The following is a 114746-nucleotide window of genomic DNA, read 5'->3' as shown; positions in this document are numbered from 1 at the left end:
CCGAGTTACCCGCCGACAGCACGGCCGTCAAAATCACCGCGTTCATCACGCCGGCCGACATGGCCAGACCCGCGCGGCGGAACACGAGCGTAAACGGGCTCACGCCGATATCGGTGACGTCGGATTTCAGGAGGTTCGGATCGGTGTGCGGAATCAGCAGGCCGATGACGAAAATCGCCAGCACGTAGAACAGCAGGATGCGCCAGAACACCTGACGCACCGCGCGCGGAATGGTTTGGCCCGGATTCTCCGATTCGCCCGCGGCCACGCCGATCAGCTCGGTGCCCTGGAACGAGAAGCCCGCGATCATCGTCACGCCGAGCAAGGCCGGCAGGCCGCCCGTGAACGGGCCGCCGTCGAGCGCGAAATTGCCCCAGACGTGATCGGCGCCGCCCTTCAGGATGCCGACGATCATCAGCAGGCCCACGCCGATAAACGCGATCACCGTAATCACCTTGATCAGCGAGAACCAGTATTCGGCTTCACCGAAGCCGCGCACCGAAAGCGCATTGAGCAGGAACATTACGCAGAGAAACGCGGCGCTCCACCAGCCGCCGGGCACGTGCGGGAACCAGTAGCTCATCACCAGCTGCGAGGCCACCAGTTCGACGGCGATGGTCACCGCCCAGTTGTACCAGTAGTTCCAGCCGAGCGCGAAGCCGAAGCCCTCGTCGACGAACTTCGCGCCGTAGGTCGCGAACGAGCCGGAGACCGGCATGAACGCGGCCATTTCGCCGAGGCTCGTCATCAGGAAGTAGACCATCAGGCCGATCACGAGGTACGCGGCCATCGCGCCGCCGGGGCCGGCCTGCGAAATGGACGCGCCCGATGCGACGAACAGGCCCGTGCCGATCGAGCCGCCGATGGCGATCATGGTCAGGTGTCGGGCTTTGAGACTGCGATGCAAGGCGGGCTTGTTGTCGCCGGCGCCGGAAGCATTTTCCGAAACGCGATGCGGATCCGAATCCATATAAATCTGTGTGTGTGTTCTATGTGTTGCTGGGTAAGGCTTCGAGGCTCCCGGAAAGCCCGATGACCCATGCGATTGCGCAAGAAGCTAACCGCCGTCGATAGGCGGTAAGCGGCGCCGAAGTCGCCGCGAATAGCAGAGCACTTGACACAACACCTTGACGCAACGCCCGGACAGGCGTGCCGATTGATCGAGCTGATCGAGCGCTGACGCCGCTCGTCTCGAAGACTGGAGCCGCGATTTTATAGCAGTGGCCGCCGCACGTCGCGCATGCGGCTGAAGTTTGCACTGGGTTGGTGGCGGGATTGCGGCGGTTTAAGCGTGTACGTGGGCGCGGATGCGCCGTGGCGCTTGATGAAATATCGGGGCGCGAACGGGGATCGGCGTGATTGCCGGCGTGATTGCTGACTTAATTGCCAACCCGATTGCCGACTCGATTGCCGGCCGATGGGGACATAACGCGCGGCCTTCTGTTCACTGGCCGCGCGTGACGGGTGACGTCTGGTGTGGCGCGCGCAGCCTTGGCTGTTAGTTGCGATAACGCCGATCATCCCCATGACGCCGACAACGCCCATCAGCCGCCCGACGGCAGCTTTTCGTAGCTCGCCAGCATTTCCTCGAATTCCGCCTCGTCGGGAAAGCCCACGACTTCGTGGCGCACCGGCACATACGGCGTCGGCTTCAGGTGCGCCGCGAAACGCTCCATCACCACGGCGCGCGGCACGAACGCCGTCTGTTTCGTGGCATCGCGCACCAGCACGAAAAAGTCCGTATCGGGCAGCAGCGCGTGCACGCCCTCGCTCCACGCGCAGACGCTGCGCTGCGCGCCATCGGCACTTTGCAGGACCGTGTGCTTCGCCACGAACACATCGCGGCCTTCGCGCACGTGCAGCTCGTCGAGCAGGCCCTTCTGGTCCTGATAATCGGCATCCTGTTCGCGCAGCCGCATGCGATGCAGCCTCGCCGCCAGCGCGGGCGGCACGAAGCGCTCCCACGCGTCGCCGTTCCAGCGCAGCATGAGCGGCGGCAGCGGACGCGACTGCGTGTACGCCTGCTCGGCCAGCTCGACGAGCGTCTGCAAGCCCGCCTCGCTGCGGTCGCCGGTGAGCAGCAGCACGGTGCGGTTCGGCGCCATCACGACGGGCGCGCCGGAAATCGCCTGGCGATACAGCAGGTCGGTCAGCAACAGGCGCGAGGCGTCGTAAAAGTCGCCGAACTGCGAGAGAAACACGCCGTTCTGCAAGGCCAGCCACGGTTGCGACGACGCCTCGCGCAGATTGTCGATGGCGATCGCGAGCGCTTCGTCGAAGCTCACGCCCCACTTCGCCAGTTGCGCGTCGCCGAGCCGCATCACGTTGAATTCGCTATCGCAGGCGATGCCGATTTCGAGGTTTCCGCACAACGCGCGAAACGCGATGTCCGGGCGCTTCGCGTGGCCGTGGGTCTGGAGATCGAGAACGCCGCGTTCGGTCGCGCTGCGGATCACGGGCCTGAGCTTCGCCCTCGCCTCGGCGAGCGTGGCGGGCAGGTCTTGATGCATCATGCCCGCCGCCATCCGGCGCAGCGACGCCTCGCGATCTTGCGGCGCGGCGTTGCTGTAGTCCCGGTACATGTTCGACAGATTGATGATGCCCGGCTGCACGCCGTCGGCGAGTTCCGTCTGCACGAGACGATCGTGCTCCAGTTCGACGCACCACGTGCGCGTGTCGCCCGCCGCACGCAACGCGGACAGAAACAGCTCCGTGAATTCCGCCACGGAAGGCGGCGCAGGCGGCGCGGGCGCTTTGCGGAAACGGTCGAAGAAACCCATGGTCTTTGAATATTGTTGTCGAGGAAACGAGTGCCGGCACGACAGCCAGGCGATGCGCGAAACCGCGTCGATCCAACGGCTAACGGCGCGATTCGCGCATTCTGAAGGCCCGCGTCGAGAGGAATGCTTCAGGGCCCGCGCGCAATCGTTTGCCGTTCATGACCGCATCGGCCGAATTCGATGGACACCGCGGCAAGCCGATGGTGTCATACGCAAATTGTCTTCTCTGGGAGCCGCATCATGCAACGCCCCGCTTTTATCCGGCACTGGACCGAGCTTGAAGGACCGGACGACAGCCATTACACCGGCGACACCGAACTCATGGGCATCGGCGCGCCGCTGGCCCGCACGTTCGGGCTCACGCGCATCGGCATTCATCATGTGCGGCTGCTGCCCGGAAGACGCACGTCGTATCCGCACGCGGAAAGCGCCGAGGAAGAATTCGTGCACGTGCTCGAAGGCACGCCCGATGTCTGGATCGACGGCCATCTGCATCGGCTCCAACCGGGCGATTCGGTGGGGTTTCCGGCGGGCACGGGCATTTGCCACACCTTTCTGAACAACACGCGCGACGAAGTGCGGCTGATGGTCGTCGGCGAGGTGACGAAGCCGGAAAACCGCATTCACTATCCGCTGAACGCGGCGCATCAAGCCACCCGCGACGATGGCTGGACCGACTGGCCCGAGCGGCCCATCGGCCCGCACGACGGCCGGGCGCAGAGCGAGTAAGCCACGCCCCGCGCGCCGGAAAGCCCGCCTGACGCGCATGTTAATATTCGCACGCGAACTATTTACTCAAGCTATTCACTCAAGCTATTCACTCAAGCCATTCACGCGCGTCGATGCGCGGCGGCGGCATGCAATTCGAGGTGCGGGGCATGGATCATCGGCTCGTCTATCTGCTCAATGTGGGCCAGCGGCGTCTGCATCGCTGGTCGCAGGCGCGCGCGGCGTCGGGCGGCGCGACGGCGGCGCAAGTCGGCCTGCTGTTCTATCTGGCGAAAAACGACGGCGCGCTGACGAGCGAGGCGGCCGCCGCGCTCGACCTCAAGGCGCCGGGCATGAGCGGCCTCGTGGATCGTGCGGAACGCGCCGGTCTCGTCGAGCGCCACGCCGACGAAAACGACCGCCGCGCTTCGCGGCTCTGGCTCACGAAAGACGGACGCGCGGCCGTCAAGCGTTCGAAAGCCGGTCTCGCCGATCTGAACGCGCGTCTGACCGAAGGCTTCAGCGAAGCCGAAATCGACGTCGTGGCGCGCTGGCTCGGCAGCTTGCAGGACAAGTTTCCCGCCCTCGACGACGACGCCTGATCACTGCCGCGCAAGCTTCGTGAAATCTGGCGCGCGCTTCTGCGCGAACGCCGTGAACGCTTCTTTCGCTTCCGCGCTCGCAAGACGCTCGACGAAAATCGCGCTTTCGCTGTCCATCTGCGTGACCAGCTTTTCCGCGTCGCGCATCAGGCGCTTCATGGCCGTGAGCGAGCCCGTGGGCCGCGCGGCGAGTTTCCCGGCGATACGGCGAGCTTCCGTGCGTAATTCGGCGAGCGGCACGGTCCGGTTCGCGATGCCCCACGCGACGGCGGAATCGGCGGGAACGGGATCGCCCAGCGCGAACATTTCGAACGCGCGCGTGTGCCCGATGCGCAGCGGCAGCAGATAACTCGACGCCGCTTCCGGCACCAGCGCGAGATTCACGAACGGCGTGATCAGTTGCGCGTCGTCGGCGAGCAGCACGTAATCGCAGTGGAGCAGCATCGTGGTGCCGACGCCCACGGCCTTGCCCTGCACAGCGGCGACGATCGGCACCGTGGCTGTGGCCAGCGCGCGCAGAAAGCGCAGCACGTGGCGCTCCTCCGCGTCCCGATTACCCATCGCCTGCGCGGCGAATTCCGATACGTCGTTGCCCGCCGTGAAAAGATCGCCGTCGGCCTGGATCAGCAGCACGCGGATCGCGTCGTCGTCGTTCGCGCGCGCGACCGCGTCGGCCAGCGCGCCGTACATCGCATTCGTCAGCGCGTTCTTCTTGTCGGGCCGGGACATCGTCGCGGTCAATACACCGTCTGCCAGTTCCACCTGAATTTCCGGGGTCATCGTCTCGTCTCCAGAGAGGCGTGTTAAAGTTCGCATGCGAAGTATAATTTTATTCGCATGCGAAGTAAACGCGAGAGCGGCGTGAAGTCGGTGCGAACCGCGCACGACCGTGGCCCCAACGAACCCCATTTCCGTGGATCTTTGCAAGGAACCACCACTGCGTTACCTTATCCGTCCTATCGCGCGAACGCGCGCGCCACGGACCTCAGGAACGCACTCATGGCCTCCCGCATCAACGAATTCGAGCAGCCCATCGGCCCCGCCGTCGACCACTGGACGCCGCGCGAGCGCCCCGCGCGCGTGACGATCGAAGGCGAGCGCTGCCGCATCGAACCGGTCGACGTCGAGCGTCACGCCGCCGACCTCTTCGAAGCCTATCGCCAGGCCGCCGACGGCCGCGACTGGACCTATCTCTTCACCGGCCCGTTCACCGACTTCGCCGCGTTCCGCGAATATCTGACCAAGGCCGCCGCGTCCGCCGACCCGCTGCACTACGCGATCATCGACCGCGCGACCGGCAAGGCCGTCGGCACCTTCGCGCTGATGCGCATCGATCCCGCGCACGGCGTGATCGAAGTGGGCAGCGTGACGTTCTCGCCGCTGCTCAAGCGCAGCGCGCTGTCGACCGAAGCGCAATTTTTGCTGATGCGCTATGTGTTCGACGACCTCGGCTATCGGCGCTACGAATGGAAATGCGACAGCCTCAACGCGCCCTCGCGTCAGACCGCGCTGCGGCTCGGCTTTCAGTACGAAGGCATCTTCCGGCAAGCGGTCGTCTATAAGGGGCGCAGCCGCGATACCGCGTGGTTCGCGATCATCGACGAGGACTGGCCGCAGGTGCGCACGGGTTTCGAGCGGTGGCTCGCAAGCAGCAACTTCGACGCCGACGGTCAGCAGCGCGCGTCGCTGGCGAGCCTGCGCGAAGGGAGCGCACGCGCATGACGCCGATTCAAACCGAAGCACTCGTGATCCGCGACGTCACGCCCGCCGACCGCGAAGACTGGCTGCGCCTCTGGGCGGGCTACACGGCGTTCTACGAAACCGAGGTCGCGCCGCGTGTGAGCGCGCACACGTGGGCGCGCCTGCTCGATCCGGCTGTTCCGATGCTCGGCCGCGTCGCGCAATCGGGTACGCACGTGGTGGGTTTCAGCATCGCCGTGCTGCACGAAGGCACGTGGGTCGAGGCGCCGATCGGCTATCTGGAAGACCTGTTCGTCGATCCGGCGCATCGCGGCGTGGGCATCGGCAAGCGGCTGATCGAGGATCTCGTCGCGCTCGGACGCGCGCGCGGCTGGTCGCGCCTCTACTGGCACACGCGCCAGGACAATCCCGCGCGCAAGCTCTACGACACGTTCGTTCAGGCCGACGACTTCGTCCGCTACCAGCTCGCGCTGTGAGCCGCGTCCATGACGGCAAGGCGATGCGGGCGCGTATCGCCCGCTCGCCGGTCGTTTAAGCCTTCGCTGAAATCGGTTCCAAACCCAGCCGCAACCGTAGCGCAATCAATCAGAAAACCTTATCGCAACGTTCAATTAATTTCGTTTCCCTTAAGCGTTGACCTGCGGCAAAGTGTCATCTCCGCGACTGGAGTACATCTCCGTGAACCAACGCATCGATCCGTCCCTTCTTGCCCCGCCCGACCTGTCGTTCGCCACGCTGAACTCGGGTGTCGTCCTGCCGTATCTCGAACGCGGGGCCGGCGAACCGCTCCTGTTCGTGCACGGCTCGCTGTGCGACTACCGCTACTGGGCGCCCCAACTGGACGGACTCGCGGACGATTTCCGCTGCATCGCGCCGAGCCTGAGCCATTACTGGCCGGCCGCCGACGCCTGCATCCAGGGCGAATTCGGCTGGGAAAGCCATCTGCACGAACTGGCTGATTTCATCGAGGCGATGGGGCTCGAATCGGTTCACGTCGTCGGCCATTCGCGCGGCGGCTCGATCGCCTATCACCTCGCGCGCCGTTATCCGCGCCTCGTGCGCACGCTCGTGCTCGCCGATCCGGGTGGCCCGCTGCGCCGTCTCGAAGAAGACGAAGACGTGCTGCCGCCCGCGACCAACGCGCTGCGCACGCGCGCCGCGAACATGATCGAAGACGGTCTGCTCGAAGAAGGTCTCGAACTGTTCGTCGACTCCGTGAGCATGCCCGGCGCGTGGCGCAAGAGCCCGCACGCGTTCCGCGAAATGGCGATCGCCAACGCCACGACGCTGCCCAAGCAACTCGACGATCCGCTGCCCGCCTACACGCGCCGCCCCGCCGCCGACATCAAGTGCCGCACGCTGCTGATCGACGGCCAGCGCAGCCCGCTGATGTTCCGCAACAACGTGGAAGCGCTCGAAGAGTGGATCGAGTTCGCGCAGCGCGTGACCATGAAGGGCGCGACGCACGGCATGAACGGCACGCATCCCGACCTGTTCAACACCTACGTGCGCAACTTCATCGCGCAAGTCTGATGCAGGCGTTCGGCGCGCGCCGAACGCTTCGCTCCTCTTTCCCCCGCTTTCGTTACGCCAGCACGTCCGCGAACACGCGCGACGCGAACTGATTCGAGTCCGTGCTCGCGTTCACCACGCCCACGGTCTTGAGATCGTCGGCGTAGAGCGCGATTTCCTTTTTGAACGCCGCGCCCACCGGATGATGACCGTCCGTGTGGCTCTTGAGCATGGCCGTGAGCTGGTTCACATCGGCGTTCGGCGCGTAAGCCGAAAACACCTTCGCCGCTTCCGCCGGATGATCGGCGGTCCATTGCGTGGCTTCCAGCAGCGCCGCCGTGAGCGCCTGCGCCGTCGCTCGGTCGCGGCGCACGAGCGTGCCGCGCACGCCCAGCACGCAGCAGACGCGATTCGCGTACTCGCCGCACAGATTGTTCGACACCTCGACCAGATGATCCGATTCGCGCAGCGTCCAGATGGTCGGGTCGCCGTCCGCGATCGCCTGCACTTCGCCCTTCTTCAGCGCCTCGCCGAGCAGGTTGGCCGGATACTGACGCCAGCGCACTTCGCTATCGGGATCGATGCCGATCTTCTTGAGCGTGATCGCGAAGAAGTTCTTCGCCGGACTCGCCATGTCGCTCACGCCCACCGCGCGGTCCTTGAGTCCCGCGAGATCGACGATGCCCGACTGCTTCGTCGCGAGCAGACGCATGCAGCCGCCGTGAATGCCCGCCGTGAGCTTTACGTCGAAACCCTGTTCGAGCGGCTTGATCCAGCGTAGCGCCATGCCGACGCCCGCATCCGACTTGCCGGTCGCGATCGCTTCGAGCAGCTGATCGGTCGAGCCCGCGAAGTTCACGAGTTCGACGTCGAGGCCGTGCTTGCGGAAGAAGCCTTGCGTCGCGGCCACCGGCACGGGCGCCGTACAGATCGCGCCCGCGTTCCAGGAGAGTTTGAGGTGCTTCGCGTTTTCGTCGGCACGTGCGCGCGTGGCGGGCAAGCCGAACGCCAGTCCGCCCAGCGCCGCCGCGCCGGTCGCGAACGCGGTGTTGCGCAGCCACGTTCGGCGGGCGGGTTGAATGAGTTGATCGGGCTGTTCTGGCCTGCCGTATTTGTCGGTCGGATTCATGATATCGGAGTGGTATTTTATTTAGGCATTCTTATCAAATCGTGATGCACTCATGCATCGAGGCCGAGTTGCGCGAGCACGTCGCGGCGCAATTCGACGAGCTTCGGATCGTCGCGATGACGCGGATACGGCGCGTCGTTGCGCACCTCAGCCACGATGCGCGCGGGCCGCGCGCTGAACACCACGACGCGGTTCGCCATCACGAGCGCTTCTTCCACGTCGTGCGTGACGAGCAGCACGGAAACGCGCGTGCGCTGCCACAGCGCGACGAGTTCCGACTGCATGCGCATGCGCGTGAGTGAATCGAGCTTGCCGAATGGCTCGTCGAGCGCGAGCAGCGCAGGATCGTTGACGAGCGCGCGCGCCAGCGCCGCACGCTGCGCCATGCCGCCCGAAAGCTGATGCGGGTACGCCTGCTCGAAGCCCTTGAGGCCGACGAGTTCGAGCGCGGCGTCGATGCGCGAATCGGCATCGCCCTGCGCGGACGTCCCACGACGCGCGAACCAGCCGCGCCGCGCACGCTGCGCCTGCGGACCGAGCCCGACGTTCTCGCGCACCGTGCGCCACGGAAACAGCGTCGGGTCCTGAAACACCAGCACGCGCGACGGATCGGGACCGGCGATGGGCGCGCCATTCGCGTGCAGCGTGCCGCTCAGCGGCGCATCGAGGCCCGCGACCAGACGCAGCAAGGTCGACTTTCCGCAGCCGCTCGGCCCGAGCAGCGCGACGAACTCGCCGGGCTCGACCGTGAGACTGACGTCTTCGAGCACCGGCAGCGTTTCGCCGCGCAGCGCGAAACCTTGCGTGACGTGGCGCACGTCGATGCGCGCGCCGACGGGTGGTTCGTCCGGCTCGCCCAGCGTGCCGTATGGCGCGAGGTCTTCGGGTTGCAAAGCCAGTGTCGCGGCTACCATTTGAGCAGTCCTTTTTGCCAGCCGAGCAAGCGGTCGCGCACGCGGAACAGCAGCGTGATGAGGCCCGAGCACATCAGCGCCATCACGAGCAGGCCCGCGTACATGTTCGAATAGGCGGCCCAGCCCTGGGCCCATTGCAGATACCAGCCGAGCCCCGCTTTCACGCCCATCATCTCCGCGACGATGAGCACGGAAAACGACGCGCCCAGCCCCATGAACAAGCCGACGAACACCGACGGCAGCGCCGCCGGAATCGCGACGCGCACGATCAGGAACGCGGGCCGCGCGCCGAGCGTGCGCGCAACGTCGTAGAACGCGGCGTTCACGCCCGCGACGCCCGACCACGTGAGCACCGCGACCGGAAACGCCGTGGCGAGCGCGATCAGGAACACGCTCGCGCTGAAGCTCGACGGAAAGAAGAAGAACGCAAGCGGCAGCCACGCGGTCGCGGGCAGCGGGCCGATGAGCCGCAGCACCGGATGCAGCCAGTAGCCGACCGCACGCGACCAGCCGATGCTCACGCCGACGACGAAGCCCGTCGCTGCACCGATCAGATAGCCAATCGATAGCAATCCGAACGAATGTGCGACGCTGGAGAGCAGCCGCGCGTAATCGTCGAAGAACACCGCGATCAACGCTTGCGGCGGCGCGAAAAACGGACGCGGCAGAATTTCGAGCTTCGCCGTGATGATCTCCCACGCGCTCACACCGAACGCGAGCGCCAAAAGCCACGGCGCGATTGTGGGCGCGACGCCCGCGCGGCGGCCTCGCCAGGCGAGCAGAAACGCCACGGCGGCCAATGCGAGTTCGAGCGCTAGCAGTGCGTCGGTGTGCGGCCAGTCGTCGAGACTCGGCCATGCGCGTGTAACGGCGGCCGCGCCGAGCCATGCGAGCGACGCGCCCCACGCAGGCAATCCCGCCCAGCCGCTGCGCGCGGCGTGTGGGGTCTGTGCAGGCGCGCGCTCCGTCGCGGCCTGCTGCGTGGGCGGCAGCGTCAACGTTCGTGCTGCGCGAGAAGTCATGATCGATCGTCCTCCATTGCGAAAATCAGGCCGCGCCGATCTGCGTATCGGACACGGCGCGCACATCGATGCGGCGCGGCAGGATGCCGTCGTCCACGGCTTTGTCGGCGACACGCTGCAAGGCCGCAACATCGTCGCCGGTCACGAAACGCAGTCGCAGCGCGGAACGCTGCGTGATGGTGAGCGCCGCCGCGTCGGGCGTGCGCGTGAGCGTGCCGTAGACGCGCGCGTAGGCTTGCGGATTCGCGAGCGCCCACTGCCCCGCGTGCTGAATGCGCACGAGCACGTCGGCGATGGCGGCGCGCTTGAGCGGATCGGCGTGCGCCGCGCCCGAGGCGGTGATGAAGTTCAGACCGGTGTTGATGCCCGTGCCGTCGCGCAGCACGCGTGCGCCGCGCGAGACGGCGATGCCGTAGTACGGATCGAAGGTCGCCCAGACTTCGAGCGCGCCCGAGGCGAAGGCCGCGAAGGCGTCGACGGGCAGGATGTAGCGCACATTCACATCGTGGCGCGAGAGGCCCGCTTCGGCGAGCGCGCCGTAGAGCTGGAATTCGGAAATGCTGCCGCGCGCCGACGAGACCGCAATCGTGCGGCCCTTCAGTTCCGCGACGCTGCGGATCGGCGAATCCTGCGGCACGAGCAGGCCGAGTTGCGTGGGCGAACCGACGCGCGTGGCGACGATGCGCAGTGACGGATCGCCCGTCGCTGCCGCGAGCACCGGCAGGTCGCCGGCGGGCGCGATATCGACGGCATTGGCGCGCTGCGCCTCGAACAGCGGCGCGGCACCCTGGAAGTTCGCCCAGCGATAACGGTAGGGCGCGCCGTCGAGCACCTTCGCGGCTTCGGTGAGCGCGCGCATTCCGCCGGCCTGATCGCCGAGCACGAGCGTGACCGACGCGAGATCGGCGGCCAGCGCACTGCGCGGCGCTGTGGCAAAGCCGAGCGCCGCGAGCGATGCAAGCGGCGCGGCGGCGCACGCGCCGAGCAGACGCCGGCGCAGCAGGAACGACGTGGAAGCGGAGACAGAAGCGGTCATAGGCCCTCGCGTGCAATATGGCTGCAAGCGTAGCGACGATATGTACCGCTGAGAATTATTCTATTTCGATATGTTTATATCGAAACACTATTTATGTTTTGCATGCACGGCGCACCGCTTCCGTGCATGCGCAGTTCGCGGACTGCGTTTCGCGAACCTCACTTGGCGAACAGCTGGCCGATATCCTTGAACGCCTTGAATTCGAGCGCGTTACCGCACGGATCGAACAGGAACATGGTGGCCTGTTCGCCCACCTGGCCCTGGAAGCGGATATACGGCTCGATCACGAAGGCCGTGCCGAACGCGCGCAAACGCTCCGCGAGCGCTTCCCACTGCGTCCATTCGAGCACCACGCCGAAATGCGGCACCGGCACATCGTGGCCGTCGACCGGATTCGTGTGGGCGCTTTCCTGCGACGCCGTTTTCGGATGCTCGTGAATCACCAACTGATGGCCGAAGAAATCGAAGTCGACCCAGGCGTCGCTCGAACGTCCTTCCGCGAGACCGAACACGCGGCCGTAGAAGTCGCGCGCGGCAGGCAGATCGTAGACGGGAATCGCCAGATGAAACGGGGAAAGACTCATGATGCGCTCCGGTATGCGTGGGTGTTGTCGTAGGGAATTCGCATCATCATACGCACGGGCGTGGTTCAATAAAATCAATATATAATTTTCGAAAACATAAAGGAAATTTGTGAATGATCCGTGAGCTAAAAACGCTGATCGCCGTTGCGCGCGAGGGAACGTTTGCCGCGGCGGGCAAGCGCATCGGCCTCACGCAAGCGGCCGTCAGCGCGCAAATGCAGCGGCTCGAAAACGAACTGGGTTTCGCGCTATTCGAGCGCGAAGGACGCAATGCGCGCCTCAACGCGCGCGGCGAACAACTGCTCGTGCAGGCGCAGGAAGTGATCCGCCTCTATGGCAATCTGAGCGCCGTCACGGTCGATCCGGCCATCGAGATGCGCGTGACGATCGGCGCGATCGCTTCGGTGCAGCGCGCGTTGCTGCCCAACGCCCTCGCCGCGTTCTACCGCCAATGTCCGGGCGCGCGCACGCGCGTGATCCCTGGGCTGTCGATGGAACTCATCAATCTCGTCGATGCGGGCGAAGCCGATCTTGCCGCCATCATCCGGCCACCCTTCGCGCTTCAGAGCGATTTGCGCTGGACCTCGCTGGTGCGCGAGCCGTTCATGCTGATCGCGCCGCGCGCGGTCAAAGGCGACGACTGGATGGATCTGATCGCTACCCAGCCGTATATCCGCTATGACCGCGCGTCGTTCGGTGGCCGTCAGGTCGACCGCTTTTTGCGGCGCATGCAGTTGAACGTGCGCGAGATCTGCGAACTCGACGAACTCGAAGCCATCGTCAAGCTCGTCGAGAACGGCGTGGGCGTGGCGCTCGTGCCACAGACCGCTACGTGGCGAAAGTGGCCCGCCAAAGTACGCGCGCTCGATCTCGGCCATCACGTGTTTCATCGCGACATCGGCATCGTGCATCGCGGCGCGCGGCAGATGAGCGAGTCGGCGAAACTGCTGCTCGGCTTGCTGGAGCAACAGGCTCAGGACGTCCGCTGAGCCAAGAAAAAGCCACGGCGCGCCGCGTGGGCGACACCGTGGCTACATGCATTCGAACGCGCAGTGAGCGCTCAAATAAGCGCTCAAACGCCGTCGAACGTCATCACGCGCCGAGCGCCGGATCGCTATAGCTCGGACGGCCCGTCTCCACGTGGCCCGCGATGCGGCGCACGAAGGTCGCGTCGCTATCGACGGTGATCGTCAGGTCGTACCAGCCATGCGCGTTGCGCAGGTCGAGATAGAGTTGCTCGGTGTCGCCGCCGCGCACCGTGCGCTGGATCTTCGTGGTCGAATCGTAAGCGTTGACGATCGTGAACTGGCAGCGCGCATGGCCCGTGTTTTCCAGACGCAATTGCAGATTGCCGTTCGCCACGTCGTAGCCCTCCGCCACTTCCGGCCGCGCCACGTCGCTGCCAAACCAGCCCGTCTGCACCTGCTTGCCCGCGAAACGGCGCAGGAAGCCGTTCGGGCCGTGCACCGTGAAATCGTAGGCGCCGGTCAGGCCAATCGAGAGCTTGTCTTCGAGGCGCTTGCCCGCTTCCACCGTATAGGTGCGCGGCGCATCCGCACTGCCCGCCGTGTAGACGAGAAACACCGCGCCCGCGCGCCCCGTGTTGATGAAATGCGCGCCCGCCGTGCCCGTCGACACATTCGCGTTGAAGCGCACGAACAGCTCATACGGCAGCGCACGCGCGAGGCGCACGCCGGATTCCTGCTTCGGCACCGCGCCGACAGCGGGCGGCAACGGCACATAGTCGGGGTGACGGCTCTTGTCGGGCGGCGCATAGCCGGTGGTCGACGGCAGCGTGGGCAGCGCGGCATTCGGCGTGGCGAAGTCGAACGCGGCGGTCAGGTCGCCGCACACAGCGCGACGCCACGGCGTGATATTCGCCTCGCGCAGATCGTGATGGACTCCGAATCGTTTTTCGATGAAGCGGATCACCGAGGTGTGATCGAAGGTTTCCGAGCACACCCAGCCGCCGCGCGACCACGGCGACACCACCAGCATCGGCACGCGCGTTCCGAGGCCATACGGTCCCGACGCGTACTTGCTGCTGCCAGGAAAAATCTCGTTGGTAATATCGACCGTCGACAGACCATTCGCGCTCGACGTGGGCGGGAACGGCGGCGCGAGGTGATCGAAGAAGCCGTCGTTCTCGTCGTAGTTCACGAGCAGCACGGTCTTGCTCCACAGATCGGGATTCGAAGTGAGGATCTGCAGCACCTGATCGACGTACCACGCGCCGTAGTTCGCGGGCCAGTTCGGATGCTCCGAATAGGCTTCGGGCGCGACGATCCACGAAACCTGCGGCAGCGTGTTGTTCGCCACGTCCTGCTTGAGCACGTCGAAATAGCCGCCGCCCGCGAGCACGTTCGTGCCCGTGCGCGCGCGATCGTAGAGCGGGTTGCCCGGCTGCGCGTTCTGATATTGCGTGAAGTAGAGCAGCGAGTTGTCGCCGTAATTGCCGATATACGGATTGTCGCCGGTCCAGCCCCACGAGCCCTTCGCGTCGAGCCCCTCGCCCACGTCCTGATAGATCTTCCACGAGATGCCCGCGTTTTGCAGCACTTCGGGATACGTGGACCAGCCATAGCCCGCTTCCGCGTTGTCGACCACGGGGCCGCCGCCGCTGCCGTCGTTGCCCACCCAGCCGGTCCACATGTAGTAGCGGTTCGGGTCCGTCGAGGTCATCGTCGAGCAGTGGTAGGCGTCGCAGATCGTGAAGGCGTCGGCGAGCTGATAGTGGAACGGGATGTCGTCGCGCGTGAGGTAGGCCATCGTCGTCGTGCCCTTCTGCGGCACCCACTGATCGTAGCGACCGCCGTTCCAGGCGGCGTGCGTCGTGGGCCAGTCGTGCGGCAGATCCTGAATGAACTGCAGGCCGAGATTGGCCGCGGTCGGATGGAACGGCAGCACTTCGCCGAGTCCCGCTGCGAGCGGCTGATTCCACACCGGCTTGCCGTTGGGCAGCGTGATCGTGCGCGTGTCGCCGAATCCGCGCACGCCGCGCAGCGTGCCGAAGTAATGGTCGAACGAGCGGTTTTCCTGCATGAGGATCACGATGTGCTCGACGTCCTGGATGCTGCCCGTGCGATTGTTCGCGGGAATCGCGAGCGCGTTGCGGATGCCTTGCGGCAGCATCGTCAGGGCGGTGGCCGAACCGGCGCTCATCGCGGCGGTGCGGAGAAAGTCACGGCGGCTTCTCGAAGTCATGTTCTGGTTTCCATCTTCAGGTTGAGAAAGCACGCGCGACGCGCCGACGCCGATTCAATCGGCAAGCGGCAAAGGTCGCGCGGCCGGGGGCGTTAATCGGCGGTGTGAATCTCGGGTGGTGCGAGCGGTGCGTTCTGCGCGCTTTGCGTGCCGTCGTTCGCGGCGGGCTGCGCGGGCGAGCGCACGGCGGCTGCGGTCAACGCGGCGGTGCTGTCCGTGTTCCCGGCGGCATTCGATAATATGGAATCCGAATTAGGTGCGAACGCGGCAGCAGAAGGTGCTGGCGTTTTCCCTTGTGTCGAGGCAGGCTGCACATCGGCCAGTTCGCGCGCGGCGCTCGACGTGAGCGAGACGCGCGCGTCTTCGGCGCGATCGCCGCACGCGCTCAACGCGCTGACCGTCATGGCGCAGACGAACGTCACGGCGCACGCGCGCCGACTCGTTCGCGTCACGCGTGTCATGTGTGCGATATGCACGTTATGCGCGATGTGCGCCATCAGCGCCTCGGGCAAGCTCAAACGTTTGCGCGGCGCGCTCCGCCATAGCGGACGCACCGGCGCGAAATCGACCGTCATCGAAGTCTCCAACCAGAGAGAGGCACAACAACGGCTCGAGGAGCGGCCCGAGCGATGCGCTAACCGCGCGTAAGCAGCGGTAAGGCAACGCTGAAGCATAGCGAAGCTGCTTTTAATTTTTGTGACGAAACAGGCAATCCGCGCATTCACATCAGGCGCGTATGCACGGCGCGAAACTTCGTCAGCAAAATGAAGGCTTGCTCGATGCAGTCTTTCATTTCGTAATCGTGCGGCACGCCGTTTGCTCGCCCATGCGCGAACAAGGACTCGCCATGGCCCATGACATGAAGTCGAACAAGCAGACGAAGCCTGCGAGGCGCGCGAAACAAGCTGTGCGTTTTCCGAAGCCATCCGAACGCCAGGCAATCCTGATTGAACAGCGCCGCCTGAAAATGGCGCGCTCCCCGCACGCGTATGTGCGCGGCAACACCGCCCAGTTTTACGAATGGATTCTCGAAACCAACGGCAGCGCACTGCCCCACGGTCCGGCGATCTGGATCTGCGGCGATTGCCATACCGGCAATCTCGGGCCGGTCGCGAATCAGGACGGCAAGGTCGAAGTGCATATCCGCGATCTCGATCAGACCGTCATCGGCAATCCGGCGCACGATCTGATTCGACTCGGTCTCTCACTCGCGACGGCCGCGCGCGGTTCGTCGCTTTCCGGTCTGACGATCGTGCACATGATGGAAGCGCTCGCGGCCGGTTACGAAGCGGAGTTCGCGACAAAGCACAGGAATCCGAAACTTCCAGAACGACCTGATCCGGTTCACCTTGCGATGAAGCTCGCTGTGCGCCGTTCGTGGAAACATCTCGCGCAGGAACGCATCGAGGATCTCAAGCCGACGATTCCACTCGGCAAGCGTTTCTGGCCGCTCACACGCGAGGAAAACAAGGCGATCGCCGAGATCTTCTGCGACGAAGCCATCGCGAGCCTGCCGACCGGACTGCGCGGCCGCAATGACGCGGGCGAAGTCGAAGTGCTCGACGCGGCATATTGGGTCAAGGGATGCAGTTCGCTCGGACGCCTGCGCTACGCCGTGCTGCTCGACGTCGACGGCGGCGTGATCGAGGGCGACGATCTCTGTCTCATGGATATTAAGGAAGGCGTGAAGGCGGCGGCGCCGCGCTATGAAGACGCGTCGATGCCGCGCGACAACGCCGAACGCGTCGTCGAAGGCGCGCGTCATCTTGCGCCGTTTCTCGGCGAGCGCATGCGTGCGGCGCGCATGCTCGATCGTGCGGTGGTGATTCGTGAATTGCTGCCGCAGGATCTCAAGCTCGAAATCGACGAACTCGACGAGAACGACGCGCGCGCGGTCGCGTTCTATCTCGCGGCGGTCGTGGGCAAAGCGCACGCGCGGCAGATGGATCCGCCCTCGCGCCGCGCGTGGCTCGCGGAGCTGCGGCGCAATCGATCGAAAACGATCGACGCGCCGCTGTGGCTCTGGAACAGCGTCGTGCAACTCGCGAGCAGTCACGAAGCGGGTTATCTGGAGCATTGCCGCCGCTATGCGACGGGCGTGAGCTGAGGCGTGCACGCGATGTGAACGCGATAAGAACTGAGGCGTGAGCGGCTGCCCGCGAGCCGGCGAAGCAATCGGCCGGGCTGTTAAACTGGCGCGGTTGTGTCGTTGGCGCCGCGCATTGTCGCTTGTCTTCGTGTGTCGCGCGCCGCGCACGTTTTCCGAAGCCCTTCCCGTTTTTTCGCATGCTCGATCCGTCCGCCGTCGTCCGCGCACTCGCTGCCAAAGGTATTGCCGCGGACGCCAGTCAGCGCCTCGCGATCGACGCATTGCAGGCCATGCTCAACCGCGACGGCGCGCGTGCCACGCAGGGTGTGTATTGTCACGGGCTGCCGGGACGCGGCAAAAGCCTCGTCGTCGATACGGCGTTCGCGCTCGCGAACTGCCCGAAGCGGCGCATCCATTTTCACGAGTTCACGCGCGAGGTGAATCGCCGGCTCGTGCAGGCGCCGCGTAGCGACGATCGTCTCGGCGACGTTTCGCGCGCGTGGCTCGACGGCGTCGATTTGCTCTACTTCGACGAATTCCATGTTCACGATATCGCCGATGCCTTTCTGATCGGGCGCTTTCTCGAAACCGCGCTCGAACGCGGCACGCGCATCGTGCTGACCTCGAATTACAGCCCGGATAATCTGCTGCCCGATCCCGAGTTTCACGCGCGCTTCGAACCGACCATCGCGTTGATTGCGCGGCATTTCAAGGTGATCGCGTTCGACGGTGCGCGCGACTATCGTGAACTCGGCGCGGAGTCGGCGGAACCGCGCTACTTCGCGCCGCTCGACGGCACGCGCGAAACGTTGTGGTCGATCTATCGCGAGTACGAGGCGCAAAGCGCCGTGCATCCGGCGACGATCGAGGTCGCCGGGCGGCCGCTTGCCGTCACCGCCGCCGGCAAGCAAATGGTGTGGGCCGATTTCGATGCGCTGTGCGGCACGCACCGTTCGCATCTCGACTACCTGGCCATCGCGGAACGCTGGCAGGGCCTGATACTCGATGGCGTCGACACGGCGCAACTGAAGCGCGGCGACGTGCTGCAACGTTTCGTCTGGCTCGTCGATATTCTTTACGATCGCAAGCACGCGCTGTTCATCGCATCCGACCGGCCGATTCGCGCCGCGCTCGACGGCCTCGACGGCGCACACGACGTGTCGCGCACGACGAGCCGTCTCGCTGAGATGCAATCGCGCGGCTATGTGAGCAGTCTCGTGCATCGGCATATCGCGGCTTCGTCGTCGGCGGATCGGGAAACGATCGGCTGACGTCTTACGGATGCGCTGCGACTCTGCGCGCGCCGCAAGGATTTTTCATCTGTTGTACAGTCCGTCGAATCTCGACTCGAAGTGGACAGACAGCACGATGACTTCCCCCTCCTCTTTTCACCCCGTTGCGCTCGAACACGCGAGCCGCCTGATCAATCACGGTCCGACGGTGCTCGTCACGAGTTCCGACGGCCAGCGTCGCAACATCATGGCCGCGGCGTGGTCGATGCCGGTCGAATTCACGCCGCCGCGTCTCGCGGTCGTCATCGACAAGAAGACGTTCACGCGCGAGCTCATTCACACGAGCGGCACCTTCGGTGTTTGCGTGCCAGGTTTTGCGGCGATGGATCTGACTTTTGCAGTCGGCAGCATCAGCGGACGCGATGCGGATAAGTTCGAGCACTTCGGCATCGACGCGGTGACCGGGCCGGTGCTCGGGTTGCCGTTGCTCGAGAAAGGCTGCGCGGCGTGGATGGAGTGCAGGCTGATTCCCGAGAAGCACACCGAGGATGCTTATGACACGTGCTTCTGCGAAGTGGTGTCGGCGGCGGCCGATCCGCGCGTGTTCAATAAGGGGCACTGGGTGTTCGACGATAGCAACACCGATCTGCATACGCTGCATCATCTGGGTGCCGGGAATTTTGCGCGCGCGAGCGGGATGGTTAAGGCACGGGGGATTGAGGGTTAAAGGCCGGTTTTTAGTGGTGGGCGCGGGGTTTTCGACGGTTGGAGGCCTTGCGCGGGGTGTTTTTGATTCTGATAATTACCGAATACGTAGTGATTGATACAGATGGGCGTTTGCGTGGCTTTTGTGGGCTCAAACTGGAGCGAATGAGGGAGTTTTAGGGTCCGAAAGTCCGGTCATCCGTGGAACATTGGGGTTTGAGCCCCTGATTGATCGGCTGAATCGCTTGCTGGGCGGGGATTTTAGCGGTTTGTGCGATTTTTTGGGATTGTTTCACGGGGTTGGAGTTTGGAGGTGATTTGAGGGTGAGTTAGGCGGGTTTTTGCGCGCGTGGGAGGGTTTGGTGGGTGTGGGTTGGCTTGGTTATTGGGGATGATCTTGGCGTTATTTGACTGTTAGTTGCGTAAATGATGATTTGGCTGAAGAATGGGGGTGAGGTGTGTCTGTGTGCTGGGGGCTGAATGCAAGTCGTGGCTGGTTCAGGGGATGATTCTCTTCGTGGGCGGCTGACTCGTATCAGCGCGCCGGGCTGCCTCCTATTTCTTATTCGAGGTGCTGAAGGCCAGCGAACCCGCGCGAGCTACTGTGCAGCATATGCGCGGCACTTCATTGGCCGATCGACGAGCTCTGTGTCGAGTCGCGCGAACGGATTCACCTCTTGTGGATGGGCTGTGTTCGGGGGCGCTGGATCTGCAGGCCGGTGTGTTGGCGCTCCGGTATTCATCGGTTGGAGGATGCGAAGCCGCATCTTCTTCAATAGGCGGATAGACGTCTGACGCGGAGGTGCCCCACTCCGTACTGCTTGACTCGTGGTGCCGGTCACAGCCTTCAGCGTTCTGACGCAATGCGTCACCAGGCCGAAGCCAAGCGAAAGTCGCCTCCTTACTGAGCGCACGGCCAGCCCCGAATTGAAGCCGTCCAGAGCCGACACAGCTGTGTCGAGTCGACACACCGATGCGGGTTGCCGGTCGGGCATCGCTATACCTTAAATCCCGCAGTCACCGGCATCCCCATCACGGCGTAACGCCCCCGCGCGGACGGCAGGATGGCCTGTGTCGACTCGACACACAACGGTCCACCGCACATGCTCGTCGGCTGCAGTATGAGTACGGCAGGTCACGCCTCGCCTACGAGCGAGACGATGCATAGGGCGTCGCGCCGGCTTTGGCGGTCAGCGAGAGTTGTGAGTGTGTCGAGTCGACACAGAATTTGGGACCGGAGGAAATTGCAGCGCCGGTCAGACGAATGGCCGTTGTGTGACACATAGGTGCCCGCGTCGGGCAGTCCGAGGTGTGGCCGCGTAACGCGCTCGATATGTGTGTGTCGACTCGACACACATCATCGTCGCAAAATGACGGAGAGCTACCGCTCACTGACTTGGGATCAGGTCACGAGATTTTCGGCCCTCATCTGCTTTAATCGCAAAGCTCAATCCGGCCAGCTTCTAGCCGTGTAGCGATCTATGTCGAGTCGACACACTCCGAGTCTCAGGTCATCCGCCGTCGCCAATTTGTGATTGCTGAGCCACCGTGTGTCGACTCGACACAGATTTGGCAGCCGCTCCAGGCAGAGCAACCTTCAGTCGGCACCAGCTATTCCCCAGTCAACGAGCAGCCGATTCAGTCGCTGGGTCGCCGCGCTCGAGCTTGAGCGTCGAAGGTCTTGGCGAACATCCTGTGTCGACTTGACACAAAATCAGCCGAGATCAATTGCATCAGAGTTTGACCCAATTCTCGTCGCGGCCCCCAAAAGTACGTCAGCAGGACGCAGCGCACATTGCGACGGCGATGGCGTTCGAAGTCATCGCGCTGTGTCGAGTCGACACAGCCGCGGAGCGTCGTCTACAGCAGAGCAACACCACCATCACCACACTCATATGATCAACGTAGCGCCAGGCCATTGCGCTCCCCGACGTGTGTCGACTCGACACAGCAGACCGCCCCGCCGTATCAGGGTTGATTGCCGTGAGCGACAACGCTCCTCCGGGGATGACTCTCGCTCTCATTGCTCGACCTGTGTCGAGTCGACACAAGTCACCGCAGCGCGGCTGCAGATAGCCGCTCCCGACGTTCAGTGCGCGGTGATGTGCCGACTGCTCATCATGTGTCGACTCGACACATAGTCAAATGGCAAAGCCGTACTGCAAACGTCACGCGCAAGTACCTGAACAACACACTCCGTATCGTCAAGAATGCATGCGCTAATCGTGTGTCGACTCGACACACTAAAGAACATCACCGACCCCGCGTCATCAATCGTCGGCCATTGGCACGAGTAAGCCTGTTCCAGACAACTCCGCGATCCGCCAAATCCCGCCACTCTCCCACTCTGTGTCGAGTCGACACAGCCCCACCCCGAAAAACTAACCCAGCCACATCGACCCACGTCCTCAGCAAAACATTCGGCGCAGGCCTACCCGTGCGTCGACTCGATACACACTTCGCTCCGCAGATTCAACCCGGGCACGCCCGTCAACATCCATCACAGCTCTCCAGTACACGTCTACCCTGCTGTGTCGACTCGACACACGCCCCGCCCCGAAAACTAACCCAGTCATATCCGCCTACGTCCTCAGCAAAACATTCGCCCTCGGCCTAACTGTGTGTCGACTCGACACACAGTTCGCTCCGAAGATTTCCCCCCCGGCACGCCCTTCGACATCCATCACCTATTCCCGGCACACGTCTACCCTGCTGTGTCGACTCGACACATGCGCGGTCCCGAAAACCAATCCGGTCACGCTCACCGCCCCTCATCGCTAACCTCGCGGAGCACACGTCCCTCGCTGTGTCGACTCGACACACACTCCGGTCCGAACGATCAACCCCACGAAATCAATCAACACCTCAACCAACCTCTCCTTACACTCCAAACCTCTTGTGTCGACTCGACACACACGTGGCTCCGAAAAATCTCCACCTCTCGCCCACCCCTCTCTCCCACGACACACAACGTGTCGACTCGACACGCCCCAACACTCCCCACGACACTAATAAAAAAAGCCCGTATCAGCGGGCTTTAAATCTCAGCAAACGTCCTACAAACCGGCCATCACCCCGGCTTCACGTTGAACAGTTGGCTAATGAGTTCTCGAATCTGGGTCTCCTGCGCGTCGGAAAGCACGCCGGTTTTCAGCTTCACGGTGAAGCTATTCGTATCCTTCGTGATGCTGCCCGCGTGACTCTTCCCCGAGAAAATTTTCTCGATGCTGCGTTCCGACACGCTGCGCTCATCCACGGTCCGGTTCGACTGCGCGCCGATCGCCGCCGCCAGTTTGCCCTGATCCAGCGTCCCCGCCACCACCGCCGGCCACAGTTCACGTGCCGACGCGAGCCCCGCCGCGCCATGCTTCTTGATCGCCGACACGATTTCATCCGCAGCAGAACCACCCAGCAAACGCGGATTCAAATCGAGATCGAGTCGCACAAAGTCCGGCAGGCTTTCGAACGCGAGGAATCGATACAGACCCTTGCGCGACATACCCAGCGCCTCGGCCATGCGCGTGCGCGTCGGGAATTCGTGTTCAGCGCGACGCAGCGACTGCGCAATCTCATAGTCGGTCAGATCTTCGCGGCCGACGTTTTCCACCAGCGCGAGCACCGCCATGTCCTGATCCGAGCAATCGATCACCGATGCGCGGATCTCTTCCTCGTGCAGCAACACGTGCGCGCGCAGACGTCGCTCGCCCGCGATCAGCTGATAGCCGCTATCCGCGCGACGCACGACAACCGGCTCGATCAGCCCGACTTCGCGAATCGATTCGGCCAGCGAGGCCAGCCCTTCGTCGCTGAAAATCTTGCGCGGCTGCCACGGGTTCGGCTGGATCGCGTTCACCGGCAGCATGAGCTTGTCGCTCTTGGTTTCGAGTTCCTGAATGCGCTGCTGCGCGACCGCGAGCGCGCCCAGCATGCCGGGGCCGGTCTTGAATGCGCTGCTTCGGCGCGGCTCGGGCGGCGGTGCCGCGGGACGCTCGGTCGTCTGACGTTCTGCGGTCGAGCCGAGCTCGGCAGTCTTCGCCGCCATCTTGTCGCGGAATGAACTCACTTGCCGGCCCTCCATTGTTCAACGTAAAGATCGTCGATCCATCGCACGTAATCGGTGAGCGGCTGGCGCACGCGCGCCACCGTCTTGTCGGCCAGATCGCCCTTGCTGATGTCGAAAACCGTTGCCATGGCCAGCGCGCCGTTACTCATCGCCGAACTCGCCGGCACTTCGATCGCGCTCAGCCAATCCTTATAGGTGCGCTGCACCCACGATCGCACGACCGGCGCCGACGACGTCTTGCCGTAATCCACCTTCGACAGCAGCACCGAGACAAAGTCGTAAGTCTTTTCGTCGCCGCGCTCCATGATCGTGTGCGCGAGGTCGGAGAAGAGACTCCAGAACGACACCGAGCTAATGAAGTCGAGGCTTTCGGGGACCAGCGGCATGACCATCGCGTCGGCGGCCATCAGCGCGTTGATCGTCAGATACGACAGCGACGGCGCCGTATCGAGAATGATGTAGTCGTAATGCTGACGGAGCGTCTCCACGCCCTGACGCAGCAAGTCCCAGAACTTGAAGCCAGGGTTCTTGATCACGGTGCCCGGAATATGAAATTCCGCCGAGAACAGCGTCGGGTGTGCCGGAATAACATCGAGTCCATCCCAATAAGTCGGCTGCACAAAGTTGAGCAGGCCGCCTTCCATGTGCGGATCGTAGATGTACGGCAGCACCGTGCTGTCTTCCGTGACTTCCTTTTCCGCGTAAAGTCCGCACAGTTCCGTGAGCGACGCTTGCGGGTCGAGGTCGATCAGCAGCACGCGACGGCCGCGCAACGTCAGACCTTGCGCGAGGCACATCGTCGTCGTGGTCTTGGTCGAGCCGCCCTTGAAGTTGGCGACGAGCAGCACCTTGCCGTCCGCGTCGCGCACGCCGGTGTGCAGCGGCGTCTGATAAATATCCGAAACCTGCTGGACCCAGGTGCGCGCGTCGGGCAAAGTAAACACGCGACTGCGGCCCGAACCTTGTGCCTCGCCCTGCGGCAATCCTTCACGCGTGGCCAACAGGTTATTCAGTTTGATCCGGTCGATGCCGCACATCTCGGCAACCTGCGCCGACGTGAACGTGGGCGCAGCCTTGCGCGGCTTCGGCGCCAGCATCATTTCCCGAAGCTCTTCTGACAGGTGACCGGCTTCCTCCGCGAATTGCGTAACCGTCGACAGGTCGACGCGCCGATCAATTGATGGGAATTCGATAGTCTTTGCCATTAATACGCTTTTTATCGGAATTTGGATAAAGCGTAGAATACAGGAAAAGCGTTTCAGAACACACTGATTGAGCCCAGTATTTTAAAAAATCGACCTTTTTATTCGTCTTTTAACGGCTTCCTGGGCTTAGGTTAAGGCTCAGACCTTCGCGGAGCGGCCAAGCCCGCCAAGGGGCGTTTAAAGCGGTTTGCGCCTGCCTGCTTAAAAATTAAGCAAATCGTCAGTTGAATGTCAGGTCATGGGGCACTCTGCTATTCAATGCTGTCCTATTTTCTCGTGTTTATCTGACATACCTTTCGCGTCCGCGCGCAGAGGTCACGATTTTTGTGCGCTTTTCTTGAATCGCAGATTCAAGATGCCGCACCGCGATTCTGCGGTAACGGATTTTGTGTCGCCCATCCGATCGGGCCATCCCAGACCGCGGATCTCGCACAAATTCCGTTACCTTCGATCCTCATAGCTTCAGCGACATAGCGCCTCGCCGCCCCTCCGCGGCCGCAGCGCACAAAAAACGTGACCTTCCGCGTGCGATTCCGCCGAAACGCATTTCTGCAGAGTCGCAAACACGGATCTCTACCATGGGGGATCTACGCGCCGCCGAACAAGTGCACAAAAACCGTTACCGGGACACCGTTCGACGGGACTTCACGCTTAAGCGAAACGCCAATCCATCCATCCAGAAGCGCTGCACATTAAACGTTACCCTCCGGCCACCTCGCCTCCCGCGGCTGTCCGCACAAAAAACGTGACCTTCGCGGTCATCTCACTCGCACGCACAAAAATCGTTACCTGGCACCCCGTCTGATGACGGCTTCCCAGTGCCCGACATGCCAAAAAATCGTCTCGCACAAAAAACGTCACCTCGGAACAACGAGATCGCACACAAAACGTTGCCTCTTAGCTCCTCTTGATCCGCGAGCTTTCGCCTTTGGATCGCCGATTCATCGCACAGAGCGCCCGTCTCTCCTTCCAAACGCCCGAAAAATCTGCCCATTACCCAGAAATTCGCCTCCGTATTGCAAGGCAATCGGCGTCGAATTTCGCGCGAAGCGTCTTTTGCAATACGGGGTTGGTTTGTTTACTTAAAAAAAGAAAACCCACAAACCCACTAACAGCGCCCATCGAATGCTTGGCAATCAAGTACTTGCTCTCGAAAAGCACCGGTCTCTGTGCAAGAGGCAGCGATTTATGTGCAATGGGTTGCCGTTTTTTGTGCTGGCGATGTCGCGTTCTATGTGCAGCAAGGTACGGTTTTTGTGCCGGACCCCAATCAGCACCCCGCATCGGGTAACGTTTATTGTGTTGACTTGTATTTGAGGAGTGATAGAGTCGCGCCCAATATCGACGGAGAGCACACGAATGTCGGAGGACATCGGTCGAAGGACGACGACCCAGCAGATGTCGCTGGGGCTGTTTGAGGAAATGTCCGGGCAGCCCATCAGCGAGAGCACGAGGGAAATCGGCTTTCAGCGCAATAACGTTTTTGTGGCGATCAACGGGCTAGGCCTGTCGTCGCGGCGTTTCATCGACGCCGCGTATTTCATCGCGGCCCAGGAACCGATCGCGCACGAGACCTACGACGTCGACCTGAACTACTTCAAGTGGCTCATGCGTTACGAGAGCCGCAACGTGCGCCACCTGCAAAGCGTGATCAAGGAGGCGCAGCGCGTGCTGATCGAGGTGACCGACACGCCGCCCGACCGCGCCCCCACCGAGGACGATCAGTGGGTGTCCGAGCAGCTCATGGGCAGCGTCAAGATCGGCAAGGGGCGCATCCAGTTCCGCATTCCGCCGCTGATGCTGCGTCACATCACTGGCCCGGAGAAGCATCACTGGCTGAACCTGTGCATCACGGCGGCGTTTTCGCAGACTTTCGCGCGCGCGATCTACGACTACATCCAGCCCTTCGTGAGCGCGGGCCTCACCGACTGGATCGAGCTCGACGTCATGCGGCGCTGGCCCGGCAAGCTCGGCACGAGCGCGTCGGAGTTCAAGCACTTCCGGCCGAAGTATCTCGATCCCGCCGTCAAGCAGATCAACGAGCTTTCCGATCTCGACATCAGCTACGAAACGCGTGCGGACGGCGAGAGCTCGCGCAAGATCAACAAGATCCGCTTCCGCCTGAAGCGCAAGGACACCGTCGCGGCCATGCTCACGCGGCAGCCGAACGCGCACGATCTGCTGCTCACGCTCAAGGAGGAGTTCGGGCTGAGCAACAAGCAGTTCGATGTGATCGCCGAGCATCGCATGAGCTGGACCGACGAGCGCATTCAGCAGGCGATCGAGTACACGCGTTTCCGTCTGAACCAGGGCAAGGTCACCAAGAGTCCGGCCGGTTATCTGATGAAGGCGCTCAGCCACAACTGGCAGGTGTCCGAGGCCGAACGCAAGATGGTCGCGATCCAGACCGAGCTTGCCACCGCCGAAACGGTCAAGGAGGCGGCGAAGGAAGCCGCGAAGGCCGAGGCGGGCGCCGCCGTGAAACAGAGCATCGCCACGCGCGACGAAGAGGCGCGCACGCGCCGCAACGACGAGGTGCAGCGCGGCCGCGAGCACTTCGAATCGGCCGACGAGAAGACCCGCAAGGAGCTTGTGCGCCTCTATATCGCTTCGCAGGCGGGCAAGCTGATGTTGCGTCGTCTGAAACTCGAGGCTGGCGCGCTGTCCGACGCGAACATCCTCAATCACTCGGATTTGTCGTGGTATTTCGGCCAGTTCGTGTACGGCAAGCTCAAGCAGAGCGCGGCGTAAAGGTGTGAACGCACACGTTGCGACGGCCCGAAATCGTCGATTTCGGGCTGAATTGCCTATTGCGTGCACGCACCGGGGCGGCGTGTCGCGCTAGACGTGAATTAGTTGCAAAATCAGGCGTTTAGTCGAATTGTCCCAACGCGTGTTCACAGAGTTTTCAACAAAATCTGTGGATAAGTTAGACATGATCCTGCGCGGTCATTCATATCGTCGTCGAAACTGTCAAGCGCAATTCCATCGCCCGTGATTCAATCGGATTCCTGATTAATTTCGCTGCTTCATACCGCTGCCGCGACGGGCATCGCGGTCGTCATCGCCGCGTTCGCGAGCACACCCAGCATCGTCCCCCGGCATAGCGAGGTCCCGCATCGGCAAGCGTACTGGCGCTGCGCCTCGTCGGCCTCGCATTGCTCGATCACCAGCGCATAGTCGATGAACAGCTCCTCGCCGGGCGCGATGTCGCGGACGGCTTCGATAAAGACGCGTCCATCGTCCTCGATCGCCTCGCAATTCGCGGCGCACGCGTGATTGAGCCAGCGTGCGCCGTTGCCGCCGCGGCCGCCGTCGATCACGCGTCCATCGGAGAGCCCGAACAGAAACGTGTGGCCCGTATCGTCGCGGCGCGCGTTCCAGCGCGTGGCCTCGCGCCACGTCGTCACCTTGCCCTTGTATTCGAAGATGCGCTCGCCGGCCCGCAGCGGACGCAGCGCGAAGACGCCTTTGCCATGCACCGGCGATTGCCGGACGGTCATACGTTTCATAGTCGCCGCCGTGAGGATGAGGGGATGGGCGTGTCGAGTATAAGTCGAGAAAATGACGGCGAATCAATGATGCGCGTGGCGCGAGAAAATGGCGGCCCGCGAGGGCGCGAGGTCACCCTTCTGGTGCAGCGCGCGGGCGTAAAACGGTCGATGCAGCGGACGCATCCGATGCGTTGAATGCGGCCTATGCGCCCGTCTTCAGCGTGAGCAGGTTGGCGTCGCGCGCGAGCACCCAGCCGCCCGCCTCGCGCCGATAGATCGACAGCACGTTGCCTGTGCGGCGCGTGGCGTCGCCGCCGGCGCGCGGGATCACGCGCACATCGAGTTCGCTCCAGCAGTACGCGAGGTCGCCCGATACCGCGAGTTCCCGCACCTCGCCCGACGACTCGATGCGATGCGTGACGAGCAGGGCCGCGAGCGCATCGGCGAAGGCCTGACGCCCGCGCATGGGCGGCTGCCCGGCCACGAGGAACACGACGTCCCCGGCGATCAGCCCGAGCAGCGTGTCGATGTCGCCAGCGGCCGTTGCGGCGTGCCAGCGCGCGATCAGATCGCGAATCGGCGTGTCGTCGTTCATCTCAACTCTCCTGGGTCCATTGACGGTGCGCGGCGGCGCGGAACGCGACCGGCGTGAGGCCCGTCTGCTTGCGGAAATAGCGGCTGAAGTAGGCGCTGTCCTCGAAGCCCATCGCGTGCGCGATCTGCTTGACGCTCAGCGCCGAATAGACGAGGTCGCGCTGCGCCTCGCGAATCAGGTGCTCGTTGACCACCTCAGTGGGCGACTGCGCGAGCGCCTCGCGGCAGATACGCGCGAGCTGCGCGGGCGCGACGCCCAGACGCTGCGCGTAGAACGCCACGGGCCGATGCTCGCGCCCATGCGCCGCCACGAACTCGCGAAAGCGCCGCAGCAGCTCCGCGCGCCGGTCGCCCGCTGCGGCGGCGGGTGCCGCCGCGAGGTCGCTTAAACGCGCGACATGGACGAATAGCGCCGCCATCAGCGCCATGCCCGCGGCGGCGTGGCTCCGCCTGCCGCTGCGGTATTCCTGTTCGAGCAAGGCGAACAGCGGCGCGAGCATGCCGACGCTCGGATCGGTCCCGCGCACCGGAATCACGGCGGCGCGCGCGAAGATCGCGGCGATGCCGGGCGCGGTGACGTCCACGAGCGCTTCGAGCGGACGCTGCGCCGCTGTGATCACGAGACCGTCGATCTGCGGCGTGAACGCGAACGCATGCACCGTTTGCGCGGGCAGCACGACGAGGCAGGGCGGTTCGAACGCGTGCCTGACGCCGTCGATGATGACGTGGCCGCCGCCGCCGCGTATGTACAGCAATTGCAGCAGCGCGTCGTGCCGATGCGCCGCGATCTGCCAGTCGTTCGGGCGGCTGCGCTCGGGAATCCATTCGAAATTGAACGCACCATAGCCCGGCGGTCGCGCCGACTCGCCGTACAGGTCGTAGTTAGGGATTCTCCGCATGCAGTCTTGCCTCCTGCGTACAAATTGTCCTGCTCATCGACACGTTTGTCCACTTCGCTCATGAACCTCGCCTCTATACTTTTTCACACATCCAGGCCGCAAGACGAAAGCCTCGGCAAGCGTACTCGTCAATTCGATAAGGATTCCAGATGAATGATGAAGGGCAGAAAAACATGCGGACGGATTGGCTGCAACTCGACGATCAGGTCTGCGTGATAACGGGCGCGGCGGGCGGCATCGGTGCGGCGATTGCGCAGACTTTTGCGGCCTCGGGCGCGCGTGTCGTCCTGCTCGATCGCGACTTCGACAAGGCGCAGATTCTGGCGGCGCAATTGCAGGAACAGACGCAAAAACAGGCCATCGCCATCGGCTGCGATATCGGCGACGCGGCGAGTGTCGCGGACGCCGCCGCGCGCGTGGCGCGCGAATTCGGCGCGGCGCACGTGCTGGTCAACAACGCGGGACTGCTGCGTCCGGGCGGCATCGAATCGCTGTCGCTCGAAGACTGGAACGCGATGCTGCGCGTGAATCTCACCGGCTACCTGCTGTGTTCGCAGGCGTTCGGCAAGCCGATGCTCGCGCGCGGCTCGGGCGCGCTCGTGCATGTCGCGTCGATCGCGGCGCGTTATCCGCAAACGCATAGCGGCGCGTACAGCGCGAGCAAGGCCGCCGTCGCGATGCTCGCGCGCCAGCTCGCGGCCGAGTGGGGCCCGCGCGGCGTGCGCAGCAATACCGTGTGTCCCGGCATGATCCGCACGCCGCTTTCCGCGTCCTTTTACACGCAGAGCGATATCGAGGCGCGGCGCAGCGCGATGATCGCGAGCCGGCGTATCGGCGAGCCGCAGGACATCGCCGACGTGGTGGCGTTTCTCGCGAGCGCGCGCGCCGCTTACGTGAACGGCGCGGAACTCGTGGTGGACGGCGGCCTCGACGCGATGCTGATGGATCTCGTGCCGCGTCCTGGCTACGAAGGCGCGGCGACACGCTAACGCGCCTATGCCGATCGACATGAAGGAGACAAACATGAAGCAGCGACACCATTCAAACCCACCGCCGATTCCCGCGACCTGCGATGTGCTCGTGATCGGCGCGGGCGCAGGCGGACTCTCGACGGCCATCACCGCGCGCAAGGCGGGACTCGACGTCGTGGTCGTGGAAAAGGCCGCCGTCTTCGGCGGCACAACGGCCTATTCCGGCGGCGTGCTGTGGATTCCGGGCAACCGTCACGGCATGCAACAGGGCGTGCAGCAGGGCACGCATGAAAAGCCCGATACACGCGATGCCGCGCGTACCTATCTGCGTGGCGAACTCGGCGCGTTCTACGACGAAGAAGCGATCGACGCCTTCCTCGAACACGGTCCGCGCATGCTCGATTTTTTCGAGCGCGAAACCGCCGTGCAATTCGTGCCGACGCTCTATCCCGACTATCATCCGCATGTGCCGGGCGGTGTCGATGTCGGCCGTTCGGTGGTCGCCGCGCCGTTCGACGCGAGCCGGCTCGGCGCCGATCTCGCGCGTCTGCGACCGCCGCTCCAGAGCATCACCTTCATCGGCATGATGTTCAATTCGTCCAATGCCGACCTCAAGCATTTCTTCAACGCCACGCGTTCGCTGGCATCGGCGTGGTACGTGGCGAAGCGTCTGGCTTCGCATGTGAAGGAGCTCGCGATTCACGGACGCGGCGTGCAGGTGACGAGCGGCAATGCGCTGGCCGCGCGCCTCGCGAAGTCGGCGCTCGATCTGCACATTCCGATTCTCACGGGCACGGCGGCGCGCGATTTGATCGTCGATGCGGGCCGCGTGACGGGCGCGGTGGTCGAGCGCGCAGGCGTGCGCGAGCGGATCGCGGCACGCCGCGCCGTGGTGCTCGCGGGCGGCGGCTTCTCGCACGACGCCGTGCGCACCGCGCAGACCTACGCGCATTTGCAACGCGGCGGCACGCATGCCTCGCCGGTCCCGGACGACAACACGGGCGACGGCGCGCGGCTGGCCGAGCGCGTGGGCGCACGGGTGACCGCGCGCTATCCGCAGCCCGCGGCCTGGATGCCGGTCTCGCGCGTGCCGCGCGGCAAAGGCCGCTTCGCCGTGTTCCCGCATCTGCTGGACCGCTACAAGCCGGGCATCATCGGTGTGACGCGTCGCGGCGAGCGCTTTACCAACGAGTCGAATTCGTATCACGACGTCGGCGCCGCCATGATCGAGGCATGCCGCGACGACGCGGACACCGCGATGTGGCTGATCTGCGATCACGCGACGATCCGCAAGTACGGCCTCGGCTACGCAAAGCCCGCACCGGTGCCGCTCGGGCCGATGCTGCGCAACGGCTATCTCGCGAAGGGGCGCACGCTCGCCGAACTCGCGCGGCGCGCGGGCATCGACGCGCAAGGACTCGAAGCGACCGTGCGCCGCTACAACGAGCACGCCGCGCGCGGCGAAGATCCCGCGTTCGGGCGCGGCTCGACTTCGTTCAACCGCTATCTGGGCGATCCCGCGCAGCGCCCGAATCCGTGTGTCGCGCCCATCGGCGACGGCCCGTACTACGCGCTGAAGATCGTGATGGGCGACCTCGGCACCTTCGACGGCCTGCGCACGAGCGTGGAAGGCGCCGTGCTCGCCGACGACGGCCGTGCCATCGCGGGCCTCTACGCCGTGGGCAACGACCGCGCGAGCATCATGGGCGGCAACTATCCCGGCGCGGGCATCACGCTCGGCCCGATCATGACCTTCGGCTACCTCACGGGCCGCCATCTCGCGGGACTCGACCACGCCGTCGAGACCGCAGCCGCATGAATCACCATCAGGCAGGAACCCTCATGAGCAAGCCGTTTATCGATCACCGCATCTACACGATCCGTCCGCGCGGCATGGCGGAATTCATCGACGTATTCGACCGCCTCGCCATGCCGATCCAGTTGAAGTATCTAGGCGCGCCAGCGGGTTTTTATATGAGCGACATTGGCGCGCTGAATCAGGTCGTGCATCTGTGGGCTTACGAGAGCATTGCCGATTACGATGCGCGCCGCACCGCGCGCGATGCCGATCCGCATTGGCCCGCGTATTTGCAGGCATCCGCGCATTTGATCGTCGCGCAGGAAAGCCGCATCATCCGGCGCGTGGAATTCAAAAGCCTCGCGAACGCAATGCGCTGATCCACGCGACGTGATCGGCATCGCATTCGCATTGGTGCTGCATTCGAAAAGGTTTGATGCGCACTACCGCGTTTATCGCAAGCGTTTAGCGCATTAAGATTTGCCCGCGTCGTTCAGGCGATGAACGATGCTGGTCTCCAAACCGACTTGACCTCCGCTTGCGCAAAGCGGAGGTCTTTTTTTATCCAATTTATTTCGCGTCGCGCAATAACGCATTGCGATTTACGTTTGAAAGAATTGAGCGAGTTTTGGTAATAATTCATTGCATTCATGCAACGTTAACAAAGCTGATTCCGCTCTTATAATCCGCGGGCATTCGATTCGGCGCTTTCCCGATTCAAGGATTGCGTGGATGGGCAATCGAATAACGAAAGAGAGAAGAAATGCGAAAACGAAAGCTGCCGGCGGCGGTTCTCTTCGCAGGACTGCTCGCGGGCTCGACGGCGGCGCACGCCGATCAATGGGGCATTCAGTTCGCGGGCGGCGTTGCGGATCATGACGTGAAGAAAGCGGATCTCGGCATCGTGTGGGATCCGGGCTGGCATTGGTGGGAGATCGGCGGCTATCACTTTACCGTGGTGGGCGAAGGCCACGTGGCGTACTGGGACATGCGGGAAAGCCCGGCCTCGCACGCGAACATCTGGGAGTTCGGCTTTACGCCGGTCTTCCGTTTCGTGAAGAATTCCGGCTTTATCCGCCCGTTTATCGAAGCGGGCGTGGGCGTGCGGCTGCTTTCGCACGTCGACGAAACGCCGGACCGTAGCTTCTCGTCGTCGTTTCAGTTCGCGGATATGGTGGGCGTGGGCGCGATCTTCGGCGAGCACCAGAACTATCAGGCGGGCTTGCGCTTCCAGCATCTGTCGAACGCCGGGCTCAAGCATCCGAATCCCGGCATCAACTTCAGCCAGATCTACGTGCAGTACAACTTCTGACCGGCTCAGCCCGGTCCGCTATCTCACAGGCGCTTCGCCGCACGGTCGTTCGAACCGTTGCGCGATGCGCCTGTTTCATTTTTCCGTTCAGTTTGCGCGCCGGTTTCATGCACCGATTCAATGCGAGCACTGGACGCGCCGCTTCATTGCAACGTTTGGCATCAATCTATTGCGTAATTCGTTCTGTAAGCAGATTGTGTGGTTTGCCGCCTACAGCCATGCCGTGAAAAGCCGATGAAGAAAGGCCTTCGGAATCGCCACTGCGTCTCATAAAAAATCGAACTGTTAATTAATGCTTTCAGATGGCTTGTTAATTAACGGAATCGCAACGGTGTTTATTCTCCAAAAATGCGAACGCGTCACCGTTTGCCTCTATCATGAGTCGCGACGTTTTACCGCAGCCCAGCCATGAGGACAGAATGGATCTAGCCAAAATCCGCCGCGAAGCCTTCGCGATGCCCGTGCACAATCCCGCGTACCCGCGTCCGCCGTTCCGCTTCGTGAACCGCGAGTACTTCATCATTTCCTACGAGACCGACCCCGACGCGCTGCGTGCGATCGTGCCGGAGCCGCTCAAGCCGGAAAACAATCTCGTCCATTACGAATTCATCCGCATGCCCGATTCCTCGGGTTTCGGCGATTACACCGAAAGCGGCCAGGTCGTCTCGGTGCGCGACCCGCAAGGGCGTCTCGGCAACTACACGCATTCGATGTATCTCGACGACGAAGGTCCGATCGCGGGCGGCCGCGAAATCTGGGGCTTCCCGAAGAAACTCGCGCGCCCGGTGCTCGGCGTGGACGGCAACGACACGCTGCTCGGCACGCTCGACTACGGCACGCAGCGCATCGCGACCGGCACGATGGGCTACAAGCATCACGTGCTCAACAACGAAGACGAGCGCCGCAAGCTCGCCGACACGCCCAACTATCTGCTCAAGGTGATTCCGCACGTTGACGGCAGCGCGCGTATCTGCGAACTCGTGCGCTTCTATCTGCGCGACGTGACGGTGCATGGCGCGTGGAGCGGCCCGGCCGCCATCGAACTGCATCCGCACGCACTCGCGCCGGTCGCCGATCTGCCGGTGCGCCGCGTGGTGGGCGCGCGTCACGTGATTGCCGACCTCACGCTCGATATCGGCGAAGTGGCGTACGACTATCTCGCAGAGCCGGCCAGTCACGCCGATTCCGCCACACCCACGCGCCAGACCGGCCTCGACGAACGCGAAGCCGAAGTGGCCTGATGCGCGACGCATCTCTTACATTTGTCTAAACAATTAAGGATTACTTATGTCGTTGAAGAACAAGGTTGCAGTCATCACGGGGGCCGCGAGCGGCATCGGCGAACATTGCGCGCGCACCTTCGCGAGCCAGGGCGCGGCGGTTGTGATCGCCGACCTGAACCTCGCGGCGGCGGGCAAGGTCGCCGACAGCATCGTGTCGGCCGGCGGCAAGGCGCTCGCCGTGGCGATGGACGTGACCAACGAAGAAGCCGTGAACGCGGGCATCGAGGAAGCCGTGAAGGTGTTCGGCGGCATCGACGTGCTGGTGTCGAACGCGGGCATCCAGATCATCAGCCCGGTCGAGGACTTCCCGTTCGCCGACTGGAAGAAGATGCTCGCGATCCATCTGGACGGCGCGTTCCTGACCACCAAGGCCGTGCTCAAGCACATGTACGGCAGCGGCAAGGGCGGCTCGATCGTCTATATGGGTTCGGTGCATTCGCACGAGGCGTCGAAGCTCAAGTCGGCCTACGTGACCGCGAAGCACGGCCTGCTCGGCCTCGCGCGCGTGGTGGCGAAGGAAGGCGGCCCGCGCGGCGTGCGTGCGAACGTGGTGTGCCCCGGCTTCGTGCGCACGCCGCTCGTCGACAAGCAGATTCCCGAGCAGGCGAAGGCGCTGGGCATCTCCGAAGATGAAGTGGTCAAGAACGTCATGCTCAAGGACACCGTCGACGGCGAATTCACCACGCTCGACGACGTGGCGAACACGGTGGCGTTCCTCGCCGGTTTCGAGTCGGCGGCGTTGACGGGGCAGTCGGTGCTCGTCACGCACGGCTGGTCGATGCACTAATTCACGCGAGGAGAACGTATGCGCAGCAGCACGAAAAACGACGCCATCGCACGCAAGGAGCGCAAGCCGATCGAGCTGCCGCGCTACGACGAAATCGCCCTTGTTTTACAGGGCGGCGGCGCGCTCGGCTCGTATCAGGCCGGGGTCTTCGAAGGGCTCGCCCAGGCGGGCGTGGAGCCGCACCGGATCGCGGGCGTGTCGATCGGCGCGCTCAACACGGCGATCATCGCGGGCAACGAACCGGCGAAACGCGTCGAAGCGTTGCGCGGATTCTGGGCGTCGATCTGCCATCCGCTCGACTGGTTCGGCAATCTCGGCGCGCTCGCGCTGCCGATGTTCGGCCATCAGGCGCTGTCGCGCCGCTGGGCCAGCATGTGGGCCGCGAGCCGCGCGCTCACCGAAGGCCAGCCGGGCTTCTTCGCGCCGCGCCTGCCGCTGCCGGTGGCGGGCTGGCACAAGGCGCCGCCCACGGCCGTGAGCTATTACGACACGGCCGCGCTCAAGGCCACGCTGCAACGTTTCGCCGATTTCGACCGCATCAACGACGGGCCGATCCGCGTCTCGGTCGGCGCGGTGAACGTGCGCAGCGGCAATCTCGTCTATTTCGACAACGCGAAGATGCGGCTCGAACCCGAGCATTTCATGGCGTCGGGCGCGCTGCCGCCGGGTTTTCCGGCCGTGGAGATCGACGGCGAATTCTACTGGGACGGCGGCCTCGTCTCGAACACGCCGCTGACCGAAGTGCTGCGCGAGGCCGATCACAAGGACACGCTGGTGTTTCAGGTCGATCTATGGAGCGCGAACGGCAGCGTGCCCGCCGACTTTCTCGACGTGGCCGAACGCGCGAAGGACATTCAGTATTCGAGCCGCACGCGCGCGATCACGAACATGCTCGCCGACCGCCAGAAGCACGCGCGTTTCATCAAGGAACTGCTCGAACACGTGCCGCCCGAAACGCGCCGCAGCGATCCGCTGTTCCGTCTCGCCGAACGCGTGGCCGACGGTTCGTCGATCAACGTGGTGCATCTGATCTACAAGAACAAACCGTATGAAGGCCACTACAAGGATTACGAGTTCAGCGTCGATACGATGGAGGAGCACTGGGCGAGCGGACTCGAGGATATCCGCGCGTCGTTTGCGCATCCAGACTGGTTCGCGGTGCCTAGCCGCGAACAGGGTTTTGTCACGCACGATATTCATCGCCGCGCGGGCGAGGTGCCGGAGTCGGATCGCGACGAACTGACGACCGGCGCGACCGGTCAGACCGAAACGCCGCGCGTGCCGGCCTGATCGCCAGGTCCTTCGATCGCCACGCGAATTACGCGGCGATCGATTCCGCGGATGCCACGGATTCCACGGATGCCGCGCGCGCGACGCGCAAACCCTGCTGCATGTCGAAGCCCGACGGCTGCTGATAAACCCGCAAGCCGAACTCGGGCAGCACGGCGATCAGGTGATCGAACAGGTCGGCCTGAATCGCTTCGTAATCGCTCCACGTCGTGGTGTTGGTGAAGCAATAGAGTTCGAGCGGAATGCCGTCGGCGCCGCTCGCCAGTTGCCGCACCATGCAGGTCATCTCGTGGTGAATCTGCGGGTGGCGTTCGAGATACTGCTGCACGTAGGCGCGAAACGTGCCGAGATTGGTGAGCTGACGCCGGTTCGCCGAGCAGTCGCCCGCGCTGCCGAGCGCGCCGTTGAACTGCGTCAGCGCGTGGCGCTTGTCGTGCAGATAATCCGTGAGCAGCGTGAGACGTTCGAGCCGCGCGATTTCATCGGCGCCGAGAAAGCGCACGCTGGTCGCGTCGAGCGCGAGCGCGCGCTTGATGCGCCGCCCGCCCGACTCCGTCATGCCGCGCCAGTTCTGGTAGCTCTCGGTAATGAGCTTCCAGGTGGGAATCGTGATGATGGTGTTGTCGAAGTTCGCGACCTTCACCGTGTTCAGCGTGATGTCGATGACGGTGCCGTCCGCGCCCGCGCTCGGCAGCGTGATCCAGTCGCCGATGCGCAGCATGTCGTTCGACGACAGCTGCACGCCCGCGACGAGCCCGAGCAGCGTGTCCTTGAAAATCAGCATGAGAACCGCCGACATCGCGCCGATGCCCGAGAGCAGCAGGCCGATCTGCTTGCCGGTGGCGTCGCCGATCACGACCAGCGCCGCGGTGATGAACATCACGAGCTTGACGAGCTGCATCGCGCCCTTGAGCGAGAGGCGCGGCTGATCCTGGCGCGCCGTGCGATGGCTGAATTCGAGCGCGGACAGCGTGGCGCTGATCGTCATCGTGACGAGGAAGACGATGAGCGCGAAGACGATCTTGTCGGCGAGTTGCAGCGCGTTGTCGGGCAGACCCGGCACCATGCCGATCCCCAGCTTGATGACGACGAAGGGCGCGACGCGGCTGAGCCATTTGAAGGCGCCGAATTCGAACAGGGCGTCGTCGATGCGGGTGGTGGAGCGCCGCGCGAGACGCGCGACCACGCGAAACAGCAGGAAGTGAACGATGGCGGCCACAGCGAACGCGGCGGCCAGCAAGACGAGCGCGCCAACCAGCGGCGCAAACCAGATTTCATGCACGGTCATGGGGTAATGCAGGTTCCTTTTCAAGCGTTGAAACGAGCGCCGCGCGCGGCGCGTGCCCTGCGGGCAGGCCGTAGGGTACTTGAAAGGGACCGCGCGCGCGAGTCAGGGTTCCGCGCGCGTTTTCAGGGTCTGTACGAAAATAGCGCCCAACGAAACGCTCGACGAGGCACGCGTGCTGCGATTCATCCTTCTTCATGGTGTGCTGGGCTGGGGATTGACCTCCGCGCTGTTGTTTATCGGCGTGCAGTGGCTTACGCGCAAGCCGTACGGCGCGCGGCAGTCGCTGAGGACCGTCGCCAACTTCATGGCGGCGGGCGTCCTGGTGGGTTCGCTGATGTGGTGGTGGCGCGCGTGAAGGGGAGCGTGACGGCGCAGCGCGGCTGTGCACCAAGCGCGCGCGACGCTCAGATAAACGGCGGCTCGCTCTGCCAGTCGAAGAAGTCCGGCATGTCGGTGGAGACGCGATTGGGAAACGCGGCAGGGCGCTTTTCGAGGAACGCGCTCACGCCTTCGGCCGCATCCGCCGAGCGCCCGCGCGATTGAATCGCGCGGCTGTCGAGCCGATGCGCTTCCATCGGATGCTGCGCGCCCGCCATCCGCCAGATCATCTGCCGGGCGATGGCGGCGGAGACCGGCGCAACGTTGTCGGCGATTTCGCGTGCGAGCGCGTAGGCTGCGGGCAGCAGGTCGTCGGCGGCGTGTACGGAACGCACGAGCCCGCGCTCCAGCGCTTCCTGCGCGCTGAACACGCGCCCCGTGAAGCACCATTCGAGCGCCGACGAGATCCCCACCACGCGCGACAGGAACCACGACGAAGCCGCTTCGGGCGTGATGCCGCGCCGCCCGAACACAAAGCCGAATTTCGCGTCGGCGGATGCGAGGCGGATATCCATCGGCAACTGCATGGTCACGCCGATGCCGACCGCCGCGCCGTTGATCGCGCCGATCACCGGCTTGAGGCTGCGGAAGATGCGCAGCGCGACGCGCCCGCCGCCGTCGCGATGCACGGTGTCCACGCTCGTGCCGAGGCGCTTCGCATAGTCGAAGGTTTCGCCGCCCGACGAGAGGTCCGCGCCCGCGCAGAACGCGCGCCCCGAACCGGTGACGATCACGCAGCGCACCGCGTCGTCGGCGTCGGTGGCGTCGAAGGCGGCGATCAGTTCCTGCATCATCGTCGCCGTGAACGCGTTGAGCTTCTCGGGCCGATGCAGCGTGATGGTGGCGATGCCGTGCTCAACTTCGTAGCGCAGCGTTTCGAATTGCAGCGATTGCACAGTGCTCATGACGGTTCTCCCACACGATGCGGCGTGGCCGCGACGAAGCGCGGCGCGCGTTGTTCGACGTTCGCGAGCACGGCTTCACGCTGATTCGCGCCGCCGATCAGCGCATCCTGCTCGACCGATTCGGCGATCAGCGTGGCGGCCGCGTCGCCGCGCGAAGCGACATGCAGCAGACGCTTCGCGGCGCGGATCGCATCGGGACTTCTCTGCGCGATCTCACGCGCTGTTTGCAGCGCGAGCGCGAGCGGATCGTCGGTCACGCGCGTGGCAAGACCGATCTCGACCGCCTCCGGCCCCGCGACGATGCGCGCGGTGTAGATCAGTTCGCGCAGACGGTCGTCGCGCACGAGGTCGCGCGTGAGGACCATGCCGCCCATGTCGGGCACGAGGCCCCACTTCATTTCCATCACGGAGAGCCGCGCGTCGGGCGTCACGTAGCGCATGTCCGCGCCCAGCGCGAGTTGCAGGCCGCCGCCGAACGCCACGCCGTGCACCGCCGCGATCACCGGCACCGGCAGCTCGCGCCACAGCGTGCAGATGTACTGGAAGTCGTTGCTCAGGCCGCGCGTGCGCACGGCGATGGGCGTCGTGCGCGTGGTCTGCGCGAGCGCGGCCATGCTCTGCATGTCGAGGCCCGCGCAGAACGCCTTGCCGTTGCCCGAGAGCACGACGGCGCGCAGATCGGCTTCGTTCGCGAGCCGCTCGCCCGCCGCGATCAGCGCCGCGAACATGCCGGGGCTCAGCGCGTTCATCTTTTCCGCGCGATTGAGCCGCACGTCGGCGACGCCGTCGGCGATCGCGATCTGGACGAGGCCTTCGCCCTCGGCGCTCTCTTTGCTGCCTGGATTCATTGCCATTGCTCCTTGAGTGAATGTTCGCGCGTCACCATGTATCGACGAAACGCCGCTGAACGTGCGGGCGTGCAAATGCCGCGCGGGACGTTGCGCGCGCCCACTTTCGATGCAGATCGTCCAGATACTCGCGTTCGTTCATGGGAGGCCTCGCGGCACGCACCGAAGTGCGCCGGTTCGCAATGCGCGTTGAATCGCGGCGTGGAGACAACGAATCCCTGCATCGAGGATTCAGCGCGACGCGTATGAGTGAGATGTCGCCGACCATCCATGATGTGCAGGAACGCGCTTTTCTGCGCCTGCTGTTTTTCCCGGTTGACTTTGCAGCACGGTCGTGCGATTTATTTCGGCACCCCGAACGCGAGCCGCGTTCGCGTCGTTCCATCTGCATCACCCATCAACGTGTGAGAAGAAAGGAGACAACGCATGGAGTCGAAGAACGTTCCCGAAGTGGCCGAGCTGCTGCAGGATTCGCCGAAGAATTGGGGCAAGTGGGGCAGCGACGACGAAGTGGGCTCGCTCAACTATCTGACGCAGGCCGAGGTGTTGCGCGGCGTGGCGTCGGTGCGATCGGGCAAGACCTTCACGCTGCAGATCCAGATGGGGCATCCGAAGGGCGATCCGGTCTGGCCGGGGCGTTCGCAGGCGCGCCGCATGAACGTGATGGACAAGGGCCATTACATGTGCGGGAAAGGCCCGCTGTTTCCGGGGCTCGCCGAATACGCCGACGACATGATGATCATGTATCTGCAAGGCTCGACGCAGTACGACGCGCTCGGGCACGTCTGGTACGACGATCAGCTCTGGAACGGCTACGACGCGAAGTCGACCATCGGCGGTCTGGAGAAGGCGAGCGTGCTGCCCATCGCCGAGCGCGGCGTGGTGGGGCGCGGCGTGCTGATCGACATGGCGCGCCATCGCGGCAAGGCCGTGCTCGATCCGGGCGAAACCTTCACGCACGAAGACCTGCTCGCGGCCGCGAAGGCGCAGGGCGTGCAGATCGAGAAGCGCGACATTCTCGTCGTGCGTACGGGCTGGATCGGCTCCTTCTACGAGCGCGATCAGGCCGAGTTCTATCAGAACTTCGTCGAGCCGGGCCTCACGTATAGCCGCGAACTCGTCGAGTGGTTCCAGCGCATGGAGATTCCGAATCTCGTCACCGACACGATTGCAAACGAAGTGACCGTCGATCCGGTGTCGGGCGTGGCGCTGCCGCTGCATAACGCGCTGATGCGCAATCTGGGCGTGACGCTCACCGAGATCGCGCAGCTCGATCCGCTCGCCGCCGATTGCGCCGAGGACGGCCAGTGGAATTTTCTCTACACCGCCGCGCCGCTGAAAGTGGTGAACGGCAGCGGCGCGCCGGTGAATCCGGTGGTGGTGAAGTAGGCGTAGCATCGCCTGCATCGCGAACGCTGCTTCGTCCTTCGTCGATTCATTGAGAGCCGGTCCGCTCGCGCGGCGCAATCGCCGCGCGGCGGCCGCTTTTTGCTGGATGTGCTGGAGCGCCCATGACGCCCTATGAAAGCAAACCGTGGCTCGCGCATTACGCGACGGGTCACACGGCCACCATCGACCAGCAATACGGCGATGCATTGAGTCTCTTTCGCGCTGCCGTGGCGCGCGCGCCCGAGCGGCCCGCGCTGCTGTATTTCGACGGCGCGCTCACTTATGCCGAACTCGATGCGCAATCGGACGCGCTCGCCTGTGCGTGGCGCGAGCGCGGCATCGCGCGCGGCGAACGCGTGGCGATCTATCTGCAGAACGTGCCGGCATTCGTGATTGCGCTGGTGGCCGCGTGGAAGCTCGGTGCGATTGCGGTGCCCGTCAATCCGATGAATCGCGCGCGCGAATTGCGCGTGCTGCTCGCGGATTCAGGCGCGCGTCTGCTCGTCTGCCATGGCGTGCTGCACGATGAAGTGGTGCGTCCGCTATTGGCCGAGGAGGACGCGCGCGTGGCGCGCGGCGAAATCGAAGAGAGCGCACGCGTGAGCCCGCGCGTGATGACGACATCGGCGCTCGATTATCAGCAGCGCAACGACGAGCGTTTGTTTGCGGGCATGAACCGCGCGCGCGAAGCGCAAACGCGAGACGATGCCGAAGACCTCCGCACCGTGATCGAAGCGTATCGCGGACAAACACCGCCCGCGATCGAACTGCAAAGCGACGACATCGCGATGCTCGTCTACACCTCGGGCACCACGGGCGTGCCGAAGGGCGCGATGAACACGCACGGCAACGTGGCCTTTAACGCGCAGGTGTATCGCGACTGGGTGGGCTTGCGCGAAGGCGCGCCGCTGCTTGGCGTGGCGCCGCTCTTTCATATCACGGGCCTCGTCGGCCACGTGGGCGCGGCCTTCATCTGCGCGGCGCCGCTCGTGCTGGCGTTCCGCTTCGAGCCGGGTGTGATGCTCGACGCCATCGCCGAGCACAAGCCCGAATTCACCATCGGCGCGATCACGGTGTTTATTGCGCTGATGAATCATCCGCGTGCGACGCGCGAGCATTTCGCCTCATTGCGCCGAATTTACTCGGGCGGCGCGCCGATTCCGCCGAGCGTGATCGAGGCGTTCCGCTCGCGCTTCGGCCACTACATCCACAACGGCTACGGTCTCACCGAAACGAATTCGCCCACACATGTCGTGCCGGTCGGCAGCGAAGCGCCCGTCGATACCGCGTCGGGCACGCTGGCGATCGGCGTGCCCGCGTTCAATGTGGAGTCGTATATCGGCGACGACACGGGCCAGCCGCTTCCTGCGGGCGAAGTGGGCGAGATCATTTCGCGCGGGCCGATGATCGTGCCGGGCTACTGGAACAAGCCGCAGGAAAGCGCGAAGGCGATTGTCGACGGTTACTTCCGCACCGGCGACGTGGGCTTCATGGACGCGCAGGGCTGGTTCTATCTCGTGGACCGCAAGAAGGACATGATCAACGCGGGCGGCTACAAGGTCTGGCCGCGCGAAGTGGAGGACGTGCTGTACACGCATCCTGCCGTGCGCGAGGCGGCGGTGGTGGGCGTGCCGGACAGCTATCGCGGCGAAACCGTGAAGGCCGTGGTGAGCCTCAAGCCGGGCGCGAGCGTCACGCCCGACGAACTCGCGGCGTACTGCAAGGAGCGGATGGCGGCGTATAAATATCCGCGCATCGTGACGATCATCGACGAGTTGCCGAAGACCGTGACGGGCAAGATTCTGCGTCGTGAATTGCGGGGTTGAAACCGGGTTGACGCCTCGCGTAGACCTCGCCAATAGGTCTGGGCTATGACCGGTAGAGTTAATCGATAGTGGCCGATTTCGCCGATCCCACGTGTAATGCGTCAATCGTGCAATTCGAATGATGCAATGGAGGAGATCGAAAGTGAAAATCGTGGTGCCGGTCAAACGCGTGGTCGATTACAACGTGAAGGTTCGTGTGAAGTCGGACGGCACGGGCGTGGATATCGCGAACGTGAAGATGTCGATGAATCCGTTCGATGAAATTGCGGTTGAGGAAGCGGTGCGCTTGAAGGAAGCGGGGATTGCGACGGAAGTGATCGCGGTTTCCGCTGGCGTTTCGCAGGCGCAGGAAACGCTGCGCACCGCGTTGGCGATTGGCGCGGATCGTGCCGTGCTGATCGAATCGAATGAGGATTTGCAGCCGCTGGCCGTGGCGAAATTGCTAAAAGCGCTCGTCGATAAAGAACAGCCTTCGCTGGTGATTCTCGGCAAGCAAGCTATCGACGACGACTCGAATCAGACCGGTCAGATGCTCGCCGCACTGGCGGATCTGCCGCAAGCGACGTTCGCTTCGAAAATCACGGTCGCCGATGGCAAGGCCACGGTCGCGCGTGAAGTCGATGGCGGCGCGGAAACGCTCTCGCTTTCGCTGCCCGCAGTTGTGACGACCGATCTGCGTCTGAACGAGCCGCGCTACGTCACGCTGCCGAATATCATGAAGGCGAAGAAGAAGCCGCTCGAAACGATCACGCCCGCCGATCTCGGCGTCGATGTCGCTCCGCGTTTGAAGACGCTGAAGGTTTCGGAGCCGCCCAAGCGCAGCGCAGGCGTGAAGGTGCCTGACGTGAAAACGCTGGTCGAAAAGCTGAAGACCGAAGCCAAGGTGCTGTGAGGAGCGAATTCAAAATGACGAATCTGGTAATTGCAGAACACGACAATCAGTCGATTAAAGCGGCGACGCTGAATACGGTTGCAGCGGCGCAGAAAATTGGCGGCGATGTGCATGTGCTGATCGCGGGTTATAACGCGCAAGCGGCGGCGGATGCGGCGGCGAAAATCGTCGGCGTTTCTAAAGTATTGCTGGCCGATGCGCCGCAACTCGAACAAGGTCTTGCGGAAAACATCGAAGCGACGGTTCTTTCCATCGCGAAGCAGTATTCGCATATTCTCGCGCCCGCTACGGCAAGCGGCAAAAACGTGACGCCGCGTATCGCCGCGAAACTCGACGTCGCGCAGATTAGCGATATCACCGCGGTCGAGAATGCCGATACGTTCGAGCGTCCGATCTACGCGGGCAACGCCATCGCGACCGTGCAATCGCAAGACGCGATCAAGGTGATTACCGTTCGCACCACGGCATTCGATGCAGCCGCCGCAGAAGGCGGCAGCGCTTCAATCGAAAAAATCGAAGCGCCCGCAGACAGTGGCCTCGCGCAATTCATCAATCGCGAAGTCACGAAACTCGATCGTCCTGAACTCACGAGCGCGAAGATCATCGTCTCGGGTGGTCGCGGTCTGGGCAGCGGCGAGAACTACACGAAGGTGCTCGAACCGCTCGCCGACAAACTCAACGCCGCGCTCGGCGCATCGCGCGCCGCTGTCGACGCAGGTTACGTGCCGAACGATTATCAGGTCGGACAAACCGGCAAGATCGTCGCACCGCAGCTGTACGTGGCAGTCGGCATTTCCGGCGCGATTCAACATCTCGCGGGCATGAAAGACTCGAAGGTGATCGTCGCGATCAACAAGGACGAAGAAGCGCCGATCTTCACGGTCGCCGATTACGGTCTCGTCGGCGATCTGTTCGCTGCCGTGCCGGAGCTTGCCGATGCACTTTGAGCCCAACACCACGCCGCCCGTTCGCGACGACGCCGCCCGCGTCGCGTTCTCGCCGCAATCGTTCCTGTTCGTGCCGGGCAGCCGGCCCGAGCGTTTCGAGCGCGCGCTCGCGAGCGGCGCGGACGCCGTCATCATCGACCTCGAAGATGCGGTCGAGCCCGCCGCCAAGGACGCCGCGCGCGAGAACATCGCGAACTGGGTCTCGCGCCGCCATCCGGTGCTGGTGCGCATCAACGGCCGCGCCACGCCGTGGTTCGAAGCCGACGCGAAACTCGGCGCGCTCGACGGCGTCGCGGGCATCGTGCTGCCGAAGGCCGAACAGGCCGCCGACGTGAGCGCGGCCATCGCGCTCGCGCGCCGCCGCGTACCGGTGTTTCCGCTGATCGAAAGCGCGCTCGGCATGTGGAACGCGATGGAGATCGCGCGCGCGCCGTTCGTGAAGCGCCTGATGTTCGGCACGCTCGATTTCATCGCCGAAATGGGCATGCCCGACGACGGCGAGCCGCTCAATCACTATCGCTCGCAACTCGCGCTGATCTCGCGCGTCGCGGGTATCGAAGCGCCCGTCGACGGCGTGACGCCCGACATTCAGGATCTCGCGCGCATCGAGCGCGATGCGCTCAACGGCAAGCGGCTCGGTTTCGGCGCAAAGCTCTGCATCCATCCGAAGCAGATCGAGGCCGTGCATCGCTGCTATCGGCCGAGCGAAGCCGAACTCGCCTGGGCCGCACGCGTGGCGCAAGCCGCGCGCGAGGCGCAGGCGGGCGCGATCACCGTCGACGGCAAGATGGTCGATCGCCCCGTGATCCTGCGCGCGCAGCAATTGCTCGCGCTGGCCGCCGCCGTGGCGCAGAAGGGCGCGTGAAGCGGACGCGCGTGGCGTAGCGCGCTTAACCGGCCACGAGATTCGACGGGCGGCGACTCACCGGTGAGCGCCGCGTCATCCACGCGTTGTGGAATTGCCGCACGCGGCGCGGCGGCGAGCAGCGCTAAAGCCTAAAGCGCCCGAAAAGCCCGCCCAATGCGCGCAAAAAAACCGCGCCGCCGTCCGCAAGAAGCGGAACGGCGGCGCGGTTGGCTAATTGATTCGATATCCGAACGATATAAGAACGATATCGCTATCGAATCAATGCATCACTTCGCGACCGGCATGGTGAACTCCGCACCCTTTTCGGTGCTTTCCGGCCAGCGCTGCATGATCGACTTCTGCTTCGTGTAGAAGCGCACGCCTTCCTCGCCATATGCGTGCATGTCGCCGAACAGGCTGCGCTTCCAGCCGCCGAAGCCGTGCCACGCCATCGGCACCGGAATCGGCACGTTGATGCCCACCATGCCCACTTCGATCTGGCGGCCGAACTCGCGCGCCACGTTGCCGTCACGCGTGAAGCAGGCCACGCCGTTGCCGAACTCGTGATCGTTGATCAGTTGCACCGCTTCCGAGAAGTCCTTCACGCGCACGCAGGCGAGCACCGGGCCGAAGATTTCTTCCTTGTAGATGCGCATTTCGGGCGTGACGTCGTCGAACAGCGTGCCGCCCGTGAAGAAGCCGTCTTCGTGACCCGGCACCTTGAGGCCGCGTCCGTCCACGACGAGCTTCGCGCCTTCTTCGATACCGGTGGCGATATAGCCTTCGATGCGCTCCAGCGCCTGCTTCGTGACGATCGGGCCCATTTCGGCGTCGGCTTCCATGCCGTTCTTCACCTTGAGCGTGCGCGCGCGCTCGGCCAGACGCGGCACGATCTTGTCGGCCACGTCGCCGACCAGCACGGCCACCGAAATCGCCATGCAGCGCTCGCCCGCCGAACCGTAGGCCGCGCCGATCAGCGCGTCGACGGCCTGGTCGAGATCGGCGTCGGGCATCACGACCATGTGATTCTTCGCGCCGCCCAGCGCCTGCACGCGCTTGCCGTGCTTCGCGCCCGTTTCGTAGATGTAGTTCGCGATCGGCGTGCTGCCGACGAAGCTCACGGCCTTCACGTCGCGATGCGCGATCAGCGCGTCGACCACGACCTTGTCGCCCTGCACGACGTTGAACACGCCGTCCGGCAGGCCCGCTTCGGTCAGCAGACGCGCCATGAACAGCGCGGCCGACGGATCGCGCTCGCTCGGCTTGAGCACGAACGTGCAGCCCGCCGCGAGCGCGACCGGGAACATCCAGCACGGCACCATGCACGGGAAGTTGAACGGCGTGATGCCCGCGACCACGCCCAGCGGCTGGCGCACGGTCCAGTTGTCCATGCCCGTGGAGACCTGCTCGGTGTAGTCGCCCTTGAGCAGTTGCGGAATGCCGCAGGCGAATTCGATCACGTCGATGCCGCGCGCGACTTCGCCTTGCGCGTCGGCGAATACCTTGCCGTGCTCGGCCGTGATGATGGCGGCGAGTTCGTCCTTGTGGCGGTTCATCAGTTCGAGGAAGCGCAGCATGACGCGCGCGCGGCGGATCGGCGGCGTGTCGCGCCAGGCCGGGAACGCGGCTTTCGCGCTCGCGACGGCGGCGTCGACATCGGCGACTTCGCCCAGCACGAGACGGCGCGCGGCCGCACCCGTCGCCGGATTGAAGACGGGCTGCGTGCGGTCGCCCGCGCCGCGTTCGCGCTTGCCGCCGATGTAGTTGACCACGTCCGCGGAATCGGTGAAGGCCTGCATGTCATCTCCTCGCTATTGAGTGTCGGTTGAGCATCACTGTGACGGCCAGTGTACGGAGCCGCCCGGCGTCTGCAAAGACACGGCGGCTGAATTGATTGTTTTCCACTGTGAACAATCGCAGTGCGCAGCGCTGAAAGATGCGCAGGCGCGGTGCTATCATCGGCGCATCGTTGAGTATTCGGGGCAGGAGTCTTTTCGTGGATACGCAGAACGTCGAAGCACTCTGGACCCATTTGCACTGGCTGAATGTGCTGGCGGCGCAGGGCAGTTACACGGCGGCCGCCGCGCGCCTTGGCGTGAGCAAGGCCGCGATGAGCCAGCGGATCGCCGAACTGGAACGCGTGGCGGGCGTCGCGCTGGTGCAGCGCACCACGCGCAGCGTGCGCTTCACGGAGGCGGGATTGCGGCTGGTCGAGGACACGCGCGCGGAGTTCGAGCGCATCGCCACGAGTTTCGCGAGCGTGCGCGAAATGGCCGATATCGCGCGCGGCACGGTACGCGTGACCGCGCCCGTGGCATTCGCGCGTCAGCAACTGGTGCCGCGCCTCGCGCAGTTCGCGCGCGCGAATCCCGAGGTGCGCGTGCAGCTTGAACTCTCCGACCGGCTCACGTCGATTGCGAGCGAAGGTTTCGATCTCGCGATTCGCCACAGCGCGCAAGTGCCGGAAACGCATGTGGCGTTCAAGCTTTGCGATACGCGCTCGGTGATCGTCGCCACGCGCGCGTATCTGAAGCTGCGCGGCACGCCGCAAACGCCCGCCGATCTCGCGCAGCACGACTGTCTTTACTATCCGCGCACGCTCGGGTCGGGCGCGTGGTCGTTCGAGAAAACGGGCCGCCGCGCCGAGCAGTCGCGTGTGAACGTGACCGTGAACGGGCCGGTGTCGGCGAATAACAGCGAGGCGCTGCGCGACGCAGCGCTCGAACATCTGGGCATCGCTTTGCTGCCCGATTTCAGCGCGCAGGCCGCGTTGCAGGCGGGCAAGCTCGTCGTGCTGCTGCCTGCGTGGCGGCCGGTGGGCGCGTTCGCGTCGCAGTTGCACGTGGTGCGGCCCTATGGCGCGCACGTGCCGCGCGCCGTGACCTTGTTCGCCGATTTCCTGCGTCAGACCTTCAAGCAGGGATTTCCGCTCGAATGAGCCGATGAATACGGGGATGAAAGCCGCGACGCGCATCTGACGTTTTTTCGCATCGCCTGGCACAGCGGAGGTTGACGCGCCGAACGCACCGCCTTTACGCTCGCGCGCTGATGGTTCCCGGCGACGGGATCAAAAGGGAACGCAGTAACGGCGCGCGAACGGCGCACGCCGGAAGTCTGCGGCTGTCCCCGCAACTGTGAGCGGCGAGTCCATGCCAGCGAAGGCCACTGGGAAACCGGGAAGGCCGGCATCGGGCGGCGACCCGCGAGCCAGGAGACCTGCCATCGACCGAGGTCCAAGCAGCCGCAAAGGGCGGGGTGTCCCGATGCGCGCGCGCCGCCCGCGCGGCCGCCCGTTGCAAGGACAGTTCGACCTCAGGATCTGTCTGCTCATGAAGTATCGTCAATTCGTTCTCGCGACCGCCGTGGCCGCCTGCGCCTGGCAGTGCGCCGATGCGCAAACGTCCACACAAAGCGCTGAACAAGGCGCTGAACCCGGCGCCGCACCAACCCAGGCCGACGCAACGTTGCCGAACATTCTCGTCGTCGGCGACACGCAGCATCTGCCGCAATCGTTCGATCAGCGCTACGCCAGCACCCAGGTGCTCACGCGCGCGGATCTCGACCGGCTCGACCCCATCGACCCGAGCATCACGCAGGCGCTCGCCACGCTGCCCGGCGTGAGCGTGTCGCAGAGCGGCGGTCCTGGCGCGACCGCTTCGGTCAGCATTCGCGGCTCGGCGGCCAATCAGGTGGCTGTGTTCATCGATGGCATCCGCGTGGGGTCGGCGACCACGGGCACGGCCGCGTGGGCCGATCTGCCGACCTCGGCGTTCGACCGCGTGGAAGTGATTTCGGGCCCGGCTGCCGCCTCGTTCGGCGCGGATGCCGTGGGCGGCGTCGTGCAGCTGTTCACGCGCCACGCCTCGAATCAGCCGAATCAGACCACGGTGTCGTTCGGCGGCGGCTCGAACAAGACCTTCGACACGCAGCTGCGCACTTCCGGCACCGTGCCGTCGAGCGGGCCGCTCGCGGCGCTCGGCGGGCTCACGTATTCGCTCGGCCTGCACGACTACAACACGGCGGGCATCGACGCGACCAAGCCGTGGGCCTACGGCCACGAGGACGGCCGCAATCCGTATCACGCGCAGGATCTGGACGCGCGCCTCGGCTATGCGCGCGACAACTGGTCGATCTCGACCTTCGCGCTCTATCACCAGTCGGATCTCTCGTACGACAACGCGGGTTACGCCGATCGCCAGCGCGATCATCAGCTCACGACGGGCGTGGCGTTCCATCTCGACATCACGCCGACCACGCAGTTCGATCAGTCGTTCGGTTACGCGTATGACCGCCAGTTCATCTACGCGAACGATCCTGGCATTCCGACCGACGAGTTCGATTCGACGCGCCTGAGCAGCTCGACTTCGATCACGCATCAGGAAACCGGCCACACGCTGTTCGGGCAGGCGCTTTCGGGCGAGACCAAGCTCGCCTACGACTTCACGCGCGAGCAGGCGTATCTGCCCGTCGAAGTGCCGGACGGGCTGCCCGCGCGCAACGACTCCGCCGTGTCGATGCATCAGTCGGTCATGCTCGGCGACTGGACGCTGTTCCTCGCGGGCCGCCACGAAATCGTGCAGGGGCAGAGCGTGAACACGGGCAACGCGGCGCTCGCGTGGGCGATCACGCCGGTCTATACGGCGCGCGTCTCGTACGGCAACGCGTTCCGTCTGCCGACGTTCAACGACCTCTACTATCCGGGCTACGCGAATCCGAATCTGCAGCCCGAACGCAGCGATACGGTCGAAGTCGCGCTCGACGCGACGACGTCGATCGGCACCTTCACGGCGGCGCTCTACGACACGCGCGTGCACGATCTCATCACTTACGATTCGCAGACTTTTCTGCCCGTGAACGTGGGCCGCGCGCATATTCAGGGCCTCGATCTCTCGTACAAGGGCACGCTCGGAGCGAACACGCCGGTCAGTCTCGCGGTGGGCATCCTCAATCCGCAGGACGTGAGCGATCAGACCTGGTTGAACCGGCGCCCGCGTCAGACCGTGAACCTGAGCATCGATCACACGTGGGACGAGTTTCATCTGCACGCGCTGAGCACGGGCGTTTCGCTGCTCTACGGCGGCTCGACCTTCGACGATCAGTTCAACACCACGTATTTGCCGTCGTACACCACGGTGAATCTGCGCGCCTCGTACAAGGTGAACGCGCATCTGGCGATTTCGGCCACGCTCTCGAACCTGTTCAATCGCGACTATTCGACCGCTTACGGCTACAACTCGCTGGGCCGCACGGCCTTCGGCAAGATCACATACACGTTCTGAAACGTCTCGCGGCGGCGCGCGGTTTTGTACCGCAATGTATCTGCGCCGCCGCGGGAAAAACTCGCTTGCAATAAAGGGGGACGACGGAAACAAGCCAGATACGTCCAGCGGTTCAAATATCTCCAACGCAAGGTTGAACACAGACAACAGTGCGCCGACCGACTCACTCACTCATCGACTGGAGATTGATCATGAACCTCGTTCGTACCCTCGTTGCTGCCGCCGTCGTTGCCGTTCCCGCGCTCTCGTTCGCCGCCCAGCCGGCCCAGCAAGGCCTCACCCGCGCCCAGGTGCGCGCGGAACTGGTCCAGCTTCAGCAAGCCGGCTATCGCCAGTCGAGCGACAACAACCAGTACCCGGTTCACCTTCAGGCGGCGCTGGCGCGCATCGCCGCGAGCCAGGACGTCGCCTCGGCCAACGCGCCGACGCATGAAGCCAATGCCAATGCCAACGCCAACGCCAACGCCGTGCAGACCTCGTTCGGCGGCGTGACGAGCGGCAGCTCGGCCTCGGGCTCGCGCGTCAAGGCCGCGCACGCCACGCTGCACGACTTCTCGGGCGCGCAAGCGGATCAAGTCGGCCTCGAACCGATCTACGCCCACTCGTAATGCCCACGCCGCCGCGAGGCGCGCCGCGTTCGCGCGCGCCTTCGGCCTCCTTCTTTTCCTCCACACTCATTCCACGGAGTTCGACGATGCTTCGTCTCCTTCGCAATTCCCTCGCGTTCGCTGGCCTGTTGGGCGGACTCTTTGCGCTGCCCGCCGCGCACGCGGCTCAGCCCGCGCAGCCCGCGATCTCGCCCGATCTGCAAGGCAAGAACATCGTGCTCGTGCACGGCGCGTTCGCCGACGGCTCAAGCTGGGACAAGGTGATTCCGCTGCTCGAAGCGCGCGGCTTGCATGTGGTGGCGGTGCAGAATCCGCTCAGTTCGCTCGCCGACGACGCCGCCGCGACGAAGCGTGTGATCGAGCAGCAGAAGGGCCCGGTCGTGCTGGTCGGCCATTCGTGGGCGGGCATGGTGATCAGCGAAGCGGGCAACGACGACAAGGTGAAGGCGCTCGTCTACGTGGCGGCATTCGCGCCCGACGACGGCCAGTCGATCAGCGACATCACGAAGGGACTGCCGCCGCCCGTGTGGGCCAACGCGCTGCGCAAGGATTCGGCGGGCTATCTGACGCTCTCGACCGAAGCCGTGCTCGACGATTTCGCGCAGGATCTGCCGGTCGCCCAGCGCCGCCTGATCGCGGCCACGCAGGCGCCGTGGTTCTCGGGCTGTATCGACCAGAAGGTGGATCAGGCCGCGTGGCGCGACCGTCCGTCGTACTTTGTGATTCCGTCGCACGACCGCATGATCGATCCGCAATTGCAGGCGAAGATGGCCGAGCATATCGGCGCGAAGGTCACGCACGTGAACGCGAGCCACGTGGCGATGGTGGGCCAGCCGCAGCAGGTGGCCGACGTGATTATCGAAGCGGCGCGCAAGGCGCAGTAAGCGCCGCTTCTTCAAGCGTGCACGATTGGTTCGGATGTCGAATCAATCGTGCGTGCTTTAGTTGATGCCTTATTCCGACGGCTCCAGCTTGTCGATCGCGATGCCGAGTTCTCCGGCCATGCGTTCGACGAGTTGTTGCAGGCGCGCGACTTCATCGGCGAGACGCTGATGATCGGCGCGCAAATCCTCGAAATCCTCCGACGAAACGCTGCCATCCGGCACGCTTTCGCGCTCGCCCGCGTAGGAAGCGGGCACGCTCAGGCTGACTTCGCCGCAGAGCAGATGCATCCAACGGCTCTCGCGTTCGCCCGGCGCGCGCGGCAGCTTGACGACGAGCGGCGGTTCGCGTTCGGCGAGTTCGCTGAGAAACGCTTCCACCGACGACACATCCGCGAAACCATGCAGACGCGCCGAATTCAGGCGCAGTTCGGCGGCCGTCTGCGCGCCGCGCAGCAGCAGCACCGTGAGCAGCGCGACCGCCTGCGTGGGCACGCCGAGCACGCGGTTCAGGTTGTGCTCGAAGCGCGGCACGCGGCTGCTGCTGCCTTCGAACACGAGGCTCAAATGCTTGAGATCTTCGATGGCGCTGAGCACTTCGGCTTCGCTGACGTTCATCACGGGCGCGCGCGCGGTCTTCTGGTTGCAGCCCGAGGTGAGCGAGTTCAGCGAGAGCGGATAGGTGTCGGGCACCGTATGCTGCTTCTCGATCAGCACGCCGACGATGCGCGCTTCGAGCGGCGTGAGCGCGCGCAGCGCGCGCGGCGAGGAACCTTCGGCGGGAGAATTCATAAGCGGATCAGGCAAGAGTTTTGCACGGGATTCGATCATACCCGCCCTGGGCCGCTTGCCGGAACCCTGCCGATGCTTCGCGTGGCCGCTGCGCCCGCTTTCCGCCCGCTAGCCATCCGCCGGCCGCCCGCTCAGCGCTCCGTGCGCGCCACCGCGTGCTCCTCGAAACCAGACAGCACGTTGACCACGTTCACGCCGATTTCCTCCACCGCATAGCCGCCTTCCATCACGAATAGCGTCGGCAGCCCGAGCGCCGCGATGCGCGCGCCGATGCGCGAAAAGTCTGCCGATTGGAGCTTGAAGCGCGAGATCGGATCGCCTTCGAAGGTATCGACGCCCAGCGAGACCACGAGCGCGTCGGGGCCGAAGCCCGCGATGCGCGCGCCCGCGTGATCGAGCGCCTGCGCGTAGGCGGCCCAGTCCGTCCCCCACGGCAGCGGATAGTTCAGATTGAAGCCTTCGCCCGCGCCGCGCCCGGTTTCGTCCGCGTGACCGAGCAGATAGGGATAGTCGAGCAGCGGATCGGCGTGCAGCGAGGCGAACAGCACGTCGTCGCGGTCGTAGAAGATCGACTGCGTGCCGTTGCCGTGGTGATAGTCGATGTCGAGGATCGCCACGCGCCGCGCGCCCTGCGCGAGCCAATGCGCGGCGGCGAGCGCCGCGTTGTTGAGGTAGCAGTAGCCGCCCATCACGTCGCGGCCCGCGTGGTGGCCGGGCGGGCGGCACAGCGCGAACGCGGCGTGCGCGCCGTCGTGCACGCGCTGCGCGCCCGTGAGCGCGAGATTGGCCGACTCCTCGACCGCGTCCCACGTGCCCGCCGTGATCGGCGCGCCCGCATCCATCGCGTAGAAACCGAGCTTGCCGTCGATGGTGTGCGGCGCGCGATCGCGGCGCAGACCGCGCGCGGGCCAGATGGTCGGCAGCGCGTCGTGCGTGCGGCCGAGCGCGGTCCACTCCGTCCACGCGCCATGCAGGAAGTCGAGATACGCATCGCTGTGCACGCGGCGCAGCGCGTCCACGCCGAACGCCTCGGGCGCGATGGTCTCGTCGAAACCGGCTTCGGCCAGACGCGCGCGCACGATATCGACACGCCGGGGCATTTCGAAACACGGCTTGAGTTCGCCGTCGATCAGCTCGCTACGGCCGTGATGCAGGCGATGGCGCTCGCCGAGGATGGTCAGCATGCAGGTCTCCATTCGTGAATTTGAAACGCACGCGTACGGTGCATTCGGTGCATGCAGCGACTATGGCCGCACGCCGATTTTCTTTCCAAGAAGAAATATCCGATTCACAAGCAAGCCAGCGGCTATGCACGCGCCCGAACTGCATAAGAAAAAGCTATTCACTAGCAAAGAATTTCGTTCTTTTCTGCGCAATATTGGCGGTCAAAAGTGCGTCAATGCCACGCACTTCCGTGCGTCACCGTTACGCATCTTTCTTACGCAGGAGCCGCCGATGAGCCAATCCGATACCGTTGCCCGCCTCGAGCAGAGCACGATCCAGCCAATACCCGACGCCGAACGCCACGGCCGCGCGAGCGACCTGTTCACGATCTGGTTCGGGTCGAACATCATGTTGCTGACCATCGTCACGGGCGCGCTGGCCGTGACCGTGTTCAAGCAGCCGTTCTGGTGGGGCGTGCTCGGCATCGTGATCGGCACGCTGGTGGGCGCCGTGTTCATGGCGCTGCATTCGGCGCAAGGCCCGCAACTCGGCGTGCCGCAGATGGTGCAGACGCGCGGCCAGTTCGGCTCGCTCGGCTCGCTGCTGGTGGTCGGCCTCGTGGTGGTGATGTATCTGGGCTTCTTCGCCTCGAATCTCGTGCTGGGCGGCCAGGCGCTGCATAGCCTCACGACGCACGTCAGCGTGAACGACGGCGTGCTCGTGGTGGGCGCGCTGAGTCTCGTCGCGACCATCTTCGGCTACAACCTGATTCACGCCTACACGCGGGTGATGACGTGGTGCTCGGGCGCGGTGCTGCTGCTCGCGTTCATCTGGATCGTGGGCGTGCACGGCCTGCCCGCCGACTTCTTCGCGCGCAACACCGCGAACGCCACGGGCTTCCTCGGCACGATCTCGATCGCCGCGCTCTGGCAGATCGCCTACGCGCCGTATGTGTCCGACTACTCGCGCTACATGCCGCGCGCAACCGGCGCACGCGTGGCGTTCTGGTCGAGCTACTGGGGCTGCTCGCTCGGCTCGATCTTCCCGATGGTGCTCGGCGCGATGGTCGGCCTGATGGTCGCCGACGGCGACGTGGTCAACGGCCTCACCACGCTCACGCACGGCATCAGCGGCCTGGTGGTGATCGTGCTCTCGGTGGGCATCGCCGCCACCAACGCGATGAACCTGTACTGCGGCGCGCTCTCGTCGATGACGATCGTGCAGACGCTGTTTCCCTCGTGGTCAGGCCAGGCGCGCGCACGCGCGGTGACGGCGGTGATCCTGTTCGCGATCTCGCTCGCCATCGCGCTGTTCGGCCAAAGCAACTTCCTCGCCGAATACACGAACTTCATTCTGCTGCTGCTCTACGTGCTGGTGCCGTGGACGGCGGTGAACCTGATCGATTACTACCTCGTCTGCCACGGCGACTATCACATCGACTCGTTCTTCCGCCAGGACGGCGGCATCTACGGACGCTTCAACGGCGTGGCGATCTTCGCCTACCTGTTCGGCATCGCCGTGCAACTGCCCTTCGTGGCGACCGATCTTTACACCGGTCCGATGGCGAAACGCCTCGGCGGCGCCGATATTTCGTGGGTCGTCGGGCTGATTCTCACCTCGGTCGTGTATTACGTGGGCTGCAAGCGTTTCTCGCGCGCCGGTTCGGCGCAGAACCAGAACGATATCGCCGTGGGCATCTGAATCTCACGCATCGAAGAAAACGCATTCCGTACAGAGGAGACACCGCGCATGAACGCACCTGAATTCGCAGTCGGTACTACGCCCGGCACCCAGGCACGCAGTACGGCAGACTGGCAGCGCAGCGACGCCGCCCATCACCTTCACGCCTTCGTCGATCAGAAGGCGTTGAACGCCGAAGGCCCGCGCGTGATGGTGCGCGGCGAGGGCGTGTATCTGTGGGACAACGACGGCAAGCGCTATATCGACGGCATGTCGGGGCTCTGGTGCACCAACGTGGGTTATGGCCGCGCCGAACTCGTCGATGCCGCCGCGCGCCAGATGAGCACGCTGTCCTACTACAACATGTTCTTCCACACCACGCATCCGGCGGTGATCGAATTGTCGGAGCGGCTGTTCGCGCTGCTCGGCGATCGTTTCAGTCACGTGGTGTATACCAATTCGGGATCCGAATCGAATGAAGTGCTGATTCGCACGGTGCGCCGCTTCTGGGACGTGATGGGCCAGCCGCAAAAGAAGATCATGATCGGCCGCGTGAACGGCTATCACGGTTCGACCGTCGGCAGCGCATCGCTTGGCGGCATGGCGTTCATGCACGAAATGGGCGACCTGCCGATTCCCAACATCACGCACGTCGACGAGCCGTACTGGTACGCGAATGGCGGCGACCTCACGCCCGAGGCCTTCGGCTTGCAGGCCGCGCAATCGCTCGAACGCAAGATTCTCGAACTCGGTGCGGAGAACGTGGCCGCGTTCGTGGCCGAACCGTTCCAGGGCGCGGGCGGCATGATCTTTCCGCCTGAAGGCTACTGGCCGGAGATCGAACGCATCTGCCGGAAATACGACGTGCTGCTGTGCGCCGACGAAGTGATCGGCGGCTTCGGCCGCACGGGCGAATGGTTCGCGCATCGGCATTTCGGCTTCGAGCCGGATCTCGTTTCGATCGCCAAGGGGCTCACATCCGGTTATGTGCCGATGGGCGGTCTCGTCATGAGCCGGCGCATCGGCGAGGCGCTGGTGGAGCGCGGCGGTGTGTATGCGCACGGGCTCACGTATTCGGGTCATCCGGTGGCGGCGGCCGTCGCGCTCGCGAATCTCGACGTGCTCGAACGCGAGCAACTGGTCGCGCGCACGAAGGAAGACACGGGGCCGTATTTGCAGCGCGCATTGCGCGAGGCGTTCGCCGATCATCCGCTGATCGGCGAGATTCAGGGCGTGGGTGCCGTGGGCGCGATTCAGTTCGCGAAAGACAAAACCACGCGCGAGCGCTACGCCAACGAAGCCGATCTCACGTGGCACAGCCGCACGGAAGGTTTCGAGCGCGGCGCGATCGTGCGCTCGACCAACGGCCGTTTGATCGTGGCGCCGCCGCTCGTGATCGACTCGGCGCAGATCGACGAATTGATCGGCACGATGCGCGATGCCGTCGATGCCACGTGGCGGCATATTCAGGCGAGCCAATAAAACGAGGCGCTAGACGCTGCGCGCTTTCTAAAGGCGCGCAGCGTTTTTATTCATCTATTTGGTCCACGCGCGCGAGACTTCGTCGTAGCAAAACGCGGTGAAATCGCGAATCAACTGACGCGGATGCGAGCGCGTCGAACGCGCGACGCCCAGCACCGTCGGTTTCACTTTCTCCTTGATGGGCCGCGAAACGAAGCGCCCGCCGTCCACCGTCTGCGCGTTGCGCAGCGGGAAATTGTGAATGCTGTAGCCGAGCCCATTGGCGACCATGCCGCGCACGACTTCAGGCTGCGAAGAACTGAACGCGGCCACCGGCCGATTGCCGTAGCGATCGAACAGCGAAGCGAAATATTCCTTGCTGTGCGCGAGATCGAGCATCACGTAAGGCTCGTCGAGCAGATCCTTGAGACTCACCTGTTCGCTGGCGGCAAGGCGATGCTTCGCGGGCAGCAGCACGTAAGGCGGAAATTCGACGATGGGCGTGAAGTCGATCGTGTCGTCGATATCGATGTCGTAGGTGAGCGCCACGTCGAGCGTGCCGTCGCGCAGACCCACGAACAGCGTTTCCTGATCGCCTTCGCGCGTCTGGAATTCCACGCCCGTGCGCGCGTTCAGAAAGCGGCTCATGAGCCAGGGCATCAGCGGCGGCGCGACCGAAGTCAGGCAGCCGAGCGAGATCGTGCCCGCGATGCCGGTATCGGAATGGCGCGCGGCGATCTGCAATTCTTCCGCGCTTTTCAGCAGGTCGCGCGCGCGGCCGAGCAGATCGCGGCCCGCCTGGGTCAGCGAGAGTCCGTGCGCGTGATGGCGGATGAACAGTTGCAGCCCGAAGGCGTTTTCGAGTTCCGATAACGCCGATGAAATCGACGGCTGCGAGACGTGCAGCCGCTTGGCCGCCGCCGTGAACGACAGCGCTTCCGCCGTGGCGACGAAGTACCTCAACTGGCGCAGCGAATAGTGAAGGGGCGTGTTTTCCATGGGCCAGTCGAAGGGTCGGAAGCGAGAGCCGGATGTCGCGAGGCGGGAGCAAAGGCGCAAGCGCCAAACGTGGCGACGCGCATCGCTTGCATAGTCTAAGCCTTTTCAAGACATAGACAAACAATGTTTTTCGAATGAATTTTGGCTCGATAGATTCTAGGCTCGACGCGCTGGCGGCCCAATTTCGGCGCGCGGCGCGAGCATCAAAACAAGCATTGAATCTACCTGGAGTCCGTTCATGACCTTTTCGATTGCAGGCCGTTGCGCGCGTACCGGTGCCGTGGGCGGCATCGTGACGAGTTCGAGCATCGCCGTGCCGAGCCGCTGCCTCTGGGCGAGCCGCGACGGCGTGGTGCTGAGCCAGAACGTCACCGATCCGCGCCTCGGGCAGATCGGTCTGGGCGAACTCGCGCAAGGCTATGGCGCGCACGCGGTGCTCGAACGCATCGCGGGCGCGCGCCCGTATGCGGAGTGGCGTCAGCTCGCGGTGCTCGATGCGGCGGGCTTTTCCGCCTGGCGCACGGGCGAGCGCGGGCTCGGCCTGCATGCGGGCGCGAGCGGCGCGGACTGCGTGGCGGTCGGCAATCTGCTGGCGAACGACAGCGTGCCCGCCGCGATGCTCGAAGCCTTCGCGGAGCACGCCTCGCGCGCGCTGCCGGACCGCTTGCTGCGCGCGCTCGAAGCGGGCCTCGCGGCGGGCGGAGAAGCGGGGCCGGTGCATTCGGCGGGCCTGTGCGTGTTCGACGGCGCGAGCTGGCCGGTGGCCGAGTTGCGCGTGGACTGGAGCGATCAGCCGATCGCCGATCTGCGCGCGCTGTGGGACCGCTACGCGCCGCAAATGAACGACTACGTGCTGCGCGCGACCGATCCCACGCGCGCGCCGTCGTATGGCGTGCCCGGCGACGAGTAACGCGCGCGCCTTCATCGACACCGATCCCATCGATTCCAGGAGTCCACCTTGAGCGCCACCGACGCTACCCCCGCGCAGCAACCCGACTACTCGCAATGGCGCGATCTGGCCGCGCGCGTGACGCCGCGTGCACAGGCGTTTATCGACGGCCGTTTCGTGCCCGCGCGCAGCGGCAAGACCTTCACGGCGATCAATCCCGCGACGGAAGCCACGATCGCCGAAGTCGCGGCCTGCGATGCCGAAGACGTGGACCTCGCCGTGCGCGCCGCGCGCGCGGCGTTCGAAGCGGGGACGTGGTCGCGCTGCGCGCCCGCTGAACGCAAGAAAGTGCTGCAACGTCTCGGCGCGCTGATCGCCGCGCATCGCGAGGAGTTCGCGCTGCTCGATTCGCTGAACATGGGCAAGCGCGTGGCCGACGCCTGGCAGTTCGACGTGCCTGCCTCGGCGGAACTGTTCGCGTGGTACGGCGAGGCCATCGACAAGCTCTATGGCGAAGTCGCGCCCAAAGGCCCGGGCAATCTCTCGTTCGTGACGCGCGAGGCGCTGGGCGTGGTGGGCGCGGTCGTACCGTGGAATTTCCCGCTCGACATGGTCGCGTGGAAAGTGGCGCCCGCGCTCGCGGCGGGCAATAGCGTCGTGCTCAAACCGGCCGAGCAATCGCCGCTTTCGGCGCTGCGTCTCGCCGAACTCGCGCGCGAAGCGGGCGTGCCCGACGGTGTGTTCAACGTGGTGCCGGGCTACGGCGAAACGGCGGGCGCGGCGCTCGGTCTGCATGGCGACGTGGACGTGCTCGCCTTCACCGGCTCGACGGCGATCGGCAAGCGCTTCATGGAATACGCGGCGCGCTCGAACATGAAACAGGTGTGGCTCGAATGCGGCGGCAAAAGCCCGAACCTCGTCTTCGACGACGCCGACGATCTCGATCTGGCCGCGCAAAAAGCCTGCTTCGGCATCTTCTTCAACCAGGGCGAAGTGTGCTCGGCGAATTCGCGCCTGCTCGTACAGCGCTCGATTTACGACACCTTCGTCGCCAAGCTCGCGGAACAGGCGCGCGCCTGGTATCCCGGCGATCCGCTCGATCCCGCGAGCGGCATGGGCGCGATGGTCGATGGCGCGCAGCACGAGCGCGTGATGGCCTTCATCGAGCGCAGCCGCCGCAGTGCGTCGCTCGTCAGCGGCGGCAACGCGGCGCGCGTGAACGGCAAAGGCTGGTTCATCGAGCCGACGATCTTCGCGGGCGTGCGTCCCGATGCGGAACTGGCGCGCGACGAAGTGTTCGGCCCGGTGCTGGCGGTGATGCCGTTCGATACCGAAGACGAAGCCGTTCGGATTGCCAACGATTCGATTTACGGTCTCGCGGCCTCGGTCTGGAGCGGCAGCCTCAAGCGCGCGCATCGCGTGGCGGCGAATCTGCGTGCGGGCACGGTCTCGGTGAATACGGTGGACGCGCTGAGCATGCAGACGCCGTTCGGCGGCTTCCGTCAATCGGGCTTTGGTCGCGATCTGTCGCTGCACGCGCTCGACAAATTCACGGGCCTGAAAACCACCTGGATTCAATACTGAGGCGCGGGGATACGAACATGCCGACTGCAACACAGGTGCTGGATTTCGATTATGTGATTGTCGGGGCCGGCTCGGCGGGCTGTGTGATGGCGAACCGCCTGAGCGCGGACCCGGCCGTGCGCGTCTGCCTCGTCGAAGGTGGCGGCGACGACCGCTCGGCGCGCATTCAGGTGCCCGCCGGTACGATCACGCTCTACAAGAGCCCTAAATACAGCTATAACTTTGAGTCGGCGCCGCAAAAGCGCCTGAACGGCCGCCGTCTGCATTGCCCGCGCGGCAAGATGCTCGGCGGTTCCAGTTCGATGAACAGCATGATCTATATTCGCGGCATGCCCGCGGATTACGACCGCTGGGCCGAACTGGGCTGCGAAGGCTGGTCGTATGCCGATGTGCTGCCGTTCTTCCGCCGCTCCGAACGCAATCTGCGCGGCCACGACGCGCGCGTGCACGGCGACTCGGGCGAGTTGTGCGTGGATCAGCCGCGCGATCCGAATCCGCTTTCGCATCGTTTCATCGACGCGGCGAAGCGCATCGGCTTGCCGCACAACACCGACTTCAATAGCGGCGACGCTTTCGGCGCGGGCATTTACGACGTCACGCAGAAAGACGCGCATCGCCTGTCGAGTTATCGCGCGTTCGTGCATCCGGTGCTGTCGCGGCCGAATCTCACGCTGCTGACCGGCACGCGCGCGCTGTCGCTCGATATCGCCGATCAAACGGCGCGCGGCGTATTCGTCGAGCGCGATGGCGAAGTCGTGCTGCTGCGCGCGCATCGCGAAGTCGTGCTGAGCGCGGGCGCGATCGGCTCGCCGCATCTGCTGATGGTCTCCGGTATCGGCGACGAAGCGCAGTTGCGCGCGGCGGGCATCGCCTTGCGTCATCACTTGCCCGGCGTCGGGCGCAATTTGCAGGACCATCTCGACGGACTCGTGACGGTGCGTTCGCCGAGCCCGCAAACATTGGGCTTTTCGCTGGGCTCGCTGCCCAGCGTGCTTGGCGCGCCTGGCGCGTACTGGCTGAGAAAGAAGGGCTGGCTCACGACGAATTACGTGGAAGCGGGCGGCTTCGCGCGCACGCGTTACGCGGGCGACGGCGACCCCGACGTGCAGTTCCATTTCGTGCCCGGTTATCGCAGCCATCGCGGCCGCCTGTTTGAATTCGGCCATGGTTATGCGATTCACACCTGCGTGCTGCGGCCCAAAAGCATCGGCCGCATTCTGCTGACCGACGACGGCCAGCGCGCGCCGCTCATCGACTACAACTTCCTCGAACGCGAAGAAGACGCGAACGTGCTGATCGAAGGCATCAAACTCGCGCGCGCGATTCTCGCGGGACCGGAATTCGCGCCGATTCGCGGCAAGGAAATGCTGCCGGGCGCGAGCGTGCAATCGGACGAGGCGCTGCTCGATTACGTGCGCGACTACGCGGCGACGGTGTTCCATCCGTCCGGCACCTGCAAGATGGGCGTGGACGAGGCGAGCGTGGTGGACCCGCGTTTGCGCGTGCGCGGCGTGCGCGGATTGCGTGTGGCCGATGCCTCGATCATGCCGCTGCTCGTGAGCGGCAACACCAACGCGCCCTCGATCATGATCGGCGAAAAAGCGGCGCAGATGATGCTCGAAGACGCCGCGAATCTTCATTCGAATCGCGAAACGATGGCCGCCTGAAAGCACATCGAAGGCCGTGCGTTCGTGCCGCCCAGTGCATAAGAAAAAGCTATGCAATGAATATGAAAACGATGTTTCGTAAATAATTCGAGCACAGGTACATTCGATTCCAGGCGATGCGTTTCAGCTTTTCGCATCGATTCGAACCGCACCCACTCAGACATCACGCTCACGCAATCAGAGGCAGACATGAGCCACAAACGCATCCGCAAATTCAACACTCGCGAAACGTATCCCGAGCAGAAACTCGACAACGATCTGTGCCAGGCCGTGGTCGCCAACGACACGGTGTATGTGCGCGGCCAGATCGGCCAGGACCTCGATACGCGCGAATCGGTCGGTATCGGCGACGTGACGGCGCAAGCCGAAAAAGCGATGTCGAACATCGCGATGCTGCTCGAAGAATCGGGCAGCCGTCTGGAAGACATCTGCAAGATCACGATTTTCCTCGTGGACGTGCGCTATCGCGAAGCCGTCTACAACGTGGTCGGCAAGTGGCTCAAGGGTGTGTACCCGGTTTCGACGGGCCTCGTGGTTTCCGCGCTCGCGCGTCCCGAATGGCTCGTGGAAATTGACGTGATCGCGGTGATTCCGCGCGATCGTCAGCAATAAGCCTCAGCCACGAACCAGAGCAACAAGCCGCCACGCGCGGCGCGCAAGCAACGCATGCGCCGCGCCGCTTCACAAGGAGACGCCATGTCCCACACACGACTCGAATCGACGCTGTCGCTGCTGCAAACGCTGGTCGAATTCGACACGCGCAGCGCACGCTCGAATCTGGAATTGATCTCGTTCGTGCGCGAGTATCTCGCGGGCTTCGGCGTCGAGGCTTCGTTGAACTACAACGAAACCGGCGACAAGGCGAATCTCTACGCGACCATCGGGCCGCGTGACCGCGCGGGCCTGTGCCTGTCCGGTCACACCGATGTCGTGCCCGCCGACGGCCAGCCGTGGACCGTGCCGCCGTTCGCGCTCACCCGCGAAAGCGGCCGCGTGCTCGGACGCGGCACCGCCGACATGAAGGGCTTTCTCGCCTGCGTGCTCGCGAGCGTGCCGTACTTCGTCGAGCGTTGCCGCACGCTGCCGATTCATCTCGCGTTCAGCTACGACGAGGAAGTCGGTTGCCGCGGCGTGCGCGGCCTGCTCGACGAACTCGCGCGCGCGCCGTTCAAGCCGCTCGCGTGCATCATCGGCGAACCGACCAGCATGCAAGTGGCGATCGCGCATAAGGGCAAGCGCGCGTATCGCTGCTGTTTCAAGGGGCTTGCGGGGCATTCGGCGCTCACGCATCTCGGCGTGAACGCCGTGGATTTCGCGGCGGAATTCGCGGTACATCTGCGCCGCGCGAGCCGCGCGCTGCGCGAATCGGGTCAGCACGACGCGCGATTCGAGCCGCCTTATACGACCGTGCATACGGGCAAGCTCAACGGCGGCATTGCGCTGAACGTCATTCCCGATCACGCCGAACTCGAATTCGAAGTGCGTAATCTGCCCGGCGATTCGATCGATACGATCGTGCAGGCGGCGCGTCGTTTCGCCGAAGACGAACTCGAAGGCGAGATGCGCGCGACGCACGCCGACACCGGTATCGAATGGCAGGAACTCGTCGATTATCCGGCGCTGTCCGCCGATCCCGACGCCAACTGGCTGCGCGACATGGCTTGCGAACTGACCGGCGACGAAACGCTGCGCACGCTCTCGTTCGGCACCGAAGGCGGCCTGTTTCAAGGCATCGGCATTCCGACTGTGGTGTGCGGTCCGGGCTCGATCGAACAAGGCCACAAGGCCGACGAATACGTGGAAATCGCGCAGCTCGAACGCTGCCTCGGTTTCCTCGACAAGCTCGCGGTGAATCTTCCCGCACGCGTGCCCGGTTACGCGAACGCGTAACGCTGCACGTCAGACGCAACGCGCACAACACACACGCATCTTCACAACAGACGGACGCCGCAATCGCGAGCGCCCACGCACGATACGCGCGCACGCGCGCGGGATGGGAGAGTTGTCATGTCAGCAGAGCGCGGGGCCGTCCCGCTTATCGAAAAGCACACGATCGGCTATGTGCCGCCCGAGGATCGTCACGGCAAGGTGCGCGATCTGTTTACGCTGTGGTTCGGCGGCAATATCGCGCCGCTGCCCATCGTCACGGGCGCGCTGGGCGTGCAGATTTATCACCTCAATCTGTTCTGGGGCATCGTGGCCATCGTGATCGGCCAGGCGGTGGGCGGCGTGCTGATGGCGCTGCATTCCGCGCAAGGTCCGCAGATGGGCATTCCGCAAATGATCCAGAGCCGCGCGCAGTTCGGCTCGTGGGGCGCGTTGCTCGTGACCGTGATCGCGGGCGTGATGTACGTGGGCTTCTTCGCGTCGAACATCGTGCTCGCAGGCAAGTCGCTGCACGGCATCGCGCCGACGGTGCCGGTGCCGGTCGGCATCGTGGTGGGCGCGGTGGGCTCGGGCTGTATCGGCATCATTGGATACCGCTTCATACACGTGCTCAATCGCATCGGCACCTGGGTGCTCGGCATCGGCATCGTGGTGGGTTTCTGGATGATCCTCTCGCACGTGCAAAGCGCCGATTTCCTCACGCGCGGCGGCTTCAATCTCGCGGGCTGGCTCGCGACGGTGTCGCTCTCGGCGCTGTGGCAAATCGCGTTTGCGCCGTACGTGTCCGACTATTCGCGCTATCTGCCCGAGAACGTGGGCGTGGGCTCGACGTTCTGGGCCACCTATCTCGGCTGCGCGCTCGGCTCGACGCTCGCCTTCGTGTTCGGCGCGGTCGCGGCGCTCGCCGTGCCGCCGGGCGTGGACACGATGGACGCCGTGAAGCTCGCCACCGGTGCGCTCGGCCCCGTGATGCTCGTGCTGTTCCTGCTCAGCGTGATCAGCCATAACGCGCTCAATCTCTACGGCGCGGTGCTCTCGGTGATTACCTCGCTGCAAACCTTCGCGTATCGCTGGATTCCCACCTCGAAAGCGCGCGCCGTGTTGTCCGTCGTGATTCTCGTGGCGTGCTGTTTCGCGGCGATTGGCGCATCGAGCGACTTCGTCGGCCATTTCGTCGATCTCGTGCTCGCGCTGCTCGTGGTGCTGGTGCCGTGGACCGCGATCAACCTGATCGACTTCTACGTGATTCACGCGGGCCGTTACGACATCGATTCGATCTTTCGCGTGGATGGCGGCATTTACGGCCGCTTCAATCCGCAGGCGCTGATCGCCTACGCGGTGGGCATCGCCGTGCAGATTCCGTTCATGAATACGCCGATGTATGCGGGCCCGGTCGCGGCGCATATCGACGGCGCGGATCTGTCCTGGCTCGTCGGCCTCGTGGTGACGTCGCCGCTCTATTACTGGCTGGCTTCGCGCGACAGCGCGTACCGGCGTCGCCAGCACGCAGGCGTGCCGGTGTGAATGCAAACTTTTCGCAGAAGGAAACCGCAATGACTCTCGAAACGACAACCATCGATACGCTCGTGGTGGGCGCGGGCCAGGCCGGCGTGGCCATGAGCGAACATCTCGGCAAGCTCGGCGTGCCGCATCTCGTGCTGGAGCGCGACCGCATCGCCGAACGCTGGCGCACGGGCCGCTGGGACTCGCTGGTCGCGAACGGTCCCGTCTGGCACGATCGTTTTCCGGGCATGGCATTCGACGATCTCGATCCTGATGCCTTCGCTTCGAAAGAACGCGTGGCCGATTATTTCGTCGATTACGCGAAGCAGATTAACGCGCCCATTCGCACCGGCGTGGAAGTGAAAAGCGTCGAGCGTAAAAGCGGCGAGGCGGGCTTCGTGATCGAAACGAGCGAAGGCACGATCGAAGCGCGCCGCGTGGTGGTGGCGACGGGGCCGTTCCAGCGTCCGGTGATTCCGCCGATCGCGCCGCAAACGCCGGGTCTGCATCAGATCCATTCTGCCGATTACAAGAATCCGCAGCAGCTTCCCGCAGGCGCGGTGCTGGTGGTGGGCGCGGGTTCGTCGGGCGTGCAGATCGCCGACGAACTGCAACGCTCGGGCCGCCAGGTGTATCTCTCGGTGGGCGCGCACGATCGCCCGCCGCGCGCGTACCGCAACCGCGATTTCTGCTGGTGGCTCGGCGTGCTCGGCGAGTGGGACGCGGAAGTGGCGCGCCCCGGTCGCGAACACGTGACGATCGCGGTCAGCGGCGCGCGCGGCGGCCAGACGGTGGACTTCCGTTTGCTCGCACAGCAGGGCGTGACGCTGGTCGGTTTGACGAAGGCGTTTGAAAACGGCGTGGCGACATTCCAGCCGGATCTCGCGGACAACATCGCGCGCGGCGACGAAAACTATCTCTCGCTGCTCAATGCCGCCGACGCGTATATCGAGCGCAATGGTCTCGATCTGCCGGAAGAACCGGAAGCGCGCCGCGTCTATCCCGATCCCGAGTGCGTGACGCATCCGATTCTCGAACTCGATCTCGCACAGGCCGGTGTCACGTCGATTATCTGGGCGACGGGTTATGCGGTCGATTACAACTGGCTGCACGTGAATGCCTTCGACGAGAAGGGCAAGCCGAAGCATCAGCGCGGCGTGTCGAGCGAGCCGGGTATCTATTTTCTGGGCTTGCCGTGGCTTTCGCGACGCGGATCGAGTTTCATCTGGGGCGTGTGGCACGACGCGAAACACGTCGCCGATCACATCGTTACGCAGCGCAAATATCTGGCGTATCAGGACGCCACGCAGCGCGAAGCGCAAGCCTTGCGCGATGAAGCGCAGCTACGTGAAGCGACGCAACGCGAAGCGCGCGCGCTGAGCGGCGTGGGTGTGAGCTGATTGCGTGCAGTGTAAAAACGCCGGCGTTCGCTTATCAGGCGAACGCCGGCGTATGGCATGGCGCGTTCAATGCGCGGGCTGCAATTGGCCCCAGCTAATCAGAATCGCCTGAATGCTGCGCGCGTAAGCATCGCGTTCGCGCGGCGATTCCGAGTGATAGGCGCCAATCGCGCGCCACGTATTGCCGTAGCGCACCATCTTCTGTTTGAGCAGCCACGCGGCCACGAAGATATTCACGCACGGATCGGTCAACGCGCGATGCGGAATGCCCTGGCGCGCCAATTCCGAAAAGTGAATCGAATTGATCTGCAATTGCCCGACGTCGATTGAGCCATTGCTGTTGTGATTGATCGCGGTGGCGTCACCTTTCGATTCGCGCCAGGCCACGGCGCGCAGCACGAGCGGATTCACGCCTTGATACGCGCCGGCCTTTTCGAAGCATTCATCGGCGGTTTCGGCCGCGCGCGCGACGCCCGAATTGCCGAGCGCCGCGCCGAGCGCGAACGCGCAGGCCAGCAGGAATCGCACGCAGCGGATCAACGAAGCGGGTAGCGTCGGCATCGAGAGGTCTCCGGTGCGGCGCTCAATGCGCGAGGGCTGCATCGAGTTGCCGCTCGACATCTTTCAGGTACGCGCGCGACGTGTCCGAGACCACGAGACGCGGCGTGGGCATCGCGCAATGGCAGTCGCGCACGCGCGCCGCTTTCTTCTTGCGCGCGCTGCCGTGCGTGGCGGCGGGCGGATCGTCGTCGTCGCCGCTCGAAGGCGGCAGCATCGTGAGCGAAGGCAGCGGCGGATACACGGCGGCCGGTGAAGCGGAAGGCGCAGCCGAGGCGAGCACGGTCGCGGGCGCCGACTCGGCCCACGCGTTGGACGCGCATTGCGCGCCGAGCGCGAGCGTGGCCGCCGCGAAAATCATCGTACGCATGCGCTCAGCTCCCCGTCTTCAGCGGCTCGATCGCCACGCTGTACGTCTGGTTCGCGCCTGCCGTGAGATTCTCCAGCGCGGGCTTTTGCGCCTGGCGCGCGGGCACGCCCTTCCAGATCGCTTCGTTGATATAGCGAAGATCCTGACCGAGCGCGGTCACGCGGATCACCGTCGGTTGCTTTTGCGCGGCGGCGAGCGCGCCCGCTTTCGCGAGCACGGCGCTCAATTGCGGATCGCGCGCGCCGAGCGCATCGGCGGGAATGTCGAAGCGCAGAATCGCGGCCGCTGCGGACGCCTTACCGGCATCGGCGGTGTTGGCCTGGGGCAGTTGCGCGCAGCCTGTCACGGCAAGTACGGCGAGGAGGAAAGCAATGCGCGGCACGTCCAGGCTCCAAAGTTTCGTGGCGATGTGCACGTTGTCGGCCATTCGTGAGCCAACTTGAGAGTCGGGAGGCAAACGTTTGCGAAAAAGAAAGAGTTTGCTCGCGAGGGGCGGCTTGACGGAATGTCGCTGCGAAGTCGCGCACGTTCGCGCATGGAATTGCTCTGTCAATTTCGAGGTGAATTAGTCTGATGAATCAATGGAATCGTGCGATTCAGATGAGGTGTGCGCGGGATTAAATGCAAATGGCCGCGCGCCGGGTTCGGCGCGCGGCCATTCACGTCATCGCATTACATCAATAGTGAACGACGGTGCGGATCGACTTGCCTTCGTGCATCAGATCGAAAGCCTCGTTGATGCCATCGAGATCCTTCGTGTGCGTGACGAACGGTGCAAGCTGGATCTTGCCCGCCATCGCGTCCTGCACCATGCCCGGCAGTTCCGAACGGCCCTTGACGCCGCCGAACGCGGTGCCGAGCCAGCGGCGGCCCGTGACGAGCTGGAACGGACGCGTGGAGATTTCCTGGCCCGAACCCGCCACGCCGATCACCACCGACTGACCCCAGCCGCGATGCGCGCATTCGAGCGCCGCGCGCATGACGTTCACGTTGCCGATGCACTCGAAGCTGTGGTCGACGCCCCAGCCCGTCATCTCGACGATCACTTGCTGGATGGGCTTTTCATGATCCTTGGGATTCACGCAGTCGGTCGCGCCGAAAGCCTTCGCGAGTTCGAACTTGCCCGGATTCGTGTCGATGGCGATGATGCGGCCCGCCTTCGCGAGCTTCGCGCCTTGAATGACCGCGAGGCCGATGCCGCCGAGGCCGAACACCGCGACCGTATCGCCTTCCTGCACCTTGGCCGTGTTCTTCACCGCGCCGAGGCCGGTGGTCACGCCGCAACCGAGCAGGCAGACCTGCTCCGGGTTCGCCTGCGGGTCGATCTTCGCGAGCGAGACTTCGGCCACGACCGTGTATTCGCTGAACGTCGAGCAGCCCATGTAGTGATAGACCGGCTGGCCGTTGTAGCTGAAGCGCGTGGTGCCGTCGGGCATCACACCCTTGCCTTGCGTGGCGCGCACGGCGACGCACAGATTGGTCTTGCCGCTCTTGCAGAACAGACATTCGCCGCATTCGGCGGTGTAAAGCGGAATGACGTGATCGCCGGGCTTCACGCTCGTCACGCCTTCGCCCACTTCCACGACGATGCCCGCGCCTTCATGGCCGAGCACGGCGGGGAACAGGCCTTCGGGGTCGTCGCCGGAGAGCGTGAAGGCGTCGGTGTGGCAAACGCCCGTGTGGGTGATCTTCACCAGCACTTCGCCCTTGCGGGGCGGTTCGACGTCGATCTCGACGATTTCCAGGGGCTTGCCCGGGCCGAATGCAACAGCAGCACGTGATTTCATAGCAATCTCGGTATCGGTAAGGAAAGGAGTCGGCCAGTCGACCATGAGGCCGCGCGGGCGGCCGGTGTTTGAAACGGGATTAACGCAAATACGAACGCACCAGCGAAACCACTTCTTCGATGGGTTTGTCGGGTGTGCCGTTCGCCGCCGCGAGATGGGAAAACTCCTCGCGCAAATGGCTCTCCAGGACCCCGGCCATCAGCCCGTTGATCGCGCCGCGCACCGCCGCGATCTGCTGAAGGACCGGACCGCAATCCGCCCCTTCCTCGAGGGCGCGCTCAAGCGCGTCGATCTGCCCGCGCACGCGGCGTACGCGCGCGAGAACGCGCTTTTTCTCTTCGGGACTATGGGGCATGTTCGATCCTGGTGGGATACTGCACGGGAGTATCCTAGCATACTCGGTGGGAGTATGTTGGAGAATCCGCCGCTCTGGCATCCGCACGCTCCGCGCTTACGCACAGCATAGTCAATGCGCCTGCGATGCGGATTGGTTATTCGATACTTCTGCTTACATTTAAGGGCGCGATAACTCGCGCATTATTCATAACAATGCGTGACCGGATATCAACATAACAGTAAGATTACGCATTCAAGAAATAACGAATAACAGATCGGGTTGCGCAGAATGCGAATTCGCGCGGCGCGAATCTGGGTGGCGGATTCGATTTGAAATCGGATGCGTTCGGTGCCATCAACGCAGGCCAGGGCCTGTATGTGAGTACGTACGCGAAAAGCGCGACGAGTCAGCAACTCGATGTCACTGAAGCGCAGTCGCAACTGATGAGCGGGCTTGCTGCTTTACGTCGTTCGCAACGACGCAGCTGCACAAGGAAAAATCCCGTCACCGCCGACGAAATCGAAAAGATCGGCGAAGAAGTGGCAGCTTCGATCAAACGTCGTTAACCGATCGCGCCAAAAGGACCGATGCGTTATCCGGCCTTAACCTGCACGTGATAAACCGCCCACGGGCAGGTCACAAACCGCTCTTTCAGCGGCTTGCTCGCCTGCTCGGGCACGCGATCGGCGTCATAGACGACCCAAAGCGGCCCCAATCCGCCCAACGGCATGGGCTTACCGTCGAGATGCGTGGCAACGATATATCGCCACGCGCGCAGGTTCTCCAGCGACACCATAACCGCATAACCATCGATAGCGCGCAGCATGACTTGCACCGACGCGGACGAGGACGCACCCGCAACGCGCAGCACATCGCCAAGCAGCGGCCCAGAAAGCGTATGCGGCTTCGCGTCATACTCGAGCGTGGGCCGTATCGTCACCGCAGGCAAACGCATCAGCGACGGAAAATCGAACGCATAAGCGTTAGCAAATTCCACAAGCTGCTTCTCGAACAAACGATCGAGCACATCGACGCCGCCGCGATTATGCCGATCGATATCGCCGGAGATCGTCAGCACAGCGGGCGCATCCGCGTGGCCTGCGTTGTTCGTCTCGTGTTTCCCCGCGAAGGCCGACGACGCCACGCCGAACGCCGCCGCGCCACTCAAGAATTGCCGCTTGTTCATGTCGTTTTGCCTCTTTGTTGGCCCGAACGGCGGCGTAACCGCGCGCGAGCCGATATCGAGCGATGATCGCCGGAGTGAGAGTTAGCGCCCTTTGCCCGCGCGTTCCGACTTCGTCGAATCGAGCGCCGAAATCGCCGCGGCAAGACGCTTTTTCGACGCGCCATCGAGCATCAGCAGTCCGGCGCGCAGCAGATCGCGCTTCTTCACTGTCACGCCCGCATGGCTGCACTTGCGTTTGAGGCGCGAGATGCGCTTCTGGTCCGCCTTGGCGACGGCGACGCGATGACGCGCGGCCTTGTCTTTCTTCGCACGCTTCGTCGTGTGCTTGCTTGCGCGCTTGTTCGCGCCCTTCGCCGCGCGCGCGCTTTCCGGTGCGGGTGCGGGGGGCGTCACGACCTCAGCCACGACCTCGACCGGCGCGACGCCCGCCTTCTTCGCCTTTTTCACGGCTTTCTGGAAATCGGCCGTGGTCGGGAAATAGAACGCCTTGCGCGTAGCCTTACGCGCGATTACTTCAATCATCATGATCTCGTCAACTGAAAAACCGCAGCAGTATATACCGGCGCGAGACAGCGTTCAGCGCGCCAGCGATCGTAACAATGAACGGTCACAATCTAATTCGGATTCCAGAAGAAAGTTAATGAACGAACACCTCGAATATACATCGGTATAACTCCGTTAAACCGATTGCCATATCGTCCAAAAAGCGCTCCGATGCTAGCCTTTTCACCAGTATAGGTCGCAATTCCCGCGCGGCCACGAATCAAGCAGCCGATTTAACGGAGTGTACGGAATGAGATTTCTTCGCGTGAAGGCCTTGCTGTGCGGCGCTACTGTGGCGCTGGCCGCGTCGGCAAGTCAGGGCGTGCTGCCGGCGCAGCCCTCGGCGGATGCATCGCCCATCTACGGCGTGACGATCCCGCCCGGCTATCGCGAGTGGCAGATGATCGCGCCCGCCGCCGAAGCCGCGCCGCTGGATGAATTGCGCGTGGTGCTCGGCAATCCCGCTGCGATCAAGGCGATCAAGAACGCCACGCTGCCGTTCCCGGACGGCGCGGTGCTCGTCAAGCTCGCTTACAAGAAAAAGCAGTCCGACGACTTCGCGCCCGCCACGGTGCCGGGGCAGCCCACCACGGTGCAGGTCATGGTGAAGGATTCGAAGCGTTACGCGTCGACGGGCGGCTGGGGTTTCGGACGGTTTATCGACGGCAAGCCCGCCGATCTGAAGCAGCATCAGACCTGCTTCGCGTGCCACGCCGAGCGCGTGAAAGATCGCGATTACGTCTTTACGCGCTTCGCGCCCTGAGCGACACGCGCGAATCAACGGCGCGACGAACTCGCCGCGCCGCGCTCAATCAATTCAATATCCCGTCCGCACGCGCAACGCCGTCACGCCGCGCAGATTATTGCGGTGCTGCCAGACGAGCGCATCGAGATTCTCGGCGTCCAGCGCGGGAAAGCGGTCGAGCAATTGTCCGATCGCCACTTCCATTTCGAGCATCGCGAGCCGCGCGCCCAGGCAATAGTGAATGCCCGCGCCGAATGACAGCGAAGTCGCCGCATCGTCGCGTGCGAAATCGAGTCGGTCCGGTTGCGAGAACGCCTGCGGATCGCGATTGGCCGCGCCGATCAACATAAAGACCACCGTGCCGCGCGCGAGCCGTGCATCGCCAATCTCGATGTCGTCGAAAGCCGTGCGCACGACCATTTGCACGGCACCGTCGTAGCGCAGACATTCGGCGATCGCGCGCGGCAGCAGCGAACGGTCGTTCTGAAGCGCCTGATACTGATCGCGATGGCGAAACAGCGCGAGCATCGTATTGCCGATCATGTTCGATGTCGTCTCGTGCCCGGCGATAAACAGCAACACCGCGTTCGAGACCACTTCTTCATCGCTGAGCCGAACGCCGTCGACTTCGACTTGCAATAGCGCGCTGATCAAATCGTCGCCGTCGTGCGTGCGCCGTTGTTCGATCACACCGTGGAAATAGCGTTCGAGCGTGAGCGCGGCTTCGTCGGCGGCGCTCAGTGCCTGCGCATCGAGCGGCGCGAGATCGAACGCGGCGACCAGTTTGCTTGCCGCGCCCGCGAGCGCGTGTGCGTCGTCGAGCGGCACGTCGAGCAACTGACAAATGATGCGCACCGGCAAGGGCAGCGCGAAATCGCTCATCAGGTCGAAAGCGGCATTCGTACCGATTGCATCGAGCAGCGCGCGCGTCGTGGTCTCCACAGTTTCGCGCAGCTTCTCCATCTGCCGCGCGTTGAAGGTTTTCATCAGCAGCGCGCGCAGCCGCGTGTGGGTCGGCGGATTCATCATCAGCAAGGTGCGATTCAGCGACTGGAACACGGGCCGCGCCGTCGCTTCCTCGCCATAGCGTGCGGCCACGCTCTGCAGATAGGTCTTGCCCATGCGCGGATCGCGCAGCAAGGCGTCGATCACCTCGAAGCGTCCGGTGACGAAAACCTGCGGCGCGATCGGCAGCAGCGCGCCGGCGGCGCGAATTTTTTCATACGCGGGATAAGGATTCGCGAAGAAGGCGGGCGAGGTGAAGTCGGAGAATTGCATGGCGGTGCGTGATGAGTGTGGGCGGATCGTAGCGGATCGAACCGCTTAATACAATGCGGACGTTCCGGCGCGTCGAGCACGGAGAACACTTGCGTCGCCTGTTTTATTCCGAGCCGCTTTAAAAATTCACACGTTAATGCACGGGCGCGAAAACCGGCAGCCGCTCGCGAATCCATTCGAGCAGCGCCGCCGGTCCGGGCGTGAGTGCGCGATTCGACTTCACGAGCAAACGCGCGCGCGTGTTCTGGAAAATGTTGTGCTCGATCGGCCGCGTCGTCATTTCGCCGCTCGCGACTTCGCGCTGCGCGGCGAATTCACCGATCAGCGTGACGAAATTCTCGACCGCCACCATGCGTTTGAGCACGGCCACGGAGTTGCTGGTCATGGCCGCCGGAATGTCGATGCCCTCGGCCAGTTCGACCATCCGCACTGCGTAGCCAATGCCGAACGACTCGGGCATCAGCGCGAGCGGATATGCGCGCAAATCGTCCACGCGCGCGGTGGCTTTCGTTTTCGCGAGCGGATGTTCATGGCGCAATAACAGCACGACCGGTTGATTCGAACTCGCGAGGCAGCGAATCAACGGATGCGGCGGCGGATTGTAGGCGAGGCCGATATCGGCGCGGCTCGACGCCACTTCGTCGATCACGCCGTCGCGGCCCAGCACGCTCAACTCGATGGTCAGCGCCGGATAGCGTGCGCAGAACGGGCCGAGCACGGCGTCGGTGAGCGTATCGACGAAACCCTCGCTGACGGCAAGCCGAATGCGCCCGTGTTGCAGGCCGCGCAGCGCGCCGAGTTCCGCTTCGAGTTTCTCCTGCTGCGCGCGGCAGCTTTCGACAAAGTCGAGCAGATGCGTCGCCGCATCGGTTGGGCGCACGCCTTTCGCGGAACGGTCGAACAGCGTCGCGCCGAGTTCGTCTTCGAGAATGCGGATCTGGCGCGTGATTACCGAAGGCGACGTGTTGAGGCTGTCGGCGGCGCCACGGATCGAACCGTGATCGAGCACCGCGTGAAAGTAGCGCAGGCGTTGATGATTGAGTTGACGCATGGTGAGCACCTGTTCGAATGTCGTGCGTTGCCCGCGAGGCAACAGGGGGTGGGCGCAATTGCTGTTGTCCAGATCGCGCCTTCCTGACACCATCGCGAAACCGGGATTCCCTCGGTAATTAGTCAGCGATCCGAATCAATATGCGGAAGGAAGCACTCGCTGACCGCACGTTCGTTTAACCGCGATGGCGCGATTTCCGCAGTTGAATCAAGAAGTCCTTTGTCATGGTTGAAGATGCCCCTCAAAAGCCGGACCACATCCTGATCGTCGACGACGATCGGGCGCTGCGCGAACGCATCGCCGCGTATTTGCAGGCCAATGGCATGCGCGTCACGCACGCTGCCCGCGCGCGCGATCTGCGCGCATTGCTCAACAGAGTCGAACCCGATCTCGTCGTGCTCGATACGCATCTGCGCGACGCGGACGGCCTCGCGCTATGCGGCGAATTACGCGCGAACCGCCGCTTTCATGCGCTGCCGATTCTGTTGCTGTCCACGCGGCAGGGCGTGGAAGATCGCATCGTCGGCCTTGAAATGGGCGCCGACGATTACCTCGCCAAACCGCTCGCGATCCGCGAACTCTTCATGCGCATTCGCGCGATTCTGCGCCGCGCGCGCTTGCCGCCGCCGGGCCTGCGCGTCGCGCCGACGCCGAGCGTGCTGCGCTTCGGCGACTGGCGGCTCGACACGCTGGCACGGCACCTCGTCGATGCGGGCGGCGAAACTGTCGCGCTGAGCAGCGCCGAATATCGTCTGCTGCGCGTGCTGCTCGATTATCCGAACCGCGTGCTCTCGCGCGATCAACTGCTCGATCTCACGCAGGGCCGCGAAGCCGATCTGCTCGACCGCTCGATCGATCTGCTCGTGAGCCGCGTGCGCCAGCGTTTGCGCGACGGCGTGCGCGAGGGCCGCTACATCAAGACGATCCGCAACGAGGGCTACCTGTTTTCGGCCACGGTGACGCAAGCAGGCGGCCCGCGCGAGACCATGTGTTGCGATGTCGCTTGAAGTCGAGCCACGCTTAACCACTTCGAGCGACGTCGCGTGACTACGTCCGTCACGGAATCAGCAGCAGCTTGCCGGTGGAGCGTCGGCTTTCCATATCGTCGTGCGCCTGGGCGGCCTGTTCGAGCGGATACACGCCGCCGATACGCACGTCGATCGCGCCGGCCACGATCCAGTCGAACAACTGCTTCGCACGCGCGCGCAGCAAGGCGGGCGTGGCGATGTGATCGGCGAACACCGCATAGCCGATCTTGATGCTGCGCGGCAGGCTCATGATGTGCAGCGGCCCCGCGTCGCCGAGCACCGGGCCGTACCAGCAGAAGGTGCCGCAGCGGCGCAGCGAGGCCATCGACGCGTGAAAGGTCGTCGGGCCGGAGCCGTCGTAGACCACGTGCACGCCTTCGCCGCCGGAGAGCCGCACGGCTTCCTCGGCGAAGTTGCCGTCCGTGTCGACGATCACGTGGTCCGCGCCCGCCTCGCGTGCGATCTCTGCTTTGGCCGCGCTCGACACGCGGCCGATCACCGTGCCGCCGCGCAGCTTGATGATCTGCGTGAGCAGCAAGCCGAGGCCGCCCGCCGCCGCGTGCACGAGCGCGATGTCGCCGCGCTGCACCGGATAGAAGTCGGTCGCGAAGTGGCTGGCCGTGAGGCCCTGCATCATCAGCGCAGCGGCGGTGCGATGGTCGATTTCGTCGGGCACCGGCACGAGCGCGGTGACCGGGATCACGACGCGCTGCGCGTAACTGCCCGGCGCGTAGACCCATGCCACGCGCTGTCCGGGGCGCACGTCCACGACGTTCTCGCCGACCGCGAGCACGCGGCCCGCGCCTTCGACGCCCAGCGGTTTCGGGTCCGGCATCGACTCCCAGAACGCGCCGCGACGCACGCCGATGTCCATGAAGTTGACGCCCGCAGCGTCGACTTCGACGAGCGCTTCGCCCGGCCCCGCGACGGGCTCGCTCACATCGACGAGACGCAGTTTCTCTGTGCCGCCCGGTCCTTCCATCACGATCTGCTTCATGCTCGCGCGCTCCTTGTATAGGGTGTTTTGCGTGGCGTTTTCATGGTGCATTCCTTGAGTTGACGTACGACGCCATTGGAACGCCCGCACGTATCCCGGTTGTTTCCGCCAACGCGTGAAAATGTAAGCGCGTGTGTCCGCGTGCGCGGCCGATACACTGCGCTACAGACGCGTAGCGCAGCGATCGGCTTTGCGCGACGCAGTCAGACGGCGCTGCTTTGAAGACAGAGAGACCGCGCGTGAGGCGCGGGTGCGCGACGCGCATGGCTGCGTTCGCTGGCGCGACGCTCGTCGAGCGCGGTGACGGCCGCCGAGAACACATAACCTTCGTTGCGCAGCGTCTTGATGTAACGCGCTTTGCGGGCGGTGTCGTTGAGGCGTTGCCGCAAGCGGCTCACGAGCAGATCGATCGAGCGGTCGAACGGATCGGCGCTGCGCCGCTGCGTGAGGTTGAGCAACTGATCGCGCGTGAGCACGCGTTGGGGATGGTCGAGAAACACACGCAGCAGGCGATATTCGGCGCCGCTGAGCGCGACCGGCGTATCGTGGGGATCGAGCAATTGGCGCGCGGCGGTGTCGAGCCGCCAGTTGCCGAAGCCGAGCGTCGCCGCGCCGTCCTCGGCGTGCAGATCGGGCGGCAGCATGCGCGTGCGCCGCAGTACGGCGCGGATGCGCGCGAGCAGTTCGCGCGGCGGAAATGGCTTGGTCAGATAATCGTCGGCGCCCATTTCGAGGCCCACGATGCGGTCCATGACGTCGTTGCGACCGCTGATCATCATCACTGGCACGAGGCGATGCCGGCTCTCGCGCAGCACGCGATAGAGCGCGAGCCCATCCTCGCCGGGCAGGATCAGATCGAGCACGATCAGGTCGGGCAGGCTCTTGTCGAGCGCCGCGTGCATCTCGCGTCCGTTGGCGGCGCGCGTTACGCGCATGCCGTTCTTTTCGAGGTAGTTGCCGACCAGTTCGCGCAGGTCGCGGTCGTCGTCGACGATCAGCACATGGTCGATTTTATCCATGATGGTCTTAAGCGACGCCGAGCGTCGTGTCCGGTTCGCGTGGGGCGCGGGCCGCTCAGTCGTGCATGCGGCCGCCCGGCCCCGATGCGAACAGATTAGCCGCAGCGCGCCGCGTATTCCATCCGAATCTGGATTGAGTCCATAGACGAAAAAGGATGGGGACCTTATACGTCCGTATAGGTTGTTATAGGCCAACGGCATTCGAATCGTTATTCACGCTTATCCGGCGTTTAATTATTCGGGAAACGCATTTCACGAGTCAATTTAAAAAACTACAAACCAGACATAATCGGGATACATTCGCTGCTTTTAATGATGGCCTGCACTTCGGAATCGGTCATTCGAGAAATGGGTCACGCGCTTTCGTGTTGCCGAACCGAGGTTTTCCCTCATGAACAGGATGAACCAGCATGCCTTCGAATGTCTTTTCTCCGATGCGGCGCAGCCTGCTGACCGCCACCGCGGCGGCCGGCGCGCTGTCACTGTTTCCTGAAGCGATTTATGCCAATACGGCCACGCCCGATATCCGGCCGTTCAAGGCGAATATTCCCGATTCCGCGCTCGACGATCTGCACCGGCGCATTGCCAATACACGCTGGCCGGGAAAAGAAACCGTCGCCGACGAATCGCAGGGCGTGAAACTCGCGCGCATGCAGCAACTGGTTCAATACTGGGGCACGGACTACGACTGGCGTAAAGGCGAAGCGAAGCTCAATGGTTTTCCGATGTTCATCACGGAAGTCGACGGGCTCGATATTCAGTTCATTCATGTCCGCTCGCGTCATGCGAATGCCATGCCGCTGATCATGACGCACGGCTGGCCCGGTTCCATTTTCGAATTGATTAAAGCGATCGGGCCGCTCACCGATCCCACCGCCTATGGCGCGAGCGCCGACGACGCCTTCCATGTGGTGGTGCCGTCGCTGCCGGGTTTCGGCTTCTCGGGCAAACCCACGCAGCCGGGCTGGGGCTCGGACCATATCGCGCGCGCATGGGGCGTGCTGATGGCGCGGCTGGGCTACGAGCGCTTCGTCTCGCAGGGCGGCGACTGCGGCTCGGTGATCTCGCACCGCATGGCCTTGCAGCACGTGAAGGGTTTGATCGGCATTCACGTGAACATGCCCGCGACGGTGCCGCCCGATATCGCGCGCCATCTGGCCTTGGACGATCCCGCGCCGGCCGGTCTTTCCGCCGACGAAAAGCGCGCTTACGAAAAGCTGAGCGTGTTCTATCGCGACAATTGCGGCTATTCCGCCATGATGGTGACGCGTCCGCAAACCGTGGGTTACGCGCTTGCCGATTCGCCGGTGGGTCAGGCCGCGTGGATGTACGACAAGATTTCGCAATGGACCTATAGCGGCGGCGTTCCCGAGCGTTCGCTGACGCGCGATGAAATTCTCGACGATATTTCGCTTTATTGGCTCACGAATAGCGCCACGTCGTCGGCGCAAATCTATTGGGAAGATCATTCCAACAATTTCAATGCCGTCGATATCGGCGTGCCCGCGGCCATTACGGTATTTCCCGGCGAGATTTATCAGGCGCCGCGCAGTTGGGCGGAGCGCGCTTATCACAATCTCGTCTATTTCAATGTGGTCGATAAGGGCGGCCATTTCGCCGCCTGGGAGCAACCGTTGCTGTTCGCGCAGGAAGTGCGGGCCGGTTTTCGTCCCATGCGCAAACTGGCTTGAGCGCTTGAGCGCTTGAGCGCTTGAGCGCTTGAATCGCGCGGCAATCGCGCGGCAATCGGGGCGTGAATGAAGGAAGCACTGAATGGCCGCGAATAGCGGCCAATGAGTGAGACTGCTGGCGATAGTCGGTTGGCGATTAATAACGAATCATGGCGTGGACCGTCGAGAGGGCTTTTGTTACCATCGTTCATTCGCCCCTTTTAAAACCGCTTTGTTCGCCAGCGGCCCATTTCCAACGATGTCCGACTCTCCAACCGCTCCGTCCACGACGGACCCAGACAGCGCCATCGTCTATATCGTCGATGACGACGCGCTGTTGCGCCGGGCGTTGACGGGGCTGTTGCGTTCCGCCGGCCTGGCGGTGCGGGCATTCGAATCGACCGACGCCTTTCTCGCCGCGCCACGGCCGGCCACGCCTTCGTGTCTGGTGCTCGACGTGCGTCTGCAAGGGCGCAGCGGCCTCGCGTTTCAGGCCGAGTTGAGCGAGGGTGGGCGCGCGCATCTGCCGATCATCTTCATGACCGGTTATGGCGATATCGCCATGTCGGTGAAAGCGATGAAGGCGGGCGCGGCCGATTTCCTCGCCAAGCCGTTTCGCGATCAGGACATCATCGACGCCGTGCTGGCCGCGCTGGAGAAAGACGCGAGCCGTCTCGAAGCCGACCGCGCACTGCACGAACTGCGCGCAAGCTGGGATTCGCTCACGCCGCGCGAGCGCGAAGTGCTCCAGCACGTGGCGGCCGGATTGATGAACAAGCAGATCGCCGCGAATATGGGCATTGCCGAAATCACCGCGAAGATTCATCGCGGTCAGGCCATGAAAAAAATGCACGCCCGTTCCGTGGCGGAATTGATGCGCAAGATGGAAGCGCTCGGCCTCTCGCATCTGCGCGCCTGAGTACTTAAAGCGCACGCCCGATCGCCGCGAGATCGGCGCGAAATCTATACCTTCATATGATGGCGGCGCGCCACGGCGTCCCGTATTCTGACGCTGCCGCGCGAGCGCTGTGTTGCCCGCGCGTTTGCTAACGTGCGCCCAATCATCGCGCGGTTCAGAACAACGATGGGAGAACGACTATGCGTGCGTATCCGGCAGCTTCTTGCGATACGCCCGCGCGTGCGTCCGAGCCTGCCTCGCATCGTGACGCGGTGTCGTTCGTCGTGGTGATGTCGCGCGCGCTGGCGGCGTTGTTCGTGGCTGCGTGTTGCTACGCTGCGTTCGCGACGTACACGGCGTCGTCGCGCGCGTCGAATGAACTGCTGCATGGCATCGTGCCGTGGATGTTGCCTGCGCTCGTGGCGTTTGCATTCGTCGCGCTCAAATACGGGGAATTGCGCACGCGCTTGCGCCATTACGCGGAGGCCATCGAAGCCGATGCGGGCGAAACCGTCGGCGTTGCGCTGCCCGAAACCGGACCCGCACCCATTGCGCGGCTCGCGCGCGCGGCCAACCACAGCGCGCGTCAACATGCGGGGCGGCAGGCCGAACTGCTGCATGTGCTGGCGGCGTACGCGCACGATTTGCGCACGCCGCTCACGCGCATGGGCATGCGCTGCGAACTGCTCGACGACGACGCGATGCGCGACGCGCTCGAACGCGATCTCGCCGAAATGGCCGAGCTGGTGGAGGGCAGTCTGTCGTGCGCGCGCATGCAATGCAGCGCCGAGGAGCCGATGCGTTCCGTCGATGCCGATGGCCTGCTCGATCTGCTGATCGCCGACTATCGTGACGCGGGCCGCATCGTCAAACTCGACGGCCACGTGGGCCGTCCTGTCGTCACCTGTCCGCACGCGCTGCGCCGCGTGCTCGTGAACCTGATCGACAATGCGCTGCGCTATGGCGGCGACGCCTGTCTGAGCGTGCGCGTGGAAGCGCGGCGGCTCGTGATCGCCGTGCTCGATTCGGGGCCGGGCATCGTGCCCGCGCAACTCGATGCGGTGTTCCTGCCGTGGTATCGCGCGCCCGGCACGGCGTCGGCGGCACCGGGTTCGGGATTGGGGCTCGCCATCGCGCGGCGTCTGACGCAGGCGATGCGCGGCGAGCTGCATCTGGAGAACCGCCGCACGGGCGGGCTCGAAGCGCGCCTGAGCTTGCCGCTCGCGAGCGCCTGAACGCAGGCGTGCCTCACGCGGCGGGCAGCATCACGGTCACGATCGTTGTGCCGCTCAAACGCTCCGTGAGTTCGTGATGCGCCGCGCGTTCGCCCCACCAGCGCGAACGCCGCGCCTGCTGACGATGACCGACCACGATGAGATCGGGATTGAATGCCTGCATGTGGCGCACGACCACTTCGGTCATGCGCCCGAAACTCACGTAGCCGCTCGCGGCGATGCCATCACGCGTCAGCTGGACGAGCGCCTCATCGAGCGTGCCGCGCGCCAGTTCCTCCAGACGATGAAACGCGAGATCGCTTAGCAGACCTCCGCAATGGGCGTTGGCGCTCTGCGTATCGACGACGGAAACGACGTCCACATGCGCGGACAAGGCCAGCGAGAGTTGCGTGCAGCGTTCGAGCGCGGCCTGCGCTTCGGCGCTGCCATCGTAGACGAGCAGCAATTTCGCAAAGGAGGGCATGACTTTCGGAAGGGTGAGTGTGTGGCTCAATCGTGTATCTGAATTGCGCAATCAAAACAGTTGGGCGGCGGCGTTTATTCCCGCGTGCGGCGCGTCGAATTCTGTTGTGCGGATATATTCCGACATAATTTCCGGCGCACCTTGCGCTATAAAGATTGAGATTCACGAAACGTCTCGAATCGCGGATCGTGCTGCCTGCAAGGCGCGAAATGTGCGAAATGCGCGTCATGGACAAGCATGCGCAACGTTCTGGACAAGGCTCGTGCGTGTCGGATCGCTACACTCGTTTGTCATGAATCGACGCGATCTACGCGTGATTCATCGCGAGGTTTCGCCTGTGCGCGACGCCACATTTCCTTTCGAATTTCATCTGGCAAACGATCATGTCCGAGTCTTGCTCCGCACTTTCATCGAATGTCCGCCATCATTTCTTTATCGACGGCGATTGGGTATCGAGCCATTCTGATCAGCGTCACACGATCGTTTCGCCGTCGACGGAAACGCCGTTCATGACGGTGCCGCTCGCCGATGCCACCGACGTCGAACGCGCAGTCGCGGCGGCGCGGCGCGCGTTCGATCAAGGTCCGTGGCCGCGCTTGTCCGGGACCGAACGGGCGACGTATTTGAAGCGGCTGACGCATGAGTTGCGCCAGCGCCTGCCCTTGCTCGCGCAACTCTGGACCGATCAGGTGGGCGCGCCCATTTCGTTTGCGCAGAAGCTCACGCCGTTCGGCGCGAGCCGCTTTGAATTTTTCGCTTCGCTGGCCGAGCAATATGAATTCGAAGACTGGCGGCCGACGCAGCGTGGACGCGCGTGCGTGCGCCGCGTGCCGGTGGGCGTCGCGGCATTGATCGCGCCGTGGAATGCGACCTTTCCGATCGTCTCGCAGAAGATCGCGGCGGCGCTGGCGGCGGGCTGCACGATGGTGGTGAAGTCGCCGCCCGAGTGTCCGTTCGACGCGCTGATCATCGCGGAATGCGCGGCGGCGGCGGGCATTCCGCCTGGCGTGCTCAATGTGATTACGGCGGGGCGCGAGGCGGGCGCGCAACTCGTGCAGTCGCGCGAAATCGACAAGATTAGTTTTACCGGCAGCGTGGCGACGGGCCAATGGATTCAGCGCGCCGCTACCGACCGGCTCGCGCGCGTGACGCTCGAACTCGGCGGCAAGTCGGCGGCGATTCTGCTCGACGATGTCGATCTGCCCGCGGCGCTCGCCGCGCTTACGCCGTTCACGATGCCGTTTTCCGGCCAGATCTGCTTCGCGCAAACGCGCCTGCTGGTGCCGCGCCATCGTCACGATGAAATCGTCGAGGCCTATGCGCAGGTCGTCGCGGGTATGAAGGTCGGCGATCCGCACGCGCCGGACACGGCCATTGGTCCTGTGCTCAATGCCGCGCAGCGCGAGCGTGTGCGTAGCTATATCGATCGCGGCGTCGCCGAAGGCGCGACGCTCGTGACGGGCGGCACCGGCAACGCGGGATTCGAGCGCGGTTTCTATGTCGAGCCGACGGTATTTAGCCGCGTCACCTCGACCATGACCATCGCGCGCGAGGAAATCTTCGGACCCGTGGTGTCGATACTGCCGTACGGCAGCGTGGATCAGGCGATCGAGATCGCCAATGATTCGGACTACGGATTGAGCGGATCGGTTTATGGACGCGACGAGGAGCGCGCGTTCGAGATCGCGTGCCGGCTGCGCACGGGCAACGTCGGCATCAACGGTGTGGAGATCGCGCCCAACGTGCCGTTCGGCGGGATGAAGCGCTCGGGTATCGGGCGCGAAGGCGGTCGCGAAGGACTCGAAGCGTACCTCGAAACCCAGGCCGTGTTCGTGCCTGGCGCGGCTTAACGATCTATCTGCAGAGCAACGCGAGCGCGGTTATTGGAAACCAGGAGCCAGGCCATGAACTTCGACAAACACGAGATGACGCTCGACGGCGATCCGCATGCGAGCGAAGTCTGGTCGGACGTCATGCTGAATGTTCACGGCTTGCGCTGCGATTTCGACGCGCGCGCGCCCGTGCTGTCGCGCGTGCAAGGATGGAAGCTCGGCGAGGTCGGCTTTTCGCTGGCCGATCTCGCGGTGCTCTCGCTCTCGCCGGTCGGCACGGAACGCGCGTCGTGGCAAGGCGACTGGCTGTTCGTGAAGCTCGTGACGGCAGGCCATGTCCACGTGCGCAGTCAGGATACGGTTCGGCGTTTCGATGCGGGCAGTCTGTTCGTGATCGATCCGGCGTGGCCGTTCACCGAGGTCTTCGACGAACGCGCGCGCTTGACGGTATTGCGCATTCCGAAAGCGGCGTTGCGCGAGCGCGGCGTGCAGTATTCGAAGCGCGCGCCGTTGACGGTCGATATGCGTTGCGCGGACGCGCGTGCGACGCGCGACATCATTCAGTGCATGGCCGCGCAGACCGTCGCGCCGAACCGGCACACGCAAACCATGATGGGCGAGCAATTGATCGAACTGATTCAACACGCCGTACTCGACCCCGATGGGCGGGCTGCGCGACGCAGCTCCGATGCGCTGATCTGGCAGGCCAAGCGTTTTATCGACCAGCGTATCGGCGACTCGGGCCTCGACACGGCGGCGATTGCGGCGGCGGTTCACGTGTCGACGCAGCATCTGCAACGCGTGTTTCGCGCGCAAGGCGGCACGCCGATGCGTTACGTCTGGCAAGCACGGCTCGCGCGCGCCGCGCATTTGCTGCGTAGCGATCCGGCCGGTGTATCGATTCAGGAGATCGCGTGGCAATGCGGCTTCGCCACTGCCGCGCATTTCAGCCGTCTGTTCAAGCAGCAATACGGCGAGCCGCCTTCGGACTTTCGTCACTCGGGCTCGCCGCTCGTAGTGTCGTCGCGAGATTAACTCGCGGTCGCCTCGCGCGGATTGGGACGCTGCCCGATCACCTGATCGCCGCCACCATCGACGATCTGCTTGCCGATGGCGGCCAGTTCGTTGTCGTCGAGCGCGGCGATCAGCGCATAACTCAGCCGCGCGCGACGCCACGTAAGCACGTTGAGGCTGTCGACGTGCTGGCGCGTCATCGCGCTATCGGGCTTGTCGTCCTTCATCACGCAGAGCGCGACCGGCAAGCCCGTTTTCGGCAGATAAACGATCTGCACGAGCGGCTTGTTATTGAAGCGCAGGCGTTGAATGCGTTTGAACGTGAGGCCCGCCGCGCGCAGATCGGGCACGCGCAAGGGCACGCCGTCGTCGCTATGGATTTGTTCGATCACGCGCGCGGCGGCTGCCATATTGGGCATGTCGGTGGAAACGGTGTCGCGTGTGTAGAGGCGCTGATAGTTGACGGCCGCCGCGACCCAGGGCATCACGCCCGGCGCGGATGCCGCCGCCGACGATGGACTCGCGGATTCACCGGGCAGCCAGCCAGGCGCGACGCTGAGCACGAGCGCGCCGCACGCGGCACACGTGAACGCACCCGCTAGAAATGGCCACGCGAAACGGGGCAAAGAGAAGCGAGGCCACGCAAAACGCGCTTTCCTTTTCGCATCACCGGACGCGGACCGCTGCGCGTTACCGATCGGCGTGACTTCGGCAATGGGCGTGACTTCAGCATCAGGCGCGGAAATCGGCGCAGCCGAAAATTCATCCGTACCGCCATACGCCCGGCCCAATTCCGCCACGCGCCGCGCGAGCCGTTCGGGCACAGGCGGCAGCCGCTGATACGCAAACGCATGCCGATACCGCAGCGCCGACGCCTGGAAGCAGGCCACGCGCCGCGCGACATCGGGCGAAACGCTCATTGTCTTCTCCACGTTCTCGCGCTCGCGCGGCGTGAGCTCGCCGTCCACGTACGCCATGAGCAGGACGTCATCCATATTCATGCCCCAGGTTCCTCACTATTGGCCACGCTGGTTACGCGCTTTTCTTTTTCTGTCCTTCGATCAGGGCGCCGATTGCCTGGCGAGCCCGGGAAAGCCGGCTCATGATCGTGCCGATCGGCACGCCGAGCACCTCGGCCGCTTCGCTATAACTGAGTCCTTCCACTGCAACGAGCAGCATCACCACGCGCTGTGCTTCGGGCAACTGCTGCACGGCCGCGATGATCTGTCCGTTCATCGCCTGTTCCTCGGGCGTGCGCGCGGACGGGTCCGGCACGGTCTCCAGAAAACTGTCGTCCCAGTCCATGCCCGAGCGGTTGCGCACGTTACGCGCGCGCAGTTCGTTGATCCACGTGGATTGCACGATCGAGAACATCCAGCTCAGCGGCGCGGTGCCCGGCTGCAATTGATGCGCGCGTTCGAGCCCGCGCACGCAGGCGCGCTGCACGAGGTCCTCGGCGTCGTGCCGGTCGCCCGAAATGCGCAGCGCGAACGCCCACAAACGCGGCAGCATCGTGGGCAGGAGGGCGGAGAAGTCGGCGGCGGTCATCGGCTTGATGTCCTGTCCTCGGCCACGCGGGCACGGCTCTTCATGCGCATGCAACGCGCAGAACGCACGACGCGCGCAAAGCGCGCGCGGCGCATGCCGGCGCGCGTGAGAGCCGATTCGAAATTCTCGCTGGATTCCATGGGGTGACGCGGGTGTTGGCTGAGATTCGCCTGAACAGAACACCGGGGGGGCGCCGATATTCCATTCGCGTTCGGAGGCGGCGAGCGCACGCGGGCGCGCGGCTCGCCGGCTGCTTCAGACGACCGTGATCGTCGTGTCGATGTTGCCGCGCGTGGCCTTCGAATACGGACAGGTCTGATGCGCGGCGTGCGCGATCGTTTGTGCGGTGTCGGCGTCGAGTCCGGGCAGCGAAACGTTCAGGCGCGCTTGCAGCGAATACGAACCGTCGTTGACGACGAGATCGATTTCCGTATCGACGGCAGTATCTTTCGGCAGCGCGATTTTCATCTTGCCGGCAGCGAGACCCATCGCGCCGATGAAGCAGGCCGACCAGCCCGCCGCGAGCAGTTGCTCGGGATTCGTGCCGGGCGCGGACGAACCGGGCGCGGAGAGCTGGACGTCGAGACGACCGTCGCTGCTACGCGCGGCGCCTTCGCGGCCGCCGGTCGTGTGAGTCTTGCCCGTGTACAGCACTTTTGCGGTGTTTTCCATGATGTGTCCCGTGTTCGGAGTGAGTTGACGACAGGACGCATTAGACCGGTCCAACTTATCTGGCATGTGTCCCGCAGTGCGCGAATTGCAAGGCTATGTATCTGTCACGCGGGGCCGACACATTGAGATACATACGAGCGGCGTTCACACGCGAATGCGCGAATGCGTGAATGCAAAAACGCGCCGCGAACTGAAATATGCGAGATACAAACGCGTGCTGAAATGCAAGGCCATTTCTTTAAGGCGCGATCGACAATCGCGTTCAGCCCATGACGATCATGCAGAACGAACCCGTGGAATTCGAAAGCGATCACGCGAGCCACGCGTGCGAAAGCGCTGTGCGCAAACTCGGCGGCACGGAGCAGCTTTTCTGGTTGCTCGACCGCCACAGGCCGACGCATTTCGTGATGGCCGCGCAGTTCGACCGCGTGTTCACCGCCGATGCGTGGCGCGCGGCGCTGCATGCCGTGCAGCAACGTCATGCGTTGCTGGGTACGCGCATCGTCGGCGACGAGCAGGCGAATCTCGTCTTCCATCGCGATGACGAGGCGCGTATTGCGCTGCGCGTGATTCGAGGCGCGGCATCGGCGTGGCAAGCGCAGGCGGAGCGCGAATTGCGCGAGCCGTTCGACACGTCGGTGGCGCCGCTCGTGCGCGTGACCGTGTTGCAGGACGAGCGCGCGTCCACGCTGCTGCTGGCCGCGCATCACTCGGTGCTCGACGGCATGGGTGGCGCGTATGTGATCGAAGATCTGCTGCGCGCGCTCACGGGTGAAGCGCTCGATCGATTGCCCGTCGTACAACCGCTCGAAACGCTATTGCGCGAGTCCATCGAGCAGGCGGATGCACCACCCGCGCCTACACCCGCGCCGCAGGCGAAGGTGTTCAGGCCCGTTGGCGCTACGTCGTTGAGGGTGGGCGCGAGCGCGCTCGATCCCGCGCTCACGCAGGCACTCGTCGAGCGCGCACGCATCGAGCAAACAACCGTGCATGGCGCGCTCGCGGCCGCTGTTCACGAAGCGGGCCGGCGTGTGTCGGATGCGTGGCGCGCGCGGTCGCTGCGCACCGTCACGCCCATCGACGTGCGCGCGCTCGCGAACGGCGCGGGCAAGGCGAACGGCGTCTATATCACGCAGACAATCACCGTCGACGATCATCCCGTTGGCGCGGACTTCTGGGCCGCCGCGCGCGCCATGAAAGCGCAACTCGCACCGGCGCAGAAGTACGAAAACGTAGTCACGGAATTGAAGGGACTGGATGCGGTGATGGCGACGAAGCCGTCGGTCGAACATGCGTCGGGCTTTCTCGCGCACGTGCTCGCATTCGACGTGCTGTTGTCGAATCTCGGCGATGCGCCGATTCCGACCGGCTACGCGGGATTGAAGCTCGAAGCGCTGTGGGGGCCGATGGTGTCATCGGGTTTCGCCGACGATCAGGTGATCGGCGTGTGCACGCTCGATGGCGTCCTGCGGCTCACGCACGCGAGTTATGGCGCGCTGCCGGGACTGCTGGCGGAGATGGAAGCGGTATTGCGCGAGGCCGTCGCGCCGTGAGGCATTGACGGCCCGAAAAACGCGGCGCGCAACCCGCGCGCGCCGCGTGGCACGCCATCAGGGCGTTTCGTACGTCATCAGCTTGCTGGCGACCGTCTGCACGCCCGCGACTTTCGATGCGGTGTCCTGAGCAATCTGATCCTGCGATTGATCGAGGATCGTGCCGGCCAGCACGACCTTGCCGGTGCGCGCCTTGGCGAACACGGCGATGTCGGTGTCGTTGAGCGCCTTCGTGGCGTAGATCGCCTCGCGGACCTTCTTCGCGAGCGCCTTGTTGGCGGCGCGGTCGGCCTTCATTTCGGCGCGGACCTGTTCCTTGGTGAGCGCCGGAGCATCGGCGGCGGGCGCGGCGGTCTGGGCGAGCGCGGTGGAGGAGAGCAGCACGGCGAAGGCTGCCGTGAGAGCCTTGGAGCGAAGCGTCATGAAATCACCTGTTGAAGTTTGGAGGAAGAACGTGGAGCCGGGACGCGTTATGTTGTCTTGCCCTGCTTGCGAAAAGCATAGACCGCGCGTGCGCATGCATCCATCAGACCTTCGGTGTTCATCTCCTATACGAAAGGAAACTGCGGGGCATACCTCGGGTTATCGGCGCGACGCCGCGCGATACGGAACGAAAGGCGGAAAGGGAAGCGAACGCGAATAGAAGCGCCAATACAGGCGCGCGCCGTCTCACACTGTGAGCAGCACACGGGAATCGAAAGGGTATGAAGCAGGCAATCGGCGGAACGAGCGCCGTCACGTCACGATGCAAGCGCCGCGTTCACGGCCGCAGTGAGATCGTCGACACTGACTGGCTTGATGAGAAACGCGCGTGCGCCCAGCGCCAGCGCGCGCTGGTGCAATTCGGGCATCGGATAAGCGGTGATGAAGAGAGTCGGGATCGCGAGCTTCGCGTCGATCAGGCGCGCGAACATGTCCACGCCGCTCATGCCCGGCATCTGCACATCGGAAATGATGCAGGCGGGACGCGCGCGCGCGACGGCGCTCAACAGCTCCGCGCCGGATTCGAATGTCACGACTTCGTAATCGAGCGACCTCAAGAGGCTCGACAAGCCCGAGCGGACCGACGCGTCGTCGTCGACCACCCAGATCACTGTTGGCGTACACAAAACTGTCTCTCCCATGGCGTGCCGGAGGGCGGAACGGCTGATCCGTCGCGTGTACGCGGTTCAAGCTTACCTGACGGGAAAAAGCCCCGAAACCATACGGACGTATATGTAGGGTTCGCCGCAATGAGCCGCTATTATTCCACGCAGGTCAAAAGCCCTCGAATACGGCAAGGAATCAAACTGGCCGCCCACGCGAACTTCGCCGGATCGGCGTCGCCGGGCGAGCCCTGCTTGCCGCTCATTCATTACAAAATCAATTCGAATCTATTTCATAGGCATTTCTCCGTGCCTTGTCGCGTCGCTGCGTGCCGCGCGGCGCGAGGCATTGCGGTGGAGTGGAATATGGTCCAAATCGACAGCGAACGTGACGAGCGCGGCCTCGCGACGGCGAGCGGCGCGACGGCGCACGCACGCGATATTGGCGCGTCTGCATCTGCATCTATGTCCGCTACCGTTCCCGCGCCCGACGATGCAATCGCGCAGGAAGAAGCGAAGATCTGCGCGCGCCTCAAGGCGCTGCGGCTCGCGCGGCGCATCGATCTGAAAACGCTCGCGGCATTGTCGGGCTTCACGGAAGATCAGTTGCGCAGCATGGAAAGCGGCGTGCGCGCGCCGCCGTTCGCGTCGCTTGCGCGGCTCGGGCGCTGCCTTGGCGAAGACCTCAGTTATTTCTTCGTCGACCGTTCGCCCGCGCAAACGCAGCAAGCCGACCGGCGCATGTCGATCGTGCGTAATGACGAGCGCAAGCCGGTCGCCAGGGACGATGCCGCATTGGGATTCGAATACGCGACGCTCGCGCATCATATGGCGCGCAAGCGCATGGAACCGCTGTATTTTTCGTTTTCGGCGCACGCGCAGCATGATTATTTTTTCGAGCATCCGGGCGAGGAATTCGTGTTCGTGCTCGAAGGGCAACTCGATTTCGAAATCGTGATCGACAAGGACGTAAAGACGATCCGTCTCGAACAGGGCGACAGTTTCTATTTCGATTCGGCGCTGCCGCATCGCTGCTTCGCCGCGGGCGCCGACGCCAAGGCGCTGATGGTCGTGGTGAATCAGGAGGACAAGCGGTGAGCCACGTGCAGCCCGAGGCGTCGGCGGCGGTCTTCATCGTCGACGACGACGACAGCTTGCGCAAGGCGCTCACGAGTCTGCTGGAATCGGTGGGCTTTCGGGTCGCGGCGTTTGCCTCGACGAGCGCGTTTCGCGCGCATGCGAAAGCCGATGTGCCGAGCTGTCTGATTCTCGACGTGCGACTAAAAGGCGAAAGCGGGCTGGAATTCCAGCAATGGGCGGCAGCGAATGCGCTTCATATGCCGATCATTTTCATGACCGGTTATGGCGACGTCGAAATGTCGGTGCGCGCGATGAAAAGCGGCGCGGTGAATTTTCTCGCCAAGCCGTTTCGCGAGCAGGACATGATCGAGGCCGTGACCGAGGCACTGGAGCGCGATGCAGTGCGCCGCAAGGCGCAAACGTTGGCTAGCACGCTGCGCGAGCAGTTTTCGACGCTGACGCCGCGCGAACGCGATATCGCCGTGCTGGTCGCGGCGGGCAACATGAACAAGGCGACGGCGAGCCAGCTCGAACTCAGCGAAATGACCGTGAAGATTTACCGGGCGCGCGCGATGAAGAAGCTCGCCGCGCGCACGACCGCCGAACTGGTGCGCAAGGTCCGCGCGCTGCAACTGGAAGGCGCAGGCGCCGGCCGATTTGAAGGCAGGATCGAAGCAAGAAGCGATGCAAAAAGCGAAGGTGAAGTGGACGGCGCAGCATGGTCGCCGTAACGAGCACGCCAGCAAGCGGCATCGTCATAACAAGAACAGTACACCGGTAACGGAATTGGCCAACCTGCGCTGGCGTCGGGGCGTCGGGGTCAGGCATCGTGCAGGGCTGCATGGGGAACATCGATGGAGAACAACGCTTATCACGCCGCGCCGAAGGTCGACGACGCGGTGGTCTACGTGATCGACGACGACGAGTCGATCTGCGCGGCGCTTTCGAGCCTGCTGCGTTCGTCAGGCTTCAGCGTCCAGACCTTCACGCGTATTGAGGAATTTCTTTCGGCGCCGCGTTCGGATGCGCCGAGCTGTCTGCTGCTCGACGTGCGTCTGCGCGGCGAGAGCGGGCTCACGTTTCAGCAGAGCGCGCGTCAGCATCAGGTCGATATGCCGATCATCTTCATGACCGCACACGGTGACATCGAAATGTCGGTGCGCGCGATGAAAGCGGGCGCGCTCGACTTCCTCACCAAGCCGGTGCGCGACCAGCGTGTGATCGACGCGGTCTCGACCGCCATCGGCCGTCACGCGGCATGGCTCGAACGCAGCCGCTCCGAGGCTTCGCTGCGCGCGCGTTACGACCTGCTGACCGCGCGCGAACGCGAGGTGGTGTCGTATGTCGTCGAGGGTCTGCTGAACAAGCAGATCGCCGGTGAATTGAACCTCAGCGAAATCACCATCAAGATCCATCGCAGTTCGGCGATGCGCAAGCTCGAAGCGCAATCGGTCGCCGACCTCGTGCGCAAGATGGAAGTCATCAGCGCGGCGGCGCAGGCACGCTTTTGACGGAGACTTTTATGGCCGTACTGGCGCAGCGGCTGGCGAGCAACGAGATTCCGGGTTGGGAAGCCACGGGCGCGGCGGATGCCTACGGGCGCGTGATCGGCGCCGAGTTGCTGCAACGCGACGACGATCTGAGTACCTGGCGCGCCATCGCCGAAGGCTGCGAGCAGCCGCTGTTCGTGAAGGCGCCGACGGCGGAGGCGGCTTCGCGCGGCCTGCTCGCGGCGTTCGAAAAGGAATACAGCCTGCGCGAGGCGATCGATCCCGAATGGGGGCTGTGTCCGCGCGAACTGTTTCGCAACGGCGGCCAGTTTCTGCTGACGCTCCAGCATTGCGAGGCCGTGCCGCTGGGCAGCGACATCGCGCACGCCCGCTCGTTGCGGCAGTTTCTTTCGCTGGCCGTGTCGCTGTCCGCCGCGCTCAAGAACATGCACGCGCAGGGGCTCGTGCATAACAATCTGAGTCCGGCCAATCTGTTCGCGGGCAGCGATTCGCGTGTCTGGGTCACGGGCTTCGGTCATGCGTCGAGCACCTTCGGCCTCGGCGCGCCCGGCGGCGAGGGCGGCGTGGTGGCGATGAGCCGCCTGCCGTATCTCGCGCCCGAGCGCACCAGCACGGCGAGCCAGCATAGCGATCCGCGCAGCGACCTCTATGCGCTCGGCGTGCTGCTTTATCAGCTGCTGTCGGGGCACATGCCGTACGAGGCGCGCGAGCGCGAGGAATGGGTGTATTCGCATCTCGTCAGCACGCCGAGGCCGCTGCGCAACAGCGTGCCCGACCTGCGTCCGCAGATCGAATTCGTCATCAGCAAGCTGCTCGCCAAGGCCGCCGACGACCGCTATCAAACCGCTGCGGGCGTGGAAGCCGATCTGCAATTGTGTCTCGAAGAATTGACGCAAGGGGTGGAGATTTCACCTGCTTCGCTCGGGCGCGGCGACCGCAAATCGCGCGCGGTGTTTCCGGTGCGCACCTATGGACGCCAGCGCGAACTGGAGCAACTGCACGGCGCGCTCGAACGCGTGCGCAAGACCGGCGACGCGATGGCGGTGATCGTCGAAGGCGAGCCGGGCGTCGGCAAGACGTTTTTTATCGACGAATTCAAGCGCAATATCGGCGCGGCGGGCGTGCATTTCACGCTGGGTAAATTTGATCAGTACAACGACAATATTCCCTATGCGGCCTTCGTGCAGGTATTGCGCGGACTCGTGCGGCCGCTGCTGCGCAAGTCGGGGCCGGAAATCGCGCTCTGGCGCGCGCGTTTCGAGGACGCGGTCGGCAAGAGCGGACAACTGATCGTCAATCTGGTGCCGGAGATCGGCGCCATCGTCGGGCCGCAGCCGCTTTGCGCGGCGCTGCCGCCGCAGGAAGCCACCAATCGTTTTCTGCTGGTGGTGAAGCGCTTTCTCATGCTGTTCTCGGACAAGCAGCGCCCGCTCGTGCTGTTTCTCGACGACGTGCAATGGCTCGATTCCGGCACGCTCGAAATCATCGACGGCTTGTCGTCCGATGCGGAGCTGCGCAACCTGCTGCTGGTGCTCGCGCATCGCAGCATCGAACTGGGCCGCTCGCGCGTGGCGAGCGAGCGTCTCAACAGCATTCTGTTTGGTCGCAAGGTGACGGAGCGCATCGGGCTGCGTCCGCTCGGTCTGCCCGATGTCGTGAGCCTGATCGCCGAAGCGCTCGACGAAGGGCCTGGCGTGGTTGCGCCGCTCGCGTCGGTGATCTTCGAAAAGAGCGGCGGCAATCCGTTCTTCACGATCGAATTCCTGCGCGAGCTGATTCAGGAGCGCCTGATCGTCTCGGACGTGTTCCGCGTGGGCTGGACGTGGGACATCGACCGCATTCGCGACAAGGGCTACACGGGCAATGTCGTCGATCTGCTGACGATCCGCCTCACGCGTCTGAACGAAGACACCAAGCGCGTGCTGTCGATCTTCGCTTGCCTTGGCGGCACGGCGCGCGTGGGCGCGCTCGCGCGGGTGCTCGGGCTGGAAAGCGGCCAGGTGCTCGCGACGATGCGCGAGGCGGAGTCGGCGGGGCTGGTCACGCGCAAGGGCGACGCGTATCGCTTCGTGCACGACCGCGTGCAGGAGGCGTCGTACGCGATGCTCGGCGAGGCCGCGCGCGAAGCGGCGCACGCGCAGATCGGCACGCGCCTGCTCTCGGCCATGTCCGCCGCGCCCGCGACCGCCGACGTGTTCGAGGCCGTGGGCCATCTGAATCGCTCGCAGCGGCGGCTGTCGTCGGCCGACCGCGCACGCCTCGCGGAACTCGATGTGATCGCGGGCAACGCCGCGAAGGCGGCGGCCGCGTGGAGTTCGGCGCGCGAGTATTTCGCGCAGGCCGAAAAACTCATCGTGCAATACGGCGTGCGCGGCGCGAGCCTCGACGTGTTCAAGCTGCATCTCGATCTCGCGGAGTGCGAGTATCTGACCGGCGACTTCAATCGCGCGATCGATACGGCGCGTACGGCGCGCGGCTATGCGGCGAATCTGCTCGAACGCGCGAGCGCAATGCGCATGGAGATCCGCATCCATCAGGCGGCGGGCGATTACCGGCTGGCGGTCGAAACGACTTTTCACGCGCTCGCCTTGCTCGACGTGGACGTGCGAAACGAAGCGCTCGACGACGCCACCGTGCAGCAGCAAATCGCGCTGATGCGCGAACAGTGCCGCGCGCAGCCGATGCGCGAACTGCTGATGCGCGGCTGCGTGCAGGACCCCATGCACGAGGCCGTGATCGGTCTCATCATCGACGCGATTCCGAGTGCGTATATCGGCGTGTCGAATCTGTTTCCGCTGCTCGTGCTCAAGGCCACCGAGCTGTCTCTCGCGCACGGCAATACGCGTCTTTCGGGCTACGTGTATGCGATTTTCGCGCTGCTGCTCGTGGGCAGCGCGCGCGATTTCGATCTCGCGTTGCAGTTCTCCGAACTTTCGCTCGAAGTCAACGAGCGCTATGGCGAGGCGCGCCTGAACGGCACGCTGCTGCATCTGCACGCCGATCACGTGCTGATCTGGCGTCGTCCGTTTCGCACCGCGATTCCGGTGCTCAGCCGCGCGATGAGTCAGTGCGTGGAAGCGGGCGATTTCATTTACGCGGGCTATATCGCCTTCGAAGGCATCTGGCAGGCGTACGAGCGCGGCGAGCATTTGAGCGAAGTGATCGCGCTGTGCCGCGAGAATGCGCGCTTCGCGAACGAGCTGCGCAACAAGGCCATTTGCGTCACGATCGAACTCGAATTGATGTTTCTGCTGCGCTTGCAGGGCATCGAGCCGGGCGGCGCGGGCATTGCGTCGACGCATCGCGAACTGGTCGAGAGCGTGCGCGAGGCGCAGTTCGGTTGCGGCATTGCGTTCGCCGCGATCATGGCGATGAAGGAAGACTTTCTGCACAACCGCTTCGCGACCGTGCTGGAGCGCGCGCAGGAGATCGAGCCGCTGCTCGGCGCGGTGATGGCGATGCCGATCGAGGTCACGTATCACTTCATTCGCGCGCTGTCGATCTTGCGCGTGCTCGATGAACGCGTCGAAGGGCTGACCGAAAGCGCGCAAGCCGATCTGGTCGGCTCGATGGATCGGCTCAAGGCGTGGGCAGAAGGATCGCCCGAGAATTACGGCAGCCGCCATGCGCTCGTGATGGCCGAATACGCGCGTCTGGTCGGCGATATCGAGCAGGCCGGCCAGGCGTATGAGCGCGCCATCGCGCTCGCGCGCGAGAACGGCCAGCCGCATTGCGAGGCGATCGCGCACGAGTTTTCCGCGCATTTCTACGCGCGCCGCGAACTGCGTTCGCTCGCGCAGGCTTGCTTGCGTTCGGCGCGCGACGCCTATGCGCGCTGGGGCGCGGACGCCAAGGTGCGCAATCTCGAACAGGCGTTCCAGCATCTGCGCGAACCGGCGGTGTCGGCGCGCGGCGCGGCGGTGCAGATGGCGCCGCTCGGCACCGTCGACGTGGCGGCGATGGTGCAGCTTTCCCAGGCCGTGTCGAGCGAGATCGATCTCGACAAGCTGGTGCAGGCGTTCATGCGCATCGCCGTGCGCCATAGCGGCGCGCAGCGCGCGCTGCTGATCCTGTGGTCGGGCGAGAGTTTTCGCATCGCTGCCGAAGCGGGTTTCGACAAGAGCGGCATCACGGTGCGCGCGAACGATCTCGGCCTCTGCGAAAGCGTGTTGCCGCTCACGGTCGTGCGTCACGTGATGCGCGTGCGCGAGAACGTCGTGATCGAGGACGGCGCGGAGCCGAACGATTTCCGCGACGACCGCTATCTGGTCGCGGGCCGCTGCCGCTCGCTGCTGTGCCTGCCGTTGTTGCGGCACGCGGAACTCGTCGGCGTGCTGTATATGGAAAACGGCATCACGCCCTATGTGTTCGACGTGGCGCGCGTCAATCTGATGAACATGCTCGCTTCGCAGGCGGCCATTTCGATCGAGAATGCGCGGCTGTATTCGGCGCTCAAGCGCGAGAACATCGAGCGTCGTCACACCGAAGAACGGCTGCGTCGCAGCGAGGCGTTTCTCGAAGAAGGCCAGCGCATCAGCAAGACCGGCACGTGGATCTGGAACGCGACGACGGGCGAGATGCTGTGGTCGCGCGAGAACTACGAACTGTGGGGCGTGGCGGTGGCGTGCGCGAGCCCGACGCTTGAAATGTGTCTGGAACGGGTACAGATCGAGGATCGGCTGCGCTTCAAGGAAGTGTTCGCGAACGCGATCTGCGAAGACGGCATGCACAGCTTCGAATTCTCGACGGTGCAGGGCAATGGCGCGGTGCGTCGCTTGCAGTTGATCTTCCGGCCGTGGTCGAGCCGCGAAGGCGGCGAGGCGGCACAGGCGAACCACGCGAACCACGCGGTGGGCGAAGGCGGCGTCAGCGGCCAGAGCGCAGAAGCGCCCGCGCGCGAGTACATCGGCTCGACGACCGACGTCACCGACCGCCGCGCCTCGGAAGACGCCTTGCGGCGCAGCGAGATGTATCTCTCGGAGGCGCAGCGCCTGAGCAATATCGGCAGCGTGGGCTGGAACGTGGAGTCGCGCGACATGACGTGTTCCGCGCAGACCTATCGCATTCTCGAAGTCAGCGAGCCGCGCCAGCCGCACATCGACTTCATGCTGGAACGCATTCATCCCGACGATGTCGAGCAGGTCCGGCGCGCGCTGAGCGAGGCCGAGGCGGGCGCGTCGATCATCGAAGTCGAATATCGCGTGTGCGTGGCGCGCGGTGCGATCAAGTATTTGCGCATGGTGGCGCGGCCGGTCGGCAACGCGCAGTCGAAGGCGGTGGAGTACGTTGGCGCGCTCGCGGACATGACCGAGATTCATCAGGCGCAGAACGCGCTGCTGCGCGCCCAGGCGGAACTCACGCATGTCACGCGCGTGTCCACGCTCGGCGAGTTGACCGCGTCGATCGCGCACGATCTCAAGCAGCCGCTGATGGCGATCATCACGCACGGCGAGGCGGGCATGCGCTGGCTGAACCGCGCGGTGCCGTCCATCGACGAGGCGCGCACGAATCTCGCGCGCATCGTCAGCGACGCGGATCGCGCGAGCGAAGTCATCAACCGCTTGCGCGCGCTGGTGCGCAAGGAGCGCTCGAACCGCGCCGCCATCGACATGACGCAGACCGTCACGGAAGTGGTCGCGCTGGTGCGTCAGGAACTGGAGAAGAACGATATCCGTCTGCGTGTGACGGCGGGCAGCGACCTGCCGAAGGTGGCCGCCGACAAGATCCAGATCCAGCAGGTCGTGATGAATCTCGTGTTCAACGGCATGCATTCGATCCTGCGTTCGCCGGGCGGCTCGCGCGTGCTGAAGATCGCGGCGGAACGTTCGGGCACGCATGCGGTGCGCGTCTCGGTGAGCGATTCCGGCACCGGCATTCCCGCCGATATCATCGACCGGCTGTTCGAGCCGTTCTTCACGACCAAGTCGGACGGCATGGGCCTCGGGCTCTCGATCTGCCGCTCGATTATCGACGAGCATCGCGGCGCCATCTGGGCCTTCAACAACGACGATGCCGGCGCGACCTTCTGCTTCGAGCTCTCGGCGCTGGACGCAGCAAACGCATCGGCGGATTGAGGCCGCGCGATCAGGCGTGCATACGCACAGAGTCGGTGCATGAGTCGCGTGTGCGCGCGACTTATGCCTTGGTATAAGCCGTAGCACGCCAACGTATGCAGCCGGAAACCGATCGTGCAATGGACCGCGATGATGCTCCACGGATAACGTGATGCTTGCGTGCGCGGGCACGCGAATCCGGCGTGATGCCGACTAACGGAGCCGCAACGATGAACGCGATAAACCTGGTCGCAATGCAATCCGATCCGTGGGCGCATACGCTCTCGGTGCTGTCGCGGCTCGCGTGCGCGCCGGGCGATGCGCCCAGCGCCGCGCGCACGCGCAAGACGGCGTCGCCGCGCGTGGACACGCCCGCGCCGCGTGCGCTGGGTGCGCGCGTTGGCGTCGCCGTGCGCATCGTCGAGCGTCCCACGCCGATGACCGCGTCGATCATCTGGATGGACCCCACGTCGTGCCGCTACGGCGAGCAGATCTGGCGCTGCACGAAGGCGCGCCGCAACGGCGTGTGCGTGTTGAGCGGCGAGTCGATCCGGCGCGGCGACGAAATCTATCGGCCATTCGGGCGTCGGCCCGCGCCCGCGAATGCCGAGTCGATGATGCTCGCGGCGCGCGTGCGCATCGCGCCGATCAACGAGTTGCTGGCGGGCGTGGCGATCTGAATGCGGCGGTAAATGAGCCGGTGAATGCGCCGATGAATGCAGACCTCATCGTGCGCCCAGCAGCGCGGCTTCCACGTGGGCCGCGAGATCGTTGGCGTTGACGGGTTTGGTGAGAAAGGCGCGCACGCCGATGGCCTGTGCGCACTCGGCGAGTTCGGCGGTGGGATAGGCGGTGATCAGCAGCAGCGGCGCGGGCACGCCCATCTCGCGCAGACGCGCGAACAGCTGCATGCCCGACATGCCCGGCATTTGCAGATCGGAAATGACGCACGCGGCGCGGTTCGCGCCGATCCACGCCAACAACGCGTGAGCCGATTCGAACGTGGCGACCTCGTAGCCGAGAGCGCGCAGCAAGCTCGCGAGCGCGAGACGAACCGATTGGTCGTCGTCGACCACGCAGACGTGATGAGCGCTGGACACGAATACTCTCCCCGACAGCCGTGCGGCGATGTTGCCGACCATGTTGCTCGTTCTCGATGCGAGCCCGTAGCGCAGTGTAGGGACTCGACATGCTTCGCGAAATCATACGCTTGTATAGCGGCGCGACGCAGCCAGGGAGTACGCGAAGCGCATTTTGAGGGCATGGAATAGGGCGCGCAGGCCAGGTGTTGTTCGCGATGTTCGCAGGTGGCGTGACACGTTCGCGCCATTTCCCGCCCTCCCGCAACCCGGCTCCCTCGACCATGAACACCCTGAACCCGCCTTCGATTCCACTCGCGCCGACACGCGCGCTCACCCGCAGCGACCATCGCACCCTCGTGCTCGCCGCGCTCGGCGGCGCGCTGGAGTTTTACGATTTCGTGATTTACGTGTTCTTCGCGGCGACTATCGGCCAGTTGTTTTTTCCGCCCGCGATTCCCGACTGGCTGCGTCAGTTGCAGACCTTCGGCATCTTCGCGGCCGGTTATCTCGCGCGTCCGCTCGGCGGCGTGATCATGGCGCATTTCGGCGACCGCGCCGGACGCAAGCGCATGTTCACGCTGAGCGTGATGCTGATGGCGCTGCCCACGCTGGCGATGGGCCTGCTGCCGACCTTCGACGCCATCGGCATCGCCGCGCCGGTGCTGCTGCTGATCTGCCGCGTGCTGCAAGGCGCGGCGGTGGGCGGCGAGGTGCCGGGCGCGTGGGTGTTCGTCGCCGAACACGTGCCGCCGCGTCATGTGGGTTATGCGTGCGGCCTGCTCACGGGCGGGCTCACGCTCGGCATTCTGCTCGGTTCGCTGATCGCGTCGGGCATCAACCATCATTATTCGCATGCGGAGATCGCGGCGTACGCGTGGCGCATTCCGTTCGTGATCGGCGGGCTGTTCGGCATGTTGTCGGCGCGGCTGCGTCGCTGGCTCAGCGAGACGCCGGTGTTCGTCGACATGCAGGCGCGCAAGGCGCTCGCCGCCGGTGCGCCGCTGAAGGCCGTGCTGCGCGGCCACCTGCGCGCGGTGCTGATCTCGATGCTGCTCACGTGGACGCTGACCGCCGCCATCGTCGTCGTGATCCTGATGACGCCGACGCTCGTGGCGAAGCGCTTCCACATCGATCCGGCGCTCGCGTTGCAGGCGAATTCGGCGGCGACCTTGTGCCTGACGTTCGGCTGCGTGATCGCGGGCTGGATGGCGGGGCGCATGGGCGCGCGGCGCACGATCGGCGTGGGCTGCGCGCTGCTCGGCGCGGCGTACTTTCTGATGCTGCGCGGTGTGGCCGCCGATACGGCGTGGCTCGTGCCGCTGTATGCGGTGTCGGGTTTGTTCGTCGGCGCGGTAGCGGCGATTCCGGTCGCGATGGTGCAGGCGTTTCCGCCCGCCGTGCGTTTCTCCGGCATTTCGTTCTCGTACAACGTGGCGTATGCGCTGTTCGGCGGACTCACGCCGGTGTTCGTCGCGCTGATGCTCAAGTGGAGTCCGCAGGCGCCGGAGCTGTACGTGGGCGCGCTCTGTGTGGTGGGTGCGCTGGCGGCGTTGGGGTTGAAGCGTGTGCCTGCTGATAAATAGCTAGGCATCCGAACTAAATACCGATACGCGAATTCCACGCGGTGATCCGCAGGCGCAATGGCATGAGCACGGAGACTTGTCGGCTAGCCGACACATTGCAGGCGAATTCGCGCGCATCATGGCGCTTTCGAACCCCGATAAGGAGCGACCCGTGACTTCGTCCACTGCCCGCCTCAAGCACGACATCTCGCCCGCCGAATGGGACGCGCGCGTCAATCTCGCGGCGGCCTATCGGCTCACCGCGCTGTTCGGCTGGGACGACCTGGTGTTTACCCATATCTCGGCGCGCGTGCCCGGTCCCGAGCATCATTTCCTGATCAACCCGTACGGCATGATGTTCGACGAGATCACGGCCTCGTCGCTCGTGAAGATCGATCTCGACGGCCGCAAGGTCAGCGACTCGCCGTACGACATCAATCCGGCGGGCTTCACGATCCACAGCGCCGTGCATCAGGCGCGCGAGGACGCGCTGTGCGTCATGCATACGCATTCGGTCAACGGCGTGGCGGTGTCGGCGCAAGAGGCGGGGCTGCTGCCGCTCTCGCAGCAGTCGCTGGGCGTGCTGGCCTCGCTCGGCTATCACGACTACGAGGGCATCGCACTCAACGAAGCTGAAAAGCCGCGTCTCGTGCGCGACCTTGGCGACAAGACCTATCTCATGCTGCGCAATCACGGCTTGCTGACCGTGGGCGCGACGGCGGCGGACGCCTTCGTCGCGATGTACTTCTTCGAGGCGTCCTGCATGATCCAGGTGCGCGCGCAGTCGGGCGGCGGCAAGCTCACGGCCATCGGCCAACCGATTCTCGACGGCATCAAGCAGCAGATCGCGCAGGTCACGCGCGGCATGTCGGCGGGCGCGCTCGTGTGGCCCGGTTTGCTGCGCCGTCTCGACCGGCTCAATCCCGGTTACGCCGAATGAGCGTGCATCGCGCGGAATAACGCGCGCGCCAGAACGTTATTCCCCGCGCGGACCCTATAAAACGAGAACGACGGCATGGCAAAGATTTTCATCTACGGGGCGGGGTCGGTGGGCTGCTACCTCGGCGGGCGGCTGCTGGCGGCGGGCAGCGACGTCACCTTCATCGGGCGCGCGCGCATCGCCGACGCCTTGCGCGCGCAAGGGCTCACGCTGTCGCGGCACGACGCGCGCCGCTGGCAGGTGCCGCCCGAACGCGCCGATGTCGTGACCCATGCCACGCGCGCCGTTGCGGCCGATCTCGTGCTCGTCACCGTGAAGTCGGCCGCGACGCCCGTTGCCGCGGCGGAACTCGCGGGCGTGCTGCGGCCCGGCGCGGTCGTCGTGAGCTTTCAGAACGGCGTGGGCAACGCCGACGTGCTGCGCGCCGCGCTGCCGCAGCAGACGGTGCTCGAAGGCATGGTGCCGTTCAACGTGGTCGAGCGCGGGCCGGGCGCGTTCCATCAGGGCTCGACGGGCGAACTGACGATTCGTCACGCGGCCGCCATGCAGCCGTTCGTCGACGCGTTCAGGCAGGCGGAACTGCCGCTCGTCGAGCACGCCGACATGCTGCCGGTGCAATGGGCGAAGCTGCTGCTCAATCTGAACAACGCGATCAACGCGCTGGCGAACCGGCCGCTCAAGGAGGAGCTGTCGCAGCGCGCGTATCGGCTCTGTCTCGCGATGGCGCAGAAGGAGGCGCTCGCGCTGCTCGGCAAGGCGGGCATTCGTCCCGCGAAGGTGACGCCGCTGCCGGCCACGTGGATACCGCGGCTGCTCGCCGTCTCCGATGCGTGGTTCGAACGCCTGGGCCGCGCGATGCTGACGATCGATCCGCACGCGCGCTCGTCGATGTCCGACGATCTGGCGGCGGGCCGCGCCACGGAAATCGACTGGATCAACGGCGAAGTGGTGCGGCTCGCGCGGCATCTGGGGCGCAAGGCGCCGGTGAACGCGCGGCTCGTGGAACTCGTGCGCGAGGCCGAGCGCAGCGCCGAACGGCCTTCGTGGTCCGGCGACGCGCTGCTGGCGCAATTGCGCGCGGTGCGTTAGGCGCAGCGCAGGTACGCATTCGATCCGCACGCGCCGAAAAGCACAAAGCCGCGAAAGCGCTCACGCCTTCGCGGCCTCGTGCATCGCCGTGCGTCTTCGTGGGGCCGCGTGCGTCCGCGTGCGTCCCGGTTGCGGGCGGCTTAGTCCTTCACGCCCACGGTCTGCAGCGGCTTCCACTCGCCGCCCACCACCTTGTACACCGTCACGCCGCCGTACTTCAGGTCGCCGTACTGGTCATACGAGAGTTCGCTGGTCGTCACGCCCTTCATGTTGGTGGCCTTCAGCGCGTTCAGGAACGTGCGCGGATCGGTCGAGTCGGCCTTCTTCATCGCGTTGAACACGGCCATCGTGCCGTCGTAGGCATACGGCGCGTACAGTTCGACCGGCTGGCCGAAGCGCTTCTGATAGTGATCGGCGAACGCCTTGCCGCCCGGCATCTGCGCGAGCGGGCTGCCTTCCGACGCGGCCAGCGTGCCGTCCGAGGCGTCGCCCGCGACCTTGATCAGATTGGCCGACTGCACCATGTCCGGGCCGATCAGCGGCGCCTTGATGGCGAGCGAGCGCATCTGCTTGAGCATCGGCGCGGCCTGCGTGTCGGCGCCGCCGTAGAACACCGCATCGACGTTGGCGGCCTTGATCTTCGTGAGAATCGCGCGGAAGTCCACGGCCTTGTCGCTCGTGTATTCCTGATCGACGATGGTCGCGCCCGCCGCCTTCGCGGCCTTGCTGAACTCTTCGGCGACGCCCTGGCCGTAAGCCGTGCGGTCGTCGACGATCGCGAGGCGCTTGAACTTCAGGCCCTTCACCGCGTAGTCGCCGAGCACGCTGCCGAGCTGCGTGTCCGACGTCAGCAGACGGAAGGTGGTCGGCAAGCCGAGGCGCGTGTAGGTGGGCGCGGTGGCCATGGCGATTTCGGGAATGCCGGCCTTCGCGTAGATCGGCGCGGCCGGAATGCTGGTGCCCGAGTTGTAGTGGCCGATCACGGCGACCACGCCGTCGTCGACGAGCTTCTGCGCGACGGTCGTGCCCGTGCGCGGATCGGCCTGGTCATCCTGGGCGTCGAGCACGAAATGCACGGGCTTGCCGCCGATGACCGGATTGGTCGCGTTCATGTCGTCGACGGCGAGCTGCACGCCGCTTTTGAAGTCGGCGCCATAGTGGGCCTGGCCGCCGGTCAGCGGCGCGGCGAAACCGATCTTGACTTCGACAGGCGCGGCTGCGAAAACGCAGGGCGCGATGCTCAGGGTTGCGCCCAGAACGCATGCGGCGGAAACGAACGACTTCTGAATTTTCATTGTTGTTGGACTCCTCGATGATGGATCGTGCGGGAACCTGCACCCTTGACGGTCTTGCAGGCGCGTGCCCCTCGCATTGCGGCATTGCGCTGGTCGGCTGCGAGCAATATAGAAGTCCAAAAGTGGTCGAGTCTTGCAGGAATTAAACAGCTTCGATGCAGAAATCGGCATAGCGGCGCTTTTTCGCCCGGCGCTGTCGTAATTCGCGCGGCGTGCCAATTATCAGAAACACGGATAAGTCGATGGTTTACCCCAACGTCACGGCGATCCATTTCGATCCGCCCGTGGCGGGCTGCGGGCGCTCGCGGGCGATTGCCCGAACGCCGCGAAGCAGTCAATTTCGATCGAGCAAGGCCGCAAGGCGTATCTGTCCGAAGAAACGGGCGGCCGATAGCATAAAAAAAGACGGCTATCGGATGAACCCTAACGTTCAGGACAACAAGGCGCCATGAAGCTTCCTCTCTATCAGATCGACGCGTTCACCAGTGAAATCTTCAAGGGCAATTACGCGGCGGTCGTGCTGCTCGAACACTGGCTGCCGGTTTCGCTGATGCAGGCGGTCGCGACGGAAAATAACCTCTCCGAAACCGCATTCGTCGCGCCCAGTGCCAATGGCGGATTCGATATTCGCTGGTTTTCGCCGATCACCGAAATTGCCTTTTGCGGCCACGCGACGCTGGCGAGCGCCTTCGTGTTGTTCAAACGTTTTGCGCAACGCGAGCAGATTGAATTTCACGCCGATGCGGTGGGCGCATTCACGGTGCGGCGCGGCGTCGATGGCATGATCGAAATGGATTTTCCTCAACGCGAAATCGAGCCGGTCAGCGCATGGCCCGATGAACTGGCGCGCGGCTTGTCCATTCGCCCGAAGGAAGTGCTGGTGTGTCAGCAGGCCTATATCGCCGTGTATGAAAACGAGGAACAGGTGCGCGCCGTCGTGCCCGATCTCGCCTTGATCGCGCGGCTCGGACCGCGCGACGTGGTGGTGACCGCGCCCGGCGATCGCTACGATTTCGCCTCGCGCTATTTCTGGCCCGCGAATGGCGGCGATGAAGATCCCGTGACCGGTTCGATTCACACGGCGCTCACGCCGCTGTGGGCTAAGCGGCTCGGGAAAACGCAGTTGCTGGCGTTGCAGGCGTCGAGACGCAGCGGTGTTTTGCATTGCCGACTGGATGCGGGGCGCGTGCGTATTTCGGGGCAGGCCGTGCAGTATCTCGAAGGCACGATCGAGGTGCCGGATCTGTAGTGGTCGGGCTGTATTTGTCTGCGCTGGGCTGTTGCTGGCGAGCGAAGATGCGCATAGGGCGGCGGGCGAAATCAGTCGATGCCGCCCGCCGCTCCAAGGTCACACCGCCTGCGTCTGCTCAAGCGGCGATTCGCTCCGTACTGCCACGCGCGTCAGGTTGAACAACAACAGTTCCATCGCGACCAATGCGATGGCGGCATAGCCAATCGCACCGAAGCCGATGAACTTGACGAGCGTGCCGCCGAGAAACGGCGCGATGGCGGCGCCCACCATCAGCATGGCCGGCGTGGCCGCCACCGCGCGTCCGCTTGTATCCAGCCGCGCGAGCAGGCCGAAAGCAAAGGTATGCGTGAACAGGATCGTGAACGCCATCAGCGCCCCCGAGGCGGCAAACCACGCATAACTCCCCGTATGCGTCACGATCATGGCGCACACAGCCTGCATGACAGGCACGACGGAAATGACGGTCGTGGCCTTGATGCGCTTTTCGAGCAAGCCCGCCAACGGCGCCGGAAGCAGTGTGACGACGCCATAGATCACGAGCGCCAGCGTCACCAGTTCGCGACCGAAGCCGCGCTCCATGCCGATTCGCTCGTAAAAGCTGAGCGTCATGGCCTGCGTCATCGCGAGCAAGGCGATGGCGCCAATCGAATACCAGACCGCACGCGAAAGCGGCTGAGCCCGCGTGTCCGATTCGTGACGATCGTCTTCGCCCTGCTGGCTCGGGCGTGGGAAGAACAGCAGCCCCATCACGGCGGCCAGTCCCATGACGGCGGCGAAAATGGCGAACAAGGTCGCGCCGCCGAACCTGGCCAGCACGCCCGGCGTACCGCCGAGAAAAATGATCCCGAATACGCCGATCGCCAGCCCGGCCCATGCGAATACACGATGAGGATTGAGCGCGCCCCCAATCGTGCCGTGCGTGAAACTGAGCGCGCTTCCCGCGGCCAGGCCGCCGACGAAATGCAGCGGCGCGAGCACGGTCATGGTCGTTTGCCCGAAGCAGAGCGTGAACGCCAGCGCCGCCATGGCAAAGCCCATGACGGCCGCCCACTTCGCATTCATGCGGTTGAAGCGAGAGGCAAAAAATACGCTCGACAGCGATGCGCCGATCAGAAACAGCGTCGGCAACGTGCCCGCCTGTTGAGGATTGAGCCGGTAATACGCGACCAAAGTCCCGACCCACAACGGCAGCGCGACCAGGTCCAGCATGCCCGCGCAGTGCGAAACCATCAGTGCCGCGATACCGCGGGCGCTTTCGATTTTCGGTGAGTTGCTTGCCTTTTGCATGGTCATCTCCTGGTCAGAACGAATGAATCCAGCGCAGGTTGACGTGCGTGCCCGAGTAGGTATTACGCTCGACGACCGGGAAATAGAGGTTCGCGAACACGAAGTTCTGGCGATTGATGGTCCACTCGACGCCCGGGCCGAGAGACAGATTGGTCGTGCGCGCGGCGGGCTGGCTGGCGCCGTTCACGCGGTCGTCGGTAATCTGGCGGAACCAGAAGCCGTTCAGGCCGACTTCGAGATTCGGCAATACTTTGTAAGACGCCGCAAAATTGGCCCATATCGCCTGGCCCGCCTGGAAGTTCATCATGTTCGGGACTTCGAACGGATTGTTGATCCCCGGATTGGTGTTCTTCAGGTTGTACAGATAGTGCATACGCACTGAAACAGACGTCTGCGGCGTAGGCAGAACCGTCACCGACCAGTAAGGGTTCAGCGACCAGAAGCCCGAACTCGGATTCACCAGCTTGTTGGGATCGTAGGCACCGGTCGGCGCGATGACGTCGAACTCGAAACGCTGCACGAATACCGGGCGGCCGTTGCTGATCACCGGCGCCATCTGCAAGAACGGGCCGAAGGTAATGTCGCCAAAGCCGGAACGCGAGCTCAGCGTCGGTGCGTAAGGATTGAATTCGGTCGAGTGCGAGCTCAGCCATGCAACGGGCAGCATCGCGGTGAAGCCGAGCGATCCGCCCAGTACGTGAATCGGCGACGTATAGACGACCTGCGGCATCCACACGAACGCGTTGAGCTGGGCGTCCTTGAAGGCCGGGCTTTGCGAGCCGGTGTTCGTATAAAACTTCGTGTTGTGTTCGTACTGAAAGAGTTGAATCGATGTCCAGCCTGGCTCGGTGGAGCCGAACGCATCGTTGAATGTCGTGGCGCCGAGATCGATCCCGGCGGGCTGGTAGGTCGATGCGTTCGCGAGACAGGACATCGCCGCCCATGTCGCGCCAACCACGACCTGGCGGTATCGTCCGATCCTGCCTTGATATCCCATTCCTTCGGTCATTCTTTTGTCTCCGTTATATAGTAGTACTAGTTATTATGGGTAAAGCTTCACAACTGGAATGCTGGCGGCGATGTGCTGCCGCCAGCAGGTCGACGGTTACTTCGGCGACGACGCGAAAGGCAGCACGAGTCGCGAAAGATGCGTCGCATCCCGATAGATCGTGTGCGCGACCGGCCGTCCAACGGGCAGATGGAACGCATCGGGCGGCAACAGCGAATTGTGCTCATCCACCAGCGGCTCGTTGCACATGAGTTCGAGGACGAGCTTGTGACCGGCCTTGAATTCATTGGCGAAGGGATAGAGCCGAATGACGTATTCGTTGATCACGCCAGGCTCGACCGGCACGCTGCGCGTGTGCGGGTGATATGGATTTCCCTCGCTGGAGCGCTCGTCCAGTTCGCGATGCGATGCCTTGAGAAAGCCCGTCGTGACGAGTTGGCGCTTGCCGGTGGGCGCTTCGTCCCAGAGGCGCAGAATGAAGTTCGTGTCGTCCTGATCGATGGCGGCGTAGAGATGCGCGGCGCCTACGCCATGCACCGACGTCGCGGTATGGAAGGGTTCGGTGGACCACGACAGCTTCTCCACCTTGTCCACGATCGTCAGCGGCGCCTGATAGAAGCCCTCGGGATGCGCGTGATCGACATCCATCGGCTCGGGCTCGAACGCCAGCTTGCTACGGGTACGCAAGTACAGGGGCCGGTATTCGACGGGCGCGACGGGCCAATGTTCACCGGTCATCCACTGGCGGCTGCCTTCGACATGCACCTTCACCTGCGGCTCGTCCATGATGCCGTTGTCGATGCCCTTGAGCCAGTAGTCGTACCAGCGGAACATGGTGTCGTGTTCGTCGACCCAGGGGCGCGTCTGCATCGGCGGATACGGCCCGATCTCCAGTTTCTTCGGGCCCTTCAGCACATCGAACAGTTCGATCGTGCCGTCGACGGTCCAGCCGCGGCCCTGGTTGATCTGCAGGTACACCGGGATGTCGATGTTTTTGGCCAGATTGATCGGGTTCTGTTCCTCATACCACTCGCCGTCGAGGTGATTGGTGACGATGTCGAACCACGATTCATGGTGAATCGGATAGTTGAGCACGTGCACGAGATTCGGCCAGGCCGCCACGTCGGGGTCGGCGAGCCGCTCGGCCACGCGCTGTTTGATTTCCGCCTCGGAGTAAGCCTCGAGCATGCGCGACTTGTGACGATGCGTGAAGGCCCAGCCTGAATCGCCGCCACGGCCCTCGCGCGCGGCGCGCGGCATGAACCACATGACGCCGCCGTGATAGGTCGTCTCGTAGAAGTCGAAGTGCCCGCCGCTCACGAAGATCGCCTTGAGATGCGGCGGGCGCTCGGCTGCGGCGAAGATCTGCATGGAGCCAAAATACGAAATGCCGATCATGCCGACGACGCCGTTGCACCACGGCTGAGCCGCCACCCATTCGATGAAATCGTAGGCGTCCTGACCAAGCGGGACGCCACCGGCGTTGTAGTTGCCGATGTGTTCGCCTTCGGAGGCGCCCGAGCCGCGCACATCGCCGATCACGTGCACATAGCCTTCCTTCACCACGCGCGCGATATCGCCGGCCTCGATGCAGCCGTCCCACAGCGGAGACGGACGCCGCTGCGGCGGGACGGTGAGCGCCAGCGCCTGGAGTTCCTTGCCATAGGGGCTGAGCGCGACGAGAGCCGGGCGAGGCATATCGCCTTGGGCGTGATAGGCATCGGCCGCCAGATGAACGCCGTCGCGCATCGGCACGCGCAAATCCTTGTGTACGACGATCATGACCGATAACCCTTGTGGAAGTAGCCGTGCATAGTGGTGAAAAACGGAGAAGGTTCGAGCGTGGGATCGCCCTCGTAGCGCAAGTGCTGCGCGATACAGCAGAAGGGCGAGCAGGAAGCCTGGGCGACGGCGGCGTCGTCGAGGCCGAATTGTTCGGTAGCGGCGCGCACGCGGGCCTCGATGTCGAGGCTTTCCTGGATCTTTGCCGCCGCCTGTTCGCGGTCGAGCACCACGCCCAGCGATTCGGCGCCCTGGCTGCGATACGGATGGCCGAGGAACAGGCGGTTCGGTTTGACGTGGTCGCGCAGGTGCAGCAGGCTGGCGCGGTACGCGTCCGGGTCGGCGTAACTCGGGAAGCCGTTGGCGGCGCCGTGGATCTGCACGGCGTCGCCGACGAAGACGTCTCGCTGGCCCTCCACCACATACGCGACCGAACCGGCCGTGTGGCCCGGCACGGAATGCACCGTGATCTTCACATCCGGCCCGAGCGAGATTTCATCGCCGTCGCGGACCACGAGGTCGGGTTCCATTTCGCCCGAGATGGCGGCCTCGCAGGCGGCCGTCAACTTCGCTTCCGCCTGCGGGTCGTCGATATAGCGGCCACGCGCGGCCAGATATTCTTCGACATGCGTGCGGCGCGAACGAAGGAACGGTGCGTCGGCCTCGTGGATCACGATTTTGGCTTTGCGGCCCGTGAGTTCCCACAGCGCATGCGCGCCGCCGATGTGGTCGATGTGTCCGTGCGTCAGAAGAATCCAGCGCACGTCCTCGATGCGCCGGCCCAGTTGCGCCAGCGCGGGCGCAATGCCATTGGCGGGCGATGCGGCGATGCCCGTATCGACAATCGCGGGTTCGCAGCCGTCGATGAAAAAACTGTAGAGGCCGAATCGCCCCCACTGGGAAAACAGCGGGTGGATATCGACGGCTTTCATCGTTTGGTATTCCTGATGAAACTGGCCGTTTCGGCAAACACGCCTTCGAACTCGGGCAGCCACGAAAAGTACTGCACGAAGCCATGCGCCGCCGACTCGTAGCGATGAACAGTCGCTGAAACGCCCGCCTGTTTCAGCTTGTGCCCGTACAACTCGCCTTCGTCGCGAAGCGGATCGCATTCCGCCGTGACGATGAGCGCGGGCGGCAGTCCAGAGAGAGTATTTCGCTTGATGGGCGAGACGCGCGGATCGGCGGGGTCGGCGCCGCTATCGATATAGAACGCGTTGAACGGCTTCAGTGCCGCGGTCTCCAGCCCGTTGCCGACGGCGTTGCTCGTCAGCGATTCGTAGCGCTCGACATCGAAGTCGAGATCCAGCGACGGGTAATAGAGCACCTGGTGCGTGATGCAGTTCAGGCCGGCGTCGAGCGCCATCGCGGCGACCGCAGCGGCGAAGTTGCCGCCCGAACTGTCACCGGCCACGGCCAGGGTCTGGCCGTCCCAGCCGATGCCGCTCGCCGGATCGCGGCCCGTCTTTTCGATCCACTGGACCACGGCGAAGCTGTCGTTCAGGCCCGCCGGGAAGGCGTGCTCGGGCGCGAGCCGGTAGCCCACCGACACCACCGCGCATTGCGTGGCATTGGCGAGCGCGCGCGCGACATGATCGTGCGTGTTGAGGCTGCCGAGAAAGAACGCGCCGCCGTGGAAATACACCAGCACCGGATGGGTCTGCGCCGCCGTCGGCTTGTAGACGCGCACGGGCACGTCACCGGCGGTCGTCGGCACGGTCTGGTCATGCACCGCATGCACGGGCATGCGCTGCTCCAACGGCGCAACGTGGCTTTCGTCCGCCGCGCGCATGGCGTCCGGGTTGGGCGGTCCCGGCGGCGCGGGCGGCAAGGAGGCGATGAACTGGGCGACCTTTGGATGGAGTGTCATGATTTAGCTCCGTGCGGCGAGTTCGCCCTGGTGCTGGCTGGGGAAGACGCTTTGGACTTCGTCCTCGCTCCAGCCCTGGCGCGACAGGCGTTGAAGTTCATCGGTGACCGGCTTGCGGCTGGCCTGGAAGTGCGCCAGCGCTTCGGGAATCGAATCGGCTTCGATGAGGCTGGCGGCAAGCGCGCCCGCATCGAGTACCGCCGAGTTCGCGCCCTGGCCCTGGTGGTGCAGCATCGCGTGCGCCGCATCGCCGATCAGCACGACGGAATTCGAATGCCAGTTCGGCACCGGGTCGATGTCGTACACGGCGCGCAGGTTCACCTTGCCCATGTCGAGTCCCTCGGTGATCGCGACCAGTTGCGGATCGAAGCCCGCCACGACTTTGAGCAGTTGCGCCTTGCTCGCGAGCGGCGCGGGCGTGGAGTCGGTCGCGAGGCACGTGACGTCGAACGACACTTCGTTGCGATGCTTCAGCGGCAGCAGATAGATCTTGGTGCCGTGGCCCACGTACATGCGAAGGTTGCCGTCGTCGACGAGACCGCAGGTGTCCGCAGCCGGGATCACGGCGCGATACGCGTGTTCGCCGGCAAACACCGGGGCCTGGTCGCTGAACAGATGCTGGCGCACCTGCGAGCGAATGCCGTCGGCGCCGACGATCAGATCGGCGGTCACGCTCACGCCGTTCGCAAACACGGCGGTGGCGCTGTTGCCGTTGTCGACGATCTTGCTCAGGCGATGGTCGAGCTTCACCATGCCGTCGGGCAGCACGCCGAGCAGCGCATCGATAAAGTCGCCGCGATGCACGAAGCGCGTGGTGGCGCCGAAGGCTTCTTTTTCGGGCCATTCTTCCATCGCGATGCGCTGGCCAAGAGCCGTCAGGATTTCGAAGTAATCGCTCGCCGAGGTCACGGCCGCGATACGGTCGTAGATGCCGAGCTTGCGAAACTGGTCCATCGTCGAGGGGCGCAGGCCGATCCCGGCACCGACCTCTTTGACCTCTTGCGCCTGCTCGTAGACCGTCACCGTGGCGCCCGACTGGCTGAGCGCCAGCGCGGCGGTCGCGCCGGCGTAACCGGCGCCGATCACGGCAATATTCAGGTTCTTCAAAGTACCGGGTGTCATGATGTGTCTCTTGAGTTGATCTTTTTGTTAATGCTGCGGATTGGGCGTCAGGGCGAGAAACTCGGCCGTGTTATGCACGAACAACTGGTCGATGACGGTGTCCTCGACGCCTTCGGCGCGCAGATCGGGCAGCAGTTGCTCGAACAGATAGTTCACGGTGTGACCCTTGACGCCGGGCCAGCCGAGCGGCGAGCAGTTCGCATCCGCCGAGGCCAGCACCTGGTTCACCAGACCGCTGTCGAGGAATCGCAGGAAGTGCTTGAGACGCTCCTGGCGGTGGCGGCCCCAGAACGGCGGATCGGGCAATTCGAGGTCGTAGCCGAAGGTGTCGAAGCCAATCCGGCCGCCTGCGCCCAGAATGGCTTGCTCGTTGACGAGACCCTGGCTCACGCCATCGTCGGCGTGGCCGAACAGCACCCGGTGGCAGGGCAGTTCCTCTTCCGCGAAGATCGTCAGCGCGGGCGCGGAGTCGACGGCGAGGTGGGTGAAGATCGGCGCGCCCGTGATGCGCGAGGCGCGCGCCGCCGCGCGATAGATGCGCAGGTCGAGCTCTTTCATCTTGAAGCCGCGGCTCACGCCCACCTTGATGATCCCGGCCTTGGCGCCGGTATCGCCGATGCCGACGGTGATCTCGTGCACGAACTGATCGGTCAGATACTCGACGCTCGCGCGCTCGAAGAACGGCAAGGCCGTGTCGCCGCCGACGAAGCCCGTGCTGGCGACGATATGCACGCCGGTCTTGTCGGACAGCGACTTGTAGTAGTCGATGTCGCGGCCATTGCAGATGCCCGTCGCTTCGACGAAGGTCGCCGCGCCCCAGGGCTTCGTGTTCTCGTGAAACAGACGCAGCTTGGGCACGGTCTCTTCATAGCGCTGCTCCGGCGTCTTCCACCAGCGGCTGTCGAGCTCGCAGCC

Annotated in this window: 100 protein-coding genes, 2 pseudogenes and 1 riboswitch (2 of these 103 running past the window's edge); of the genes and pseudogenes, 54 read left to right on the top strand and 48 right to left on the bottom strand. The window is 64.2% G+C overall.

Annotated features, from left to right (window positions below; all coding sequences use genetic code 11):
* Both U4Y88_RS28610 and U4Y88_RS28605 read right to left on the bottom strand, forming a co-directional pair.
* Nucleotides 1-970 carry the 5' portion of an amino acid permease gene (locus tag U4Y88_RS28610; RefSeq protein WP_321787909.1) on the bottom strand. The gene continues 596 nt to the left of window position 1, outside the view, so the window shows 970 of its 1566 coding nt (coding positions 1-970); the start codon lies at nt 968-970; the stop codon falls past the left edge of the window.
* Nucleotides 971-1544: 574 nt separating this feature from the next.
* Nucleotides 1545-2780 (bottom strand): hypothetical protein, encoded by a 1236-nt coding sequence (locus tag U4Y88_RS28605; RefSeq protein WP_321787907.1) that lies wholly within the window; start codon nt 2778-2780, stop codon nt 1545-1547.
* Between the two features lie 240 nt (nt 2781-3020).
* On the opposite strand from U4Y88_RS28605, the gene U4Y88_RS28600 reads away from it, so the two are divergent.
* Both U4Y88_RS28600 and U4Y88_RS28595 read left to right on the top strand, forming a co-directional pair.
* Nucleotides 3021-3509, top strand: a complete 489-nt coding sequence (locus tag U4Y88_RS28600) for a cupin domain-containing protein (RefSeq protein WP_321787905.1) — start codon at nt 3021-3023, stop codon at nt 3507-3509.
* A 149-nt stretch (nt 3510-3658) separates the two neighbouring features.
* Nucleotides 3659-4090, top strand: coding sequence for a MarR family winged helix-turn-helix transcriptional regulator (locus tag U4Y88_RS28595; protein WP_321787993.1), 432 nt, complete (start codon nt 3659-3661; stop codon nt 4088-4090).
* Here the strand turns inward: U4Y88_RS28595 and U4Y88_RS28590 are convergent, their stop codons facing one another.
* Nucleotides 4091-4870, bottom strand: a complete 780-nt coding sequence (locus U4Y88_RS28590; RefSeq protein WP_321787904.1) for an enoyl-CoA hydratase — start codon at nt 4868-4870, stop codon at nt 4091-4093. It lies immediately after the preceding gene.
* A 219-nt stretch (nt 4871-5089) separates the two neighbouring features.
* Here U4Y88_RS28590 and U4Y88_RS37795 point away from each other — a divergent pair.
* Nucleotides 5090-6267, top strand: a pseudogene (locus tag U4Y88_RS37795) (GNAT family N-acetyltransferase).
* Between the two features lie 202 nt (nt 6268-6469).
* Nucleotides 6470-7324, top strand: a complete 855-nt coding sequence (locus tag U4Y88_RS28575; RefSeq protein WP_224012727.1) for an alpha/beta fold hydrolase — start codon at nt 6470-6472, stop codon at nt 7322-7324.
* A gap of 52 nt (nt 7325-7376) precedes the next feature.
* Here the strand turns inward: U4Y88_RS28575 and U4Y88_RS28570 are convergent, their stop codons facing one another.
* From U4Y88_RS28570 to U4Y88_RS28550, 5 genes are all read right to left on the bottom strand, one after another.
* Nucleotides 7377-8432, bottom strand: coding sequence for an ABC transporter substrate-binding protein (locus U4Y88_RS28570; protein ID WP_310634394.1), 1056 nt, complete (start codon nt 8430-8432; stop codon nt 7377-7379).
* A gap of 50 nt (nt 8433-8482) precedes the next feature.
* On the bottom strand, nt 8483-9346 hold the full coding sequence (locus tag U4Y88_RS28565; RefSeq protein WP_321787898.1) for an ABC transporter ATP-binding protein: 864 nt from the start codon (nt 9344-9346) through the stop codon (nt 8483-8485).
* Nucleotides 9340-10368 (bottom strand): ABC transporter permease, encoded by a 1029-nt coding sequence (locus U4Y88_RS28560; protein ID WP_321787896.1) that lies wholly within the window; start codon nt 10366-10368, stop codon nt 9340-9342. Before U4Y88_RS28560 ends, U4Y88_RS28565 begins: the two co-directional genes overlap by 7 nt.
* 25 nt (nt 10369-10393) lie before the next feature.
* Nucleotides 10394-11404, bottom strand: coding sequence for an ABC transporter substrate-binding protein (locus U4Y88_RS28555; protein WP_224012731.1), 1011 nt, complete (start codon nt 11402-11404; stop codon nt 10394-10396).
* A gap of 158 nt (nt 11405-11562) precedes the next feature.
* Nucleotides 11563-11988, bottom strand: coding sequence for a VOC family protein (locus U4Y88_RS28550; protein WP_224012732.1), 426 nt, complete (start codon nt 11986-11988; stop codon nt 11563-11565).
* Nucleotides 11989-12101: 113 nt separating this feature from the next.
* Between U4Y88_RS28550 and U4Y88_RS28545 the strand changes: the two genes are divergently transcribed.
* Nucleotides 12102-12977, top strand: a complete 876-nt coding sequence (locus U4Y88_RS28545; RefSeq protein WP_321787894.1) for a LysR family transcriptional regulator — start codon at nt 12102-12104, stop codon at nt 12975-12977.
* A 103-nt stretch (nt 12978-13080) separates the two neighbouring features.
* On the opposite strand, the gene U4Y88_RS28540 is transcribed toward U4Y88_RS28545, so the two are convergent.
* Complete coding sequence (locus U4Y88_RS28540; RefSeq protein WP_321787892.1) at nt 13081-15192, bottom strand: phosphocholine-specific phospholipase C; 2112 nt, start codon at nt 15190-15192, stop codon at nt 13081-13083.
* A 92-nt stretch (nt 15193-15284) separates the two neighbouring features.
* Nucleotides 15285-15767 carry a hypothetical protein gene (locus U4Y88_RS28535; RefSeq protein ID WP_321787890.1) on the bottom strand — a complete coding sequence of 161 codons (483 nt, stop codon included), beginning with the start codon at nt 15765-15767 and terminating at the stop codon, nt 15285-15287.
* A 272-nt stretch (nt 15768-16039) separates the two neighbouring features.
* On the opposite strand from U4Y88_RS28535, the gene U4Y88_RS28530 reads away from it, so the two are divergent.
* The 3 genes from U4Y88_RS28530 to U4Y88_RS28520 all read left to right on the top strand — a co-directional run bounded on the left by U4Y88_RS28530 (nt 16040) and on the right by U4Y88_RS28520 (nt 19240).
* Nucleotides 16040-17299, top strand: coding sequence for a DUF2252 family protein (locus U4Y88_RS28530; protein ID WP_415774515.1), 1260 nt, complete (start codon nt 16040-16042; stop codon nt 17297-17299).
* 179 nt (nt 17300-17478) lie between these two features.
* Nucleotides 17479-18552 (top strand): cell division protein ZapE, encoded by a 1074-nt coding sequence (gene zapE, locus U4Y88_RS28525; protein ID WP_321787888.1) that lies wholly within the window; start codon nt 17479-17481, stop codon nt 18550-18552.
* Nucleotides 18553-18649: 97 nt separating this feature from the next.
* On the top strand, nt 18650-19240 hold the full coding sequence (locus tag U4Y88_RS28520) for a flavin reductase family protein (protein WP_224012737.1): 591 nt from the start codon (nt 18650-18652) through the stop codon (nt 19238-19240).
* Between the two features lie 3048 nt (nt 19241-22288).
* Here the strand turns inward: U4Y88_RS28520 and U4Y88_RS28515 are convergent.
* Both U4Y88_RS28515 and U4Y88_RS28510 read right to left on the bottom strand, forming a co-directional pair.
* Nucleotides 22289-23281, bottom strand: coding sequence for a ParB/RepB/Spo0J family partition protein (locus U4Y88_RS28515; protein ID WP_224012738.1), 993 nt, complete (start codon nt 23279-23281; stop codon nt 22289-22291).
* Nucleotides 23278-24486 (bottom strand): AAA family ATPase, encoded by a 1209-nt coding sequence (locus U4Y88_RS28510; protein WP_065061489.1) that lies wholly within the window; start codon nt 24484-24486, stop codon nt 23278-23280. Before U4Y88_RS28510 ends, U4Y88_RS28515 begins: the two co-directional genes overlap by 4 nt.
* A 1359-nt stretch (nt 24487-25845) precedes the next feature.
* Here U4Y88_RS28510 and U4Y88_RS28505 point away from each other — a divergent pair.
* Complete coding sequence (locus U4Y88_RS28505; RefSeq protein ID WP_224012739.1) at nt 25846-27237, top strand: replication initiation protein; 1392 nt, start codon at nt 25846-25848, stop codon at nt 27235-27237.
* A gap of 278 nt (nt 27238-27515) precedes the next feature.
* Here U4Y88_RS28505 and U4Y88_RS28500 read toward each other — a convergent pair whose 3' ends face one another.
* The 3 genes from U4Y88_RS28500 to U4Y88_RS28490 form a co-directional block, all read right to left on the bottom strand.
* Nucleotides 27516-27998 (bottom strand): SET domain-containing protein, encoded by a 483-nt coding sequence (locus tag U4Y88_RS28500; RefSeq protein WP_224012740.1) that lies wholly within the window; start codon nt 27996-27998, stop codon nt 27516-27518.
* Nucleotides 27999-28182: 184 nt separating this feature from the next.
* Nucleotides 28183-28575 (bottom strand): SgcJ/EcaC family oxidoreductase, encoded by a 393-nt coding sequence (locus tag U4Y88_RS28495; RefSeq protein ID WP_321787886.1) that lies wholly within the window; start codon nt 28573-28575, stop codon nt 28183-28185.
* Between the two features lies 1 nt (nt 28576).
* Nucleotides 28577-29473 (bottom strand): helix-turn-helix domain-containing protein, encoded by an 897-nt coding sequence (locus tag U4Y88_RS28490; RefSeq protein ID WP_321787884.1) that lies wholly within the window; start codon nt 29471-29473, stop codon nt 28577-28579.
* Between the two features lie 173 nt (nt 29474-29646).
* Here U4Y88_RS28490 and U4Y88_RS28485 point away from each other — a divergent pair, with 173 nt between their 5' ends.
* The 7 genes from U4Y88_RS28485 (at nt 29647) to U4Y88_RS28455 (ending at nt 36914) form a co-directional block, all read left to right on the top strand.
* Nucleotides 29647-30462 carry an SDR family NAD(P)-dependent oxidoreductase gene (locus tag U4Y88_RS28485; protein WP_415774514.1) on the top strand — a complete coding sequence of 272 codons (816 nt, stop codon included), beginning with the start codon at nt 29647-29649 and terminating at the stop codon, nt 30460-30462.
* Nucleotides 30463-30496: 34 nt separating this feature from the next.
* The gene (locus tag U4Y88_RS28480) at nt 30497-32263 is read left to right on the top strand and encodes an FAD-dependent oxidoreductase (protein ID WP_321787880.1); all 1767 of its coding nucleotides are present in this window, start codon (nt 30497-30499) and stop codon (nt 32261-32263) included.
* Between the two features lie 23 nt (nt 32264-32286).
* Nucleotides 32287-32622 (top strand): NIPSNAP family protein, encoded by a 336-nt coding sequence (locus U4Y88_RS28475; protein WP_224012744.1) that lies wholly within the window; start codon nt 32287-32289, stop codon nt 32620-32622.
* A 383-nt stretch (nt 32623-33005) separates the two neighbouring features.
* The gene (locus U4Y88_RS28470; protein ID WP_310634408.1) at nt 33006-33554 is read left to right on the top strand and encodes an acyloxyacyl hydrolase; all 549 of its coding nucleotides are present in this window, start codon (nt 33006-33008) and stop codon (nt 33552-33554) included.
* A gap of 419 nt (nt 33555-33973) precedes the next feature.
* Entirely contained in the window at nt 33974-34795 is an 822-nt protein-coding gene (locus tag U4Y88_RS28465; RefSeq protein WP_321787878.1) for an acetoacetate decarboxylase, read from the top strand.
* A 46-nt stretch (nt 34796-34841) separates the two neighbouring features.
* A complete protein-coding gene (locus U4Y88_RS28460; protein WP_224012747.1) occupies nt 34842-35624 on the top strand; it encodes a 3-hydroxybutyrate dehydrogenase in 783 nt (260 codons plus the stop codon).
* A gap of 18 nt (nt 35625-35642) precedes the next feature.
* Nucleotides 35643-36914, top strand: coding sequence for a patatin-like phospholipase family protein (locus U4Y88_RS28455; protein ID WP_321787876.1), 1272 nt, complete (start codon nt 35643-35645; stop codon nt 36912-36914).
* A 28-nt stretch (nt 36915-36942) separates the two neighbouring features.
* Here U4Y88_RS28455 and U4Y88_RS28450 read toward each other — a convergent pair whose 3' ends face one another.
* Nucleotides 36943-38202: a mechanosensitive ion channel family protein gene (locus tag U4Y88_RS28450; protein WP_321787874.1), complete on the bottom strand. Its 1260-nt coding sequence runs from the start codon at nt 38200-38202 to the stop codon at nt 36943-36945.
* A 172-nt stretch (nt 38203-38374) separates the two neighbouring features.
* On the opposite strand from U4Y88_RS28450, the gene U4Y88_RS28445 reads away from it, so the two are divergent.
* Nucleotides 38375-38557, top strand: coding sequence for a hypothetical protein (locus U4Y88_RS28445; RefSeq protein ID WP_321787872.1), 183 nt, complete (start codon nt 38375-38377; stop codon nt 38555-38557).
* Between the two features lie 49 nt (nt 38558-38606).
* Here U4Y88_RS28445 and U4Y88_RS28440 read toward each other — a convergent pair whose 3' ends face one another.
* Nucleotides 38607-39485 (bottom strand): crotonase/enoyl-CoA hydratase family protein, encoded by an 879-nt coding sequence (locus U4Y88_RS28440; protein ID WP_321787870.1) that lies wholly within the window; start codon nt 39483-39485, stop codon nt 38607-38609.
* Nucleotides 39482-40333: a crotonase/enoyl-CoA hydratase family protein gene (locus tag U4Y88_RS28435; protein WP_321787868.1), complete on the bottom strand. Its 852-nt coding sequence runs from the start codon at nt 40331-40333 to the stop codon at nt 39482-39484. The genes U4Y88_RS28440 and U4Y88_RS28435 overlap by 4 nt, the downstream gene beginning before the upstream one ends.
* Before the next feature lie 426 nt (nt 40334-40759).
* Between U4Y88_RS28435 and U4Y88_RS28430 the strand changes: the two genes are divergently transcribed.
* The 5 genes from U4Y88_RS28430 (at nt 40760) to U4Y88_RS28410 (ending at nt 46252) form a co-directional block, all read left to right on the top strand.
* Nucleotides 40760-41722 (top strand): cyclase family protein, encoded by a 963-nt coding sequence (locus U4Y88_RS28430; protein WP_224012753.1) that lies wholly within the window; start codon nt 40760-40762, stop codon nt 41720-41722.
* Nucleotides 41723-41844: 122 nt separating this feature from the next.
* Nucleotides 41845-43548 carry a class I adenylate-forming enzyme family protein gene (locus tag U4Y88_RS28425; protein ID WP_321787866.1) on the top strand — a complete coding sequence of 568 codons (1704 nt, stop codon included), beginning with the start codon at nt 41845-41847 and terminating at the stop codon, nt 43546-43548.
* 142 nt (nt 43549-43690) lie between these two features.
* A complete protein-coding gene (locus U4Y88_RS28420; RefSeq protein WP_321787864.1) occupies nt 43691-44440 on the top strand; it encodes an electron transfer flavoprotein subunit beta/FixA family protein in 750 nt (249 codons plus the stop codon).
* A 14-nt stretch (nt 44441-44454) separates the two neighbouring features.
* Nucleotides 44455-45387 carry an electron transfer flavoprotein subunit alpha/FixB family protein gene (locus tag U4Y88_RS28415; protein WP_321787862.1) on the top strand — a complete coding sequence of 311 codons (933 nt, stop codon included), beginning with the start codon at nt 44455-44457 and terminating at the stop codon, nt 45385-45387.
* The gene (locus tag U4Y88_RS28410) at nt 45377-46252 is read left to right on the top strand and encodes a CoA ester lyase (RefSeq protein ID WP_321787860.1); all 876 of its coding nucleotides are present in this window, start codon (nt 45377-45379) and stop codon (nt 46250-46252) included. The genes U4Y88_RS28415 and U4Y88_RS28410 overlap by 11 nt, the downstream gene beginning before the upstream one ends.
* Before the next feature lie 269 nt (nt 46253-46521).
* Here U4Y88_RS28410 and U4Y88_RS28405 read toward each other — a convergent pair whose 3' ends face one another.
* Nucleotides 46522-48033: a CoA-acylating methylmalonate-semialdehyde dehydrogenase gene (locus U4Y88_RS28405; RefSeq protein ID WP_310632963.1), complete on the bottom strand. Its 1512-nt coding sequence runs from the start codon at nt 48031-48033 to the stop codon at nt 46522-46524.
* A 197-nt stretch (nt 48034-48230) separates the two neighbouring features.
* Here U4Y88_RS28405 and U4Y88_RS28400 point away from each other — a divergent pair, with 197 nt between their 5' ends.
* From U4Y88_RS28400 to U4Y88_RS28385, 4 genes are all read left to right on the top strand, one after another.
* Nucleotides 48231-49172 (top strand): LysR family transcriptional regulator, encoded by a 942-nt coding sequence (locus U4Y88_RS28400; RefSeq protein WP_310632964.1) that lies wholly within the window; start codon nt 48231-48233, stop codon nt 49170-49172.
* 94 nt (nt 49173-49266) lie between these two features.
* A riboswitch (cobalamin riboswitch) is annotated at nt 49267-49473 on the top strand.
* Nucleotides 49474-49563: 90 nt separating this feature from the next.
* Entirely contained in the window at nt 49564-51513 is a 1950-nt protein-coding gene (locus U4Y88_RS28395) for a TonB-dependent receptor domain-containing protein (protein ID WP_321787858.1), read from the top strand.
* A gap of 191 nt (nt 51514-51704) precedes the next feature.
* Nucleotides 51705-52121, top strand: coding sequence for a DUF4148 domain-containing protein (locus U4Y88_RS28390; RefSeq protein ID WP_321787856.1), 417 nt, complete (start codon nt 51705-51707; stop codon nt 52119-52121).
* Nucleotides 52122-52207: 86 nt separating this feature from the next.
* Nucleotides 52208-53005: an alpha/beta hydrolase gene (locus tag U4Y88_RS28385; protein ID WP_321787854.1), complete on the top strand. Its 798-nt coding sequence runs from the start codon at nt 52208-52210 to the stop codon at nt 53003-53005.
* Between the two features lie 69 nt (nt 53006-53074).
* Here U4Y88_RS28385 and U4Y88_RS28380 read toward each other — a convergent pair whose 3' ends face one another.
* Complete coding sequence (locus U4Y88_RS28380) at nt 53075-53794, bottom strand: YceH family protein (RefSeq protein WP_310632966.1); 720 nt, start codon at nt 53792-53794, stop codon at nt 53075-53077.
* A 131-nt stretch (nt 53795-53925) separates the two neighbouring features.
* On the bottom strand, nt 53926-54978 hold the full coding sequence (locus U4Y88_RS28375; RefSeq protein ID WP_321787852.1) for a histone deacetylase family protein: 1053 nt from the start codon (nt 54976-54978) through the stop codon (nt 53926-53928).
* A 271-nt stretch (nt 54979-55249) separates the two neighbouring features.
* Between U4Y88_RS28375 and U4Y88_RS28370 the strand changes: the two genes are divergently transcribed.
* Together U4Y88_RS28370 and U4Y88_RS28365 are read left to right on the top strand one after the other, a co-directional pair.
* Nucleotides 55250-56659: a purine-cytosine permease family protein gene (locus U4Y88_RS28370; protein ID WP_310632968.1), complete on the top strand. Its 1410-nt coding sequence runs from the start codon at nt 55250-55252 to the stop codon at nt 56657-56659.
* Nucleotides 56660-56707: 48 nt separating this feature from the next.
* The gene (locus U4Y88_RS28365) at nt 56708-58120 is read left to right on the top strand and encodes an aspartate aminotransferase family protein (protein WP_321787850.1); all 1413 of its coding nucleotides are present in this window, start codon (nt 56708-56710) and stop codon (nt 58118-58120) included.
* Between the two features lie 54 nt (nt 58121-58174).
* Here the strand turns inward: U4Y88_RS28365 and U4Y88_RS28360 are convergent, their stop codons facing one another.
* Nucleotides 58175-59098, bottom strand: coding sequence for a LysR family transcriptional regulator (locus tag U4Y88_RS28360; RefSeq protein WP_310632970.1), 924 nt, complete (start codon nt 59096-59098; stop codon nt 58175-58177).
* Nucleotides 59099-59336: 238 nt separating this feature from the next.
* Here U4Y88_RS28360 and U4Y88_RS28355 point away from each other — a divergent pair, with 238 nt between their 5' ends.
* The 7 genes from U4Y88_RS28355 (at nt 59337) to U4Y88_RS28325 (ending at nt 68028) form a co-directional block, all read left to right on the top strand.
* Nucleotides 59337-60008, top strand: a complete 672-nt coding sequence (locus U4Y88_RS28355) for a DUF1028 domain-containing protein (RefSeq protein ID WP_321787849.1) — start codon at nt 59337-59339, stop codon at nt 60006-60008.
* Nucleotides 60009-60056: 48 nt separating this feature from the next.
* A complete protein-coding gene (locus tag U4Y88_RS28350) occupies nt 60057-61571 on the top strand; it encodes an aldehyde dehydrogenase (RefSeq protein WP_321787847.1) in 1515 nt (504 codons plus the stop codon).
* A gap of 17 nt (nt 61572-61588) precedes the next feature.
* Nucleotides 61589-63238 carry a GMC family oxidoreductase gene (locus U4Y88_RS28345; protein ID WP_321787845.1) on the top strand — a complete coding sequence of 550 codons (1650 nt, stop codon included), beginning with the start codon at nt 61589-61591 and terminating at the stop codon, nt 63236-63238.
* Between the two features lie 189 nt (nt 63239-63427).
* Nucleotides 63428-63850 (top strand): RidA family protein, encoded by a 423-nt coding sequence (locus U4Y88_RS28340; protein ID WP_224012771.1) that lies wholly within the window; start codon nt 63428-63430, stop codon nt 63848-63850.
* Between the two features lie 84 nt (nt 63851-63934).
* Nucleotides 63935-65128, top strand: coding sequence for an acetylornithine deacetylase (argE, locus tag U4Y88_RS28335; RefSeq protein ID WP_321787843.1), 1194 nt, complete (start codon nt 63935-63937; stop codon nt 65126-65128).
* Between the two features lie 117 nt (nt 65129-65245).
* Entirely contained in the window at nt 65246-66649 is a 1404-nt protein-coding gene (locus U4Y88_RS28330; RefSeq protein ID WP_321787841.1) for a cytosine permease, read from the top strand.
* A gap of 29 nt (nt 66650-66678) precedes the next feature.
* Nucleotides 66679-68028, top strand: a complete 1350-nt coding sequence (locus U4Y88_RS28325) for an NAD(P)/FAD-dependent oxidoreductase (RefSeq protein WP_321787840.1) — start codon at nt 66679-66681, stop codon at nt 68026-68028.
* A gap of 66 nt (nt 68029-68094) precedes the next feature.
* Here U4Y88_RS28325 and U4Y88_RS28320 read toward each other — a convergent pair whose 3' ends face one another.
* The 5 genes from U4Y88_RS28320 to frmR all read right to left on the bottom strand — a co-directional run bounded on the left by U4Y88_RS28320 (nt 68095) and on the right by frmR (nt 71098).
* Nucleotides 68095-68589: a lytic transglycosylase domain-containing protein gene (locus U4Y88_RS28320; RefSeq protein ID WP_321787839.1), complete on the bottom strand. Its 495-nt coding sequence runs from the start codon at nt 68587-68589 to the stop codon at nt 68095-68097.
* A gap of 22 nt (nt 68590-68611) precedes the next feature.
* The gene (locus tag U4Y88_RS28315; protein WP_321787837.1) at nt 68612-68956 is read right to left on the bottom strand and encodes a hypothetical protein; all 345 of its coding nucleotides are present in this window, start codon (nt 68954-68956) and stop codon (nt 68612-68614) included.
* A gap of 4 nt (nt 68957-68960) precedes the next feature.
* Nucleotides 68961-69338, bottom strand: coding sequence for a hypothetical protein (locus U4Y88_RS28310; protein ID WP_321787835.1), 378 nt, complete (start codon nt 69336-69338; stop codon nt 68961-68963).
* A 295-nt stretch (nt 69339-69633) separates the two neighbouring features.
* Nucleotides 69634-70743: an S-(hydroxymethyl)glutathione dehydrogenase/class III alcohol dehydrogenase gene (locus tag U4Y88_RS28305; protein ID WP_224012778.1), complete on the bottom strand. Its 1110-nt coding sequence runs from the start codon at nt 70741-70743 to the stop codon at nt 69634-69636.
* Nucleotides 70744-70822: 79 nt separating this feature from the next.
* Entirely contained in the window at nt 70823-71098 is a 276-nt protein-coding gene (gene frmR / locus U4Y88_RS28300; RefSeq protein WP_065058649.1) for a formaldehyde-responsive transcriptional repressor FrmR, read from the bottom strand.
* Between the two features lie 260 nt (nt 71099-71358).
* Between frmR and U4Y88_RS28295 the strand changes: the two are divergent.
* A pseudogene (locus U4Y88_RS28295) lies at nt 71359-71532 on the top strand (type VI secretion system Vgr family protein); the annotation flags it as partial.
* Nucleotides 71533-71672: 140 nt separating this feature from the next.
* On the opposite strand, the gene U4Y88_RS28290 reads toward U4Y88_RS28295, so the two are convergent.
* Both U4Y88_RS28290 and U4Y88_RS28285 read right to left on the bottom strand, forming a co-directional pair.
* Nucleotides 71673-72266 carry a molybdopterin-dependent oxidoreductase gene (locus U4Y88_RS28290; RefSeq protein WP_321787833.1) on the bottom strand — a complete coding sequence of 198 codons (594 nt, stop codon included), beginning with the start codon at nt 72264-72266 and terminating at the stop codon, nt 71673-71675.
* 81 nt (nt 72267-72347) lie between these two features.
* Entirely contained in the window at nt 72348-72791 is a 444-nt protein-coding gene (locus tag U4Y88_RS28285) for a hypothetical protein (RefSeq protein ID WP_321787831.1), read from the bottom strand.
* A gap of 268 nt (nt 72792-73059) precedes the next feature.
* Here U4Y88_RS28285 and U4Y88_RS28280 point away from each other — a divergent pair, with 268 nt between their 5' ends.
* Nucleotides 73060-73572 carry a cytochrome P460 family protein gene (locus U4Y88_RS28280; RefSeq protein WP_321787829.1) on the top strand — a complete coding sequence of 171 codons (513 nt, stop codon included), beginning with the start codon at nt 73060-73062 and terminating at the stop codon, nt 73570-73572.
* A 54-nt stretch (nt 73573-73626) separates the two neighbouring features.
* On the opposite strand, the gene U4Y88_RS28275 is transcribed toward U4Y88_RS28280, so the two are convergent.
* Together U4Y88_RS28275 and U4Y88_RS28270 are read right to left on the bottom strand one after the other, a co-directional pair.
* On the bottom strand, nt 73627-74832 hold the full coding sequence (locus tag U4Y88_RS28275; RefSeq protein ID WP_321787827.1) for a cytochrome P450: 1206 nt from the start codon (nt 74830-74832) through the stop codon (nt 73627-73629).
* Between the two features lie 133 nt (nt 74833-74965).
* Entirely contained in the window at nt 74966-75883 is a 918-nt protein-coding gene (locus tag U4Y88_RS28270; protein ID WP_321787825.1) for a LysR family transcriptional regulator, read from the bottom strand.
* Between the two features lie 224 nt (nt 75884-76107).
* On the opposite strand from U4Y88_RS28270, the gene U4Y88_RS28265 reads away from it, so the two are divergent.
* Nucleotides 76108-76890 carry a response regulator transcription factor gene (locus tag U4Y88_RS28265; protein WP_321787823.1) on the top strand — a complete coding sequence of 261 codons (783 nt, stop codon included), beginning with the start codon at nt 76108-76110 and terminating at the stop codon, nt 76888-76890.
* 49 nt (nt 76891-76939) lie between these two features.
* Here U4Y88_RS28265 and U4Y88_RS28260 read toward each other — a convergent pair whose 3' ends face one another.
* Nucleotides 76940-77908, bottom strand: coding sequence for a quinone oxidoreductase (locus tag U4Y88_RS28260; protein WP_321787821.1), 969 nt, complete (start codon nt 77906-77908; stop codon nt 76940-76942).
* A gap of 203 nt (nt 77909-78111) precedes the next feature.
* Nucleotides 78112-78927, bottom strand: a complete 816-nt coding sequence (locus U4Y88_RS28255) for a response regulator (protein WP_224012786.1) — start codon at nt 78925-78927, stop codon at nt 78112-78114.
* A 410-nt stretch (nt 78928-79337) separates the two neighbouring features.
* Between U4Y88_RS28255 and U4Y88_RS28250 the strand changes: the two genes are divergently transcribed.
* The 3 genes from U4Y88_RS28250 to U4Y88_RS28240 all read left to right on the top strand — a co-directional run bounded on the left by U4Y88_RS28250 (nt 79338) and on the right by U4Y88_RS28240 (nt 82730).
* The gene (locus tag U4Y88_RS28250) at nt 79338-80618 is read left to right on the top strand and encodes an epoxide hydrolase (RefSeq protein ID WP_321787819.1); all 1281 of its coding nucleotides are present in this window, start codon (nt 79338-79340) and stop codon (nt 80616-80618) included.
* A 238-nt stretch (nt 80619-80856) separates the two neighbouring features.
* Entirely contained in the window at nt 80857-81516 is a 660-nt protein-coding gene (locus tag U4Y88_RS28245) for a response regulator transcription factor (protein ID WP_310631921.1), read from the top strand.
* 179 nt (nt 81517-81695) lie between these two features.
* Nucleotides 81696-82730 (top strand): HAMP domain-containing sensor histidine kinase, encoded by a 1035-nt coding sequence (locus U4Y88_RS28240; protein ID WP_321787817.1) that lies wholly within the window; start codon nt 81696-81698, stop codon nt 82728-82730.
* 13 nt (nt 82731-82743) lie between these two features.
* Here the strand turns inward: U4Y88_RS28240 and U4Y88_RS28235 are convergent, their stop codons facing one another.
* Entirely contained in the window at nt 82744-83193 is a 450-nt protein-coding gene (locus U4Y88_RS28235; RefSeq protein ID WP_310631919.1) for a universal stress protein, read from the bottom strand.
* Nucleotides 83194-83576: 383 nt separating this feature from the next.
* Between U4Y88_RS28235 and U4Y88_RS28230 the strand changes: the two genes are divergently transcribed.
* Nucleotides 83577-85043: an aldehyde dehydrogenase gene (locus tag U4Y88_RS28230; protein WP_321787815.1), complete on the top strand. Its 1467-nt coding sequence runs from the start codon at nt 83577-83579 to the stop codon at nt 85041-85043.
* A gap of 54 nt (nt 85044-85097) precedes the next feature.
* Nucleotides 85098-86060, top strand: coding sequence for an AraC family transcriptional regulator (locus U4Y88_RS28225; protein ID WP_321787814.1), 963 nt, complete (start codon nt 85098-85100; stop codon nt 86058-86060).
* Here the strand turns inward: U4Y88_RS28225 and U4Y88_RS28220 are convergent.
* From U4Y88_RS28220 to U4Y88_RS28210, 3 genes are all read right to left on the bottom strand, one after another.
* Entirely contained in the window at nt 86057-87040 is a 984-nt protein-coding gene (locus U4Y88_RS28220; RefSeq protein WP_321787812.1) for a zf-HC2 domain-containing protein, read from the bottom strand. The genes U4Y88_RS28225 and U4Y88_RS28220 overlap by 4 nt on opposite strands.
* Before the next feature lie 31 nt (nt 87041-87071).
* Entirely contained in the window at nt 87072-87587 is a 516-nt protein-coding gene (locus U4Y88_RS28215) for an RNA polymerase sigma factor (RefSeq protein WP_224012794.1), read from the bottom strand.
* A 255-nt stretch (nt 87588-87842) separates the two neighbouring features.
* Entirely contained in the window at nt 87843-88259 is a 417-nt protein-coding gene (locus U4Y88_RS28210) for an organic hydroperoxide resistance protein (protein WP_224012795.1), read from the bottom strand.
* Between the two features lie 269 nt (nt 88260-88528).
* Between U4Y88_RS28210 and U4Y88_RS28205 the strand changes: the two genes are divergently transcribed.
* The gene (locus tag U4Y88_RS28205) at nt 88529-89812 is read left to right on the top strand and encodes a condensation domain-containing protein (RefSeq protein WP_321787810.1); all 1284 of its coding nucleotides are present in this window, start codon (nt 88529-88531) and stop codon (nt 89810-89812) included.
* A gap of 57 nt (nt 89813-89869) precedes the next feature.
* On the opposite strand, the gene U4Y88_RS28200 is transcribed toward U4Y88_RS28205, so the two are convergent.
* Together U4Y88_RS28200 and U4Y88_RS28195 are read right to left on the bottom strand one after the other, a co-directional pair.
* Complete coding sequence (locus U4Y88_RS28200; protein WP_321787809.1) at nt 89870-90235, bottom strand: BON domain-containing protein; 366 nt, start codon at nt 90233-90235, stop codon at nt 89870-89872.
* A gap of 317 nt (nt 90236-90552) precedes the next feature.
* The gene (locus U4Y88_RS28195; protein WP_321787807.1) at nt 90553-90921 is read right to left on the bottom strand and encodes a response regulator transcription factor; all 369 of its coding nucleotides are present in this window, start codon (nt 90919-90921) and stop codon (nt 90553-90555) included.
* Between the two features lie 18 nt (nt 90922-90939).
* On the opposite strand from U4Y88_RS28195, the gene U4Y88_RS28190 reads away from it, so the two are divergent.
* The 5 genes from U4Y88_RS28190 to U4Y88_RS28170 all read left to right on the top strand — a co-directional run bounded on the left by U4Y88_RS28190 (nt 90940) and on the right by U4Y88_RS28170 (nt 100221).
* Nucleotides 90940-91995 carry an XRE family transcriptional regulator gene (locus U4Y88_RS28190; RefSeq protein ID WP_321787805.1) on the top strand — a complete coding sequence of 352 codons (1056 nt, stop codon included), beginning with the start codon at nt 90940-90942 and terminating at the stop codon, nt 91993-91995.
* A complete protein-coding gene (locus tag U4Y88_RS28185) occupies nt 91992-92708 on the top strand; it encodes a response regulator transcription factor (protein ID WP_321787803.1) in 717 nt (238 codons plus the stop codon). Before U4Y88_RS28190 ends, U4Y88_RS28185 begins: the two co-directional genes overlap by 4 nt.
* A gap of 123 nt (nt 92709-92831) precedes the next feature.
* Nucleotides 92832-93488, top strand: coding sequence for a response regulator transcription factor (locus tag U4Y88_RS28180; protein ID WP_224012801.1), 657 nt, complete (start codon nt 92832-92834; stop codon nt 93486-93488).
* An 11-nt stretch (nt 93489-93499) separates the two neighbouring features.
* Nucleotides 93500-99562 (top strand): AAA family ATPase, encoded by a 6063-nt coding sequence (locus U4Y88_RS28175; RefSeq protein WP_321787801.1) that lies wholly within the window; start codon nt 93500-93502, stop codon nt 99560-99562.
* Nucleotides 99563-99771: 209 nt separating this feature from the next.
* The gene (locus U4Y88_RS28170) at nt 99772-100221 is read left to right on the top strand and encodes a DUF3331 domain-containing protein (protein ID WP_321787799.1); all 450 of its coding nucleotides are present in this window, start codon (nt 99772-99774) and stop codon (nt 100219-100221) included.
* 45 nt (nt 100222-100266) lie between these two features.
* Here the strand turns inward: U4Y88_RS28170 and U4Y88_RS28165 are convergent, their stop codons facing one another.
* Nucleotides 100267-100641, bottom strand: coding sequence for a response regulator transcription factor (locus U4Y88_RS28165; RefSeq protein ID WP_321787797.1), 375 nt, complete (start codon nt 100639-100641; stop codon nt 100267-100269).
* 263 nt (nt 100642-100904) lie between these two features.
* On the opposite strand from U4Y88_RS28165, the gene U4Y88_RS28160 reads away from it, so the two are divergent.
* The 3 genes from U4Y88_RS28160 to U4Y88_RS28150 all read left to right on the top strand — a co-directional run bounded on the left by U4Y88_RS28160 (nt 100905) and on the right by U4Y88_RS28150 (nt 104214).
* Nucleotides 100905-102206, top strand: coding sequence for an MFS transporter (locus tag U4Y88_RS28160; RefSeq protein WP_321787796.1), 1302 nt, complete (start codon nt 100905-100907; stop codon nt 102204-102206).
* A 118-nt stretch (nt 102207-102324) separates the two neighbouring features.
* The gene (locus U4Y88_RS28155) at nt 102325-103125 is read left to right on the top strand and encodes a class II aldolase/adducin family protein (RefSeq protein ID WP_415774513.1); all 801 of its coding nucleotides are present in this window, start codon (nt 102325-102327) and stop codon (nt 103123-103125) included.
* Nucleotides 103126-103200: 75 nt separating this feature from the next.
* Nucleotides 103201-104214 (top strand): 2-dehydropantoate 2-reductase, encoded by a 1014-nt coding sequence (locus U4Y88_RS28150; RefSeq protein ID WP_321787792.1) that lies wholly within the window; start codon nt 103201-103203, stop codon nt 104212-104214.
* Nucleotides 104215-104354: 140 nt separating this feature from the next.
* Here U4Y88_RS28150 and U4Y88_RS28145 read toward each other — a convergent pair whose 3' ends face one another.
* Entirely contained in the window at nt 104355-105509 is a 1155-nt protein-coding gene (locus U4Y88_RS28145) for a branched-chain amino acid ABC transporter substrate-binding protein (protein WP_321787790.1), read from the bottom strand.
* A gap of 242 nt (nt 105510-105751) precedes the next feature.
* Here U4Y88_RS28145 and U4Y88_RS28140 point away from each other — a divergent pair, with 242 nt between their 5' ends.
* On the top strand, nt 105752-105961 hold the full coding sequence (locus tag U4Y88_RS28140) for a hypothetical protein (RefSeq protein ID WP_321787789.1): 210 nt from the start codon (nt 105752-105754) through the stop codon (nt 105959-105961).
* Entirely contained in the window at nt 105958-106758 is an 801-nt protein-coding gene (locus tag U4Y88_RS28135; RefSeq protein WP_321787787.1) for a PhzF family phenazine biosynthesis protein, read from the top strand. Before U4Y88_RS28140 ends, U4Y88_RS28135 begins: the two co-directional genes overlap by 4 nt.
* Nucleotides 106759-106857: 99 nt before the next feature.
* On the opposite strand, the gene U4Y88_RS28130 is transcribed toward U4Y88_RS28135, so the two are convergent.
* The 7 genes from U4Y88_RS28130 to U4Y88_RS28100 form a co-directional block, all read right to left on the bottom strand.
* Complete coding sequence (locus tag U4Y88_RS28130) at nt 106858-108048, bottom strand: MFS transporter (RefSeq protein WP_321787785.1); 1191 nt, start codon at nt 108046-108048, stop codon at nt 106858-106860.
* Between the two features lie 13 nt (nt 108049-108061).
* Nucleotides 108062-109057, bottom strand: coding sequence for a transporter (locus U4Y88_RS28125; RefSeq protein ID WP_321787783.1), 996 nt, complete (start codon nt 109055-109057; stop codon nt 108062-108064).
* 96 nt (nt 109058-109153) lie between these two features.
* Nucleotides 109154-110839 (bottom strand): CocE/NonD family hydrolase, encoded by a 1686-nt coding sequence (locus U4Y88_RS28120; protein ID WP_321787781.1) that lies wholly within the window; start codon nt 110837-110839, stop codon nt 109154-109156.
* Complete coding sequence (locus U4Y88_RS28115; RefSeq protein ID WP_321787778.1) at nt 110836-111771, bottom strand: MBL fold metallo-hydrolase; 936 nt, start codon at nt 111769-111771, stop codon at nt 110836-110838. The genes U4Y88_RS28120 and U4Y88_RS28115 overlap by 4 nt, the downstream gene beginning before the upstream one ends.
* Nucleotides 111768-112709, bottom strand: a complete 942-nt coding sequence (locus U4Y88_RS28110; RefSeq protein ID WP_321787776.1) for an alpha/beta hydrolase — start codon at nt 112707-112709, stop codon at nt 111768-111770. Before U4Y88_RS28110 ends, U4Y88_RS28115 begins: the two co-directional genes overlap by 4 nt.
* Nucleotides 112710-112712: 3 nt before the next feature.
* A complete protein-coding gene (locus U4Y88_RS28105; protein ID WP_321787774.1) occupies nt 112713-113831 on the bottom strand; it encodes an FAD-dependent oxidoreductase in 1119 nt (372 codons plus the stop codon).
* 27 nt (nt 113832-113858) lie between these two features.
* Nucleotides 113859-114746 carry the 3' portion of a phosphotriesterase gene (locus U4Y88_RS28100; protein ID WP_321787773.1) on the bottom strand. The gene runs 90 nt beyond the window's last position, so 888 of the gene's 978 nt are visible here — the last part of the coding sequence; its start codon lies beyond the right edge, outside the window; the stop codon is at nt 113859-113861.

Origin of the sequence: Paraburkholderia sp. J94 (genome assembly GCF_905220285.1) — a bacterium.
GTDB classification, from domain to species: Bacteria; Pseudomonadota; Gammaproteobacteria; order Burkholderiales; family Burkholderiaceae; genus Paraburkholderia; species Paraburkholderia tropica_A.
The sequence above is the reverse complement of the archived record's forward strand: the minus strand, read 5'-3'. Positions and strand labels throughout refer to the sequence as shown.

Bases quoted from the DNA above. Each gene is read 5' to 3' on its own strand.
- U4Y88_RS28380 (WP_310632966.1), bottom strand. From the start codon at position 53,794: ATGAATTCTCCCGCCGAAGGTTCCTCGCCGCGCGCGCTGCGCGCGCTC.
- U4Y88_RS28530 (WP_415774515.1), top strand. From the start codon at position 16,040: ATGGCCCATGACATGAAGTCGAACAAGCAGACGAAGCCTGCGAGGCGC.
- U4Y88_RS28415 (WP_321787862.1), top strand. From the start codon at position 44,455: ATGACGAATCTGGTAATTGCAGAACACGACAATCAGTCGATTAAAGCG.
- U4Y88_RS28560 (WP_321787896.1), bottom strand. From the start codon at position 10,368: ATGACTTCTCGCGCAGCACGAACGTTGACGCTGCCGCCCACGCAGCAG.
- U4Y88_RS28605 (WP_321787907.1), bottom strand. From the start codon at position 2,780: ATGGGTTTCTTCGACCGTTTCCGCAAAGCGCCCGCGCCGCCTGCGCCG.
- U4Y88_RS28125 (WP_321787783.1), bottom strand. From the start codon at position 109,057: ATGACCGAAGGAATGGGATATCAAGGCAGGATCGGACGATACCGCCAG.
- U4Y88_RS28460 (WP_224012747.1), top strand. From the start codon at position 34,842: ATGTCGTTGAAGAACAAGGTTGCAGTCATCACGGGGGCCGCGAGCGGC.
- U4Y88_RS28250 (WP_321787819.1), top strand. From the start codon at position 79,338: ATGCCTTCGAATGTCTTTTCTCCGATGCGGCGCAGCCTGCTGACCGCC.
- U4Y88_RS28200 (WP_321787809.1), bottom strand. From the start codon at position 90,235: ATGACGCTTCGCTCCAAGGCTCTCACGGCAGCCTTCGCCGTGCTGCTC.
- U4Y88_RS28270 (WP_321787825.1), bottom strand. From the start codon at position 75,883: ATGCGTCAACTCAATCATCAACGCCTGCGCTACTTTCACGCGGTGCTC.
- U4Y88_RS28235 (WP_310631919.1), bottom strand. From the start codon at position 83,193: ATGCCCTCCTTTGCGAAATTGCTGCTCGTCTACGATGGCAGCGCCGAA.
- U4Y88_RS28435 (WP_321787868.1), bottom strand. From the start codon at position 40,333: ATGAATCCAGGCAGCAAAGAGAGCGCCGAGGGCGAAGGCCTCGTCCAG.
- U4Y88_RS28155 (WP_415774513.1), top strand. From the start codon at position 102,325: ATGGCGCTTTCGAACCCCGATAAGGAGCGACCCGTGACTTCGTCCACT.
- U4Y88_RS28260 (WP_321787821.1), bottom strand. From the start codon at position 77,908: ATGAAGCAGATCGTGATGGAAGGACCGGGCGGCACAGAGAAACTGCGT.
- U4Y88_RS28215 (WP_224012794.1), bottom strand. From the start codon at position 87,587: ATGACCGCCGCCGACTTCTCCGCCCTCCTGCCCACGATGCTGCCGCGT.
- U4Y88_RS28385 (WP_321787854.1), top strand. From the start codon at position 52,208: ATGCTTCGTCTCCTTCGCAATTCCCTCGCGTTCGCTGGCCTGTTGGGC.
- U4Y88_RS28240 (WP_321787817.1), top strand. From the start codon at position 81,696: ATGCGTGCGTATCCGGCAGCTTCTTGCGATACGCCCGCGCGTGCGTCC.
- U4Y88_RS28520 (WP_224012737.1), top strand. From the start codon at position 18,650: ATGACTTCCCCCTCCTCTTTTCACCCCGTTGCGCTCGAACACGCGAGC.
- U4Y88_RS28145 (WP_321787790.1), bottom strand. From the start codon at position 105,509: ATGAAAATTCAGAAGTCGTTCGTTTCCGCCGCATGCGTTCTGGGCGCA.
- U4Y88_RS28120 (WP_321787781.1), bottom strand. From the start codon at position 110,839: ATGATCGTCGTACACAAGGATTTGCGCGTGCCGATGCGCGACGGCGTT.
- U4Y88_RS28360 (WP_310632970.1), bottom strand. From the start codon at position 59,098: ATGGAAAACACGCCCCTTCACTATTCGCTGCGCCAGTTGAGGTACTTC.
- U4Y88_RS28320 (WP_321787839.1), bottom strand. From the start codon at position 68,589: ATGCCGACGCTACCCGCTTCGTTGATCCGCTGCGTGCGATTCCTGCTG.
- U4Y88_RS28210 (WP_224012795.1), bottom strand. From the start codon at position 88,259: ATGGAAAACACCGCAAAAGTGCTGTACACGGGCAAGACTCACACGACC.
- zapE (WP_321787888.1), top strand. From the start codon at position 17,479: ATGCTCGATCCGTCCGCCGTCGTCCGCGCACTCGCTGCCAAAGGTATT.
- U4Y88_RS28545 (WP_321787894.1), top strand. From the start codon at position 12,102: ATGATCCGTGAGCTAAAAACGCTGATCGCCGTTGCGCGCGAGGGAACG.
- U4Y88_RS28410 (WP_321787860.1), top strand. From the start codon at position 45,377: ATGCACTTTGAGCCCAACACCACGCCGCCCGTTCGCGACGACGCCGCC.
- U4Y88_RS28495 (WP_321787886.1), bottom strand. From the start codon at position 28,575: ATGAACGACGACACGCCGATTCGCGATCTGATCGCGCGCTGGCACGCC.
- U4Y88_RS28425 (WP_321787866.1), top strand. From the start codon at position 41,845: ATGACGCCCTATGAAAGCAAACCGTGGCTCGCGCATTACGCGACGGGT.
- U4Y88_RS28355 (WP_321787849.1), top strand. From the start codon at position 59,337: ATGACCTTTTCGATTGCAGGCCGTTGCGCGCGTACCGGTGCCGTGGGC.
- U4Y88_RS28600 (WP_321787905.1), top strand. From the start codon at position 3,021: ATGCAACGCCCCGCTTTTATCCGGCACTGGACCGAGCTTGAAGGACCG.
- U4Y88_RS28550 (WP_224012732.1), bottom strand. From the start codon at position 11,988: ATGAGTCTTTCCCCGTTTCATCTGGCGATTCCCGTCTACGATCTGCCT.
- U4Y88_RS28540 (WP_321787892.1), bottom strand. From the start codon at position 15,192: ATGACTTCGAGAAGCCGCCGTGACTTTCTCCGCACCGCCGCGATGAGC.
- U4Y88_RS28115 (WP_321787778.1), bottom strand. From the start codon at position 111,771: ATGAAAGCCGTCGATATCCACCCGCTGTTTTCCCAGTGGGGGCGATTC.
- U4Y88_RS28205 (WP_321787810.1), top strand. From the start codon at position 88,529: ATGACGATCATGCAGAACGAACCCGTGGAATTCGAAAGCGATCACGCG.
- U4Y88_RS28555 (WP_224012731.1), bottom strand. From the start codon at position 11,404: ATGACCGCTTCTGTCTCCGCTTCCACGTCGTTCCTGCTGCGCCGGCGT.
- U4Y88_RS28505 (WP_224012739.1), top strand. From the start codon at position 25,846: ATGTCGGAGGACATCGGTCGAAGGACGACGACCCAGCAGATGTCGCTG.
- U4Y88_RS28230 (WP_321787815.1), top strand. From the start codon at position 83,577: ATGTCCGAGTCTTGCTCCGCACTTTCATCGAATGTCCGCCATCATTTC.
- U4Y88_RS28245 (WP_310631921.1), top strand. From the start codon at position 80,857: ATGTCCGACTCTCCAACCGCTCCGTCCACGACGGACCCAGACAGCGCC.
- U4Y88_RS28255 (WP_224012786.1), bottom strand. From the start codon at position 78,927: ATGGATAAAATCGACCATGTGCTGATCGTCGACGACGACCGCGACCTG.
- U4Y88_RS28390 (WP_321787856.1), top strand. From the start codon at position 51,705: ATGAACCTCGTTCGTACCCTCGTTGCTGCCGCCGTCGTTGCCGTTCCC.
- U4Y88_RS28220 (WP_321787812.1), bottom strand. From the start codon at position 87,040: ATGAATATGGATGACGTCCTGCTCATGGCGTACGTGGACGGCGAGCTC.
- U4Y88_RS28345 (WP_321787845.1), top strand. From the start codon at position 61,589: ATGCCGACTGCAACACAGGTGCTGGATTTCGATTATGTGATTGTCGGG.
- U4Y88_RS28485 (WP_415774514.1), top strand. From the start codon at position 29,647: ATGCGGACGGATTGGCTGCAACTCGACGATCAGGTCTGCGTGATAACG.
- U4Y88_RS28340 (WP_224012771.1), top strand. From the start codon at position 63,428: ATGAGCCACAAACGCATCCGCAAATTCAACACTCGCGAAACGTATCCC.
- U4Y88_RS28330 (WP_321787841.1), top strand. From the start codon at position 65,246: ATGTCAGCAGAGCGCGGGGCCGTCCCGCTTATCGAAAAGCACACGATC.
- argE (WP_321787843.1), top strand. From the start codon at position 63,935: ATGTCCCACACACGACTCGAATCGACGCTGTCGCTGCTGCAAACGCTG.
- U4Y88_RS28130 (WP_321787785.1), bottom strand. From the start codon at position 108,048: ATGCAAAAGGCAAGCAACTCACCGAAAATCGAAAGCGCCCGCGGTATC.
- U4Y88_RS28440 (WP_321787870.1), bottom strand. From the start codon at position 39,485: ATGAGCACTGTGCAATCGCTGCAATTCGAAACGCTGCGCTACGAAGTT.
- U4Y88_RS28275 (WP_321787827.1), bottom strand. From the start codon at position 74,832: ATGCAATTCTCCGACTTCACCTCGCCCGCCTTCTTCGCGAATCCTTAT.
- U4Y88_RS28370 (WP_310632968.1), top strand. From the start codon at position 55,250: ATGAGCCAATCCGATACCGTTGCCCGCCTCGAGCAGAGCACGATCCAG.
- U4Y88_RS28510 (WP_065061489.1), bottom strand. From the start codon at position 24,486: ATGGCAAAGACTATCGAATTCCCATCAATTGATCGGCGCGTCGACCTG.
- U4Y88_RS28590 (WP_321787904.1), bottom strand. From the start codon at position 4,870: ATGACCCCGGAAATTCAGGTGGAACTGGCAGACGGTGTATTGACCGCG.
- U4Y88_RS28305 (WP_224012778.1), bottom strand. From the start codon at position 70,743: ATGAAATCACGTGCTGCTGTTGCATTCGGCCCGGGCAAGCCCCTGGAA.
- U4Y88_RS28375 (WP_321787852.1), bottom strand. From the start codon at position 54,978: ATGCTGACCATCCTCGGCGAGCGCCATCGCCTGCATCACGGCCGTAGC.
- U4Y88_RS28450 (WP_321787874.1), bottom strand. From the start codon at position 38,202: ATGACCGTGCATGAAATCTGGTTTGCGCCGCTGGTTGGCGCGCTCGTC.
- U4Y88_RS28500 (WP_224012740.1), bottom strand. From the start codon at position 27,998: ATGAAACGTATGACCGTCCGGCAATCGCCGGTGCATGGCAAAGGCGTC.
- U4Y88_RS28105 (WP_321787774.1), bottom strand. From the start codon at position 113,831: ATGACACCCGGTACTTTGAAGAACCTGAATATTGCCGTGATCGGCGCC.
- U4Y88_RS28480 (WP_321787880.1), top strand. From the start codon at position 30,497: ATGAAGCAGCGACACCATTCAAACCCACCGCCGATTCCCGCGACCTGC.
- frmR (WP_065058649.1), bottom strand. From the start codon at position 71,098: ATGCCCCATAGTCCCGAAGAGAAAAAGCGCGTTCTCGCGCGCGTACGC.
- U4Y88_RS28470 (WP_310634408.1), top strand. From the start codon at position 33,006: ATGCGAAAACGAAAGCTGCCGGCGGCGGTTCTCTTCGCAGGACTGCTC.
- U4Y88_RS28455 (WP_321787876.1), top strand. From the start codon at position 35,643: ATGCGCAGCAGCACGAAAAACGACGCCATCGCACGCAAGGAGCGCAAG.
- U4Y88_RS28290 (WP_321787833.1), bottom strand. From the start codon at position 72,266: ATGAACAAGCGGCAATTCTTGAGTGGCGCGGCGGCGTTCGGCGTGGCG.
- U4Y88_RS28110 (WP_321787776.1), bottom strand. From the start codon at position 112,709: ATGACACTCCATCCAAAGGTCGCCCAGTTCATCGCCTCCTTGCCGCCC.
- U4Y88_RS28465 (WP_321787878.1), top strand. From the start codon at position 33,974: ATGGATCTAGCCAAAATCCGCCGCGAAGCCTTCGCGATGCCCGTGCAC.
- U4Y88_RS28535 (WP_321787890.1), bottom strand. From the start codon at position 15,767: ATGACGGTCGATTTCGCGCCGGTGCGTCCGCTATGGCGGAGCGCGCCG.
- U4Y88_RS28180 (WP_224012801.1), top strand. From the start codon at position 92,832: ATGGAGAACAACGCTTATCACGCCGCGCCGAAGGTCGACGACGCGGTG.
- U4Y88_RS28265 (WP_321787823.1), top strand. From the start codon at position 76,108: ATGGTTGAAGATGCCCCTCAAAAGCCGGACCACATCCTGATCGTCGAC.
- U4Y88_RS28430 (WP_224012753.1), top strand. From the start codon at position 40,760: ATGGAGTCGAAGAACGTTCCCGAAGTGGCCGAGCTGCTGCAGGATTCG.
- U4Y88_RS28565 (WP_321787898.1), bottom strand. From the start codon at position 9,346: ATGGTAGCCGCGACACTGGCTTTGCAACCCGAAGACCTCGCGCCATAC.
- U4Y88_RS28170 (WP_321787799.1), top strand. From the start codon at position 99,772: ATGAACGCGATAAACCTGGTCGCAATGCAATCCGATCCGTGGGCGCAT.
- U4Y88_RS28280 (WP_321787829.1), top strand. From the start codon at position 73,060: ATGAGATTTCTTCGCGTGAAGGCCTTGCTGTGCGGCGCTACTGTGGCG.
- U4Y88_RS28315 (WP_321787837.1), bottom strand. From the start codon at position 68,956: ATGCGTACGATGATTTTCGCGGCGGCCACGCTCGCGCTCGGCGCGCAA.
- U4Y88_RS28150 (WP_321787792.1), top strand. From the start codon at position 103,201: ATGGCAAAGATTTTCATCTACGGGGCGGGGTCGGTGGGCTGCTACCTC.
- U4Y88_RS28325 (WP_321787840.1), top strand. From the start codon at position 66,679: ATGACTCTCGAAACGACAACCATCGATACGCTCGTGGTGGGCGCGGGC.
- U4Y88_RS28595 (WP_321787993.1), top strand. From the start codon at position 3,659: ATGGATCATCGGCTCGTCTATCTGCTCAATGTGGGCCAGCGGCGTCTG.
- U4Y88_RS28405 (WP_310632963.1), bottom strand. From the start codon at position 48,033: ATGCAGGCCTTCACCGATTCCGCGGACGTGGTCAACTACATCGGCGGC.
- U4Y88_RS28140 (WP_321787789.1), top strand. From the start codon at position 105,752: ATGGTTTACCCCAACGTCACGGCGATCCATTTCGATCCGCCCGTGGCG.
- U4Y88_RS28175 (WP_321787801.1), top strand. From the start codon at position 93,500: ATGGCCGTACTGGCGCAGCGGCTGGCGAGCAACGAGATTCCGGGTTGG.
- U4Y88_RS28135 (WP_321787787.1), top strand. From the start codon at position 105,958: ATGAAGCTTCCTCTCTATCAGATCGACGCGTTCACCAGTGAAATCTTC.
- U4Y88_RS28225 (WP_321787814.1), top strand. From the start codon at position 85,098: ATGAACTTCGACAAACACGAGATGACGCTCGACGGCGATCCGCATGCG.
- U4Y88_RS28395 (WP_321787858.1), top strand. From the start codon at position 49,564: ATGAAGTATCGTCAATTCGTTCTCGCGACCGCCGTGGCCGCCTGCGCC.
- U4Y88_RS28475 (WP_224012744.1), top strand. From the start codon at position 32,287: ATGAGCAAGCCGTTTATCGATCACCGCATCTACACGATCCGTCCGCGC.
- U4Y88_RS28160 (WP_321787796.1), top strand. From the start codon at position 100,905: ATGAACACCCTGAACCCGCCTTCGATTCCACTCGCGCCGACACGCGCG.
- U4Y88_RS28490 (WP_321787884.1), bottom strand. From the start codon at position 29,473: ATGCGGAGAATCCCTAACTACGACCTGTACGGCGAGTCGGCGCGACCG.
- U4Y88_RS28365 (WP_321787850.1), top strand. From the start codon at position 56,708: ATGAACGCACCTGAATTCGCAGTCGGTACTACGCCCGGCACCCAGGCA.
- U4Y88_RS28570 (WP_310634394.1), bottom strand. From the start codon at position 8,432: ATGAATCCGACCGACAAATACGGCAGGCCAGAACAGCCCGATCAACTC.
- U4Y88_RS28285 (WP_321787831.1), bottom strand. From the start codon at position 72,791: ATGATGATTGAAGTAATCGCGCGTAAGGCTACGCGCAAGGCGTTCTAT.